This window comes from Synechococcus sp. CS-603, from assembly GCF_977929215.1.
The window spans coordinates 1,875,966-1,986,743 of the sequence record NZ_OZ376778.1; the positions used below are offsets into that span (position 1 = coordinate 1,875,966).

The window sequence follows — 110,778 nt, forward strand, 5'->3', positions numbered from 1 at the left end:
CGGCCGAGCAGATCGGCCACGCCCCGTTGCACGGCCGGATCCCTCAAGCCGCTCACCCACAGGGCCCTGGGGCAGAGGCCCTGGCCCCGCAAGGCCAACAGAGTGGAATCGACCAGGGCTGTGTCGCCGGCCTGCAACAGGGCCCGGTAGAGCACCAGACCCACCCTCGGGCCGGGGTCCTGGCGCCAGTCATGGGCCAGGGGGTCGGCCAGGTGGACCACCGCGGGAGGTTCCACCGTCACCCCGGCCATCAGGGCGCCAAGGGCGATCAACACCTGGCGCAGATTGTCGTGGCCACCTTCCCGCAGGCAGTGGCCGATGGAGAGGCTGAGCCCCGGCTCCACCGTGCCGAGGCTGGCCAGGGCCGCTTCCTCGTCGGCGGTGCCGGCCACAACCAGCAGCTGTCGTTTCGGGCCCGCAGCCGCCCAGTCCCCCAGTCGTTCGAGCCCGTAGCTCCAGTGCCCCCGCCCACCCAGCAGGCGCACCAGCACCACCTCGGTGCTGGCCAGGCTGGTGCTGAGGTAGTGATCGATCGCGGCGGGATGGAGCAGGGCCGAGAGGTTCAGGCCTCGCACCCCCCGCGGCATCAGGGCGGGTTCGCTGGCGAGCAGGTCGGCCAGGCTCTGCAGATCGCTGTCGGCGCTGCTGAGCACCAACAACGGTGCGGAGGGCTGCTCAACAAGCAGCGGGCCCTCCTCTTGATCGGAGAGGCCTGGAACGGAGGCAAGCCGGTGCATGGCCCCATCCTCGGCCCTGGCGGTGAGAAGATCGGGGCAGCGCGTCTCGTCGACGCCACTCGCTCCGCCGCCTCACGACCGAACCTGCATGCAAGAGTTTCTGCCCTACGCCTGGTTCGGAGGGCGCTGCGTTCCTTTCGCAGAAGCCACGATCTCCGTGGCCACCCACGCCCTCCACTACGGCACCGGGGCCTTCGGCGGCATGCGCGCCCTGCCAAACCCCGCCGACCCCAACGAAATCCTGCTGTTCCGGGCCGATCGCCATGCCCGCCGCCTCAGCCAGAGCGCCAGGCTGCTGTTCGCTGAACTGAAGGAAGAAACGATCCTTGAGGCGATCGTTCAGTTTCTGCGGGCGAATCGCCCCACGACACCGATCTACCTGCGGCCGTTCGTGTACACCAGCGATCTCGGCATCGCGCCGAGGCTGCACGACATCGAAACCGATTTCCTGATCTACGGCATCGAACTCGGCGACTACCTCTCCCCCGACGGTGTCAGCTGCCGCTTCAGCAGCTGGTGCCGCCAGGAAGACCGTTCCCTGCCCCTGCGCGGCAAGATCAGCGGCGCTTACATCACCAGCTCCCTGGCCAAAACCGAAGCCGTCACCAGTGGCTTCGATGAGGCCCTGCTGCTCAACAGCCGCGGCAAAGTCAGTGAAGCCAGCGGCATGAATCTGTTCATCGTCCGCGATGGCCAGCTGATCACGCCCGGGGTGGATCAAGACATTCTCGAGGGCATCACCCGCGCCAGCATCCTCGAGTTGGCCCGGGATATGGGCATCCCCACCCTGGAGCGGGCGGTCGACAAAACCGAGCTGTTCATCGCCGATGAGGTGTTTCTCAGCGGCACCGCCGCCCGGGTCACGCCGGTGCGGCGGATCGAAAGCACCGAGATGCCCGCCGATCGGCCGGTGATGGAGCAGCTCCGCCTGCGGCTCACGGCAATCACCCAGGGCCAGGACCCCGCCTACGACCACTGGGTGACGCGAATCCGCCTTGAAGAGTGAGCGTTTCGCCCCGGTTCCAAAGCCAAGGGCGATTTCTAGACTGATCGCCCAGAGACTGTTGGCATGACGACATTGGTGGCTCCGATTGCAACTCCAGCCGCCCGGACGATGGGGTTCATCGAGAGGCTGCATGCCCCGGAGCGTCCGGTGCTGGTCTTCGACGGTGCCACCGGCACTTCCCTGCAGCAGATGGATCTCAGCGCCGCTGATTTCGGCGGCGCTGCCCTGGAAGGCTGCAACGAACATCTGGTTTTCACTCGGCCTGATGCGGTGCAGGCGGTGCATCGCCAGTTTCTGGCGGCCGGTTGTGATGTGATCGAAACCGACACCTTCGGGGCGGCCTCGATTGTGTTGGTGGAGTACGGCCTGGAGGATCAGGCCTTTGCGATCAACCAACGGGCTGCGGAACTGGCCAGGGAGGTGGCGCTCGAGTTCAGCACCGCCGACCAGCCCCGCTATGTGGCGGGCTCGATCGGACCCACCACGAAGCTGCCCACTCTGGGCCACATCGATTTCGATGCCATGAAGGCGTCGTTCCAGGAGCAGGCGGAGGGATTGATCGCCGGGGATGTGGATCTGCTGCTGGTGGAAACCTGCCAGGACGTGCTGCAGATCAAGGCGGCCCTGCAGGGCATCGAGGCCGCCTTCAGTGCCACCGGCCAGCGACGGCCATTGATGGTGTCGGTCACCATGGAAACCACCGGCACCATGCTGGTGGGTTCAGATATCGCTGCTGTGGTGGCGATTCTTGAGCCCTTCCCGATCGACATTCTCGGCCTCAATTGCGCCACCGGCCCTGAGCAGATGAAGGAGCATGTGCGCTACTTGAGTGCGCACAGTCCGTTTGTGGTGAGCTGCATTCCCAATGCCGGTTTGCCTGAGAATGTGGGCGGCGTCGCCCACTACCGGCTGACGCCCCTGGAGATGAAGATGCAGCTGATGCACTTCGTGGAGGATCTCGGTGTTCAGGTGATCGGCGGCTGCTGTGGCACCACACCGGCCCATATCGGGGCCCTGGCGGAGTTGTCCCAGGATCTTCATCCCAAACCACGGCGGGTGAGGTTGCCTGAACAGCAGCTCAGCCGCCCGGCCTTTCAGAGCGAACCTGCAGCAGCCTCGATCTATGGCATCACTCCGTATCACCAGGACAATTCCTTCCTGATCATCGGCGAGCGACTCAACGCCAGCGGTTCCAAGAAGGTGCGTGAACTGCTCAATCAGGAAGACTGGGATGGCCTGGTTGCCCTGGCTCGCGGCCAGGTGAAGGAGAATGCCCATGTTCTCGATGTCAATGTCGATTATGTCGGCAGGGATGGCGAGAAAGATATGCACGATCTGGTTAAACGGCTGGTCACCAATGTGAATCTGCCGTTGATGCTCGATTCCACCGAGTGGCAGAAGATGGAGGCTGGCCTCAAGGTGGCTGGTGGCAAGTGCATCCTCAATTCCACCAACTACGAAGATGGCAATGAGCGCTTCTTCAAGGTGCTGGAGCTGGCGAAGCGCTACGGGGCTGCTGTGGTGGTGGGAACGATTGATGAAGTGGGTATGGCGCGGACAGCTGAGGGCAAGTTCGCCATTGCCCAGCGTGCCTATCGCGATGCCCTTGAATTCGGTATTCCTGCCCACGAAATTTTCTATGACCCCCTCGCGCTGCCGATCTCGACTGGCATCGAGGAAGACCGTGGCAATGGGGCCGCCACGATCGAGGCCATCCGGCGCATCCGGGCCCAGCTTCCCGGCGTTCATGTGCTGCTGGGGGTGAGCAACATCAGTTTTGGTCTCTCGCCAGCCACCCGAATCGTGCTCAATTCGGTGTTTCTTCACGAGTGCTGCAGCGCCGGCCTCGATGCGGCGATCATCAGTCCCGCCAAGATTCTGCCGCTGGCCAAAATCAATGACGACACTAAGCAGGTTTGCCTGGATCTGATCAACGATGCCCGCCGTTTTGATGGGGACGTCTGCACCTACGACCCCCTGGCCGAACTCACCAAGTTGTTTGAGGGGGTGAGTGCCCGGGAGGCCCGCGAATCGGGCCCATCCCTGGCGGATCTGCCGGTGGAAAAACGCTTGAGCCAGCACATCATTGATGGCGAGCGCATCGGCCTGGAGGTCGCCCTCAACGAAGCACTCACGGGCTACCCGCCGTTGCAGATCATCAACACCTTCCTGCTCGATGGCATGAAGGTGGTGGGTGAGCTGTTCGGCTCCGGCCAGATGCAATTGCCGTTTGTGCTGCAGAGCGCTGAAACGATGAAAGCGGCGGTGGCTTTTCTTGAGCCTCACATGGAGAAGACGGAAGGGGAGCGGCGGGCCAAGGCCAAATTCCTGATCGCCACGGTGAAAGGCGATGTGCACGATATCGGCAAGAATCTGGTTGATATCATACTCACCAATAATGGTTATGAGGTGATCAATCTGGGGATCAAGCAGTCTGTTGAGGCGATCATCGAAGCCCAGCAACTGCACCAGGCTGATTGTATTGCCATGAGTGGGCTACTGGTCAAATCGACTGCCTTTATGAAGGACAATCTTCAGGCCTTCAACCAGGCAGGTATTGCCGTGCCGGTGATCCTCGGCGGAGCCGCTTTGACGCCTCGCTTCGTCAATAAAGACTGCCGCAGTGTGTACAAGGGTCAGGTGATCTATGGCCGTGATGCCTTCTCGGATCTGCGTTTCATGGATGCCCTGGCTGAAGCCAAGCAGGCCGGCCACTGGGACAACCTGCAGGGATTTCTCGCCGGCATCCCTGAGGGTCTGGGCCTGGGCCTGGGCAGCGAGCCTGAACCTTCCAGCGACGAACAGCCATCAGAGAACGCCACCTCTGGAGAAGGCTCCCTGGAGAGCGCAATCTCTGGCAGTGATAGCTCTGAGCCAGCGGCCACGCCGACCGCCAACGCTGGCGGTTCGGCCCCTTCTGTGGGCCCCAACCTGGAGCGCTCCGAGGCCGTTCCCGAGGAGCCGGCGATCAGGCCGCCCTTTCTGGGCAGTCGCGTGCTGGATGAATCGCAGATTCCTCTGGCTGAGGTCTTCGCCTACCTCGATCGCAACGCTCTCTTCGCCGGCCAGTGGCAGTTGCGCAAGACGAAACAGCAGAGCCGGGACGACTACGAGCAGATGCTGGCCGAGAAAGCCGAACCCATCCTGACGAGCTGGATCGAGCGCTGCCTCAAGGAATCGCTGCTGACCCCACGGGTGGCCTACGGCTACTTCCCCTGCGGTCGGGAGGGCAACAGCGTTGTGGTGTTTGATCCGGCCGATCCTGGCGTGGAGCTGGGCCGCTTTGTGCTGCCCAGGCAGCGCGCTGGCAACCGCTATTGCGTCGCCGACTTCTATCGCGATCTCGACGCAGGCCGCCCCACCGACGTGTTGCCGATGCAGGCCGTGACCATGGGTGAGGGGGCCAGTGCCTTTGCCCGGGAATTGTTTGCCGCCGACCGCTACACCGACTACCTCTACTTCCATGGTCTGGGCGTGCAGATGGCAGAGGCCCTTGCCGAATGGGTCCATGCCCGCATCCGCCTGGAGCTGGGGTTCGGCAACGAGGAACCTGCCGTTTTGCGCGACGTGCTGGCCCAGCGCTATCGCGGCAGCCGCTACTCCTTCGGCTACCCGGCCTGCCCGAACGTGGCAGATTCACGCCCCCAGCTCGACTGGCTGGGGGCGGAGCGCATCGGCCTGTCGATGGATGAGAGCGACCAGCTGGAGCCCGAACAGAGCACTACCGCCCTGGTGGCTCTCCATTCCCAGGCCCGCTACTTCAGTGCCTGAGAGGGGCTCAACAGGGGGAATGGCAGGCTGAGCGGGTGTCTGCCTGTTGTGTGATGGCGATGGCCGGTCCTGATGGCGTTGATGTGGCGATTGCCGCTGGAGTTGATCTCGATGGAAGCCCCATCCCCGCCGAGATGCTCAGCCTCTACAACGAGGTGATGGCGCTGGAGGCCCAGCGGGCCCGCAGCGGGGTGCGCAAATCGATGCGCAACCGGGTGGTGAAAACCGGCGCCAAGCATTTTGATCAAGCCAGCCTGGATGCCCGCCTTCTTTCAGCCGGATGGGACGGCCTCAAGGACAAAGAAATCGCCTTCTTCTACAGCTGAGGTCCAGGTCTCTGGGGGCCTCAAAGCCTCAAAGGTCCTGGAGGCTTTCGATGACCGTTTGCTGAAAAGCCTGCAGGTTGGTGGAATCGCTTAGATCCAAGCCTTCGCCGGCGGCGTTCTGGCTCAGCTCCTGGAAGTGGAAGGCGCCTTCCCCATGGGCAAGGAACTCCATGGCGGATGTTTCACCGCTCTCCTTGAAGGCGTCGTGCAGGGCCATGAAGGCCGCATCCTCGGTGAAATCCCAGCTCATGAAGGTGTCAAGGAAAGACGGTGGGGCAACGGGAAGAGAGTCTTCTTTAGCAGCTCCACTGCATGACCTTTACTGCCTTCCCCCCCGACTCCGTCAACCTCTCGGCGGCGATTCGTGGGCTCCCCCGGTCAGAATTCCGCTCAGCAGCACCTTTTCGATTGGACCCATCTCCCCTTCCCACCCCCCCGGATCCCGCTGGCGAACAGGCTCTCAGCGTGCTGGGTGAGCCCCTGGAGATTTGCAGCTGCCAGCCCCTCACCGGTTGGCGTCGTGACGGACGCTGCCGCACCGACAGCAGCGATCTGGGTCAGCACACGGTTTGCTGCGTGGTCACCGAAAATTTTCTGAGCTACAGCCGCTCCCAGGGCAACGACCTCAGCACACCGATGCCTGCCTACAACTTTCCTGGCCTCAAGCCAGGAGATCACTGGTGCGTCTGCGCCGCTCGCTGGCTTGAGGCCCATCAAGATGGCGTCGCTCCACCGGTGTGCCTTGAAGCCACCGAAGAGTCGGCCCTGCAGATCATTCCGCTCGAATTGCTGCACCAAATGGCCGTGAAGGCTTAAGACCTAAGGCCTGGGCGGCTTGCCTGGCCCGCTCACCACGGAATCTCGGCCCCGTTCCAGGCCAGGAATCGCCCACTCTGCTCTGGTCCCTGGACCTCCAGCACATCCAGCAGCTGGCTGGCGGCCCGCTCCGGGCTGAACAGCCGTTCAGCTGGAACCGAAGCCCGGAACGGCGCCGTGAGCGGCGTTTCCGTGGTGCCTGGATGGAGCAGCGACACACAGGCCAGAGGAAGCCGCCGCTTCCACTCCAGCGCGAGGCAACGCAGGAACTGGTTCTGGGCTGCCTTGGCCGCGCGGTAGCCATACCAGCCGCCGAGCTGGTTGTCGCCGATGCTGCCCACCCGGGCCGAAAGGCTGGCGAACAGCACCGGCTCGCTCCGGCTCAGCAGCGGCTCGACCGCCTGGGCCAGCAGCAGGGGGCCGTAGGCATTGACGGCAAACAGCTGCTCAAGGGCCTGGCGGTTCACCTGTCGCAGGCGTTTCTCCGGCTGCAGGCCGCTTTGATGCAACAGGCCTGCGGTGTTGATCACCAGTCGCAACGATGAGCGCAGCGGCTCGAGCGCCAGAGCGAACCGCTCCAGGCTGGAGTCATCAGTCAGGTCGAGCGCCACGCTGCGTATGCCTGTGGCGGGGTCCTCCGGGCCTGGGCACCAACCCTGACGGCTGGCGGCCCAGAGCGTCAGGCCGGGGGCCCGGCGGCCCAGTTCAGCCATCAGGGCCCGACCGATCCCGCCGCAGCCAACCACAAGGGCGTCGCCCTGCCAATGCCGCAGGCCGTGGGCCCCGTCGGCACTGGGGTTCAGGGCTGAGGCCATGACCAATTCCCGCTCTTGGATGTCGCATGATGGCGGGATGGCGATGCAGATCGGCGTTCTGGGACAGGGTGCGTGGGGCCGAACCCTGTCCGGTTTGTTCGAGCAACAGGGCCATCGGGTACAGCGCTGGTCCCGCACGCATCGAACTGACCCGGCCAGCCTGTTGCGGGGCCAGAACCTGATCATCTGCACCGTGGCCATGGCCGGTGTTCCCTCGCTGGCCCGCCAGCTGGCGCCGGTCTGGCCGGTTGGCCTGCCCATATTGAGTGGCACCAAGGGCATCGACCTGGAGCAACAACTCACCGCCTCCCAGGTCTGGCAGCAGTGCCTGCCGAGCTTGCGCTGTGTGGTGCTGAGCGGACCGAATCTGGCCACCGAGCTGGAGCAAGGCCTACCGGCCGCCAGCGTTTTGGCTTCCTCCGATGCCGCCCTTGCCGCTGAACTCCAGCGGGAGCTCAGCAGTGATTCGTTTCGCCTTTACACCAACAGCGATCCGGTTGGCACCGAGCTGGCCGGAGCCCTCAAGAACGTGATGGCGGTGGCGGCCGGAATCTGCGATGGGCTCGACCTGGGCACCAACGCCAAGGCCTCCTTGCTCACCCGGGGGCTGGCCGAGATGGGCCGCCTGCTGGTGGCCATGGGTGGTGCCCCCGCCACCCTCTACGGATTGGCTGGGTTGGGCGATCTCCTGGCCACAGCCAACAGTTCCCTGAGCCGCAACTACCGCTTCGGGCGCCTGATGGCCCAAGGCTCGAGCGCAGCAGAGGCCAGGGAAACCCTCCAGGCCACCGTGGAGGGGCCGATGACTGCCAAAGCGGCCATGGTGCTGGCCCGCCAGCATGATTTGAGTCTGCCGATCTGTGAACAGGTGGTGGCCTTCGTCGAGGGGCTATCCACGGCCGATCAGGTGCTCAGAATCCTGATGGAGCGAGAGCTCGGCCAGGAGAAGCGATGAGAGGCCTTCCAGGCGGGGCCACTCCGCCGGCCGTGCTGATCAACGCGTTCGCCGAAACCCTGGAGCAGGGGAATGGGGCGGCGGTGGTTCTGCTCGACAAACCGGCCTCTGCGGCTTGGATGCAGTCGGTGGCCTCCTGTTTCAGGCAATCAGAAACGGCCTTCCTGCTTCCCATGGCCGCCCTGGAGATCGCTGGCCCGGTCCAGGACCCTGGGCCACACCCTGACCTGGCGGCGTGGGCCCTGCGCTGGTTCACGCCGAGCTGTGAGGTGCCGCTCTGCGGCCATGCCACCCTCGCCGCCACCTTGGCGTTGGCCCACTGGAAGCGATTGGCTCGGGGATCGGCCAGCTGTTTTCAGACCCGCAGTGGCGGCCTGGCGGTGCGTTGCCACTCCGATCACCCCGAGGGCAAGGGCCTGACCAGCCGATCCAATGCTGGTTCCGCCGATCTGGTCTTGCCTGCATCGCCCCTGGAGCCCTGCCCCTTGCCCCAGGATCTCTCTGCATTTCTCGGGGTTTCCCTGCAGGCCAGCTGGCGGTCCGACCTCGGCTATTGGGTCGCCCTGCTGGCTGAAACCGCCGACCTCGCGAGCTTGGATGGCCAGGCCTTTGCGCTGGCTCTGGCCGGTGAGCTGCGCGCAGGCCTTGTATTGATGCAAGGCTCCCCGGACGGCGGAGGACGGCCCCTGGTGATGGGGAAGCCGGCCGACTACCAGCTCCGCTTCTTTGCGCCTGGCCTGGGTATCGCCGAGGATCCGGTCACTGGCTCAGCCCATGCCCTGGTGGCCCCGTGGTGGTGCGCCCAACGGCAATGCCACCAGGTGGTGGGCTGGCAGGCGTCCAGCCAGGGGGGCGGAATGCTCTGCGAACGGCTGTCTTCAGGCATGATCCAGTTGACAGGCTCGGGGCGATTGGTTTGGGATGGCGTCCTGACAACTGGCTGCGCCGCTGGCGAGATCGCCGAATGGCGGCGGTGCCTTCCAGGCAGCTGAAGCGATTTTTACTGGGCGCTCCCCTCGGCGTGTGTGCCATTGGTGTGGGCGTCCTGGCCCAATCGTTCCGCCCTGCCCCACCAACGCCCGACGACCGCGTCCTTGATGCGCTGCTGCCGGCCGTAACCGAACCTGCCAAAGATCAGGCCGTCGAAGAGCGCCGCCTCGAAGCCATCGAGGCCCGCCGCGCCGAGCCGGCTCCTTCCGCTCCCGGGCTGCAGGATGGTGTAGCAACCCTGGTGGAGCCTGCCCCCGGTCAGTCCGTTGCCTTGGAGATCCGCGTGGCGCTGCTGCGGCAGGCCGGCCAGCCCAGTCTCACGGCCACCGGTCCTTGGACGCTGCGCAGTAGTGAAGGAGACGTTCTGCTCCAGGGAGCCGCCCAGACGCCGGTGGCACTCGCGGCCCTGCCGGCGGTGGCCAACGGCCTCTGGCTCTCCACCTCCGCTGGCTCTGCCCTGCTGGTCAACGGCCAGGCCTACGAGGGCCGGATTCGCTTGCTGCGAACCGGCAGTGGCCTGACTCCGGTGAACCATCTGCCTTTGGAGCGCTATTTGATGTCGGTGGTAGGAGCGGAAATGCCCAGCTCCTGGTCGATCCAGGCCCTCAAGGCCCAGGCGGTGGCCGCCCGCTCCTATGCCCTGGCGCATATGGCCAGACCCGCCGACCCCCACTGGCACCTGGGGGACACCACCCGCTGGCAGGCCTACCGGGGCTTGGCTTCGGTCACGGACCGCACCGCCGAAGCAGTCAGGCGCACCGATGGACTCATCCTCAGCTACCAAGGCGGAATTGTTGAAAGCCTCTACGCGGCCAACAGCCAGATCACCGTGGAGGCCCATGGTCATCTGGGCGCCAGCATGAGCCAGGAAGGCGCGCAAGAACTGGCCCTCAGTGGCCTGACCTACAACCAGATTCTCGGCCGTTACTACCAGGGAGCCTCCCTGGCCAGGCTGCAGATCGGTGCCAAGAACTGAGCGCCTCTGGCAGGCGGCCCTGGAGCGCAGCGACCAGGCCTGCCGCCAGGGCAGCTTGGTTCCCCTGATCACCCGCCTGGTCAGCCCAGAGGGCTGGGCTCCGTTTCAGTTGCGTCGCCTCTGCTCCGCCACGCCGAAACACCTCAGGGCGGCAGGTCCCCGGGCCAATCCCTTCCTGCCCTGGGACCCCCCGCTGGAAGTGGAGCGCCTGGGCGAAAGCCATGTGCTCCTCCTGAACAAGTATCCGGTCCAGGCGGGACACGTGCTGCTGATCACCCAGAGGTGGGCTGCGCAGAACGGCTGGCTGGAGGCGGCCGACTGGCGGTCTGTGCTGGCCGTGGATCAAGACACCACCGGGCTGTGGTTCTTCAACAGTTCTGCCCAGGCTGGAGCCAGCCAACCCCACCGCCACCTTCAGCTGTTGCCCCGCCACAGGGGGGAGCCTTCCTGCCCGCTGGAACCTGCCCTTCGCGCCCAGCTTCGCGGTGATGCGGCGCCCTGGCCCTGGCTGTATCAGCTCAGGGCCAGGGCAGCGGGGGAGACCGCCTCTGACCTGGCGACCCACTACCGCGAAGGGGCGATCGCCCTGGGCCTGGGGGATCCCGCCGCCGCCGGAACCCCTCCGCCCCCCTACAACCTGCTGTTCTGCCGTGAGTGGTTCCTGATGATTCGGCGGCGCCAGGAGCATGTGGCCGGCTTCAGCATCAATGCGCTCGGCTTTGCCGGTTATCTGTTGTTGACCGAGCACTCCAATCTGGACTGGTTGAAGGCCCATGGACCCTGGGCCCTGCTTGAAGCGGTGGCCACCAAGGTTCCGTGATTTCACGGTTGCCAGATCGAAGCGACGGGGATCTTTGTGGAAAAGGAAGCGGCGTCCAGCGCCCTCCCCAGTTCCCATCCCATTGATCGATTGCTCCGCTCCCTTATGTCCCACCCCATCGCTGTGGATTTCGGCAAGACCGACTCGGTCGCTGCCGAGAAGCTCAACCAACGCAATCGCCGCGTGGCCAGCTATCGCGAGTTGGTCCGGCCCATTGCCCTTCACTACAGCGCTCTGAGCCCCGAGTGCGCCGACGACCTTATCCAGGTTGGCCTGCTTGGTTTGATCCGGGCCGCTGAGCTTTTTCTACCCAGCCTGGGGACGCCGTTTTCAGCCTTTGCCCGGCAGCACATCCGCGGTGCCATCCTTCATTACTTGCGAGATCAGGCGGCGCCGATCCGGTTACCCAGGCGCCAGCAGGAACTCGAAGACCGCTTGCGCCAACTGAAGCGGACCTGGCCCATGCAGGCCGGCCGCGAACCCAACGCCACGGAGATCTGCGCCGCCTTGGGCTTGGGCCTGACCCAGTGGCAACGGTTTGAGCAGCTTCGCGGCCTGGCCAGACCGGTGTCTCTTGATCTCCACGGGATTGAGTTGGCCGCTCCAGACCAGCCCGCAAGCGCTGGCTCAGGGGCTGAGGAAGGAAGGGCCATGGCGGTTCTCGAGGGGCTCGATCCCGGCCTGCAAGCGGTGGTCAGGCGGGTGGTCCTGGAGGGCTGCAGTCTCCGGCAGGCCGCCAAAGCGATGAATGTCAGTCCGATGACCGTTCACCGCCGCCTGCGCACGGCTCTCGTCGAGCTCAGGAGCCGACTGAAGGAATCAAGCCAGGATCTTAGTTCTGAGTTGAGGGTCCATCCCGGTGCATCTGTTGCTCCAGCGTGTTGATGGCCGCGCTGACAGCCGCCAACTGCCGTTCCACACCGTCGCGCCAGAAGGTGAGCATGCGCAGCTTGCGCTCCTGGTAGGCACGGCGACTGGCCTCGGGGTCACTGTTGCTGCCGGAGCAACAGCCGAAGGAGGGGAACATGGAAAAATGGTTCAGGACCAGACGGTTCTAGCGACCGTTCAGCGGTTGCGGTGAAGGCTTGAATCGACCTGTGCCATTATCAACCGCTAGTGAGATCCCCTGTCTGCGCGCAGCCAGATCAGTACAGCCGGATCGATCAGCACAGAACCAGTCTTTCGGTTGTTGGATCGCTTGAATTTCAGAAACGACTTTGCCGTCTCCAGGGGATGCGTTCTTTCCCTCACCGTGGCCCTCTCCGGCGCCGCCGTTCTTCAGGTCGCTCCGGCCCAGGCCTATGTCTCGCTGATGGCGGGCCAGTCTGCCCGCCCCCTCAATGGCACCTTCAACAAGGTGCCCGTGCTCCACTCCAATCAGCCGGAGGAGGTGTTCGGACCCGGCATCTTGATCAACACCGCACCGGGTTCCGCCTGGGCCCGGGAGACCGGCCAACGGCTCGACAATGCCACCTTCACCTTCAACGGTGAATTTGGCCTGCATGCCCATCACAAGTATTTCCCTGAAGATGCCAGCCGCCTGGGCGGACGCTATGTGCGCGGCAAGCTGACGATTGCCACCATCGTGATCAATCCGGGGGCGAAGCCTGTCGCCCTGGAGTTCGACCGTGGTGCTGTTCGCAACAGTTTCGAGGCTCCCTATTTAGGCAACCACCTGATGGGAGTGAAGCCGTTGGGGCCGCGGCCCTGGAACACCGGACCGGGTGATGCCACAGCCGTGATCATGCTGCGCAATCAACTGGATTCGAAGATGCCTGCAAGCTTCGTGATCCCTCCCAAGAGCCGGGCCGTTCTCTTCCACACCCGGCTGCCGGCCCGTGGCATTGCCAACGGCCTGTTGCGGGGGCGCAGCGACGGACCGTTCCAGATGGCGGTCATCGCTGCGGAGGATCCCAAGACCGATGCCGACCTGATTGCCGTCCTTGATCAGGGTGTGCTTGCTCCAGGCCGCACCTATCTAGATATGTTGCCCAAAATCAATGATGGCAGGGTGTTCTCCCGGGTCGGTGGTGTGGCCCTCGGTGATGCCTATGAGGCCCGTCTCAGCCACGATCTCAGCAGCGGTCCACTGCATGTGCCGCTCACCAGCACCCCTCGCCACAATTTCGGAACCCGTGACGTCCAGGTGAATCAGCTGGCCAGCCGCATGCTGGATTCGGCTCTCGACAACATCGGCACCTACGGCGTGCGTTTTGATGTCAATCTCGATCTCAAAGGCAGCGGGCCCTACGAGTTGGTTCTCAGCCATCCGACAGCTCCTGGCAAGCAATTCACCGCCTTTCGCGGTTCGATCGGCATCGAAACCAGCGAGGGCTACCGCGAAGTTCACGTGGGCATGCAATCCGGGGAAAGCCTTTCCCTGGGTTCACTCAACATCTCCCCCGGGGTGAACAATCCGCTGAGGGTGAGCCTGGTTTATCCGGCTGATGCCACGCCTGGCCACTTACTCAGTGTTGTTCCGGCCTCTCAGCTCGCCCAGCTGCGTCAGCGCGAGCGCCAGGTGGAGGTTGCCCGCGCCGAAGCGGCAGCAGCAGCAGCGAGAAAAAGGACAGCTCCTCCAGCTCCCCCGGCCGTGGCCGGCACCGCCAGACCGCCTGTCGTGGCCCCTGCCCCCGCACCCGCGCCGGCGGCCAACAGGCCAGTCAGGCCAGCCACACCCAGGGTCAATCCCTCCCCGGCAACTCCCAGGCCTCCCCTCCTGCCTCTGGGCCGTCCGGCCGTGATCCCCGCCTGGATGCAGCCCTTACCACCCTTACCCTTGCCCCGGCTGAACCGTGGCCTGCCTCAAACAACTCCAGGCCTCCCAGGCAACCGGGACACTCCCCAGGTCACCCAGTCGTTGCTGGATCGCTATCAGCAGGCCGCCACTGCCCAGCAGGATTTTCTCAACCAGATGATGGAGCGCTAGATCTGCGCCGCCGGTGAGCAGAGGTAGGAGCAGTCGTGGCTGAAGCTGAACGACCGATACGAAAGCGCTTCAGCCTCGATCTGCCATTGGATCGTCTTGCGCAGTTTGATCAGCTCTGCAGCGAGTGGGGGTATCGCAAACGGGGCGATGCACTGGAGCGACTTCTCAACCATCTGTTCAGCAGTGAGGAAGATCTCGAGACTGAAGACGACAACCAAGAAGCGCTCGTCTTGCATGAGAATGGTTCTCTCGTGCTCCTGGCCAACAGTCACCAAGCCGAACTGGTGTTCGACTTCGAAGCGGCTAGCACTCCGCTAGGTGCTGAGGGCTTGCTAGCTCCGGAGACCACGCGAGCCGCTGATCCGCAGCCTCCTGCAGGATCACGGGGCAGAGGCTCAGGAATCGATCTGCCCGGATTTGTCAAGCAGAAATCCGACCGCTTGCGGCAGAGCCTGCATCCCCGAGCGACAGGGTCGGTGCGGAGCCAGGAACCGCTGCCGCCGTTGGCCCCGATCGATCTGGATCAAGCCTTGCTGGCTACAAGGGAGCATTGGCTCAGTCTTTATGGCACCGAGGCCAATGCGGCGGTGCTGGAGGCCTCCATGATCTGGCTGGCCCAGGAGATCTGGCCCCAGTCCGACCAATCCGATGGCCGCCCGTTCACCTGGTCGTTGGCTGAGCAGTGGATTCTCGGTGTCATTCCCGCCTGGCCTGCAGGGCCGGCCAGTTTCGATCGGGTGATGGTGGCTGCCGGATTGCTGGAGGATCCCTTCAGCACCGAAACCCTGACGCTGCGGATCCCCACCTTGATCCGTCGTTTTGTGCACCGCTTCCGCCGCCGGCATCGCGGCACCTCCTTCCAGACCCTGGAGCACACCATGACGCTGCAGGGGGCCCTGCGTCAGCTGAACCTGCCCACCCAGACCGGGCATCGCCTCAGTCTCAATCAGATCAGAGAGGCTTACCGCGAGCAGGCCTTGAATCACCATCCCGACGCCGGCGGCAGCGCCGATGCGATGCGCCGCCTTAACGAGGCCTACCAGTTGCTGAAGGAGCTCTATCGCGCTAAGGCCTGAGTGCCTCATGGTTCGCATCTTGGTCTTATGTCTAGTCTTGACCTGAGTCTTGGTTGAGTTCGGTGATCTAGCGATTGGGCCCTTGCGTTCTTATTCGCTCTCGCCCTGGCCTGCAGCCTTCAACTAGCTGGTTTCAGGTTGCAGGCCTTCGCCAAGTTTCGGGTTTTGGTCATTGGGTGAGGTGGATGGCTTTTGGTTGCTGGTCCCTGGTTTCTGCCCAGCGGATTTGCTGTCCAATCCGGTCGTTGGCCACTGTCCAGTACTAACGAGCCCTTCCCTAAACCTTTGCCAGGACTGGATTGCCTGTTCTTGCGTACCTGCTTAAAAAGCAGGTACGCAAGCTGATGAGCGCCTTCGCCGTGCTCTCTTTATGGTCCAGCACGCGATCAGGACGAGGGGAAACAGGGAAGTTGGTGAAACTCAATGTTGCGATCGAGGGCTTTGGCCAGCACCTGGCGATCGCGCCGGGCGGCCCAAAGTTCCAGATCAAGGTTGCCAGTGCCTAAGACTCCGATCTTCATCGTGTTTTCTGATAGCTGACAAGACAAGGACTGAACGCGCCCGGTCTTGGTTTTGTCCAGACTGATTGCGACTCGAAGTAGACCTGAGAGAACTCGAATCATCTGGCGATGTGCTTTTGACAACTTCTTGAAGCGTTTATGCCGTTTGGTTGGAGCCGCTTTGCAGTGGTAACGCATCAAAATGGCGATCAATGACGTTTCTTCATCGGTAAAGCCCCGTGGAATTGTCCGCTTAATAATATCTCGCGAGTTTTTGTGGTGTTTCCGGAAAGATATGTACATGCCGATATCATGAAGTAGGGCGGAAAATCGCAGCAGATTGCGCTCGAATAGGGTGTAGGAATGAAGCTTTTGGGTTTGGTCGAAAAGCTGTAATGCCAAGCTGGAAACGTGTTCATTTCTCTGCCAATCGGAATCATATTTCAGGGCCAGTTGAGCCACCTTCCGATCGCGTAGATTCGTATAAGCCGGAAAGGATGTGACCCTGTGCGTGTGTTGCTCAAGATAGTTTAAAATCATTCCCTCACGCAGAGACGCATCGCAAAGGGTGATTTCTTGGGCGCCAACCATGTTCAACAACTGCATGAGTAAGACGCCGCCCAGTTGGATAGCATCGGCTCGTTTCTCGCTAATTCCATCGAACTTGGCGCGATCTGCTGCTTTGATTTTCAGCAATTCATGCGTCAGGCGTTCGATGTCTTTGAGTTGAACTGTTTCGGCATTCACCGATTGCCAAGAATCGCCGCCGGCCAGAAGATTGGCTGCCTCTCCTAGCGTACGAATGGAGCCCGAGGTACCAATCACCCGGTCGAAACCGATGACTCGAATCTGGTCGATTGTCTGCTGGGCCAAAGCCTGGATGTGTGCTTCAAGAAGGTGGCAAGCCTCACTACCTACGGGACCTTGATCTTCAAACATATCGAGTAGGCGAAGCACTCCCAACTGCAGGCTCTTGCTGAAAAGCAGGTTTTGCCGATCACCAATCACAGCTTCCGTGCTGCCGCCACCGATATCAAAGATGAGGGCTTTATCCACGCCAAGTGCGATTGAATTACGAACGGCCAAGAGAATCAGACGGGCTTCCTCTTTGCCGGAAATCATCCGGGGAGTCAGCCCACTGCGGCTCTCCACATCGCTTAAAAAGGCTTCACCATTCTGCGCTTCGCGTATGGCGCTGGTTGCGGCGGTTATCACCTGATCAACGCCAACCTGTTCAGCGAACCGCACATAGCGCTTGATCACGTCTAAGCCAGTTTCAAAGGCGCGATCGCCGATTTGCCTGGTTGCGAAAACCCCACTCCCCAGCTTGACCATCTCTTTTTCGCGCTCAATCACTTTGAAATTCCGCTCGGCGATCGCCTCCACGATGATCATGTGAATGGAGTTCGTCCCAATATCGATCGCGGCGAGTTTCATCGATCAGCCAGACGTCAGTTTCGATCATCATGACGTCATTTTCGTTTGATGGAGCTGACGTGGACCCTAAAAACTGAACCAGTCCTTATGAGAGCTTCCCTATTGGCCAGACTTGGCCAGGAGAAGCCCAATGAAACGCAAGCGCCACAACCCAGAGCAGATCATCCGCAAGCTTCGGCAGGCCGAGCAGCTGCTCAACCAAGGTCAGACTGTCGCCGATGTCTGTCGGGCCTTGGAGGTCTCGGCTCCCACGTACCACCGCTGGCAGCAGCTCTACGGAGGAATGAAATCCAGCGAGGCCAAGAGACTCAAGGAGCTGGAGCACGAGAATACTCAGCTCAAACGATTGTTGGCCAACGCAGAGCTCGACAAGGCCATGTTCAAGGAGCTTGCCGAGGGAAACTTCTAAGCCCGGAACGACGCCGCAGAGCCGTTGTGGTTCTGCAGGATCGATTCCGGGTTTCGCAGCGGCGCGCCTGCCGTCTGACAGGACAGAACCGCACCACCCAACGCCGACCAGCACGCGTTGTTGATCTTGAGGAGCACAAGCTTCGGCAGAGCATCCTGGCGTTGGCACGTCGCCATGTGCGCTGGGGACGGCGCTTGGTCTATCGGCGCCTGCTCCTGGATGGCTGGAGCGTGAACCACAAGCGGGTGCAACGGATCTGGCGGGAGGAAGGGTTACAGCGGCCTCTGCCCCGCAAGAGGAAGCGCTCGAGAGCGGCAAACGGATCGAGAGAGCTTCTGAGGGCCGAGTACCCACATCACGTATGGGCGATTGATTTCCAGTTTGATCAGACTATGAATGGCAGAAATCTCAAGTTCTTGAATGTCGTGGAAGAATTCAGTCGCGTCTGTCTGGCCATTCGGGTGGGCCGGCGCTGCAAGGCTGTGGATGTGATCGACACGATTGAGGAGCTACTCAAACAGCATCCAGCACCCACCCACTTGAGGATGGACAATGGACCAGAGTTTATTGCCCATGCCCTGCAGGAATGGTGCACAGGAAGTGGCACTGGCGTCGCCTATATCCCACCAGGATCACCCTGGGAGAATCCATTCGTTGAATCCTTCAATGGCAGGCTCAGGGATGAATTCCTAAATATTGAACTCTTCTCATCGGTCAATGAAGCCAAGATCTTGGCGGAAAGGCACAGAATGGAGTACAACACATACAGACCGCATTCGGCTCTCCAAGGGCGTACGCCCTTGGAAGTCCTCCAGCAATGGAGAGCGGCATGACAACCCCACCAGCTCTCACTGGAACTGGACCACTGATGGGGGTCACGTCAGAGCCGCTCGGTGATGACCGCAGTCATCGCCAACCGTCGCTTGCAGCTGGATTGAGCTTGGACTTGATGCACCCCTCATTGTGTCGATGCCAAGTTGGGCTCTCTCGCGGCCCGCTCTTGTTCTGGCGGCATCGCGGCGGATTCACTTTGGCAGCGAAAATTCGGGTCGTACTGCTGGTGGCTTGATTGGAACTGTCTGCTTCAGGCTCCTGTGAGTCTCATCCAAGTCCTGTTCTCGGTCTTGAAATGAGTCTTAAGCTACTCTAAGGTGTCTCATACAATTCTCTTGAAGAGTCTTCTTGCTTGACTCATCTACGTCAGTTGAGTCATCGCGCTTGCATGGTTTTGCTGGTTCACGTGATCCTCAGCGCGTGTGTTATTGGCTGCGTTCTTCCGTCGCAAGCCCGCTGAAGTGAATGTATCAGACATCCCAATCAGGACTTATGGCTAGTCCCATTCAAAGACCATTTCTAGAGTGAAGGCTTTGACGCGACTGTTCTGCGCTATCGCTTGTCTCGCAGAAGAGTTGCGCTTGTCTCGAATGAGAAGTGAAATGGGTCCAATACTGAATCCAGAGCTGGATTCGCGAGTAAGTTCGTCCAGTCCGCAGCGGCCTGGGGCCCTGTTCCGCTCCCCTATTGGGCAAAGACCCTCTTGAGGGCAGACCCTTTTGGGCGCCACAAAACGCCTGCCTGCGCGAAGAACCTCGGCAGGTAGCCGTCACCCCTGAGCAAAGGGTGCTGACGGGGCGGAGTTCCAGCTGGAGTTTTAGACCGAGGTCTGCATTCCCTGGATCAGGAAGTCGAAATAGGGCGCGGCAACGGCGGCGTCTTCAGTGCCGAGCAGCACCAGGGAAGCGGCTTTCAGGCTGCGCATCCCCTGCACCATGCCCGCCATCGGAACGCCCAGGCTGTTGTACATCTCCCTGGCACCGACCAGACCGATCTCCTGGATTTTTTCAGTGCTGCCGGCCATCACGCCATAGGTGACCAGGCGCAGGTACCAACTGAAATCACGCAGGCACTGGGCCCGCTGCCGCTGACCGTAGGCATTGCCACCTTGGGCGACGTAGTCGGGCTTGAGTTCGAACAGCTGTCTGGCCGATTCACTGACAATTTTTTTCTCGTTTTCGCTCAGCACCCGGGCAATCCTGATGCGCTGGTTACCGCCCGAGAGGAACTGCGCCATCGAACGCAACTCACCGCCGCTTGGATAGCGGAGCTGATCATCGGCTTGCAGGATCAGATCCCGGACAACGCTCATTCACTCGACCACGCGCCCAGGCATCCTATCGACCCTTTGGCCCAGGGGAGCCCCAAGGGAGCCATGTGTAATGCCCCTTTGCATCTAGGGTCAAAGTTCGTTTCTGCTGGGCCGAACCCGGTGCTGGGGTCTTGCTGATGGGGTGCTGTTAATGGTCTCTAGCTTGCCGGCAACAGGCATCGAACTGGAGCTGTGCATCCACGGCCTCAACCACGAGGGACAGGGTGTGGCCCGTACGGCTGATTCCGCAGAAGGTGAGTCTGGTCTGGTGGTTTTCGTGCCCAATGCCCTCCCTGGCGAGAACGTGCGCGTGCGTGTTCAGCACCGGGCCCAGCGCCATCTGGTGGCCGAGCTGATCACACGCCACAACGATTCTGCCGATCGCCGCAAACCGCCCTGCATCCTCGCTAACGACTGTGGTGGCTGCAGTGTTCAGCACCTTGAAGACCAGGCCCAGGCGCTCTGGAAGCAGACGTTGGTCCAGGAAACCCTGCGCCGCATTGGCGGGCTGAGCATCGAAAGCGAGCCGATCATTCCGGCCCAGGCTCCCACCGATTACAGGAACCGGGCGGTGATTCCCCTCGAGCGCACCCCTGAGGGGCGCTTGCGAGCTGGCTTTTACCGCAGTGGCAGCCACCGGATCGTGAACATGAACCGCTGTCCGGTGCTCGATCCCCGCCTGGATCGCCTGATCGCTCCGCTCAAACACGATCTGGAGGTCAGTGACTGGCCGGTGGACGTGAACCTCAGTGAAGGCGGTGGGCTGCGCCATCTGGCCCTGCGGCTGGGCCATCACACCGGCGACGTGCTCCTCACCCTGATCAGCAGCCATGACGACCTCCCCGATCTGGCGATCCAGGCCGCGATCTGGATGGAGCGCTGGCCTGAGCTGGTCGGGGTGTGCCTCAACCTCCAGCCCCGGCCCAACAACACCCTGATGGGCCCGACCACCCGCTGCATCGCCGGTCGTCCCTGGTTGATCGAGCGTTTCGCCGGCCTTCAATATCAGATCGGTCCCGATACTTTTTTCCAGGTCAACACCGCCCAGGCAGAGCAACTGCTGCCCTTGCTGTTGCAGGCCCTGCAGCCCTCGCCTGATCGCAGAATTGTCGATGCTTACTGCGGCATCGGCACCTTCACCCTGCCGCTGGCGGCTGCCGGCGCCCAGGTCCTGGGCCTTGAACAACAGGCCGGCAGTGTGGAGCAGGCCCGCATCAATGCCGCCCTCAACGGCTTGAACAACGTCGAACTGGAGGTCGCCGATGTGGCGATTGGCCTGCCCGAAGCCCTGCGCCACGCCGATGCCCTGCTGCTCGACCCGCCCCGCAAGGGCCTGCCGCACAAGGTCTGCGAGGCCATCGTGGCTGACCCTCCCGCTCGGGTGGCTTACCTCAGCTGTAACCCGGCCAGCCTGGCGCGGGATCTGGCCAGGCTGAGTGCCGATGGCCGCCTGGTCGTGCGCAGCATCCAACCGCTCGACTTCTTCCCCCAGACCAGCCATGTCGAGGCGTTGGCCGTGCTTGAGCGGGTGATCAGCTCCTGAGCTGGGCGCCGAACTGCTTGGCCAGGGCGTCACGAATCGCGCTGTGGCTCGGCTCCACATCGGCTTCAGTCAGGCTGCGTCGGGGATCGCGGTAGCGCAGGCGGAAAGCCTGGCTGACGGCTCCGGCGCCGACCTGATCACCGGCATAGCGGTCGATCAACTCAGCGGACTCGAGCATCGGTTGACCAGCTTTGCGAATCGCAGCCAGCAGTTCGCCTGCTGTGACCGTGGCTGGCACTACGAGCGCCAGATCTCTCTCCGAGGCCGGCACGGTCGCGTAGGGGGCATAGCTGGGCTGCCAGCGGTTGCGCCGTGTGGCCGCCGTGAGCAAGGGGGCGAGAGCCAGCTGAAACAGATAGGTGGCTTCTGGCAGGTCGAGGCTTTCGGCCCGAGCGGGATGGAGTTGGCCGAACCAGCCGGCCACCTGGCCCTCGACCACTAACTCGGCGGCCCGGCCGGGATGCAGCAGTAACGGGTCACCGAGATGGCGATCGACGCAAGGAATGGCCAGGCTGGTCAGCGCCTGTTGCAAGATCCCGCGCGCCTGGAAATAATCGGGGTGGCTGGGCTTACCGCCATTGCTCCAGAGCTCACTGCGCCGCTCAGCGCAGATAATTCCGGCGAGTTCGAGATGCTCCCTGGGAACCTCGTTCCCATCGGCGGGAGGGCGGAACACGGTGCCGATTTCGAAGCCCCAGAAACCGGCTCGCGACGCCTGCAGATTGCGGCGAGCCGCCTGCAGCATCTCTTCGATCAGGTTGTCGCGCAGGTGGCTGTAATTGGCGAGCAAGGGGTTGGCCAGGGGCACCCGCAGCGCCGTGCCGAGGCTGGATTCCGCCGGCACCAGGGAAAGGGCGCAGAGTTCCTGCAAGCCAGCTGAACAGAGGGCCTGACGCAGCCGTCGCTCCGCCCGTTGGACTGGCTCCAGGCCCCCTGGGCAGATCGGATCAGGCAAGTGGCTGGCGAACTGGTCGTAGCCGACCAGGCGGGCCACCTCTTCGATCAGATCGACTTCCCGTTGCAGGTCCATCGCCCGCGATGGGGGCACCGTCACGGTCCAGCCCCCGTCACCCGCTTCGAGCCGGCAGCCGAGGGCTTCGAGGGTGCCGGTGATCCGTTGATCGTCCAGATCCACTTCGGCGCCGTCCACCAGCACCGGACCGAGCAGCTGATGCAGGGCGTTGCGGCGCAGTTCCAGGGGCGGCGGCGGCGGGCCAGGTCGTTGATGCAGCCAGCGTTCGCCCACCTGGGCGCCAGCGATCTCCTGCAGGAGCGCGACGGCTCGATCCGCTGCCGCCAGGGTCACCTGCCGCGGCAGGCCCTTTTCAAAGCGCAGGCTGGCGTCTGTGCGTAATCCGACGCTGCGGGCGCTGCGTCGCACCGCCTGGGGCGCGAAGACGGCGGCCTCCAGCCAGAGGTTGGTGGTGGCCGGCTGTACGCAGCTGTTCGCCCCGCCGATCAGCCCGGCCAGGGCCACAGGTGTGCCGGCATAGGTCACCACCAGGGCCTCGCTGCTGAGGCGATGCTCCAAGCCATCGAGGCTGGTGAAGGCTTCATCGCTGCGCGCCTGGCGCAGGCCAATCCGCTGCGCCGTTGCCTCGCCGCCGCCAAGCCCGGCCAGGCGGTCGGAATCAAAGGCGTGGAGGGGTTGGCCGGTTTCGAGCATCACCAGGTTGGTGACATCGACAACGTTGTTGATCGGCCGCAGGCCGGCATGCTCCAGGCGTTGCTGCAGCCACTTGGGGGAGGCCGCCACAGTCACCCTGTTGAGGGCGGTGAGGCTGAACAGGCCACCGGCTTCGATCGCCTGCTGATCGGCGGCGGCCACCGCCAGAGGTTGCGCCTCGATCGCCCGTGCGGGGACGCTGGACTGCAGGGGGGCTCCGGTCAGGGCGGCGACCTCCCGGGCAATGCCCAGCATCGACAGACCATCGGGGCGGTTGGCGGTGATGGACAGCTCCAGCACCTGGTCGTCGAGGCCCAGGCTGGGCCCGACGGGGCTGCCGAGCGCTGGCACCGTTTCCAGCAGCGCATCGAGCACGGCAATGCCGCTGGAGTCGTCAGCCAGGCCCAGCTCCTTGAGGGAACAGATCATGCCGCTGCTGGCCACGCCCCTGAGCTCAGCAGGCTTGATCGTCAGGGCGACGGCCTGCAGGTGGGCACCCACGAGGGCGACCGGCACCTTCTGGCCAGCCTGCACATTGGCAGCGCCGCAAACAATCTGAAGCGGGCTTTCTGCGCCGACGTCAACGCGGCAGACATTGAGCTTGTCGGCGTTGGGGTGGGGAGTCTTCTCCAGCACCTGACCCACCACCACGCCTGCGGCGCTGGCGGCGAGATCCTCGATCTGCTCGACTTCGAAACCGGCGATCGAGAGCCGATCGGCAAGCTCCGTCACCGGTCCATCCCAGGCCACGAGTTCCCGCAGCCATTGGAGCGAGACCCGCATCCGCCTTGAACCATCAAAGACTTGCCAATCTTAAGGAGAGGGGGTGGGGGGCTCTGCAGGTAAGATCAGATGTTGTCAGTTCGCATCGCACAAGCGGCGCACGTCCTTACATGGCTAAAAACAAGGGCGTCCGGCTCGTGATCACTCTTGAGTGCACGGAATGCCGGTCCAATCCCGCCAAGCGGTCTCCCGGGGTGTCTCGTTACACCTCCCAGAAGAACCGCCGTAACACCACCGAACGGCTTGAGTTGAAGAAGTTCTGCACTCACTGCAACAAAAGCACGATCCACAAAGAGATCAAGTGAGCTCGGCGCTGAAGTGATTGATCGATCGTTCGTTCAATCTCCAGTGCTCTGCCAGTCAACCTTTCTTCCACCCTGCCTGTTTCGATTTCATGGCCAGTTCTTTTTTCAAAAAGCGTCTTTCACCGATCAAGCCCGGTGATCCGATCGACTACAAAGACGTCGATCTTCTCAAGAAATTCATCACTGAGCGTGGCAAAATCCTGCCCCGCCGCCTCACAGGTCTTACGGCCAAGCAGCAGCGTGATCTCACCAACTCGGTGAAGCGCGCTCGCATCCTGGCCCTGCTCCCCTTTGTGAATCCTGAAGGCTGAGTAGCGCCTTGGCCCTGCAAACGGGGGATTTGGTTGGCCTGATCGGTCCGAAGGGACCGGAACTGGCTGTGTTGGTGGCGCTCAACGGCTCCAAGGCCAGCCTCTGCGTTGGCTGGTCGGGGCGCTCTCAGCAGCTCCCGCTGCGTCAGCTTGATCCAATCGCTTCTTCCCCTGACAGCCAGGCGAAGGCTGGCCGGATCGACCGAGCTCCTTGGCAGCTTTCGGAACCTGCCCTTCTCGCCCTCGATCCCGGCCCCAAGGATCTGGCGGCCGCTTGGATGTTACTTGGCGATCAGGCCTGCACGCTCGAGGATTTTGTGGAGCTGGTGGCCAGCGCCGATACCCCGGCGGCTCGCGCGGCCTGTTGGTTGGCCTTGCAACAGGGCAACCAGCTCTTTTTCCGTTGGCGCAACGCTGAGATCCAGCCCCGCTCGCTCAAGGATCTGAGGCAGTTGCGGCGCGAGCGGCGCCTTGCTCGCCTCGCCGACCAACGCCGCGACGCCTGGTTCGAGCTGCTGCGTCAGCGCCTTCCAATTGAGCCGGCAGCTCTGGCGGCCCCGCAGCGCGATGAGCTTGAGCTCCTGCTTTCGCTCGCTGCGGGCTCCAGCGATGTCAGCTTGTCCCCGGAGCTGCGCCGTGGCTTGCAGCAGGCCGGTTGCGCGGCGGAACCCGGTCCGATCCGCCATCTGTTGGTGGATCTGGGCCAATGGGAGCCCCATGGCCTCCCCTCGATGCGCCGCAGTGTCTGGGAGCGGGGCTTCAGTGCCGAACTGCTCGAGGAGGCCGGCCGGCTCATGGCCAGCGCCGACCAGGAGACCGCCAGCGACCAAGGCCGCTGTGATCTCACCGGCCTGCGCACCTACAGCCTCGATGACGCCGAAACCGAGGAGATTGACGACGCCCTTTCCCTCGAAACCCTCCCAGATGGCCGCTGCCGGATCTGGGTCCATATCGCTGATCCGGGCCGGCTGGTGCCGGCCGGTTCACCCCTGGATCTTGAGGCGCGGCAACGGGCCTCCAGCCTCTACCTAGCGGCGCAGGTTGTGCCGATGTTCCCCTTCGCGCTGGCCTCAGGGCCGTTCAGCCTGCGCCAGGGTCAGCGCTGCCCTGCCTGGAGCACGTCGATCGAACTGGCCGCCGATGGCGCTGTCGCGAACTATGCGATCAAGCGCAGCTGGGTGCGCCCCACCTACCGGCTCACCTACAGCGATGGTGATGACCTGATCGAGCTGGCCCCACCCCAGGACGCCGACCTGGCCCAGTTGCATCTGCTGTTGCAGCAGCGCCGGCAGTGGCGACTGCAGCAGGGAGCCCTGCAGATGGAGCAGCCGGAGGGGCGGATCCGCACCGACGGCCAGCGGGCGGAGCTGGAGATCACCGAACCGACAGCGGCGCGGGCCCTGGTGGCCGAAGCCATGATCCTCAACGGAGCTGTGCTGGCCGAACACGGCGCCAGGCAGGGCCTGGCTTTGCCCTATCGCGGCCAGCCCGCTGCTGAGTTGCCAGCGGAGGCCGAGCTGCTGGCGCTACCTCCGGGGCCCGTGCGTCATGCAGCCCTGCGCCGCTGCCTGGCGCGCGGCAGCAGTGGCGTTCGCCCCTCAGCGCACTTCAGCCTTGGCCTGCCGGCCTATGTCCAGGCCACCTCTCCGATCCGCCGCTACGGTGATCTGGTGGTCCAGCGCCAGCTGGCGGCCCTTGCTTCAGGAGAGGAGCCGCTGGGCGAAGACGCCCTGGCTGAGGTGCTCAACGAGCTTGATCCGGTGTTGCGTGAGGGCATCCAGATCAGCCGCGAAGATCAGCGCCACTGGCAGCAGGTTTGGTTCGAGCAGCATCGCAGCGAGCATTGGCAAGGGTTGTTTCTGCGCTGGCTCCGCCCCCAGGACCGGCTCGGTTTGGTCCATCTCGAGGCGCTGGCCATGGATCAGGCGATGCGCTGCCCGGACTCTGCTGCCCCCGGTGATGGCTTCACTGTCACGGTGCAGCAGGTGGATTCTCTCTCTGACCTGCTCCGACTGGAAGCGCGCTGAGTCAATCCGCCAATCGGGAGGCCCGCAACCACGGTCCCCAGGGATTCGCCACGGCAATCAAGGCAACCTGGCAGGGACCCTGCTGGGCTTCCAGCCAGCTGGCCAAGACAGGCTCAAGCGTGATGACGGGCCAGCTGGCTGAGTTTGTGTCCAGCCTGTAGCCGCCTGCGCCATCAGGGTGCAGGTGGCCGCTGAACCTTTGGGCCTGGGCCTCTTGCGGTGGCGCCATCGCGGCGCTCCCCGCTGGCCCACACCAGCGACCTGCCGCTGAGATCAGGCTTGGATCGGCCAACGCTGCGTGCTGGCGCCGAGCGCGATCGGGATGGTGCCAGGGGGTATCCCAGAGCGGCACGGGGCTGGCCGGTGCCTTGGGATCATTGATCAGGGCCTGTTGCAGTGGCCGCAGCGGCAGAGCGACCGGGGGCACACCCAGGCGCACTGCCAGGGCGGCCGCCGCTCCTGCTGCCTGGCCGATGTTGAGGATCAGCGGCTGCAGCCGGGTGGCGCCGTTGGCCATGTGGCTGCTGCTGAAGCACTTGTCGGCCGTCAACAGGTTGTCAACCGCCGCACTCACCAGGGCGCCGTAGGGAATGCAGAAGGGGGTGCCGCTCCAGCGGCCGCCCCAGCGGCAGCTCTTGGCGGCCAGGGTCCAGTCTTCGCCGGGATAGTGGTGATCGTTGGCGTAGTTGCCGACGGCAATCGATTGCACGGCCTGGGGTCCAATCGACGCGCCATCAAAAGGAAGCGGCGCGATCGAGGCTCCCGGGCCGCTCGGCAGCAGATCCTGCTCTTTCACCGTGATCTGCCCCAACAGCCTCCTGCCCTCTCGCCAGTAGGGCATCAGGGCGAGGGCAGAGCGGCCGGTTGTGGCCGGATCGCCTGCCTCAGGGAACACCGAGCCCAGCTGCATCCAACCGTCGGTGGCCTCCACGCAGGCGGCGGCAAAAGCGAGGCTATGGGCACGCATCTGGCCGTAGAGGTGGCTTTCAGCGACGGGATCGCCGCTGAAAGCTCCGCCGAGATCTCCGTGCCAGTCGTTGCCATGCAGCGGCCAGTTCAACATCACCTGACCGCCAGGCAGGCGCCCGTAGGTGATGGTCCGCTCCAAGCCGAAGTGGCTGCTGGCCTGCTCAAAGGGCGCCGCCAGCCGCCGCCCGTCCGGGCAGCCGCCCTCTCCCAGCTGGCCCATCACCACCCAGGTGGGGGATTGCAGCCGTTGGCGCTGGAAAAATGGCTCCGCCTCCAGTCGCGCGCGCAGCGGGGCACTGGGTTCATTCCATTCCTCGCGGGCTTCCCAGCCCAGCCGGAACGGCACGCCTGCTAGTGGCAGCAGATCGCCCCGGTCGCTGCCATCGACCAGCACCTCGAAGGGGAGCCGCAGCAGCTGGCCGCCCCGCTCCACGGTCAGGGCTAGCAGGCGCGAGCCCAGGCACTCCACGTCCCGGAGGCGGCAGTTACTCCACCAGCGGGCGCGGGGTTCTGCTGCCAGCCAGCGCCGCAAGATGGTTTCTGCCGTGGCTGGCCGCCAGCCGAAGCAACTCACCCAGTTCTGATCGAGCCCTTCGGGTTCCTCTTGCTGCAACTGGCGCAGCAAGGCTCCCCACAGTCCCGTCTGCCAGGGCGAGAGCTCGTTGCCATCGGGAGCGCAGACCCCGGCAGCGCTCACCATTCCCCCCAACCAGGAGCCCGGGGTGAGCAAGAGTGTGGACGCTCCGCTGCGGGCCGCCTGCAGCGCCGCCGCCACACCACCGCTGCCGCCTCCCCACACCACCACCTCAGCGCCGTCTTCGATCCTGTTGATAGCGACTCCCGGCGAACGGCCGGATTCTGAAGGAGCGGCAGCGATGGGTAAGATCCGGCTCCATGACCTACACCCTCACCACCCCGCTTTATTACGTCAACGACAAGCCGCACCTTGGCAGTGCGTACACCACCCTGGCCTGTGATGCCCAGGCCCGTTTCCAGCGTTTGAAGGGCGAGCCGGTGTTGTTCATCACCGGATGTGATGAACATGGCCTCAAAATTCAACGCACGGCAGAAGCCAGCGGTGTCAGCCCCCAGGCCCACTGCGATCAGGTCAGCGAAACGTACGAGAAGCTCTGGCAACGCTGGACGATCAGCAACGATCGCTTCATCCGCACCACCGATCCTCGCCACAGGCAGATTGTCGAGCAGTTCTACCGACGGGTTGAGGCTTCAGGCGATGTGGTGGAAGGCCGCCAGCAGGGCTGGTACTGCGTGGCTTGCGAAGAGTTCAAGGATGATGCCCTCGGGGCTGAGGATCCGGAGTGCTCGATTCACCGCCGGCCGCTGGAGTGGCGCGATGAGCTCAACCTGTTTTTCCGCCTGTCGCGTTATCAGGCTCAGATCGAAGCTTTGGTGAGCCAGCCGGGCTTCATCGCACCAGCCAGCCGGCGCCGCGAGGTGGAGAACTTCGTGGCCCAGGGGCTACGCGATTTCTCGATCTCCCGCCTGCACCTGCCCTGGGGGATCCCCGTTCCCGGCCATGCCGATCACACTTTCTATGTGTGGTTCGATGCCTTGCTGGGGTACATCACGGCCCTGCTTGAGCCAGGCGATCCCGCCGATCTGGATCTCGCCATCACCCGCGGTTGGCCAGCCCATGTCCACGTGATCGGCAAGGACATCCTGCGCTTCCATGCCGTCTACTGGCCCGCCATGCTGCTCTCGGCGGGCCTGGAGCCGCCCCAGCAGGTGTTTGGCCATGGCTTCCTGAGCCGGGAGGGCCAGAAGATGGGTAAATCATTGGGCAATGTGCTCGATCCAGCCGAGCTTCTGGAGCATTACGGCCGCGACGCGGTGCGCTGGTATCTGCTGCGCGACATCACCTTTGGTGATGACGGGGACTTCCAGCAGCAACGCTTCCTCGATCTGGTCAACAACGACCTGGCCAATACGATCGGCAACCTGCTCAACCGCACCACCTCAATGGCCCGGCGCTGGTTTGATAACGCCGTGCCTCCCGTCTCGGCTGGATTCATGGCCGACCATCCCTTGGCGGCGGCGGCGGCTACGGCCCGGGAGCTGGTGCTTGCTGGCATGGAGCGCCTGGACTTCCGTCAGGCCGCTGAAGCCGCGTTGCAACTGGCGATCGCCGCTAACGGCTACCTCAACGAACAGGCGCCCTGGAGCCGGATCAAACAGGGGGACGGTCGCCTGCAGGTGGCCGATGATCTCTATGTCGTTCTGGAGGCCAGCCGGCATGTGGCCCTGCTCCTGGCGCCCCTGCTGCCCGATCTCTGCGAAAGGATGTTGAAGCAACTCGGTCAGCCTCCACTGTCCAGTGGCGCTGCCGGCACTTGGTTGGAGCAACTGCGCTGGGGCGTTCTCGAAGAGGGTCTCCCCTTGCCCCAGCCTGAGCCGGTCATGGCCCGGCTTGAGCCGGGGGAATGAGGATGGGCCGTCTGGCATCCCTGCTGCTGATCGCCCTGATGGGCGGCTACGCCCTCTCCGGATGCACCCGGACGCCAGAAAAGAAGACAGAAACGCAGCAGTTCGTCTTTCAGTCGCTCAACCTGCGCCAATCCGATGACAAAGGCCGCCCTGCCTGGTCGCTGATCAGCCCTGAAGCCAGCTATGACCTCGAGCGGAAAATTGCCCAGGTCAAACAGCCCCGGGGCGTGATCTATGCCAAAGGCAAGCCGCAATACAACATTTCCGCCACCAGCGGCACGGTGATCAACGACGGCGAAGTGATCCAGCTGGAGGGGAAGGTAAAGATTCAGGCGGTCGGACCCAAGCCCTCGGTGATTTCAGGGGATCGGCTGCGCTGGATCCCCAGCCGGCAGAGGATCTCCATCGATCGCCGTCCGATGTTGGTTGATCGTTCCTCCCGCCTCACGGCTGATACGGCCCTGTTCTTGCTGGACCAGGACAAACTGGAGCTGCGGGGCCGCACCCGGCTGGTCAACTCCACCATCGACCTGCAGGTGGCCCAGGTCGACTGGTTCGCGGCCAGTGGCGTCCTCAAGGCCCCCGGCCCGGTCAAAGGGATCCGGCGACTCAAGAACAAGCAGGAGCAGACCCTCACAGCGTCCGCCCTGGAAGGCAACACCCGCACCGAAGTGATCGATGCCTTAGCTCCAGTGCGCTTTGTGGATCCTTCCCAGGACGCCGTGTTCAATGGCCAGCGCACCCGCTGGGACAGCGCACGCCAGCGGCTCAGCACGGCCTTGCCCTTCGTTGCCCAGATTGGAAACCAGGAGGTGCGGGGCCAGTCTCTGGAACTGCAACTCGATGAGAAGTGGGCCTTGATTCCGGCCGGCTGCGACCTGCGCCAACCGGGCGAAGGCCTGACGGCTAACGATTGTCTCTACAACTGGGCTGACCAGTCGGTGCGGGCCCGGGGAAACGTGGTGTTTCGTCGCGAAGCCAACCAACAGGTCACCCGCAGTGAGGTGCTCAACGGCAAGGTGGATGGGAAGGGTCTCGCCGTGTTCACGACACCGGGGGGTCGGGTGAAATCCCAGCTTCAGGTTCCGCCGGCAAAAGAGTCTCCGACAGGGGAATCGGCGGGCAGCCGCTCTCCCCGCTCCAGGCCTCCAGTGACGTTCTGATCTTCTCCGTCCAGCCCTCAAGCCAGGTTTCATCGGCCTTGCTGAAGCAGCGTGGTGACCAGCCACCGAGCACCAGCCAGCCGCCGCCGCCGATCGGCTGGATCAGAACGGCAGGGGTGCCGGCCGGTAGGCCAGTGAACTCCTGCCGGCCCGGGTAGAGCGCCAGGTTCACCAGGGAGATCGCCTTTCCGGTTTGGCGGGACCTCTCGCTGATGGCACCGGGCCGCCAGCGCTCCGTTGCAAGCACCCCCCGCCGCAGGATCGCCACTCCTTGCCAATGGATCAGCACACTGGCCGCTGGAGTGGCCGTGAGCAGCAGCCGGCTCCCCCAGCTCAGCTCGGCAGCCAGCGCTTCTGGCAGGCCATTGATCAACTCCAGGCCCTCCCGTCCCTCCAGGGACACCCGTTCCGGTGCTTTCGGGTTGGCCCGGGTCCAGAGCAGGGCCACCAGCATCAACCCCACGGCCATCAGGCTGGCGAGCACGGCAGAACGCTGCAGGGCAGGGCTGAGTTCAGGCGCGCTGGCCTGGTTGATCAGGCAAAGCAGCAGGCCCAGCAGACCGGCTGCCAGGCAGGCGCGGGCGGGGGCCGGAAGGCCGTTCACGGACGTGGCTGCATGGTGTGACGGGCGAGCTGAGGGCGACGCGGTTCGTGCAAACGCTGACACATGAGCACCCAGGGGGGCCTGAGCCATGACAGGTTTTACAGCGATGCCCTTTTGCACCCAATCTCGCCATGAATGCCAGCAAGGGATTCGCCGCGATCGCCTTGGCGGCGGTGGCCTGTGACGGAGCCATGGGCCTGGAGGAGGCCAAATCGCTGCGCAGCCAGCTCGATCACCGAACCCCCTTCGCCAGCCTGCCGGAGCAGACCATCGCGACGATGTTCGATGATTTGCTGCAGATTCTGCGCAATGACGGCATAGAGGCTCTCGTCTCTGCCGCCATTCCTGCCCTCAACCAGGAGCAGCGCGAAACGGCCCTGGCTGTGGCGGCCCAACTGGTTCATAGCGATCGGGTGGTCGAACCCGATGAACAGGTCTTTCTCGACCGGCTCTCGCTGCAGCTGGAGCTGCCGGAGTCGAGAGCGCAGCAAATCCTTGAGGTGATTCAGATCCTCCACCGCGACAGCCTGGCCGAGTGAAGGCAGACTGAAGTCAAGCCCGCCCTGCCAATCGTCATCCGTGCGCTTGCCGCCGCTCCTGCCCCGACTCCTGGCGGCCTTGGCCGTTCTGGTGTTCCTGTTCCTTCCCCTGCAGCCCTTGCTGGCAGCCGGAGTGGACGACTACCCCGCCGAGGCTCCCCAGCAGAGGTTGATCGATCCGGCCAGTCTGTTCAGTCGCTCCACCGCCAAGGAGTTGGAACATCGCCTCGAAGATTTCGAAGCGGGCCATGTCCAGGCCCATCTGATCACAGTCGATCGCCTCGATTACGGACTTGAACTCGAGAGCCTGGGCGCCCAGATGGAGGAGCGCTGGAGCCAGGCCAACCCCGGCCGGGATTCCAACCTGTTGCTGCTGATCGACGCCCAGACCAACACAGCCTCTGTGGTGGCTTCGCCCGATCTGTTGATGCAGTTGCCCCAAGACCTGTTGATCAGCACGGCGGACACGACCATGGGCATTCCTATGCGGATGGGATCGCGCTACCGCCAGGCCTCACTCGATGCGCTCAACCGCCTGGAAGTGGTGCTCAACGGCGCCGATGATCCCGGTCCTCCCGAGCAGCAGGTGCAGGTCGAGATCGTCACCAACATCCCAACCCAAGCTGAAACCGCTGCGGGAAGTGGCTTTACCTGGGTGGTCGTGCTGTTGGTGGTCGGCACGATTGTGCCGATGCTCACTTGGTGGGTCTTCTCACGCTGATCTGCCATGACCCTGCGTGATTGGATCGGGACCTTCGGCAGGGCTCGCTCGGTTGATCTCAGCAATGAGCTTGAACGGGCCTATGAAGCGGCGCTGCTGATCCAGAGCCTGGAACTTGAGTACTACAACGATCGTCCGGTACGCCCCGAACTTGCCCTGAGCCTGCCTCGCACGGTGCAGGCTCAGATGCTGCGCCGCTTTCGCACGGCCCTGCAGATCTGCAGCGATTTTCTCGATGGGCCGGCACCCCGCCGCCAAGAGCTCGACAGCCAGGAGCTGCGCCAGCTGCAGCTGATCGAATCGGTGGAGGGGCGCTACAGCAACCGCACCCCGGTGGCGGTCATGAGCCGCTCACCGGAACTCCTGCCCCGCAGCCTGATCGGCGTGGTGGAGCGGGTCCGCCGCCAGCTGGATCCCGAGGCCGAGGCCAATGTGGTCGCCGGCTTTCGTCGTCGCCGCGATTCCACCTTGGTTTCGCTGCGCATCCTCCTGCTGTTGGTGCTCGTGCCCCTGTTGTTCCAGCAGGTCAGCCGAACGTTCGTGATTTCGCCGGTGGTCGATCGTCTGGCCCCTGACGTTCCATTCCTGAGCTACACCAAGCCCCAACTGGAGGAGGCGGCGGTTGAGAAGTTACGCATCTACAAAGCGGAGATCGAGTTCGATGCCCTGCTCAAGGGCGACGATCTGCCCAGCCCGGAACTGCTGCACAAGGCCCTCTCCTCGCGAGCCGCAGAGCTGAAGCAGGAGGCCGATGGTCAGAGCACCCGGGCGATCAAGAACGTGCTCTCCGATGGGGTGGGACTGCTGGGCTTCGTGCTGGTCTGCTTCCTTGGCAGGGAGGAACTGCGGGTGCTGCGGGGCTTCCTTGATGAGCAGATCTATGGCCTCAGCGACAGCGCCAAAGCCTTTGCCATCATTCTGTTCACCGATATTTTTGTGGGTTTTCACAGCCCGGAGGGTTGGACGGTGCTGCTCGATGGGGTTTCGAACCACCTCGGTTTGCCCCAGCGGGAGAATTTTGTGCTCCTGTTCATCGCCACCTTCCCGGTGATCCTGGCCACGATCTTCAAGTATTGGATCTTCCGTTATCTCAACCGGGTGTCGCCCTCTTCGGTGGCCACCCTGCGCAACATGAACGGCGGTGGTTGAGGGGGCTATCCAGCCGTCCCAGCCGTCCCGCCTGACGCTGGTGACAGGGCCAAGCCGCAGTGGCAAGAGCCGCTGGGCCGAGCATCTCGCCACCACCAGCGGTCTGCCCGTTCTGTACTTGGCCACAGGACCCCTCTATCCCGGGGATCTGGCCTGGCAGCAGCGCCTGGCCCTTCACCGCCAGCAGCGTCCAGCCAGCTGGCCCACCTGGGAGGTGGAGGGGGCCCTGGCTGAGGCGCTTGATCGGGTTCCTCCCGGCTGTTGTGTCTTGATCGATTCCCTGGGCACCTGGCTGAGTCATCACTTGGAGCTGGAGTCCGCGGACTGGCAGCGCCAGCAGAACGGCTTGTTGGCGGCCCTGGAGCGTTGCTGCAGCCCGCAGCTGGTCGTGTGTGAGGAGACCGGCTGGGGCGTGGTGCCCGCCACGGCGATCGGTGGCCGCTTCCGGGACCGCCTCGGGCGGCTTGGACAGCTTCTCCAGGCCCGTAGCGGCGCCAGTTGGCTTGTGGTCCACGGCAGGGCCCTCGACTTGCTGGCGCTCAGCCAGCCTGTTCCCCCTGAAGCCACGCCCACAGCTGGTGGGGCCACGCCCTGACTCCCATGCCCCGTCTGGTTCTTTTTCAGCCCCAGATCCCTCCCAACACCGGCAACGTGGCGCGTACCTGCGCCGCTACCAACACCGAGCTGCACCTGATCTGTCCCCTGGGCTTCGCTATCGACGACCGTCAGCTCAAACGCGCCGGGCTCGACTACTGGCCTTGGGTGTCGCTGCATGTCCACGCCGACCTTGCCGCCTTCGAGCTGGAGCGCTCCAGACGGGGTGGGCGACTGGTGGCCCTGACCAGCCAGGTGGAACGCTCCTACAGCGCCTTTCGCTTCGAGGCCAGCGATTGGCTGCTGCTGGGCAGAGAAACCGATGGACTGCCTCCGGACCTGTTGAAGCTGGCCGACGTGCGGCTCACTATCCCGATGACCGGATCGGTGCGCTCGGGCGGAGGGGTTCGCAGCCTGAATCTCTCGGTCGCAGCGGCCGTTGCCCTGTTCGAGGCCCTGCGCCAGCTGGAGACCAATCCGTCCGCTGCCGAGCCCTGCGTGAAGTCATGACAAAACCAGTCTGCGAACCAAGCAACGAAGAGCAGTGAGCGCAAGGGATTGGGGCCTGCATCGGCCCTGCTCAGTTCTGATTCGGGTTCAAGGGTGGGGTCGTCTGGCCGCGCTTGAAGTCTTGATGGCTTGTTTCGAGAGTGCCCAGCCGCTACTCTCAGCGCGGCGCGGGGATAGTGGCTTCTCCACCGTGCCTTGTCCCTTGTGGAAACTGCATGAAGCCTGTTCACTTCTTTCTGGCAATGGCGGGGCCGATTCCGGTCCTCTCGCTCGTGGCAGCTGGAGCTGTGCCCGGTGTAGCCGATTCCCGCTCGCTCAGCTGGGACGACTTGCCCGAGGCCTTGGCTGAGGCTCACCTGGCGCTAGCGCCAGGTGAGCCTTCTGCCAATCGCTTCTGGATCAAAATCAGCAGCCAAGTCAGCATCAGGGAGCTGGCGGATGCCTTGAGCCTTGTGCCCACAGACCTAGCCCAACTCAACAAGCGTCAGGTTGGCCATCGCCTTCAACCAGGTGAATGGGTGCAATTGCCTGGCGAGTCCCAGGAGCGTGCTCGGCGGCTGGACTCACTCGACGCCGGACAGATCCGCCGTACGCCACCCGCTTCGGTTTCTGGGCCTGTTGCCTCCACTGGAGTGGTTCGCTTCGGTGATGATCTTGGCAAGCTGGCGCAGCGTTATGGCATGCGTCTTCAGGATCTGTTACAGCTGAATCCAGGACTCCAGGCTGCCAGCCTGGTAACCGGCACTCAGATTCGTGTCGCTAATTCTTCTCCGGCCCGCAGCCGCATGGTGCTGGGACTCAATCCTGTCGGTAGCGGTGGTCTGAGCTGGCCTGAACTGCCCAGCTTCGGCGGTGAAGCTGAGGTTCGCCCCGCCCCGACCACCACCACCTGGATCTGGCCAGCGAAGGGGGTGTTCACTTCGGGATTCGGTTGGCGCTGGGGTCGCATGCACAAGGGCGTCGACATTGCCAGCAACGTCGGCACGCCGATCGTGGCAGCCCGCTCAGGCCGCGTCAGTTATGCGGGATGGCACAACGGCGGCTACGGCTATCTCGTTGAGATCATCCATGATGATGGCAGCAAAACTCTCTACGGCCACAACAGCCGGGTGACGGTCCAAGTCGGCCAGACGGTTGCTCAGGGCACCAAGATCGCGGCGATGGGCAGTACGGGCCGCAGCACGGGCCCCCACCTTCATTTCGAGATTCACCCTGCCGGTCGCGGTGCGGCCAATCCACTTCAGTTTCTTCCTGGCAGAGCCTGAACAGAAGCTGGTGGAATCGGCGATCGTCTAAACTCCAGAGGATAAGGCTCGGTAGCTCAGCTGGTTAGAGCGTGGGATTCATAACCCCAAGGTCGAGTGTTCAAGTCACTCTCGAGCCATTTGATTCTTCACTCCATTGGATGGAATTGTGATGGTTATTTCATCTATTCGATGTCAACTGTTTTGATTGGTTGACGAGTTTTTTTATTTGGCCTCAGTTAATAGGCCCAAATTGACAGGCCTAACTTAATCGATGTAAGTTAAGGACAACTCAAAAATCACCTTTCTTGCCAGTCCTGTCGAGTCAGACCTGTTGTCAGGACTTGAATCCGATTGGCAGCCTCGGCGGGCATGTCGGATTTTTCAAGGTGCCCTTAATTGTTTCTGGCTTGTTAAATTTAGCATAATAACAAAAATCTATCGATTAATCCTATCCTTAAAAAGATTCTGATTGATCAAACTATTGTTGCCTGAGTAGAAAACGACCTGGCAACCGTTGTTTTTTATGGAAATCTACCTTCGGCTTCGTTAAGCCTTACGCTTTTTGTAGTTGCACTTCTTTGAATACCATCTTCTTGTCAGCCAAGACTTCATGCTTGGATTGTTGTCATGTTGTCAGGCTCCAATAGAGCTGCTGGCATCGCTGCAATCGTCGCTGCAACTTGTTCTGCTCGCGATGCCTGGGATCGTGCTTCAACAGTTCAACGCATGTCGATCGCATTGAGCCGATCGCGAAAGCTCCTGGATGAACCGTTGGCGTCCAGCTCAGCGGCGTCGCTGAAGGATTCCGACTTGCTGGATGGGGAGCCGTAGCCACTGGAGCGGCGCGAACGGCTGTAACCCATGGGTTGGGGTCGCATCTCAATCGCGCCAGTGCCAGCTCCTCGGGTACCACCAGCTGCCGCGTCTCCTTCCGCCTGCTGGCGCGGGAGGGGATGGGCCTTGAGCTCACCGCGGAGTTGGTTGAGGAGCCGAAAATGACCAGTGGTGTTGAACTTGCGCAGAATCGCCGGATCCCAGGACATGGAGCTGCTTGCTTTTTAGATTCTCCCTTAACCTTACCCCCCGCCCAAGCATCAAGTTTCGTGATAAATTGAAACACAGGCAGGTGGTCGTTCGTCAGGCTCAATCCTTCAGGCTGAAGACTTGCCTTCCCTGCCATTCCCTTTCTCCTCCAGCACCCCTATGACCGTCAACGCTTCGCTGCGCGTTGGTCAACAGGCCCCAGGGTTCACCGCAACAGCGGTTGTTGACCAGGAATTCAAAGATGTGTCATTGGCTGATTACCGCGGCCAGTACGTGGTGCTGTTTTTCTACCCGCTTGATTTTACGTTTGTTTGTCCAACGGAAATCACGGCGTTCAGTGATCGATACAGCGAGTTCAGCAACTTGAACGCCGAGGTTCTCGGTGTTTCAGTTGACAGTCAGTTCAGCCACCTGGCCTGGATCCAGACCGACCGCAGCCAAGGCGGGCTGGGTGATATTGCCTACCCACTGGTCGCCGATCTCAAGAAAACAATCGCCAGTTCCTACAACGTTCTCGACGAGGACGCCGGTGTGGCTTTGCGCGGTCTGTTCATCATCGATCCCGATGGCATCGTCCAGCACGCCACCATCAACAATCTTTCTGTTGGTCGCAACGTCGATGAAACTCTGCGGGTGCTGCAGGCCTTCCAATACGTGCGGGCTCACTCCGGTGAGGTCTGCCCCGCCAACTGGACCCCGGGCGAACTGACCATGAAGCCCGATCCCGTCGGCAGCAAGGTGTTCTTCGCCGCCATCAGTTGAGCGGCCCCCACCCCGTGTTGCCCTATCCGAGCAGGCTCGCTAGCAGCCGCTGCCCGTCGATCCCGCCCAGCAGGGGATCACAGGCTCGCTCCGGATGGGGCATCAAACCCAGAACGTTGCCCGCCGGGTTGCAGAGGCCGGCGACATTGCCGATCGAGCCATTGGGATTGCGCTGGTAGCGCAGCACCACCTGTCCCTTCTCTTCCAGCTCTGCCAGGCTTCCTGCCTCCAGCTGGTAGCGCCCTTCGCCATGGGCGATCGGTAAATGGATCGTCTCCCCGGCGGCATAGCCCTGCAGCCAGCGGCAGGGTCCGGGTTGGACATTGAGCGTCGCGGGCTCACAGAGAAAGTGCAGGCGCCTGTTGCGAGTCAGGGCCCCGGGTAGCAGGCCAAGCTCGGTCAGCACCTGGAAGCCGTTGCAGATCCCCAGCACCGGCCCACCCCTGGCGGCAAAGGCCACCACTTCCTGGAGCAGGGGCGCGAAGCGGGCAATGGCGCCACAGCGCAGATAATCGCCGTAGCTGAATCCACCCGGCAAGACCACAGCCTCCAATCCGCTGAGATCCCGCTGTTCATGCCACAGAAAGCGGGTTGGAATTCCCAGGCATCCTTCGGCGGCCCACTGCACGTCTCGGTCGCAGTTGGAGCCAGGAAAAACGGCAATACCAATGGTCACGCCGCCGCCCCCGCCTCGGCGGACTGCAGTTCCAGGGACCAGTCCTCGATCACAGGGTTGGCCAGCAACCGTTCGCTCAGCAGTTCCAGTTGGGAGCGGGCCGAGCTGGCGTCGATCGCCTCGATCTCGATCTCCACTGCCTTGCCGATCCGCAGGCCGACAACCCCCTCAACGCCCAGCCTGGCCGCGGCGGCGCGGGTGGCCTCGCCGGCTGGATCGAGAACCGAGGGCCTCAGGCTGACCAGAACGCGGGCTTGAAAGCGTGGCACTGGCAGCTCAGGAGATTGATTAAATCTTGCCATCGCACGCTCCTGCAGCTCCTGGCGCTGATCCAGGTTGAAACTGTGGGAAGCGGGGATGGCTGTGATGCTGGAGACAACGGGATGGCCTTCAACGGTCGCCTCCGCTCTGGAGCGAGTTCGCAGGCCTCTGGGCTTGGCCATCGGCATCGGCGGCGCTCTGGCCATGCTTCTGCTCTCGGCAGCCCTCGCGGATCAACAACGGCTTCAGTTGCGCTGTCGCACCGATCAGGGTCCTTGGCAGGCCTGTGTGATGCGGATCGAGGCGGTCGGCGAGCGCTGGAGCCTCGAACTACCTGATGACAGCTTCGATTTCCGCCATGACGGCAGCGGCATTGTCGAGATGTCGCGGGCCGGTGCTGGTCAGTGGAGGCCAGTCACCAGCCAATGGAGCCCGGAGCATGCGCTCTGCTGGAACGGACTTTGTGCCCTGGGTCAGTTTCCGCTCGATTGAGACGCTCAGAGAACCTCAGCTGTTCTGAGCGCTAGCAAGCAAGGCAGTTTCCAGGACAGCTCGATCGAGCTGCAGCCCAAGGGCAACCAGCTCAAGCACCGGCAGCTCAATCGTCGCAGGCTGTGCCGGCCGGACCCCGGCCTGAGGATGCGCCTCATACCAACACTCCAGCCGAGGCCCCACCGCCTGGATCTGCAGGGGACGGACCTTGCCAGGCTGTTGCAACGAGCCTTTGAGGCGAAGAATGGCCTGGCGCTCGATCTGATCGCGCAGGATCGCCTCCAGCCTCTGGCGATTGAAACGGCCTTCCAGCCGGATCGCCACCGATTGCATCGGCACGTGGCTGTGGTCGTGATGGTCGTGGTCGTGATGATCGGAGTCATGGTCTGAATGGTGGACATCGCCCGCCTGAACGCCCGAGCCGGCTCCCAGATCGACACGGGAGAGACCCAGCAACAACTCTGGTGCGATCCGACCCTGCTCCACCGGCAGCACCTGGGTGCCGGGACGGGTCGCCTGGCCGATGCGTTCGCGCACGCGCGCCAGTTGGCTGGGCTCGAGGCGGTCGGCCCGACTGACCAGCACCAGATCGGCCGCTTCGAGTTGCTCGTCGAAGAGATCCTCTAGGTCGCTGAAGTGATCAAGGCTGGGGTCAGCGGTCCGTTGTCGCTCGATGGCGGCGGGATCGCCAACCACGCTGCCCAGGGCCAGGGCTTCGCCATCCACCATCGCCACCACACCATTCACCAGGGTGCGGGTGCGGATCTCCGGCCAGGAGAAGGCCTGGACCAGGGGCTCAGGCAGGGCAAGACCACTGGTTTCAACCACGATCCCGTCAAGGCGGTCGGCCGAAGCGAGCAGGGTCTGCATCGTCGGCAGGAAGTCGTCTTGAACGGTGCAACAGAGGCAACCGTTGGCGAGCTCCACCAGCCGGTCTTCGGCCTCATCTTCTGGGCAGAAGCCGCAGCTGCGCAGCAGGGCTCCATCAATGCCCACTTCACCGAATTCGTTGACGATCACTGCCAGGCGCAGCCCGCTGTTCAGCAGCAGATGGCGCATCAACGTGGTCTTGCCTGCTCCAAGAAAGCCTGTCACCACGGTGACCGGCAGGCGCCGCTGGGTTGTGCTGGTGGTCATCTCAGGCCCCTTGGCTTGTAAATGGCTCATTCAGCTGGCGTGTTGATGCCGGCAGGGTCGCGAAGGACCGAAAAGCAATGGTCATGGGATTGCGTCCGGTCCGCGCCGGGATTGAGGGAGACAAACCGGTGGCTGATCCCCAGCGGAACCAGGGCAGAAATCTATCGGCAACCCAGGCTTTCAGCCGTGGCGGCGCCGGTGCTCGCATTCACTCCCGCCGCTCTGGCGCAGAGGGCACGCTGCTGGGAGAGATCCAGCACCGCATCACTGAAATCTGCGCCCTCAATCTCGGCATTGGTGAAGCGGCTCTGCATCAACATCGCGTGACGCAGCACGGTGCCGCGCAGATCGGCGCCATCGAAGCGTGTGGCAAAAGCCACCACATCCTCGAGATTGGCGCCGCTCAGGTCGCTGTCCCTCAAGTCGCTGGAATTGAACACAGCTCCGCGCAGATCGGCTTCGCCCAGATCAAAGCCCCGCATTTCGGCCTTGAGGAATTCCTGCTGCTTGAGATCACGGCCGTGCATGTTGGGCTCGAGATCCTGCAGGGAGCGTTGACCGCGCAGCTCCGGCGCCGTGATCGCCCAGGCCGGCGCCACCGGTAAGGCGAGGCCGGCTGCGCCCAGCATCAGCAGCAGTAAGACCAGGCTGATCCCGCGTTGATAGATCCCGTGTTGAAGAAGTGGGAACAAAGGCGCAGACCTAGCTTGTGCCTTCAAGCTATGCCAGGCCAAGGCCAAGACGCGTTTCTGCATGAGCATGTCCCTGCGGGTGGTGGTGCCACCCCATCCCCTGATCACCCACTGGCTTACCGTGCTGCGCGATGAAGCCACCCCACCGGCCCTGTTCGCCAGTGCCATGGCCGAACTGGGCCGCTGGCTCACCTACGAGGCGCTCAGGGATTGGTTGCCCCACCGTCCTGTCACAGTGCAGACTCCCCTGGCCCCTGCCGAGGGAACCGTGGTGGATGGAACCATCCCTCTGCTGGCGGTACCGATCCTGCGGGCAGGTCTGGGCCTCTGGCAAGGAGCCCAGACAGTGCTTCCCACCGCCCGGGTGGCCCATGTGGGTCTGGTGCGCGATGAGGTCAGCGGCATCGCCCGCTGCTACCTCGACACACTGCCTTCCAGCATTGGCCCCCAGGTGGGCGTGCTGGTGTTCGACCCGATGTTGGCCACGGCCGGCAGCTTGATCCAGGTGCTGGAAAAGCTAGAAGCACTCGGTGTGGGCGGCGATCGTCTGCGGGTGATCACGGCGATTGTGGCCAGCCCCGGCCTCAAGACTCTGGGGGAGCGTTTTCCCCAGCTCACCATCTACAGCGCCTGCATCGACGCCGAGCTCGACGACGCCTTTCGGATCGTGCCGGGCCTGGGCGATGCCGGCGACCGCCTCTTCGGTTCCCAGCAGCCCCAGATTTAAGATCCAGGCCCTTGCCTGTGGCTCTATGGCCGTTGCCGCCGCCGGAAGCCTTCATGCGGGAGCCCGGGTGCTCGGTGATCGGGGGGCGGCCAGCCTGCGCGGGATCGTGAGGGTACCGGGTGACAAATCGATCTCGCACCGTGCCCTGCTGTTCGGGGCGATCGCCATCGGCGAGACCGCGATCGAGGGCCTGCTGCCCGCCGAAGATCCGCTCAGCACGGCGGCTTGCCTGCGGGCGATGGGGGTGGGCGTGAGCCCGATCGTGGCGGGCCAAACCGTGCGGGTGGAGGGTGTTGGCCTCGATGGCCTGCAGGAGCCGGAGTCTGTGCTCGATTGCGGTAACTCCGGCACGACGATGCGACTGATGCTGGGCCTGCTGGCGGGCCGCGTTGGCCGCCACTTCGTGCTCGACGGCGATCGCTCGCTGCGGCGCCGGCCGATGCGACGGGTGGGCCAGCCGCTGGCGCTGATGGGGGCTTCGATTCGTGGCCGCTGCGCCGGCAACCTGGCCCCCCTGGCCATTGAGGGGCAAGACCTGCATGGGGCTGTGATCGGCACGCCGATCGCCTCGGCCCAGGTGAAGTCGGCGATCCTGCTGGCGGCCCTGACCGCCAGGGGGAACACCACCGTGATCGAGCCGGCCCGCTCCCGCGACCACAGCGAGCGGATGTTGCAGGCCTTCGGTGCCGATCTCGCCATCGGCGGCGACTCCGGTCGTCATGTCACGGTCCATCCCGGCGCCCAGCTCCATGGCCGCCCGGTGGTGGTGCCCGGCGACATCAGCTCGGCGGCCTTCTGGTTGGTGGCCGCCGCGATCACCCCCGGCGCCGAGATCACGCTGGAGAACGTTGGGCTTAACCCGACGCGGACCGGCATCCTTGACGTGCTTGAGCAGATGGGTGCCTCGATCGAGCGCTTCAACCTGCGCGAGGTGGCCGGTGAGCCGGTCGGCGATTTGAGGGCGCGCCATGGGCCCCTGCGCCCCTTCACGATCGCTGGCGATCTGATTCCCCGTCTGGTCGATGAGATTCCGGTGCTGGCGGTGGCGGCCTGTTGCGCCGAGGGCATCAGCCGTGTCGGTGATGCGGCCGAATTGCGGATCAAGGAAACCGATCGGCTGGCGGTGATGGCCCGCCAGCTCCTGGCCATGGGTGCTCGCCTTGAGGAAACCCCTGACGGCCTGACGATCGAGGGCGGTCAAGGTCTGCGTGGCGCCGAGGTTGACAGTGAGAGCGACCACCGGGTGGCGATGAGCCTGGCGGTGGCGGCTCAGATTGCCGTGGGGTCCACCCTGCTGCAGGGAAGCGAAGCGGCGGCGGTGTCCTACCCGGGCTTCTGGGACGATCTGGCTCGGCTGCAGGCCTGATCCGGACTGGCGCCAGGCCGGGGGCGGGGGCGAGGGCCGGTAGATTCCGCCCAGATTTCCCAGGCTTTCCATGCTCGCCGTTGCTGTTCTGGCTGCCGGAAAGGGCACCCGAATGAAGAGTGATCGGCCGAAGGTGCTGCAGGAGCTGGCCGGGGTCAGCCTGCTGGAGCGGGTTCTCGGCTGCTGCGAGAGCCTTGCGCCCGATCGCCGCCTGCTGATCCTGGGCCATCAGGCCGAGCGGGTGGAGGCGTCCCTGGCTGGATACCCCGGCCTCGAATTTGTGCGCCAACAGCCCCAGAACGGCACGGGCCACGCCGTCCAGCAACTGCTCGGACCACTCAGCGGTTTCAGTGGCGAACTGCTTGTGCTCAATGGCGATGTGCCCCTGCTCAGGCCTTCCACCCTCGAAGCCCTGCTTGAGCAGCACCGCAGCAACGGGGCCGCCGTCACCCTGCTCACGGCTCGCCTCGACGACCCCACGGGCTACGGCCGGGTGTTCAGCGACGGCGATGGGCTGCTCAGCGCGATCGTCGAACATCGCGACTGCAACGAGTCGCAACGCACCAATGACCTGATCAACGGCGGCATCTACTGCTTCAACTGGAGCCGATTGGCGGCGGTACTTCCCGATCTTGAGGCCAACAACGACCAAGGCGAGGTCTATCTTACCGATACCGTTGCCCTGCTCGATCCAGCCGAGCACCTGGAGGTGGCCGATCCGGGCGAGATCGCCGGCATCAACGACCGGATTCAGCTGGCCCAGTGTGAGGCGGTGCTGCAGGACCGGCTGCGGCGCCACTGGATGGCCGAAGGCGTGAGCTTTGCCGATCCGGCCAGCTGCAGCCTCAGCGATGGCTGTCGCTTTGGGCGTGACGTGTTGGTTGAACCGCAGACCCACCTGCGTGGCGATTGCCAAATCGGAGCCGGTTCCCGACTGGGGCCAGGCAGCCTGCTGGAGAACGTCCGACTCGGGGACGGCGTTGAGGTGCTCTATTCGGTGCTGCGCGACGCTGTGGTGGCCGATGGCTGTGTGATCGGCCCCTATGCCCAGCTGCGCCCTGGCGCGGAACTGGGAGCCGACTGCCGGGTGGGCAACTTCGTGGAGATCAAACAGAGCCACCTGGCGGCGGGCTGCAAGGTGAACCACCTCAGCTACATCGGTGATACCGAGCTCGGAGCGGGGGTCAATGTGGGGGCCGGCACGATCACCGCCAACTACGACGGCGTGCGCAAGCACCGCACCGTGATCGGCGCGGGCAGCAAGACAGGGGCCAATTCTGTGCTGGTCGCCCCGATCAAGCTGGGATCGAATGTGACGGTGGGAGCAGGCTCCACCCTCACCCGCGACGTACCGGATGGGGCCCTGGCGCTCAGCCGCACCCCCCAGCGGATCAAAGCCGACTGGCCTGGTCCTGCGGCCTAGGCCGTCACGTTGGGAAGTTGGCTTCAAGCAGGGGGATCAGGCGCTCCAGGGCCACGCCCCGGCTGGCCTTGAGCAACAGTTGATCACCTGGGCTGAGCCATTGCAGCAGCGGGTCGAGGGCCTGCTCGGGCGTGGCCACCCGAACCTGCCTGGGAAGGTTGGCTGCACCGCGCTCCATGGCCTCGCCGTCGTCCCCATCATCGACGATCACCAGGCCATCGAGGCCCAGTTCGGCGGCCAGCGCTCCGATCTCCTGGTGCAGGGCGAGGCTGTGGGCGCCGAGTTCGCGCATCGTTCCCAGCACGGCGAAGCGGCGTCCTCTCTGGCCGGCCAGCAGGTGCAGGGCGGCCACCACCGCTTCAGGTGAGGCGTTGTAGGTCTCATCGAGCAGGGTGATCCCGGCGATATGCAGGCGCCCGCTGCGCCCGCCTGGCAAGGACGGGCTCAGGTGTCGCAGAGCTACCGGAGGAACGCCCAGGTGGTCTGCCACCGCCAGGGCCAGCAGCAGATTGCGGGCGTTGTGCGCCCCCTCCAGCGGCAGGTCGTAGGTCTCGCCGTTGCAGACCAGGCCTGCCGGGGTGAGGGCACCTGTCCAGTCGGCAGGGGGCAGGGCGGCGGTGCCAGTGGCCTGGGCTGGCGGGTCACCAGCAAGGGCCACACGCCGCACAGCACCGCTCCACGACTGGGCGAGAGCCTGCTCAAGCAGGGGATCGCCGGCCGGGATCACCACCAGCCCACCGGGCCGCATCGCCGCGGTGATTTCGCACTTCGCCCGCGAGATCGCCTCACGGCTGCCCAGCCTGCCGATGTGGGCGCTGCCGATGTTGGTGATCACCACCACATCGGGTTCAGCGCAGCGGGAGAGCCGCTCGATTTCACCGAGCCCGCGCATGCCCATCTCCAGCACCACGGCGCGATGCTCCGCCCCAGCTCGCAGCAGGGTGGCCGGCACTCCCACATCATTGTTCTCGTTGCCGCGGCTGGCCAGCACCGGCCCAAGTGGTTCCAGGGCAGCCCGCAACAGTTCGCGGGTGGTGGTTTTGCCGGCCGAACCGGTCACCGCCAGCACGGGGATGGCCAGACTCCGCCGCCAGAGGCAGGCCAGCTGCTGGTAGGCCACCAGGGTGTCGTCAACGACCCAGGCCAGCAGTCCGGCCGGCAGCTTCTGGAGCTGGCGCCGCTCCACCAGGGCGGCCTGGGCCCCAAGCCGCTGCGCCTCGACCAGGAAGGTGTGGCCATCGAAGCGATCCCCCACCAGGGGAACAAAGCAATGGCCGACTGCCAGGCTGCGGCTGTCGGTGCAGACCGGCCCCAGCTCGGCTTCGAGGTTGGGCCGCTCCACGCCGATCGGAGCACCCCAGAGGCTTTCGAGCTCACCTAGCCGCATCGCTTTCGGTCGTTTCAGGTGTTTCGAGCATGATCATGCCTTGTCCCACAAGGGCGGTTCGTCCCAGGCTTCGCCCCTCTGGGTCGCCCAGTTCCAGCCTGTCGTAGCCCAGGTCCATGGATCGTTCGAGCCAGAGTTCCGCCCGTTGCCGGCGCTGCTCGCCAGAGAGGCTGGTGAACCCTTCGTTGAGCGCAAGCTCCAGCCTCCCCGCAGCGGGCCACGGCTTCGCTGTGACGATCAGTCCCTGGGGGTCGAGATCGGCCAGCAGGGCCAGCAGCGGATCGATCTTCAAGGCAGCTGGGGGCGAGATCAGCGGCTGCGCCGATTGCTCAGCGGTCTGGCCGGTGGTCTGTTCAGTGGTCTGCTCGGCGTCTGGATTGGTCGGACCCGACGGGTTGATGAGGTCAGATGGGTTGTTCAGGCCGGATCGACGGCTGTCAGAGGGCCCAGCATCAGCTTCTGACTCGGCTGCTGCTGCCGTCTGTGGAGCCGGTAGCGGCTGGACCAGAGGCTCGATGGAGCCCCCCGGTCGTGCGATCCGCAGCACCAGCACCGTGGCGCACATCAGCAGGAGCAGCACCAACGGCCAGAACCAGGCGGCGAGGCGCCGGGGCCAGAGGCCCGGCATGGCCAGATCACCTTCAGCGTTGCGCCGCCAGATCTCCTGGGCTTTGAGGCGAAGGCTGGCCCCGACAGCCCGCAAATCCCTGGCCAGCAAGGACCAGGGGTTGCGATAGGGCGCCGGCAGGTCACGGCCACTGCGATCCGGACCTCGGTCCATCGTTTGCTCAGCCAGGCCCACGGCGCAGCAACTGGGCCAGGGGGTTCCTGGCTGGCGGGTTGGTTGCCGGAGGGCTGCCCAGCAGACTCGGATCGTCGGATTGGCCCCGGGAGAGCTCCTCGATCTCGGCCGCTGACGGGGTTGCTTCTTTCACGCCGCGCACGTCCTTGTACAGGGCGTCGTAGGCCAGGGCGGAACGCTGCCAGCTGCTGTCGAAGGCCATGGCCCGCTGCTGCAGCTCCTGCCAGCTTTGGGGATGCCGCCAGGCTTCCCAGGCCCGCACAATCGCGGTGTAGAAATCGATCGGCTCGTAACGATCGAAGCAGAAGCCGGTGCCGCTGTGCCCGGCCGGGGAGTGTGGAGTCACGGTGTCCACCAGCCCCCCGACGTTGCGGACCACCGGGATGCAGCCGTAGCGCATCGCCAACAGCTGGCTGATTCCGCAGGGTTCAAAGCGGCTGGGCATCAGGAACACGTCGGCGCCGGCGTAGATCAGCCGCGCCAGCAGGTCGTCGTAGGTGAGGAAGACGGAAAAACGGCCTGGGTGGCGGGAGGCCATCTGCCACAGGCCCGCTTCGTAGCCGCGATCACCGGTGCCCAGCACGACGATCTGGCTGTCGGTGTAGGCCAGGACGCGCTCCGCCACCTGTAGCAGCAGATCCACGCCCTTCTGGTCGACCAGGCGGGTGACCATCCCCATCAAGAAGCTGCCGGGATTGGCGCTCAGGCCCATCCGCTCCTGCAGGATCGCCTTGTTGCCCGCCCGGGGGGCGAGGTTACTGGCCGAAAAACGGGCCGGCAGGGTGCTGTCGCTGGCGGGATCCCAGTCCTTGGTGTCGATGCCGTTGAGGATGCCCCGCAACTTGCCGCTCAGGAAGTTCAGCAAGCCATCGAGTCCTTCGCCGTAGTCCGGTGTGCGGATCTCCTGGGCATAGGTGGGCGAGACGGCATTGATCCGGTCGGCATAGATCAGAGCCACCGCCATGGTGCTGTCCCCCTGCATGTACCAGGGGCACCAGGTCATGCGCTCCAGCTTCCAACGCCAGGGCCCCTGGTATTGCAGGTTGTGGATCGTGAAGACGGTGCTGATCTCCGGGTCCTGGTGCATCCAGGCAGGCAACATGCCTGTGTGCCAGTCATGGCAGTGCAGCACCTCTGGCTTCCAGTGGTTCCAGCAGAATTCGGCGCTGGCGTTGGCGAAGAAGGTGAAGCGCCAATCTTCGTCGTCGCCGCCGTAGATGCGCTCTGGATTGAAGACCGGATGGCCGACCAGATAAAGCGGCAAGCCGTGGCTGGGGTGGCGCGTTTCGTAGATCGCAAAGTCGTTGTCCATGGCCCGACCGCGCCAGATGGGCTCTGGCGGGATCGGCAACTGGCTCCAGAGTTTGCCGTAGCCCGGCAGGATCAACCGGACGTCATGGCCGAGGGCGGCGAGGGCTGGCGGCAGGGCGCCCACCACATCGCCCATGCCCCCGACCTTGACCATCGGAGCGCACTCGGCGGCGGCGAACAGCACGCGCATGGGAGGTTGCTCAGGTGGGCCGAACTCTACGGGGAGCCTTACGCGCAGCCAGCGGTCTTGTCAGGGCAGGACCGTCACCATCGTTCCCACCTCAACCAACTGGAAGAGGTCTTGCACATTCTCATCGAGCAGGCGCACGCAACCGTGGGACACGGCCTGGCCGACGCTGACCCGCTGGGGGGTTCCATGGAAACCGACGGTGACGCAGCCCTTCACCTCCAGGTGTTGCTGGCCGTTGAAACCACTGCGTCCCTGGCAATCCCGCAAAAACCCGATCCAGCGGCTGCCCAGGGGGTTGTTCGGTCCCGCCGGTACCACCTGGCCGGTGGCCGGGTGCTCCCACTCAGGGTTGGCACGCATTTCGATCACCTCAAAGCGACCGAGGGGCGTTTCCCAGCCGGGCATTCCCACGGCCACCGGAAAGCGGCGCAGTTCCCGACCGTTTTCAAGGACCAACAGCTGGCGCTGGGCGCGGAAGAGCACCAGGGAGCTGGTGGGCGCTGGGCTGGGTAGGGCTGGGCTAGGAGTGAGCGGGCTCGACGGGGCGGGGCTGGACAAGGTCCATTTCAGTCGGCTGGCAGCTTCTGCAGAAGCCGGTGCAACGACAAGCAAACCGCAGGTGAGCAGGGAGGCGAACCGGGCGGCCAGCACAGAAACAATCAAATCCGGTAGGTCTTGAGATTAATCAATCCCTGGTCTCCTGGGAATGTCCACCAGCTGACGTTGCCTCAGGGCAGCCAGGCTTGATCGGAGAAATCCGGATCCCTTTTTTGCAGAAAGGCATCGCGACCCTCCTGGGCTTCGGCTGTTCGGTAGAAGAGATGGGTGGCCTGACCGGCCAGTTCCTGCAAGCCCGCCATGCCGTCGGTTTCGGCATTGAAAGCGGCCTTGAGGCAGCGGATCGCCGTTGGGCTCTGGCGCAGCACGTCGCGGGCCCAGCGCACCCCTTCGGCCTCCAGCTCGGCCAGCGGCACCACCGCGTTAACCAGACCCATGGCCAGCGCCTCCTCGGCGTTGTACTGGCGGCCAAGGAACCAGATCTCCCGGGCCTTGCGCTGCCCCACCACGCGGGCCAGATAACTCGCCCCGAAGCCGCCGTCGAAGCTGCCCACCCGCGGGCCGCTCTGGCCGAAGACGGCGTTCTCGGCCGCCAGGCTGAGGTCACAGAGCAGGTGCAGCACCTGGCCGCCACCGATCGCGTAGCCAGCCACCAGGGCAATCACCACCTTCGGCAGTGATCGGATCAATCGCTGCAGATCCAGCACGTTGAGGCGGGGCAGGCCGGAGCTATCGAGATAGCCGCCATCGCCGCGCACGCTCTGGTCACCGCCGGAGCAGAAGGCGTAGCCGCCATCGGCGGCCGGCCCAGCACCGGTGAACAGCACCACACCGATGGCTGGGTTGTCGCGCACGCGCGAGAAAGCGTCGCAGAGCTCCTGAACGGTGCGGGGGCGGAAGGCGTTGCGCTTGGCCGGGCGGTTGATCGTGATCCGGGCGATGCCGGCCTGCCGGCTCAGCTCAAACAGGATGTCCTCGTAGTCGCCTGCCGGCAGCCACTCCTCGCACTGGCGACCCGTGCTGGATGGGGCCGGGTTGGGATCGGCGCTCATCGGGCCTGAAGCAAGGTCGCCCTCATTCTGTGGCGTGACCGCCACTGGCTCGCAACAGTTCTCGCAGCTGGGCATCGGCCCGGCGATCGGTGCGCAGCTCCAGCAGGGCGAGCTGTTCTCCCTCACTCCAGTGCAGGGCTGCCGCCAGGTCGTCGAGCCGCTCCACCCGCCGGGATGGCACGCCATGGGCCGCCGCCAGGGCCCGGTGATCAAGGCGCTGGGGCATGGCGAACAGGCGCTCAAAATCGACGGTGCCTGTTTCGGGCTTGGTGCGAATCGGCAATTGCTCGAAGATGCCGCCGCCGCCGTTATCGATCAACACCACGGTGAGTTGCCCCGTCAACTGCTGACCCCACAACCAGCCGTTGCTGTCATGCAGCAAGGCCAGGTCGCCACAGACCAAGACCAGTTGTCCCAGGCTCTCGGCCAGTCCAGCCGCCAGCGACAGGGTGCCGTCGATGCCGGAGGCGCCGCGGAAGCCATAGAAGGGCCGGGCTGGGCCCCTTGGATCGGCAAAGCTCTCCCAGTCGCGCACGGGGCTGCTGCTGGCCAGCATCACCGGCCGATCGGCCGGCAGCAGCAGGCTCAGGGCCCGGGCCAGGGCTGGTTCGCTCGGCGCTCCGCTGGCCGGCAGGTTGTGATCAAGCAGCGCCTGGCAGGTGGCCTCCCGCTGCCGCCAGCGCTGCTGCAGGGCCGTGCTGGCTGGGGCGGGCTGCCCTCGCCAGATGGCGTCGCTCTGGCTCTGGCACCAGTGGGCCAAGCCCAGTCCATCGCTTGATGTCGCCGTTCCCAGCGGATCCTGGTTGCGGGGATCGGCTTCGCAGATCAGCAGCTGATGGCCCCCCAAGCCAGCCAACCACTGCTGAAGGCGCCTGCTGGAGGGCGTGGGACCGAGGCGCAGCACCTGGGCGGCCGCCAGTTCTAACGGCGCCGCCTCCAGCAACAGGTCGTAGCCCGCGAAGCAGACCAGATCCGATTGGCCCCGCAGCCCGGAGAGCCCGTCAGCCAGCAGGGGCCAGCCACTGCGCTGCTGCCAGTGGCGCAGGGCGGCAAGGAACGCCGGCCAATCAGCCGGCGTTCCGCGCCACGGTCCGGCCACGATTAGTCCAGGTTGATCGGGATCCAGGCCGGACAGCGCCGAATCCAGGCCCGTTAGCGCGCCATCCGGCCTGGCCACGACTTCTGCCGAGGAAGCAGCTGGCAGCCAGAGGGCGGCCAGGCGCTGCAGGGTGCCGGCGTCGGCGTGCAGGGGTTCTTCGAACGGAAGGTTGAGATGGACCGGTCCGGCTGGATAGCCCAGGGCGGATCGCCAGGCACGCTCGGCCATCGCTTCGAGGGCTGCCGCTCCCATGGCCGCCAGGCCGGTGGCCTCGGCTTCGCCGACCCAGCGACAGCTGGGCCGCAGGAAGTCTTCCTGGTTGACGGTCTGGTTGGCGCCGCATCCCTTGCGGTGAGCGGGTCGGTCGGCGCTCAGAAGCAACAGAGGGATCGCGCCGTGGTCAGCTTCCACCACCGCTGGCAGCAGGTTGGCGACGGCGGTGCCCGACGTGGTGATCACGGCCGCTGGGACTCCATCGGCCCGGCTCAGCCCGAGTGCGAAGAAGGCGGCGGAGCGTTCATCGATGCCGGTCTGCAGGCTCAGGCGCGGACCCGCCAGCATCCCGGCCGCCACAGCCAGGGCTGCAGACCGGCTGCCGGGACAGAGCACCAGGCGCCGCAGTCCAAGCCGCTGCAGGCCTTGCAGCAGGATCAGAGAAGCCTCAAGGTTCCCGGCTGCGCTCACCCTGGCCCGCACCTGTTCAGGATGGGGTGATCATGCCCACTTGCGGGGCTTTCCTCCGGTTCGGACCCTGAAATGAGCGCCCCAGCACCGGACCTCGCCCCAGCGCCTGCTCCTGCCACTGGCCCAGGGGGCCAACCGAACACCCGGCCCTGGCTTGGCCTTTTGCTCTGGGTTCTGCTGGCGGTGACGCTGCGCTGGGCGGTGATCGAACCCCGCTGGATTCCCTCGGGCTCGATGCTGCCGACCCTGCAGCTGAACGATCGGATCCTGGTGGAGAAGGTTCGGCCCCATCTGCCAGCCCCCCTGCCGGTAGGAACCATCGTGGTATTCAGGCCGCCAGACCCCTTGCTCGAAGCCGGCTACGACCCCAAAGCCGCCCTCATCAAGCGGGTGGTCGGCGGGGCAGGTGATCGGATCGAAGTGCGTGGCGGCGCGTTGATCCGCAATGGGACCCCCGTAGTTGAGACCTGGCGCCAGGTGCCGATCGCTTACGACCTACCGCCGCTGGTGGTGCCCCCGGGACATCTGATGGTCTTGGGGGACAACCGCAATGCCAGCCTCGATTCCCACCTCTGGGGTCCGCTTCCTGCTGATCACGTGATCGGCACGGCCGTGTTGCGCTACTGGCCCCTCAACCAGCTCGGACCGATACGGTTCTCACCCCTGCCGGCAGGAGGGGAGGCCGACGGCCTGCGGTAGGGTGAAAGCCGTGATGCAGAGCACACCGGAGATGTTCAACCCGGAGTTCCTGACCACTGACAGTGAAGCGATCAACAGTAATTTGTTGATTCAGTATTTGCAGGAACAATCCCCGGACGTGCTGCAGCGGGTAGCCCGTTCGGCCAGTGGCGATATCCAAGACATCATCCGCCACAACGTGCAAGGCCTGCTTGGGATGATCCCCAGCGAGCAGTTCGAGGTGAAGATTCAAGCCAGCCGGGATAATCTGGCTGGATTGCTCGCTTCGGCGATGATGACCGGTTACTTCCTGCGCCAAATGGAGCAGCGGATGGAGCTCGAAACCACCCTGTTCGGCGAAGGGGGCAGTGATGCCGATCCCGGCGAACTGAAGCTCTGAGGGGCTGGTCCTAGTTCTGAACAGACCTGGGGATGATTCTCCAGCGCAGCAAGTTGTTGTCCAGGCCAGCTAAGAACCGCCAGGACCCTTCCGAGCAGGCCCAATCACGTGTTTCGAGTTCGCCAGCAAAGTTACAGAGATCTTGGCTGGTGCAGTGGACCGGGGCCGTGTAGTGGGCGGGAATGATCCAGGCCAGGGAGTCGATCCCCGCCAGCTCACGGATCCAGCCCAACAGAAGCTCCTTGGATCGGGGAAAGACCAGCCTCTCCAGCACTGGGGCGATCTGCAGATGGGGTTGGCCCCCGCGAAGCAACGCCTCGAAGTCGGCCTCCCAGCCAGGCAGCCAGCGAAACGGATAGATCCCGAAATAAGCCTCGGCCTGCCGTACGCCGACTCGGCAGGACAGAGCCAACGCCTCTGCCAAAGGCAAAACCTGTAGGAACTCCGGCCGGAAATAGGACGCGAACAGGACCATGCGCCACCAGCCCCGTCGCCGCCGTTCGGCTGTGTCCTGGAGTTGTTCATCACCCCTCTCCCGTGCGTGAAACAGCAGGGGCCTTGGATCAGCGTCAAACAGCTGCGGTGGATCAGGGGCAATAGCCACGAGCGCATCGGTTACGAGCAGGGCGCCACTGCTGCGGTGGAACACGGCAACCTCCAAGAAGGTGCCGATGCCCAAATTCACAGGACCCAGGGGGTGCCAGGACAGTGCATCGCCATGGGGCACGCCGTCCTCAAATAACACCCGTGTGCGATCCGCCGGGAAACCCAGCCAGTCCAGGGGCAAAGAGAGTGGGAAGCTCCACTGCTTGGGACTGACCCAGACCTGGGCACGGGGGAAAGCCCTGGCCATGGCCGGTACCGGCAGCTTGTGCTCCAGCCCGGAGCTGGTCGGCAGCACGATCGTGACCACCGGACCGTGGCGAGCCTCAAGGCTCCGAAGTTCCTGGATCACTTCAGCGGTGGCAGCAACCGGGGCGTAGAGGAGCAGGCCTTCGCGCAGCCGCACCACCGTCATCCGGATCGGCACGGCCACATAGAACAGCCCCTGCAGCTGCTCGAAACCCCACACCAGGCCTGGAACCAGCTCCCGCACCAAGGTGCGCCGTCGGCCGTAGGGATAAAGCGGCAGCAGAGGCCACCAGGGCCAGCGCTGGTCGGCGACCGCATCACTCACTTGCCATCACTCACGCTGTTCTCACTCGCCCTGACTGAAACCACTGACGAAATGCTTGAGGCCCGCGAGGAGTAAGGCCGCTGGGCCATTCAGTCATGGGGGAGATCGTCAGCCCAACGCAACGTTGCTGTGAGATGAAGAGATTGTGCGACCCTATCAAAAAGCCCCCTCCAGGGAGGGGGCTAAATGGTGGCAGTGAACACCTGAGAAAGCCGGCAAAAGGCCTGAACGAATAACGGATCAGCCGATCAGAGCCACGGGCCTGGATTCGCTCAGGGCCAGATCAAGCGGGAAGTTGTGGGCGTTGCGTTCGTGCATCACCTCGAAACCGAGGTTGGCGCGGTTGAGCACGTCGGCCCAGGTGTTCAACACCCGGCCCTGGGAATCGAGCACCGACTGGTTGAAGTTGAAGCCGTTGAGGTTGAAGGCCATCGTGCTGACGCCCAGGGACGTGAACCAGATCCCCACCACCGGCCAGGCGGCGAGCAGGAAGTGCAGGCTGCGGCTGTTGTTGAAGGAGGCGTACTGGAAGATCAGGCGGCCGAAATAACCGTGGGCCGCCACGATGTTGTAGGTCTCCTCTTCCTGGCCGAACTTGTAGCCGTAATTCAGGCTCTCGCTTTCGGTGGTTTCCCGTACCAGCGAACTGGTGACAAGCGAACCGTGCATGGCCGAGAACAGCGAACCGCCAAACACACCGATCACACCGAGCATGTGAAAGGGGTGCATCAGGATGTTGTGCTCCGCCTGGAAGACCAGCATGAAGTTGAAGGTGCCTGAGATGCCAAGGGGCATGGCGTCAGAAAACGAACCCTGGCCGAAGGGATAGATCAGGAAGACGGCGAAGGCGGCCGAAAGCGGCGCGCTGTAGGCGACAAAGATCCAGGGACGCATGCCCAGCCGGTAGCTGAGCTCCCACTGACGGCCCATGTAGGCCGAAATACCGATCAGGAAGTGGAAAATGATCAGCTGGTAAGGACCGCCGTTGTAAAGCCACTCATCGAGGCTGGCGGCTTCCCAGATCGGGTAGAAGTGCAGGCCGATGGCGTTACTGGAGGGAACGACAGCACCGGAGATGATGTTGTTGCCGTACATCAAAGAGCCCGCCACAGGCTCACGGATGCCGTCGATGTCGACAGGCGGCGCGGCAATGAAAGCAATGATGAAGCAGCTCGTGGCTGCCAGGAGGCAGGGAATCATCAGCACACCGAACCAGCCCACGTAGAGGCGGTTGTCGGTGGAGGTGACCCACTGACAGAACCTTTCCCAAGAGGCGGAACGTCCGCTGCGAACAGCCGTTGTCATTGGAGGAATGAGGACGAAGATGAATGACAGGCTAGTCATCAAGACTTTGGCCTCTGGGATCACTCCATGATTCGTGTCGCCTGGAAAATAATGTTCATGAACATGTTCATCAAGTGTTCATGAAGATGGATGAATCAAGCCGGTAGCTGGCGCTGATCCAGGCCTGGACTGTTTCCCCTGGAGCCAGGACCGGAGAGCACCCAGTCCTTGGCCTGGCGCAGGAACGCCGGCCAATCGAGTTGTTCTGCTGCTGCAGCTTTGGCCACGAGCAGGGGGGCCTGCAGGCGCAGCTGCTGAAGATCGGCCTGGGGCACGCCGCTGCTGAGGGCCAGCACATCGGCCATCGCGTGGGCCACCACCCGGGTGAGGTAGGCGGCACTGAGCGCCTGGAGCGCGCCGCTCACCAACCAGGTGGAAGCCTCCAGTCGCATCAAGGCCATCAAACCCTGGCTGCTCCACTCGGCGACGCCCAGGGCCAGGGCGGCCTTGGCCAGCTCCATGGCGGCGTCGCGCAGTTGATCGGCATCCCAGGGGCAGTTCCAGAGGCGGGCCATCTCCCGCAGCATCAGGCCGTTGGCAGCGGCCAGCACCAACAGATCCAGGCTGGGCAGCGGGGCGATGAGCACGGCGCCTGCCACGGTCCACTGGGTGCGCTGCAGCAGCGGCCGCAAGGCTTGCCGCCGCAGAGCCTCAAGTTCGGTTTGCCAGGCGTCATGCAGCGAGGCAAGGCAGCGCCGGTCGGTGTCGATCAGGCGCTGCCGCCCACCGCCATGCAGCACGGGTTGGAGTGGCGCGGTTGCTTGGCCCAGTCCCTCGGCCTCGCCCTGCCAGAACAGCAGCCGCTCGCCCAAAGGCTCGGGCAGTTGGGAGCGGAGTTCTAGCTCCAGGTCTTGGAGGGATTGCGCCGCCGACGGCTGGGCGTCCACCAGCAACCAGACCGCTTGCTGCTGCGGCAGGCTGCCCAGCCAGCGCAGGTCGGCGCCCCGCAGGGGTGGCGTCAGGCCGTAGAGCAGCAGGTCGCACTGCTCAAGGGCTTGGGGCCACTGCCAGTCGGGGCTGGTGGAGGGAAGGGGATGGCCCCAGTGCAGGGTCAGGGGCAGGGCGCCGCGCAGGGCTGCCAGCAGGGCCGGTTGCATCGAAGCGGGCGGCGGGGTTAACCCCACCACGCCCAGCTCGAGATTGGTCCGTTGCTGCCGCTGCCGCAGCAGCTCCAGCTGCTGGATGCGCTTCTCCTGGGCCAGGGCTCTGGCCTCGCCGGTCAGCCCGCCTGCAACGGCCAGCTTGTCGAACTGAAGCAGCAGGGCGTCACAGCGGCTGTACCAGCCCTCCAGGGATGTCGGCAATTTGGGGCTGACAGGACGCCGTGGGCGGCTCAACCACCACCAGCCCCCTGTCATCGCCGCTGCGGCGAGGGCGGTGGGCAGGGGCAAATGCAGGGCGTCGCCGAGAACCCAGCCTCCCGCCAACAGCGCCCCGGCTGGAAGAGCCAGGCGGCGCAGCCCAGTGGCCGCGATCGGCAGCCAGGGGATACCCCTGGGATCAGGGACCATGGGATTGGGCAAAGGGATTGGGCAAAACAGTCGGGCAGCGGCGCCGGTGGCGGCTCCGGCTGAGGTGAGCATCTCTAGCTCAGCTCAACCAATCATCCCAGAGCCTCCATAAATTAGATGGGAAGCCTCCGCTGGAAACGTCATCCCGTCCCAAGCCGCTCGGGCCGCCCTCGGCAGTGACAACCGGGGGCCCGTTCAGAGGGTTCTGCTGATCGCCCTGGCGGTGAACATCGCCATGAGTCTGCTGAAACTGGCGGTCGGCCTGCTGAGCGGCTCCCTGGCCCTGCTGGCCGATGCGATGCACAGCGCCACCGATGGCCTCTCCAGCCTGTTGGGTCTGATCGCCAACGGTCTGTCCGATCCCAGGCCAGACCGTGACCATCCTTACGGACACCATAAATATGAAGGCGTCGGTGCCTTGGCGATCGCGGCATTCATCCTGTTTGCCGCCTTCGAAATCCTCCAAACCGCAGCCCAACGCCTGATCAATGGCATTGGTCCGCTGCGCATCACCCCCGTTGAGCTGGGCCTGGTTCTGCTGGCGCTCTGCGGCAATCTGGCGCTGGCGTTCTACGAACGACGGGAGGGTCAGCGGCTACAGAGCCGTCTGCTGCTGGCCGATGCCATGCACACCACCAGCGACATCTGGACCACCGCGATGGTGTTGGTCGGCCTCAGTGGCGCGCTCTGGCTGGGTCTGAACTGGCTGGATCTGGCGGTGGCGGTCCCATTGGCCCTGCTGCTTGTGCGGGCCTGCTGGCAGGTGTTGCGCAGCAACTTGCCCTGGCTGGTGGATCAGATCGCCATCGCGCCAGAAGCGATCCACTCGGTGGCTATGGCGGTGCCAGGAGTGCTCAACTGCCATGACATCGCCAGCCGAGGCGTGATTGGTCAGCAGGTGTTCATCGACATGCACATGGTGGTGGCGGCCAACGATCTACCCACCGCCCATCGGGTCACGGAACTGGTCGAAGAGCACCTGGAGGCTCGCTTCGGCCCGGTGCGCTGCACCATTCACCTCGAGCCCAGGGAATATGCCAGTGCCGAGATCACCTTCCGTGGCACCCATGGTTGAGCTGACGCGGGAGCTGGGCCTGTCTCTGACGCTCCGGCAGGCTGACCTGCTGGAATCTCAGTGGCAGCAGCAACAGCAGCAACAGCATTGGCATGGCCAGCTGCCGGTATTGGTGCTGAATCGCTGTTGGTTGCGGCTCGCTGTTGTGCCACTCGAAACCCTGACCACGGTTCTGCCCCCAGACAGCACGGCGGCAGCTCCGGAGTTGGTGCGCTTCCGGACCCTGCGGCAGCAAGGGGTGGAGTCTGTACTGGCGGAATCACTGTGTTGGCAGGAATTTGGCCAACAGGCCTGCCAACAAGCCCTGCAGCGTTATTGGCAGGCCCAGGACGACGGCCGTCACGGTTGGACGCTGGCTGACTACCTGGCCTTCCTGGCCACCTATCGAGGGCTGTTTGAGCGTCCGGGCGATCGGCCCTTGCCCCTGCTGGTGCTCGCGCGCGGGCGGCCGAGGGAGTCACACCAGCTGCACTGGATGGCCGGGAGAGGGAACGCCTGATGGGGCAAACTTGCCCTGGATTGAAGGGCTCCGGCAATGGCCGATCAAAACAGCACGGATCAGGGCAACACGGATCAGAGCAACAGCAGTCAGAACGACACAGCCATTTCTCAGGCTTCGCAGGAGCAGTCCGGGACGCCCGAGACCGAGGTCATTGCTGAGCCTCTGGGAACGCCAGAACCTCAGGCGGCAGCTGAGGCTCTGGCTTCCGGGGAGCCGGCTCGTAAGGAGCCTCGCGAAGGGCGCCGTGAGCGGGTCCGCGGTCAGGGTGGCGGCAGGGACGGCAATCGAGAGGGTGGCCGCGATGGCAACAGGGAGACCGGTGGCTACCGGATCCGCCTGAGTGACAACGAACAACGGGCTGCCCAGCTGATCCAAGAGACATTCCAGCTGCGCACCCCTGTGGCGGCCCTTGGTTTCTCGATCCGCACCGTGGCCCAATTGCTGGAGCTGGGCAAGCTCGATGAGCTGCTCGCCCAGCACCGGGCCCAAGCTGGCGACCGTCCGGAACCGTCCCGGGAAGCCAGCAGTGTGCGGCGCCTGGAGGGCCGCAGCGAGGGCCGCGGTGACGGCCGTCGTGAAGGGCGCGGTGAAGGACGTGGAGAAGGGCGCGGGATCGTTCGCTCTGGCGAGCGGAACCCCAGCCGCTCCGATCCGTTTGCCCGACCCAGCCGGCCCCAACCGGCCCCGCCAGCCCCGGTCGACGACACGCCGTTGGTGGAGGTGGCGCCCCTGCTCGATCCCTCCCTGCACCAAGTAGGTGGCAACGAGCCCGATCCAGCAACGGAAGGCCCCTTGCCGGTGACGATTGAACCGTCGCTCGAACCTGCCGCTGATCCCGACAGCGGCGACACCCAACCGTGAGTGATCGCCCCAGGGTTCTCTCCGGGGTTCAACCCAGCGGCGCCTTGCATCTGGGCAACTGGCTGGGGGCCATCCGCAACTGGGTGGCCCTGCAGGAGAGCCACGAGCCGTTTTTTTGTGTGGTTGATCTCCACGCCATCACGGTCCCCCACGATCCAGCCGAGCTGGCGGAGTCGACGTTGCGCACCGCAGCTCTCTACCTGGCCTGTGGAATCGATCCGCAGCGCTCCACCGTCTTCGTTCAAAGCCAGGTGGCTGCCCACGCCGAGCTCACCTGGTTGCTCAACTGCCTGACGCCGTTGAACTGGCTGGAGCGGATGATCCAGTTCAAGGAGAAGGCCATCAAGCAGGGCGACAGCGTCTCGGTGGGGCTGCTCGATTACCCGGTGCTGATGGCCGCCGACATCCTTCTCTATGACGCTGACCTAGTGCCGGTGGGGGAAGACCAGAAACAGCACCTGGAGCTGGCCCGCAACATCGCCCAGCAGCGCGTGAACGCCCGCTTTGCGCCAGCCGATCAGCCCTTGCTGAAGGTGCCAGAGCCGATGATCCTCGCCGAGGGTGCCCGGGTGATGAGCCTCGGCGATGGACGCAGCAAAATGAGCAAGAGCGACCCCAATGAGGGCTCCCGCCTCAACCTGCTCGATCCACCGGAACTGATCACCAAGAAGATCAAGCGGGCCAAGACCGACCCGGCCATGGGGCTGGAGTTCGGCAATCCTGAGCGCCCTGAGGCTGACAATCTGCTTGGGCTCTATGCCTTGCTCAGCAACCGCAGCCGCGAGCAGGCGGCGCTGGAGTGCGAGGCCATGGGCTGGGGCCAGTTCAAACCCCTGCTGGCCGAAGCGGCGGTCGAAGCCCTGCGGCCTTTACAAGAACGCTATGGCGCGATCCGCGCCGATCCCAGCGCTCTTGAGGCGGTCTTACGCGATGGGCGGGAGCGCGCCTCGGCGGTGGCTGGGGCGACGCTGGAGCGGGTGCGCAAGGCGCTGGGTTTTCTGGCAGCGCGCTGAAGCGGCTGGCTCTGGAGCGATGAATTCCGTCCAACAGCCTGGCAGGTGTCCCGCTCAGAGACTGATCCACCCCAGCTTTTTGATCAGTTGATCTGATCGTTTCCTGTGGCAGCCCGGCAGCGGAAGCCTCTGTAGCTAGCCAATTTACCGGATCAGCATTTCTACGCACCCTTGTCAAGGGCGGTCGGCCAGCTCTTGCCAGGGATCCGTAGCGAAAAGCACAATCTCATGGCAGTTCTTAATCAATACAGCCGATGCGTTTCAGGCTTGAGCGGCCAGCACCCCTCCTTCCCCTGACCCAGGTGGGTCTGCTGATGGGGTTTCCTTTGCTCTGCCTGGCCGCGACATCCGCGAGGACGACTGCCATGGCTCCGCCGCCGGATCCAATCCCAGCAAGAGCTCCCGCCGTGACCTCCCCGGTGGATGCAGTTGTCAAAGGACCGGGGCTTTACCGGATCACACCGGAGCGCCGGGCTGCGCTGGACACGATTCGCTATGCGGAGGGCACCTGGAACGGTGGCAGCGTTTCGGGCTACCTCACCCTCTACGGCGGTGGCCGCTTCCAGAGCATGGCCCGCCACCCCGATGTCGTTGTGGTCAGGCGCTACGCCAGCGCCGCTGCTGGCGCCTATCAATTTCTGCCTGCCACCTGGCGTGCGGCACAGAGCCGCCTTGGCCTGTCGGGGTTTGGACCTGCCAGCCAGGATCAGGCCGCCCTCGATTTGGTGGAGCGGCGCGGCGCCTTGGCAGCGATTGATCGTGGCGTGCTTTGCGATCGCACCCTCGACAAACTTTCGCGCGAATGGGCCTCCTTCCCGATGGTCAACGGAGCCAGCGCCTACGGGCAGCCGGCCAAAACCGCCTCAGCTCTGCGCCTTTTCCACCAGCGGATGCTGGAAACCAGGCGCCGTGATGCCGGCCTGGCGGCTTAGGGCTCGCGATACACCACCCGGCCCTGGGCGTCGTTGCCGACATCAAGTAGATGGGCATGCAGCAGCCGTTCGATTTCGCTGCGGACCGCTTCGCTGCTCTGATTGTTGCCGGTCTGGAGGTTCAAGATGGCGTCATTGATCGTGAACCCCTCCAGACGCCGTGAGCGGGCCAAAAGCAACAGTTGTTTCTCGAGGGATGGGTGCTCGCTTTCCTGCTTGCTCTGCAGAGCCTCAGCCAGGCGCAGCGGCATGTTGGCCTGCTCCACCATCGAGGGCAGAAGAAAAAGATCAACCAGCTGACCGATCCCGCACCAGCCCAGCGTGAACAACCACAGCGCTCCGCTGACGGGTTTGCGCAGATAAAAACGCTGTAACCCGCAGATTCCCAGCAGGGAGGCGGCCCAGAACAGATAGCCCAGGCCGATGGATCGGGATTCAGGCAGCCGTGATAAGGGCAAACTCGATTGAGGCAGTCGGGAGCCGGGGAAGCGGTGCCGGATCGGTTGCGACAATAGGATTCAAACCCCTTCAAGGCTTTGCTCGTGCCCGCACCGTCGCTGCCAGGCGCGCAGACCCAGCCGGCCTCTGCTCCGATCGACCTCCCCAAAACCAGCCAGAGCCCCCAGCTGCTGCGCATTCGCCACTCGATGAGCCACGTGCTGGCCCTGGCGGTGCAGACGCTCTTCCCTGAGGCGAAGGTCACGATCGGCCCTTGGACTGAAACCGGCTTCTACTACGACTTCGACCACCCCGAGCCCTTCACGGAGGCTGATCTCAAGGCGATCAAAAAGGAGATGGGCAAAATCATTGCCCGTCGACTGCCGCTGGAGCGGATCGAGCTGAGCCGGGGTGACGCTGAAGCGCGCATCAGGGCCCAGAACGAGCCGTACAAGCTCGAGATCCTCGCCGGCTTGGTTGAGCCGATCACCCTGTACACACTCGGCGAAGGCTGGTGGGATCTCTGCGCTGGTCCGCATGTGGCCAACACCGGCGAGTTGAACGGCAAAGCCTTCGACCTCGAGAGTGTGGCTGGCGCCTATTGGCGGGGCGATGAAAACAACGCCCAGTTGCAGCGGATCTACGGCACGGCCTGGGAAACACCTGAGCAATTGGCCGAATACCGGCGCCGTAAGCAGGAGGCCCTGCGCCGGGATCACCGTCGTCTCGGCATCGATCTGGATCTCTTTTCGATCGAAGATGAGGCCGGGGCTGGTTTGGTGTTCTGGCATCCCCGTGGCGCCCGCATCCGCCTGCTGATCGAGGAGTTCTGGCGCGAAGCCCACTTTGCGGCCGATTACGAGCTCCTCTACACCCCCCATGTGGCCGATCTCAGCCTCTGGCAAACCTCCGGCCATCTCGACTTCTACAGCGAGAGCATGTTCGGGCCGATGCAGGTGGATGAGCGCCAGTTCCAGCTCAAGCCGATGAACTGTCCGTTCCACGTGCTCACCTATGCCAGCCGGCTGCGCTCCTACCGCGAGTTGCCGATCCGCTGGGCTGAACTGGGCACTGTGTATCGTTACGAACGCCCCGGCGTGATGCACGGGCTGATGCGGGTGCGGGGCTTCACCCAGGACGACGCCCACATCTTCTGTCTGCCCGATCAGATTGGCGACGAGATCCTCGGCGTTCTCAACCTCACCGAGCAGATCCTCTCCACCTTCGATTTCAACACCTACGAGATCAACCTCTCCACCCGCCCAGAAAAATCAATTGGCGAGGACGGCGTCTGGGAGCTGGCCACCCGGGGCCTGATCGACGCGCTCGAGCGCAAGGGCTGGGCTTACACAGTGGATGAAGGTGGCGGCGCCTTCTACGGCCCCAAGATCGACATCAAGATCGAAGATGCCATCGGCCGTCTCTGGCAGTGTTCCACGATCCAGCTCGACTTCAACCTGCCCGAGCGTTTCGATCTGGAGTACGTGGCCGCCGACGGCAGTCGCCAACGTCCGATCATGATTCACCGCGCCATCTTTGGCTCGCTGGAGCGTTTCTTCGCGATCATGGTGGAGAACTACGCCGGTGACTTCCCGTTCTGGCTGGCACCTGAGCAGATCCGCTTGCTGCCTGTCAGCGATGGGGCGCTTGAGTTTGCAGCCGATCTGCAGAGCAAGCTGCGGGCCGCTGGCGTGCGCTCCAGCCTCGATCGCAGCGGCGAACGGCTCGGCAAGCTGATCCGCCAGGGCGAACAGCAGAAAATCCCCCTGCTCGCGGTGATCGGGGCCAAGGAAGCTGAAGGGGGGAGCGTGAGCCTGCGCAGCCGCCGCGACGGTGACCTCGGCACTGTGGCCGTTGCCGAATTGCTCAGCGCCGCCGCCGCCGCCAATCAGCAGCGCGCCGCCGGCCTCAACCTTCCCAGCCCATGACCCTGCTTCTCGCCGGCGACATCGGCGGCACCAAAACCCTTCTGGCCACCTACCGGCTCTCGGACGGGCAGCTGCTGCCGCTGCGCCAGGAGCGCTATCCCTCCCAGGCCTGGCCCGATTTCGCCGCCATGGTGGCCCACTTCCTTGCCGCTGATCCCCTGCAGACAGAAACGCCCAGCCATGGCTGTTTTGCCGTCGCCGGTCCGGTGATCGGCGGCCAGGTGAAGGTGACCAATCTTCCCTGGCAGCTGGATCAGCAGCAGTTGGCGGCTGCCTGCGGCCTGGACTGCTTGGAGCTTGTCAACGATTTCGCCGTGCTCGTGTATGGCCTGCCCCATCTAGCCGCCGATCAGCAGCAGGCCCTGCGGCCTTTGCCGGCTAAGGAGCCGCTGCTCAGTGCACCCGTGGCGGTGCTCGGTGCCGGCACTGGGCTGGGCACCGCGATCGGCGTGCCTGGGCCGTCCGGCCTGATCGCCATGGCCAGCGAGGCGGCGCACGCCGAATTCGCCCCTCGCCTGAGCGCCGAATGGCGGCTCAAGCAATGGCTTCAAGACGACCTTCGCCTCGATCGCCTCTCGGTGGAGCGGGTGGTGAGCGGCACCGGCCTCGGCCATCTGTTCCGCTGGATGCTGACGGAAGCCCCCAGCGCCGATTCCCATTCCCTGGCTGAGCCAGCCCTGGCCTGGGCGGCCGCTGAACGGGATGGCCGCCCCGATCGACCGGACCTGCCGGCTTTGGTGTCAGCGGCCGCCGCCGACGGCGATCCCATGGCCGCAGAAGCGCTCAGCCTCTGGCTGGGGGCCTATGGCAGCGTGGCCGGTGATCTGGCCCTGCACTGCCTTTGCCGGGGTGGCCTCTGGGTGGGTGGTGGCACCGCCGCCAAACTGTTGCATCGCCTGCGCTCGCCGGCCTTCCTGCAGCCGTTCAGCGCCAAAGGGCGCCTCTCGCCGGTGCTTGAAGCCATTCCACTGAGGGCCATCGTTGACCCGGGCGCCGGGCTGTTCAGCGCCGCCTGTCGGGCGCGAATGTTGGCGGGGGGGCACGACACGGCAAGCCCTTTATTCAACCCATGATCGGGCAAGTGGGACACTGTGGCCAGCAGTGCAGACAACATGGTGCGGCCGCGACTCGGCCAGGCAGTCGAGGTGAATGTTCCCGCCACCACGGCGAATCTCGGGCCGGGGTTTGATTGCCTTGGCGCTGCCTTGGCCCTGAACAATCGCTTCGTGTTGCGCTGCATCGAAGGAGATGGCGAGCGCTTCGATCTGCTGATCGATGGCAGTGAGGGCTCCCACCTGCGCGGGGGACCTGACAACCTCGTCTACCGTTCTGCCCAGCGGGTCTGGAAGGAGGCCGGCGAGGAGCCGGTGGCGCTGGAAGCGCGGGTGCGGCTGGCCGTGCCGCCGGCTCGGGGCCTGGGCAGCAGCGCCACGGCGATCGTGGCCGGCCTGATCGGCGCCAATGCCCTGGTGGGAGAGCCGTTGAGCAAGGAAAAGCTGCTGGAGCTGGCCATCGACATCGAGGGCCATCCCGACAACGTCGTGCCGTCGTTGCTGGGAGGGCTCTGCCTGACCGCCAAGGCAGCCTCCAATCGCTGGCGGGTGGTGCGCTGCGAATGGAATGAAGCCGTCAAGGTGGTGATCACCATCCCGGCGCTGCGTCTGCCCACCAGTGAGGCCCGGCGGGTGATGCCGCGCCACGTGGCGATCACGGACGCCGTCGTCAATCTCGGCTCGCTCACCTTGCTGCTGCAGGGGTTGCGCACCGGCAACGGCGATCTTATCGCCGATGGCATGCACGACCGGCTTCACGAGCCCTACCGCTGGGGTCTGATCCAAGGGGGACGGGCCGTGCATGCGGCGGCCCTGGCGAGTGGCGCCTGGGGGTGTGTGATCAGTGGAGCCGGCCCAAGTCTGATGGCCCTGAGCACCGCGGACAAGGCCGCTCAAGTTGGGCGCGCCATGGTGGAGGCCTGGGAGAAGGAAGGCGTCGCCTCACGGGCCGAAGTGCTCGAGCTTCAGCACCACGGCAGCCGCTGGCAGGCCATGGAAGATCGCCCTGAGTAGTTCTACCCAACTGATAAATTCGCCACCGCCGGGTCACCGGTGACACCGGATCCCTTGTTGGCTGCCATGGACGCCCCCCTGCTCCTTTCGGCCACAAGCCGGCTCACCACGGAGTTCCCCTGGCTCAGCCTGATCGCCCTGCTGCCGGCCGCCGGCGCCCTGCTGCTCCCCCTTTTGCCGGGTGATGGCACGGACCCTCGCGGCCCACGCACGGTGGCCTTGGTGGTGCTGCTGGCCGATCTGCTGCTGATGCTCTGGGTTTTCAGCCAGCGCTTCGATGGCGGCAGCAGCGCCCTGCAGCTGGTGGAGCGGGTGCCCTGGGTGCCGTTCCTGGGCCTGGAGTGGTCGTTGGCCGCCGATGGCCTCTCGGCGCCGCTGGTGGTGCTCAGTGGCCTGGTCACCCTGCTGGCGGTGGCGGCCAGCTGGAATGTGAACAGCAAGACCAACCTCTACTTCGGCCTGCTGCTGCTGCAGGCCTCGGCCCAGTCGCTGGTGTTCCTCTCCCAGGACTTTCTGCTCTTCTTCCTGGCCTGGGAACTGGAGCTGGTGCCGGTGTACTTGCTGATCGCGATCTGGGGCGGGGCCCAGCGCCAGTACGCCGCCACCAAGTTCATCCTCTACACCGCCACCGCCTCGCTGTTGATTCTGATCAGCGGCCTGGCCCTGGCCCTCGGCGGTGACAGCTTCACCTTGAATCTCGCTGAGCTGAGCAGCCGCTCCTACGGCGGCAGCTTTGGTCTGCTCTGTTACCTCGGTTTTCTGGTGGGTTTCGGCGTCAAGTTGCCGATCTTTCCGCTGCACACCTGGCTGCCCGATGCCCACGGTGAGGCCAGTGCGCCTGTGTCGATGTTGCTGGCCGGCGTGCTGCTGAAGATGGGCGGCTATGCCCTGCTGCGCTTCAACGTACAGATGCTGCCGGAGGTGCATCTGCGGCTCGCCCCGGCCCTGATCGTGCTCGGCATCGTCAACATCATTTATGGCGCCCTCAACGCCTTTGCCCAGGACAACGTCAAGCGACGGATCGCTTGCAGTTCGGTGAGTCACATGGGCTTCGTGTTGCTCGGCATCGGCGCGATCAACAGCCTCGGCATGAGCGGCGCGATGTTGCAGATGATCAGCCACGGGCTGATCGCCGCTTCGATGTTCTTCGTCACCGGCGTGTTCTACGAGCGCACCAAGACCCTCTCGATCCCGAACATGGGCGGCTTGGCCAAGGTGCTGCCGATCACCTTTGCCTTCTTCCTGGCCAGCTCGCTTGCCTCCCTGGCCCTGCCGGGCATGAGCGGTTTTGTCAGTGAGATCACGGTGTTCCTCGGTGTCACCAGTAACGAAGGCTTCACCACCAGCTTCCGCATCGTCACGGTGCTGCTGGCGGCGATCGGCCTGGTGCTCACACCGGTGTATTTGCTCTCGATGTGCCGGCGCGTGTTCTTTGGCCCGAGGATCCCGGCGTTGGCGGTGCTGGGCGACATGCGACCGCGCGAACTGGTGATCGGCCTGGTGTTGCTCGTGCCCACCCTGGCCATCGGCTTCTGGCCCCGCCTGGCGATCGACTTCTATGGCGCCAGCACCACGGCCCTGGCCCAGACCGTGGCCAACCAAAGCGTGATCGCCCTCAGCCGGCTTCCCGCCCTGGGTTGAGCCCACGCCGGCGTGGCGGATCGGCTGAAATGGGCTCAGAGCCATTGATCCGCTGATGAGCGCCAACGTGATTGCGTCCCCGCTGCAGTCCTCGCCCTTGATGGCAGGCTCCGGTCTGCCGGCCTTCGAAGCGATCACCGCCGAGCAGGTGAGCAGCCAGATTCCCCTGCTTCTTGATCAGCTCGGCTCAGCGCTCACAGCCCTGGAAGCCAACCTCAACACAGATCTGGAGCGGGCTGGGGCCAGCGGCGAGATCCTGGGCTGGGAGGCGGTGATGCAGCCCCTGCACCATCTCGGCGAGCAGCTGCGCTGGAGCTGGGGAGTGGTGAGCCATCTGGTGGGCGTGTGCAACAGCCCGGAGCTGCGTGAGGCCCACCAGAGCCAGCAGGCGGCCGTGGTGGCCTTCAGCAACCGGGCCGGCCAGAGCCAGGCGATTTACCGGGCCCTTGAAAAACTGCAGAGCCAGCACAAGCAAGCGGGGCCCGGTGAAGCCGGTGAGCTCGATGCCACCCAGCAACGGATTCTCAGCGCCGAGCTGCGCACGATGCGGCTGCGCGGTGTGGGCCTCAGCGACGGTGAGCAGACAGCCTTCAACAAGGCCAGTGAGGAACTCGCTCACCTCTCCAGTGATTTCGGCAACCACGTGCTTGATGCCACCAACCAGTGGACGTTGCGCCTGACCACAGCGGATGAGGTGGAGGGCCTGCCGTCCAGCGTGCTGGATCAGCTGGCCCAGGCGGCCGGATCCAGTGACCCGACGGTGGGGCCCTGGCTGTTGGGCCTCGACATGCCCCGCTACGGGCCGTTTCTGAAATACAGCCGTCGCCGTGACCTGCGGGCTCTGGCCTACAAGGCCCATGTGGGTCGGGCCTCCAGCGGCGAACGCGACAACCAGCCCCTGATCAGCCGCATCCTCACGCTCCGCGCTGAGCAGTCCCGCCGCCTTGGTTTCCCCCATTGGGCCGATCTCAGCCTCTCGAAGAAGATGGCCGGCTCGGTGGAGGCGGTGGAGGTCCTGCTTGAAGACCTGCGTGCGGCGGCCTTGCCGATCGCCGAGACCGAGCTGGCCGACCTTCAAGCCTGCGCGGACCGTCACGGCGCCCCGGAGGCTACCGATTCCCAGCCCTGGGATCTGCCGTTCTGGGCCGAGGTGTTACGCAAGGAGCGCTTCGATCTCGACAGCGAAGCCCTGCGGCCCTGGTTCCCGCTGCCCCGGGTGCTCGACGGCCTCTTCGCCCTCTGCGGCCGTCTGTTCGGTATCCAGATCGTGCCCGCCGACGGCGAAGCGCCGATCTGGCATCCGGATGTGCGCTTTTTTCGCGTGATCGATGCCGCCAGCGCAGCGCCGATCGCGGCCTTCTACCTCGACCCCTACAGCCGCCCGGGCAGCAAGCGGGGCGGTGCCTGGATGGACGACTGCCTGGGCCGTTCGCTCGATTCAGCTGGCACGCCGGTCTTGCCGGTGGCCTACCTGATCTGCAACCAGAGCCCACCGGTGGGCAGCACGCCCAGCCTGATGACCTTCGAGGAGGTGGAAACTCTCTTCCATGAATTCGGCCACGGGCTGCAGCACATGCTCACCACCGTGGAGCGGCCCGAGGCCGCCGGCATCAACCACGTGGAGTGGGATGCGGTGGAACTGCCCAGCCAGTTCATGGAGAACTGGTGCTACGACCGGGCCACCCTGCTGGGCATGGCCCGCCACTGGCAGACCGGCGATCCCTTGCCAGCCGACAGCTTCGCCAAGCTGCTGGCGGCCCGCACCTTCATGGCCGGAGCAGCCACCTTGCGTCAGGTGCACCTGGCCTTGGTGGACCTGCGGCTGCACAGCCTCTGGCAGCCGGAGGCTGGCGTCACACCGGCCCAGCTGCGTCGCCAGATCGCCACCACCACCACGGTGCTGCCGCTGATCGAGGAAGATGCCCTGCTCTGCTCCTTCGGGCACATCTTCGCGGGCGGTTATGCCGCCGGGTACTACTCCTACAAATGGGCCGAAGTGCTCAGCGCCGATGCATTCAGTGCCTTTGAGGAGGTGGGGCTGGAGAACGAGGCCGAAATCATCGCCACCGGTCGCCGCTTCCGCGACACGGTGCTGAGCCTTGGCGGCAGCCGCAGTCCCCAGGAGGTGTTCGAGCGTTTCCGCGGCCGCCCGCCCAGCCCCGAAGCCCTGATCCGCCACTCCGGCCTGGCGACTAGCGCGGTCTGAACCAATCAGCCCGAATGAATCAGTCTGAAAGCAGGGCCTGGCGTAACGCGGCCAGGCCGCGCTGATCGCTGAGGATGCCCTGGTGGGTCATCGGCGGCAGAGCCGTGCGGGGCCCCACAGGCAGCACCCCCCGCCAGCCCGGCACCACGATCTGGTCGGTAGGGGTATAGAAGCTGCGGCAGTCGACCGCTTCGAGGGCACGGAGATCGGCATTGAGCCTGTGCAGCAGCGGGCTGCCCAGTTTGAGTTCGGCGATTCCACCCAGCAGCCAGGATGGACAGATCTGGGCCAGGGGCGTGCCCTGCTGGGGGCTGGCCACACAGAAAAAGCGGCGGGTGCGCCTGTGCCCCCCCAGCTCCTGAATCCAGGTGCGGCCAATCACACCGCCCATGGAGAAACCCAGCAGGTCGATCGGCTCGGTAGGCCCGAAGGCCGCCTCGATCGCCTCGCCCAGGCGTTCAGCCAGAGGCCCCATCCGGGTGGCTCCGAGCCGGTGGTGCAGATAGGGAATCAGTAGCGGGTCGCGCTCACCGGCCAGGGCGTCACGCAGCCGGTTGAACAGGCGTGGCGTGTCCCAGAGGCCATGAACCAGCACCAGGGGCGGGTAGGCGGCCAGTGGAGTGGCAGGCATCGGATTGGCAGCCATCAGTGTGGATCAGGCCAATGGCGCCAGCGCTCCACGCTCACAAGCCCCCCAAAGCCCTGCACCGGCGCCTGGCATTTGCAGATCTCCACCCGCAGGGGCACCGGCCCGTAGAGCTGCTCCAGTCGGTCCATCACCAGCTCGGCGTAGTGCTCCAGCGTGAGGCAGCGCAGCTCACGGGCCTGCGCCTGCAGCGCCTGGATCCCCAGGGCGTAATCCAGGCTGAGGCTGAGATCGTCGCTGCGGCCGGCTGGTTGCAGGTCGTGCCAGAGGCTGAAAGCCAGCTCGAACCACTGACCCAGTTGCCGCTCTTCTTCCAGTACGCCCACATGGGCCCAGAGCCGCAGCCCGCGCATATGGATCGCATCCGTCCCCCAGGGGCTCCCAGCGTTCAAAGCGGCAGGGGGCGATGGCGGAACTGACGCAGCTTGCCAGCATCGGCGCCACTCTCGGCGCTGTAATCGGCGGCGATCTGGCCGTGGCCACGCAGCCGGTAGCGGTAGGTGATCAGGCCCTCCAGACCCACAGGGCCCCGCGGCGGCATGGTCTGGGTGCTGATGCCGAGCTCAGCGCCGAAGCCGTAGCGGAAGCCATCGGCGAAGCGGCTGGAGCAGTTGTGAAACACCCCGGCACTGTCCACTGTGCGCAGGAAGCACTCGGCGGTGTCGGTGTTGGTGGTACAGATCAGCTCGGTGTGCCGGGAGCCGTAGCGGGCGATGTGCGCCATCGCCTCCTCCAGGCTGGCCACCACCTTCACCGCCAGCACCAGCCCCGAATATTCCGTCGACCAATCGGCTGCGCTGGCGGCCTTGGCCACACCGAGGGCACAGGCGGCTGGATCGCCGCGCAGCTCCACGCCGGCGGCAGTGAAGGCCGGGATCGCCCGCTCCAGGAAGGCGGCAGCCACCTCCTGGTGAACCAGCAGGGTTTCGGTCGCATTGCAGGCTGCCGGGTACTGGGTCTTACTGTCGATCGCAATGCGCAGCGCCTGATCGAGGTTCACCTCACGATCCACGTATTGATGGCAGATCCCATCGGCATGGCCGAGCACGGGGATGCGGGTGTGGTCCTGGATGAACTGCACCAGGGCATTCGAGCCGCGCGGAATGATCAGATCCACCAGGCCGTCGAGCTTGAGCAATCCCAGGCTTTCCTGGCGCGAGGTGAGCAGGGCCAGGCTGCCTGGCGCCACAGCCGTGCCAGCCAGGCCCCTGCGGAGCGCCGCCGCAATCGCCTGGCAACTGCGGCTGGCCTCACGCCCTCCTTTAAGGATGGCGCCGTTGCCGGAGCGGATCGCCAGGGCGGCGATCTGGATCACCGCATCGGGCCGCGCCTCAAAGATCACCCCGACCACCCCCAGCGGCACGCTCACCCGCTCAAGGATCAGGCCTTCATCGAGTTCGGTGTGCAGCTGCCGGCAGCCGAGCGGATCGGCCAGGGCCGCCACCTGGCGCAGCCCGGCGATGGCGGCCGCGAGCTTGGTGGCATCGAGCTTGAGCCGCCCCAGCAACGCGGTGGCCAGCTGGTCGTGCGCGGCGGCCGCCAGATCAGCCCGGTTAGCCGCCACGATCGCCTCGCCATCTTCCTCCAGGGCGCCAGCCATGGCCTCAAGGGCCTGCTGCCGTTGGCTATCGCTTGTCTGGGCCAGGGCCATCGCCGCTGCGCGCACGGCACCGGCCCGTTGCAACAGATCGGCGCTCGGTTCGGGGACGGATCCTGGGACGGAATCGGGAATGGATTCAGGAACAGAGGGGCACCATCATCCCAGTCGGTCGAGGGCGAGTTTCGCCGCTCCCAGCCGGCCGGCCCCATTGCCCAGGGCGCAGCGCCGGATCTGGAGGCCCTCACGACTTTCAGGCAGCACCCGCTCCTCCACTTCGCGCCAGAGGGCCGGCAGAAAGTGGTGGCTGGCGCCGCTGAGGCCACCGCCGAGCAAGACCAGTTCCGGGGTGAGCACGTAGATCAGCGAGCTGATCCCCACTCCCAGCAGGCGCCCATATTCCGCCCAGATGGCCAGGGCTTCGACCCCACCCGCATCGGCGCGGCGGCAGAGTTCGGCGGGATCAAGCGGGCTGAGCCGGCCGAGGCCGCTGATGCTGCAGTACTGTTCCATGGAGCCCCGATTGCCGCTGTTGCAGGGAGGCCCAGCCGGGTCCAGCCCGATCAGGCCGGGTTCGCAGGCGGCGCCACCATGGCCGGTGAACAAGCTCCCGCCCAGCAGCAGCCCACCTCCCACTCCCGTACCCAGGGTGAGCAGCAGCACGTTGGCGTAACCCCGGGCGGCGCCGGCCCAGGCTTCCCCCACGGTGGCGGCATTGCCGTCGTTGACCAGCGTGACCCGCCGTTTCAGCAGGGGCTCCAGCCAGGCGGCCAACGGCACCTCACGCCAGCCCGGCAGGTTGATGCAGAGCCGGGCCACCCGGCTGGCGCGATCCATTGGGCCGGGCAGCCCCACGCCCACAAGCGCCGCCTGGCGTTGCGGGTCGAGGACGCTGATCGCCTCCACCAGGGCCGTGGTCAAGGCCCCAGGCAGGGCCGGCTGAGGTGTGGGCCAATGCAGCTCCGCCAGGCAGGTGCCGCTGGAGCTAAAGCGGGCCAGCTTGATCGCCGTGCCGCCGATGTCGACACCGATCAGTTGGGGTGGGGAGTCCATCAGAAGCGGAAGAACAGTTGCAGCCGGGTCTGCCAGCGGCCTTCGGTGTCGAACGTGCCCTGGAGGCCGATGTTGTCGGTGGCCTGGTAGCGGAGGGTGAGCTCGGGGGGGATGTCGCTGCGGTTCGGGGCGGCCAGCACCGAGAAGTTGAAGCGGTCGCTGAGGTCCAGACCCAGTTCAGTGCCCAGCACCAACTGGCTCGGAACAGACTGGTCTGTTTCCTCAGAATCTTCGTTGACCGACGGGGTGACGAAGGTGGGATAGATCGCGAAGCTGATCCGCTGACCGAGGGCATCGGTGAGGCTGCTCAACAACGGCGAGAGCAGCGTCTGGCCAACCACCGTGGCCAGGGCCGCACCGGCATTGCCGCCGCTGAGCCCCGCCACGGTATTGCCACCGATCAGGGCCACCAGTCGCTGCTCGGAGATGGGCGGGTTGCTGCGCAGCTCGAACGACTCACCGATCCGATCGGCCGGGCCGCTCACCTTGAGCACGACGCGAACCAAGTTGAGCTGGTCAAGGGTGGTGAAATCACCGCGCAGCGAGAGATCCGTGAGCGCGCTGCGATCACTGCCAGTGTTCAAGGTGTTGGAGATGCGGGTGCGCAGAGCGATGTCCAGGAAGGGCACCAGCCCCTGGGACGGGGTGAACACCGCCACGTTCGGCGCGTCGGGATCGAGGGTGAAATTGGTGGTGAAGAAACTCAGTCTTCCGCTCAGCAGCCGCACCACGCCCCTGGCCGAGAGGGTTCTGTCGATTGGGCCGTTGAGGGTGAGCAATCCGCCCGTCTTGAAGGTGGCCACGGGTGGAGCAACCACCAGCAGATCGGGGCCGAAGCTGAGCCGCAGGTCGTTCAGGCGCACATAGGAGAAATTGGGAATCGCCTGCCGCAACGCCAGGCCGGTCGTTGTTTCCACCTCGGGACCGAACAACACCAAGGGCTGTTGGAAGTCCCACTTCTCCTCCACCAGCTGCTGGACCGCCACCGGCTCGACCATGCCATTGGCATCGCTGCGGCCCAGGCCACCAGGCTGAGCATTGATGCTTCCCTTGCTGACCTGCAGCTCGCCGCCCAGCAAGGGCTTGAGCAGGCTGCCGCCGATTCCCAGCTCGCCATCGATGTCGGCTTCGAGTCGGGGGACACGGATGCGGGCCTGGCTGATCTCCACAACCAGGGGATTGCGCTGAGCTGTGACCTCGGTGAGGCCCAAACCGCCGCCAGCCTTGATCGTGCCCTTTTCACCCACGCGAGCGCTGAACTCCTGGACTAGCAGCTCTTCGAAATCGAACAGGATCGTTGCTTCGAGCTCTCGCACCTCCTGGCCGCCCAGAGCGAGTTCGCCCTCGCGGAAGCGCAGGAAGCCGTTGGCCACTGGCTGGCTGAGGCTGCCGCGCACGAGCACTTCCAGGTCAGCGCTGCCTTTCTGCCAGATCGTCTCGCCCGCGATCAGTCCATTGAGAAAGCGCAGGCCATCGCCCCGACTCGATAGCCGCAAGCGCAAGCCCTCGGCCTCCGGATCCAGGGGCACCTCAGCGATCAGATCGACGCTGTTTTCAGCGCCGCCACCGCGCAGGGCACCCTGGACATTCAGGTTGTTGCCCGCCAGCGACAATTCCCCCTGTTCCAGGTTCAGCGGGGTGTCATTCAAGAAGCCCTCGCGCAGCGCGATGGTGGTCGAGAAGCTGGGCTCCTCATCACCGAGCTGGTACTGACCCTTCAATGAGAGAACGCCGCGCAAGCTGGCCGGCACGGGGGTGAAGAGAGCCAGCAGGCTGAGCGACAGGCCATCGAAGCCAAAGGAACCCTGACCACCGCTGAGGGGCCCCTGGATCGTCACCACCAGAGGCTCAAGTCCCAGCGCCTTATCTTTGTCGGCGCCCCTCTGCCAGAGATGCCCCTTGGCGGCCAGATCGAGGCGAAGCTGCCCGATCGTTGGACCAGCAAGCGTGAGATCGGCATCGACCAGGCCGCGCAGATCCTGCAGACGCATCGGGGCCGATTCCTCTGGAGTCACCTGGAAGGCGGCAAGGCGGTCTTTGGCCAGTTGCAGGGCCCTGAGCTGGGTGTCGATCGATTCCCCGAACGTTTCAATCAGCACGGTGCCCAGATCCTCGGCCCGGCCCCTGGGCAGCGGACTCGCCCCCTGGGTCAACGGCCAGCTCCCCACCAGTTGGCTGAACATCTCCAGTGGCAGCCGGCGACCCTCCAGCTGGGCGCGAAGAGCTCCATTGGTCTGTCCACTGGTGGTGTAGGTCACCAAACCGCCCTCCAGCGGCTCAAAGCGACCCTTGAGCTGGAACAACCGCTCGCGGATTCCGCCGCTGGCCGTGAGTTCCTTGCCCAGCAGCTCCAGCACCATGGGACGCTCAATCGTGAGCGAGCCGCTGGCCGCCAGCGGTTGGAAATCGAGGCTGCCCTGGCCACTCAGCCGTCCGCCGATCGGTGTGGGGCGCGCCCTGGGCCCGACCTCCACCGCGAGTCCGTCGAAGGGAAACTGCTCCGCCACCCATTGGTAGCGCTGGGGGCTGCCGACCAGTCGCAACTGCCCTTCGCGTCGCTCCAACACCACCTGTTGCGGCAACCAGTTCGCTGAGAGGCGGGCACGCAGCTCGCCTGGCGGTGCCGGGCCCTGGGCTCGCATGCGCAGGCTGCTTCCCGCGCCGACGTTGGCCGTGAGCGACCCCCGCCAGGTTTCCTTGAGCGAGAGCGGCCCGCCACCGGGATTGCGCAGCGTGAGCTGGACATCAGGACGCAGGTCTGCGAGCGGACCACGCAAGCTGCCGCTGGCGGCGAGATCGCCTTCGAGCTCAACCCCGAGCAGGGGGCTGAGTCGCTGCAGCGCAAACGGCGGCGCCGCGAAGGCCAGGTCCAGGTTGCCTGCCACCAGCCCTCGCCGCTTCTGCCAGCGCAAGGGCAGGGACCCGCTGGCGCTCAGCTCAGGGCTCTGAAGCTCCGTGAGACGCAACAGGTTGCCTCTCCAGGCCAGGCTGGCCCGGGCCGGGCCGAGCACGGTCGTCTGGTTCACGCTCAGCCCATTTGGAGCCCGCAAGCTGGCGCTGATCGTGCCCAGCGGCCCTGAGCCCGGCGGGACCGTGCGGCGGGCCTCGATCTCCAGCAGGGGCCGCCCGGCCTGGGCCAGAGAACTGCGCAGCACGGGCTCGCTCCAGGGGCCGCTGAGACTGAGACGGCCGCTCAGCCATTGCTCCTCGCCGAGCAGGGATTCCAGCCATGGCGCCGACTCCCACAGCGAAGGATGCACGCCCAAGGCCCGGCTATCGAGGTTGAGGCGGGGCCACAACGGTCCAGCGAGGAGCAGTTCCGAGCGTCCCGAGTTGAGCTGAAGCTCAGCCAGCCGCAGCGTCAGCGACTGGCGCCAGTCGGCCAGAACCTGGCCGCGGAAACGCAAGGGCTCCGGGCTGGTCGGGGTTCCGCGCCCGAGCGGAATTTGCCCGGCGATCTCCAGCCGGGGCTGGCGCCAGGGGCCGCGCAGGTCGAAAGCGAGTTGGTCCCCGCGTTTGGGGTCCTCGGCGGTGAGGCGAAAGTCAAACCAACGCTCCAGCTCCAGCCTGCCGTTGAGGACCCCCTGCCAGTTCGCCATTTGCCAGGGGGTCCTGCTCAGATTGAGGCGCTCTCCGGAGCAGCGCAGCGCGAGGCGTTCGATCTTCAATGGGCCTGGCAGGAGTTCGTCTTCCAGCCCAAGGCCGTTGAGGTTCAGGGCGCCATTGCAGCTGTTGCGACCGTCGCTGCGGCTCAGGTGCAGGCGGCCATCCAGCCAACCGCTGGCGCTGGTGCCCCTGGTGTTCGGCAGCAAGGAGACCAGACCCGCCAATGGCTGGCGCTTGACACCGAGGTTGAGGCGGACATTGCCTGTGTCCCAGTTGGCGTCACCTTGCAGCGCAAAGCGGCCTTCGGGCGGCAACAGGGCTGCTCCCGACCAGGTGATCGCGCTGCGGTGGAGGGCGACGCTGAGGCCACCGTCCACCCGCAGCTTCAGGTTGAGCGGCTTGACCGCGACGCTGGCAGGATCGACGAGCCGCACCCGCAGGGCCAGCCGGGGGGGGGCTTGTCCCTTGACGCCGCTGAACACCCAGAACTGGCCCTGGCGGTTGGGTTCCAGCTCAAGGCTGCCGCCCTGCACGGCCAGCTGGACCACGGGCAACCCCTGAACAAGGCTGGCCCAGGGGGCGATCGCTACCCCAAGGCCCTGGGCTGCGGCCGTGGAGTTATCGGCGGGACCGGCCTCAACCCGGCTCGGCCCGATGGCCAGTCCCCAGGGTCGCAAACCCTGATAGGGGCCCAGTTGCAGCGGATGGCCCAGCCCCTTGCCGATCTGGCGTTCCAGGTCCGGGCGCAGGTGGCGATAGAGCCTGCCAACGAGATAGTCGGCGCCGAACCAGATGCCGACCGCGGTTCCCGCACCGAGCAACACCTCGCCAACAACGAGGGAGTGGCGCCAATTCAGGTTCGGCAACCCCATCGGAACGTTGTGGTTACCGCTTGAGGTTTCCGCAATCTATAAGGTGATTTCATTGCCGCCCAGCCCCCCCATGCCCGTTGATCCCCTGTTGCTGACCGTCGGCAAATGGCTGGGTGCCGCCAGCGGTGTGCTGGCGCTGTTGATGGTCGCGGGATTTGTCTCTGGCTGGGGAATCCGCTTTCGCCTGGTGGGCATCACCAGCTTCACCGCCCTGTTGTCGCTGTCTTGTCTGGCCTTCGCGATCAGCTACAACCCCCGGGTGCTGGTGGAGGGGGCGGTCACGGCACCGATCGTGTTCGACAACGGCACCAACCTGGTGGTAGCCACCGCTGCGGCCGATCTGCCCGCCGAGGCTTTTGCCCCCACGGCCAAACAACTGGCCCTGAACCTGCGCGGCAATGGCCGCTCCAGCCCCGATGGTCTGGTGCATGTGCGCCTGCGCCGGGTTGAATCCGTGGGCCCGGGTCTCAGCCGGCCGGTGGTGTTGGCCGAAGCCACCCGCAACAACCGGGGCGAGGTGGCCCTGCTGCAGCCTTGACGCCAACCGCCATCGGCACACTGCCGCTTCACTTCCAGGCTGAGCAACGCCAGCTTGAGCTCTCAGGGCACCTTGATTGGCAGTCCCTGGCCCAGCTGAGCGACGCTGAGCTGCGTCGGTTGGCCCGCAATGGCGCCTCAGAGCAGCGGCTGATCAAGCTGCGCGGCCAGGCCCAGCTGATCGTGGCGATCGGCCTGGCGCCGCCGGATGCGGCCCTGTTGCTCTATGCCGGCATCGCCACTGCCGATGGCCTGGCCCAGGCCTCCCCCCAACAATTGGTGGTCCAACTCGGCCGGCTGCAACGCTCCTTGACCGGCACCACCCTGCCGATGGTCAGCGCAACGACAGTGCGCCAATGGATCAGTGCGGCCCGGCGCAGCACCGGTCGCTCGCCAAACTGACCCGAACCGGGGCCGTAAAGCCTGGGGTACGCCTGAAATGGATGGGTATCCCCTTTGCGGTGGATCGTCTGTGTTCCTCGATTCTTTCCCTCTGCGATCGCTCCGCCTCGGCCTGGCCGTTGTTCTTGGCCTCGCCACGGCGTTCAGCGGCAGCTCGGCGATCGCGGCCTCTGCCTTGCTGGAGTCCGTCAAGCAGAATCCACAGGTAGCCAAAAGTCTCTGCGCCGAATTTCGCAAGCTCAACAGCCAGGGGGTGCGTTCCTCCTCCCCCCAGGCGATCGCCATGGTGGCCCGCCGTCAGGGCATCAGCCCCTCCGACGCTGAAATTGTCATCACCTACGTGGTTGGCCTGCACTGCCCCGACGTTCGCTGAGTGCCTCCCCCCCTTTCGGTGGAGTCGTTCGATGCCTGGATGCCCTGCCCCGATGGGGTGAAGCTGGCCACCCGCATCTGGAAGCCGGCCGTGGGCGGCCTTTGGCCGGTGCTGCTGGTGCGGCAGCCCTACCACCGGGCGATCGCCTCAACGGTGACCAGCGCCCACCCCACCTGGTATGCCAGTCAGGGCTATCTGGTTGCCGTGCAGGACGTGCGCGGGCGTGGCGACTCGGACGGCAGCTTTGCCGGTTTCGCCCAGGAGGCAGGCGATGGGGCCACCGCCCTGGCCTGGGCCCGCAGCCTGCCTGGATCCAATGGCCGACTTGGCTGCTATGGCTTCTCCTACCAAGGCCTCACCCAGCTCCTGTGTGACGACCCAACGATCCGGCCCGATTGCCTGGTCCCGGCGATGGCTGGCCTCGATGAACGGCTGCACTGGGCCAGCGACGGCGGCGCCCATCGTTGGGCGCTTGGCCTGGCCTGGGCCCTGCAGCTGACGGCCGAAACCGTGCGCCGCCGCGGTGAGGAGATGGCATGGCAGGCGATCCGCCACAGCCTGCGCAGCGGCGCCTTCCTTGAGGACGGCCTGGCCCTGCTGGAGCGGCATGACCCAGGCGGCATGGGCTTGGGCTGGTTCCGCCTCGATCCCGGCCATGCTGACGGTTGGACCGTGCATGACCCCTCCGAGACGCTGTTGCGTCAACCGATGCTGTTGCTCGGGGGCTGGTGGGATGCCCAGCTCGAAGGGATTTTCGATCTGCAGGACCGCAGCCTCCGCGCCGGCGGTGACCCCCTGCTGCGGATCGGGGCCTGGACCCATCTTGATTGGAACGGCGGCCTCGATCGCTTGCAGCTGGCCTTCTTCGACCACCACCTGCGCGATCGGCCGCCGCCACACCCGTTGGCCCGTGAGCGGTTTGCCGATCTGACAACCGCCAACTGGGCCCAGCAGGCCGAAGCGCTGCATCCAGAGATCGCGGCAGAGGGCATGGCGCCCTGGCGCCTGGGCAGTCAGGGTCTGGCCTGCATCGATGGCGATGAAGGGCGCCTGTTGCGGCCGGGGGAAGGGGGAGCGGGCGGCAACATCTGGCTGGTCCATGACCCTTGGCGCCCCGTGCCAGGCCGTGGCGGACACCTGGGCCTCGATGCCGGACCTGCCGAGCGCGCCGATCTGGACCGCCGCGGCGATGTGGCCTGCTTCAGCAGCGGGACTTTTGAAACCGGGCTGACTCTGCAGGGGCGCCCCCGGCTGGAGTTGGAAGTGGCAGCCGACCAGCCCGGTTTCGATCTCTGTGCGGCCCTGTCGATCGTGCGCGCGGGCGGTCGCCAGGTGTGGCAGATCAGCACGGCGGTGGCCCGTTTCCCCGGCCCTGAGGCCCAGCGCCGACAACGCCGCGTGCTGGTCTTCCAGCCGTTGCGGGCCAGCCTTGCCAGCGGCGAGCGCCTGCGGCTGTCCCTGGCTGGTGCCGCCTGGCCCCAGATCGCCGTTATCAGCGGTAATCCGGATCAGCTGCCCGGGCCGGTGGGCCCCGCGCACCGGGTGATCACCCTTCAGTTGATGCTCTCCGAGGCGAAGCTGTGGCTGCAGCCGATCGGATCGGCCAAACTGGGCTGATCGTTCGTCGACCAACTGTGACTCTGCGTGCCCCCCTGCTGGCCATGGCGTTGGCTTTTGGTGCTGTGTTCCCGGCTATCCCGGCCAGTGCGGGCCAGACGGCAGCCCAGGCCCGCAGCTCAGCGGAGACGATCATCCAGGGATTGCGCCGCGAAGACAGCCAGGCGATCTACGACCTGCTCTCACCGGATCTGCAACGGTCGACCACGCTGGAGCGCGTGAAGAAACGCCTCAAGCAGCGCGATCCCATTCTCAGTATTCGCATCAAAGAGGTGCTCACCGGCGCCGACGACAGCACGGTTGAAGCTGTGCTGGTCACCGCCAAAGGGTCCCAACCGCTGATCCTGGTGCTCGATGAGCAGGGCCGGCTGCTGGGTTGGGAAACGTCTCTGGAGGACACGCCGATCGAGAAGGTGGCCTCCAATTTCGTGACCGCACTCAGTGAAGGAAAACTGATCGAGGCCCGCGCCCTGCTCTCCAGCTTCATGCAGACCGAGATCAGCCCCCAGGATCTGCTCAACCGCTGGAAGGATCTGGAGAAACTCACCGGCAGCTTTCAGCGGATTCGCGGCACGGTGGTGTCCAGTGAAGGCGGCGAACAGCAACTGGTGCTCGTCACCACCCAGTTCAGCCAACTCACCGACAACCTGTTCGTGATCCTTGATCCCAGTGGTCACATCATCGGCGTTGATTTTCCTGAAGAAATCAGGACACCTGGTGTGGCTGCCGGCTCCTGATCACACCAGAACTTCGACTCCAAACCAAAGCGGCTGGAGGGATCTGCTTGCCGTCTAGGGTTGATTTTCGGATGCCTGCCCTCCATGTTCCCCGCCAGCCTCGACGGGATCGCTGAAGCAGGACAACGGCTGGGGGAGTGCCGGGACGACCATCCGTTCGCGGTGCTCGGCCCCCAACCCCTGGGCGATGGCTGGGTGGTGAGGGCCTGGATGCCGGAAGCCCAGTCCGTGGCCCTGTTGCTCGACGGCCACAGCCACGCCACGGCCACGCCCCACCACCCCTGGTTGTTTGAAGCAGAGTTCGACAGCGATCCTGGCTGCACCTACCAGCTGGAGGTAAGTCGGGCAGGCATCACCCACATCCAGCACGATCCCTGGGCCTTCCGCCAGGAGTGGTTGGGTGAACTGGATCGCCACCTGTTCGCCGAAGGCAACCACCACCACATCTGGCGGCGTCTTGGTGCCCACCCCTGCGAGCGCAGTGGTGTGCCCGGGGTTCAGTTCGCCCTCTGGGCACCCAACGCGCGCAGCGTGGCGCTGCTCGGTGATTTCAACAACTGGGATGGCCGGCACCATCCGATGCAACAACGGCTGGGCGGCATCTGGGAGCTGTTCATTCCCGGCTTGGCGGTGGGCACCGTCTACAAATACGAAGTGCGCAGCCCCGAGGGGCACTGCTACCAGAAAGCCGACCCCTATGGTTTTCAGCATGAAATACGGCCCCAGACGGGCTCGGTGGTGTCCCAGCTGGACAATTTCCGCTGGAGCGATCAGGCCTGGGTTGAACAGCGGGACAGCCGTGATCCACTCGATCAACCGATCAGCGTCTATGAACTGCACTTAGGCAGCTGGATGCATGGCTCCATCGACGAGCCTTTCCTGGAGGCCGATGGCACGCCGAGGCAACCGGTGGCCGCCGCCGATCTCAAGCCCGGTGCTCGCCTGCTCACCTACGCCGAGCTGGCCGATCGGCTGATTCCCTACGTGGTGGCACGCGGCTTCACCCACATTGAGCTGCTGCCGATCGCCGAGCATCCCTTCGATGGCTCCTGGGGCTATCAGGTGGCCGGCTTTTATGCCCCCACCAGCCGCTTCGGCAGCCCCGACGAATTCCGGGCCTTCGTGAACCGCTGCCATGCGGTGGGCCTTGGCCTGTTGCTCGACTGGGTTCCAGGCCATTTCCCCAAGGACAGCCATGGCCTGGCCTTCTTCGATGGCTGCCATCTCTATGAGCATGCCGATCCCCGCATCGGTGAGCACAAGGAATGGGGCACCTTGATTTTCAATTACAGCCGCAATGAGGTCCGCAACTTCCTTGTGGCCAATTTGATCTACTGGTTTGAGGAGTTTCATATCGATGGCATCCGAGTGGATGCGGTGGCCTCGATGCTCTATCGGGATTACCTCAGGCCCGATGGCGAGTGGCTGGCCAATGACGAGGGCGGCCGCGAGAATCTCGAAGCCGTGACCTTCCTGCAGCAGGCCAACACCGTGCTGTTTCAGCACTTCCCCGGAGCGTTGTCGATCGCCGAAGAATCCACCACCTGGCCGATGGTGACCCAGCCCACCCACCTGGGCGGCCTGGGATTCAACCTGAAGTGGAACATGGGCTGGATGCACGACATGCTCGATTATTTCGAGCTTGATCCGTGGATGCGTCAGTTCCACCAGAACAACATCAGTTTCTCGATCTGGTATCACTACACCGAGAACTTCATGCTGGCCCTCAGCCACGATGAAGTGGTGCATGGCAAGAGCAATTTGCTCAACAAGATGCCCGGCGATGACTGGCAGAAGTTCGCCAATGTGCGCGCCCTGCTGGCCTTCATGTGGACCCATCCCGGCAAGAAAACCATCTTCATGGGTATGGAGTTCGGTCAGCGGGCCGAATGGAATGTCTGGGGGGATCTTGAATGGAATCTGCTCCAGTTCGATCCCCATCAGGGCCTGTTGAACCTGGTCGATGACCTCAACAGCTTCTACCGGGCCGAGCCGGCCCTCTGGCGCGACGACTTTGTTCAGTTCGGCTTCCAGTGGATTGACTGCAGCGACAGCCGCCATTCGGTGATCAGCTTCATGCGCCGGGTGAGCGGCGACGACAGCTGGTTGGTGGTGGTGGCCAACTTCCTGCCCCAGGCGCACGACCATTACCGCATCGGTGTTCCGCTGGAGGGCTTCTATGCCGAAGTGTTCAACACCGACGGCAGCCGATACGGCGGCAGCAACCTCGGCAATCTCGGTGGCAAGTTCAGCGACGCCGCCGCCATGCACGGCTACAGCCATTCGCTCGATCTCTGTCTGCCGCCGCTGAGTGTGCTGGTGTTCCGCAGGGATGCGGAGCGCAGCGAGGTCCTGTGTGACGAAGCCGCTGATGGCGGTCTACTGGTCGGGTAGGTTCGCCCCTGGCTTCGCTTCTGACCCCGCCTCCGATATCCCCCATGGCCGAACCCCTTCCCCTGTTGCTGCGCGCCGCCCGAGGTGAGCAGGTGGAGAGGCCGCCAGTGTGGATGATGCGCCAGGCCGGCCGTTATATGAAGGTGTATCGCGAGCTGCGTGATCGCCACCCCGGCTTCCGCGAGCGCTCTGAAAACGCCGATCTCTCCTACGAGATCTCGATGCAACCGTTCCGGGCTTTTGCGCCCGATGGGGTGATCCTTTTCTCCGACATCCTCACGCCCCTGCCGGGCCTCGGCATTGACTTCGACATCGTTGAAAGCAAGGGGCCGATCATCGATCCGCCGATCCGCAGCCGGGCCCAGGTGGAGGCCCTGCGGGCGCTGAACCCGGCCGAGGCACTGCCGTTCGTGGGTGAGGTGTTCGGGAGGCTGCGCCAGAGCGTGGGCCACCAGGCGGCCGTGCTCGGCTTCGTCGGAGCCCCCTGGACCCTGGCCGCCTATGCGGTGGAAGGCAAAAGCAGCAAGAATTATGCGGTGATCAAGGCGATGGCTTTCCAGGAGCCTGCCCTGCTGCACCAGTTGCTGGGCCATCTGGCCGATGCGATCGCCACCTATGTGCGCTACCAGATCGACAGCGGCGCCCAGGTGGTGCAACTGTTCGACTCCTGGGCAGGCCAGCTCAGCCCCCTCGATTACGACGTCTTCGCCGCCCCCTACCAGAAACGGGTGGTGGATCAGGTGAAGGCCACCCACCCCGACACCCCCCTGATTCTCTATATCTCTGGCAGTGCCGGGGTGCTGGAGCGCATGGCTAACACCGGGGTCGATTTCATCTCGTTGGATTGGACCGTGGACATGGCCGATGGCCTTGCCCGCCTGCCGGAACACCTCGGTGTGCAGGGCAATGTGGATCCGGGGCTGTTGTTTGGCACCCCCGAGGCGATCCGGGCCCGGGTGGTCGACACGGTGCTCAAGGCCAGGGGCCGGCGCCACATCCTCAACCTCGGCCACGGCATCCTGCCGGGCACCCCGGAAGAGAATGCCCGGGTGTTCTTTGAAGCCGGCAAAACGGTGAATGAATTGATCGGAGCCGCTGGTTGAGCGCTCCGGCCAAGGTTCTGATCACCGGCGCCAGTGGCTGCGTCGGTCAGGCGATCGCCCAGCAGTTGTACCGCGAATCCGATGTGGAGCTGCTGCTGTGGCTGCGCGACCCTGCCAAGCTCACCGCCGTTCCTCGCCACGATCCCCGCATCACCCTGCTGGTGGGTGATCTGCGCGACCAGGAGCCCCACGCCGCCGCGATTGCCTCGGCCCAGCGGCTGATCCACACGGCCACGGCCTGGGGTGATCCCGAGCGTGCCCATCAGGTGAACGTGCTGGCCGTCAAGGAGTTGCTGGGGCGCACCGACCCGGCCAGGTTGGAGCAGGTGATCTACTTCTCCACCGCCAGCATCCTCGACCGCGATCTCAACCTGCTGCCGGAAGCGGCGGCCTACGGCACCGAATACATCCAGACCAAGGCCCTCTGCCTGCAGCAGCTCGAGACCCATCCCCTCGCTGAGCGGATCGTGGCGGTGTTTCCAACACTCGTGTTCGGTGGATCGGTGCAACCGGGCAGCAGCCTGCCCACCAGCTACCTCACCGCCGGGCTCAACGAGGTGGTGCGCTGGTTGTGGCTGGCCCGCTGGCTGCGGGCTGAGGCCAGCTTCCACTTCATCCACGCCGAGGACATCGCCCGGATCTGCGTGAATCTGACCCTGCAGCCCCACCAACCCAACCCGGAGCCGGGGCAGGGGCCGTTGCGGCGCCTGGTGCTCGGCCAGCCGGCGGTCACCGTGGACGACACCGTCAGTCGGCTCTGCCGCTGGCGCGGGATGTCCCGCCCCCCGTTTGGCCTGCAGCTCAGCGGCTGGTTGATCGAAGCCCTGATCAAGGTGCTGCCGATCGAGGTGAACGCCTGGGATCGCTTCAGCATCCGCCAGCGCCACTTCGTGCATGAGCCGATCAGCCCACCGGAGCGCTTCGGGCTTGTCAGCCTGGCTCCCAGCTTGGAGCTGGCCTTTGAGACCGCAGGGCTGGCCCGTCAGTAAGCCACCTTCACCTTGAAACCATGGCCCTGAAGGGGTGTTCATTTCCTAGTATTGGCAAACCTCTTGGATTTGCCATGCGCTCCAGCCTGTTTGCGTCCCTGTTCGCCTTCTGTTTTGCCCTGATCAGCGGTCTTTTGCTGGCCCTGCCCGCCGATGCCGCCACCGTGGAAGTGAAGTTGGGCACAGACTCGGGCATGCTCGCTTTTGAGCCCAGCAGCCTGACCATCGCCAAAGGCGACACCGTCCGCTTTGTCAACAACAAGCTGGCCCCCCATAACGCCGTGTTCGACGGCCACGAAGAGCTGAGCCACTCGGCCTTGGCCTTCAACCCGGGCGAATCCTGGGAAGAAACCTTCAGTGAAGTGGGCACCTTCAACTACTGGTGCGAACCCCACCGGGGTGCCGGCATGGTGGGCAAGGTGATTGTGGAGTGAAGCGGGTCTCTGCCTTCTTGATCAGCCTCGAAGCTGAGCAGCGAAGCCGGTGATCACAGGATTGTTTCGATCGTGGCCGGCAGGCTGGCTTAGGGCCCAACTGCCGGCCTATTTTTGTATCGTTGCCCGGATTTTTCCATGCGTCGCCTGATCAGCTTTTTCGCTCTCTGTCTTGCCCTCCTCTTCGGTGCAGCCCCAAGCTTTGCTGCGGATAGCGCCCATGGTGGCCAGCTCTTCTCCGCCAATTGCGCGGCCTGCCACATGGGAGGCGGCAATGTGGTGAATGCCGAGCGCACCTTGAAGCAGGGAGCTCTGGAGGCTTACCTGGCTGATTACAGCACTGATCATGAGGCAGCCATCGCCGCCCAGGTCACCAAGGGCAAGAACGCCATGCCCGCCTTCCTCGGTCGGCTTACCGAAGCCGACATTGCCGATGTCTCGGCCTATGTCGAAGAAATGGCGGCCAAGGGCTGGACCTGATCTGTTTCGATCTGAACTGATTGGATCCTCGAAATCACGCCCGCCTTTGGCGGGCTTTTTTGTGCCGCTGAGCCAGCCAGCTCACGCTTGCTGGCGGTGGAGGGCGAGCACCTCAAGGTAGAGATCTTCGGGGATCTCGCGGATGTCGTACTCACTGGGGAGCACGCCATGGGCATGGCGGTGAACCACCAGCCAGCAGTTCCTTTCGGCATCCCTGCTGCTGGACTCGAAGCTGCGTGACTCCGCCACCAGCCGGGCCAACAGGTCCCCGTGACTCTCGCTCTCCATCCTTGAATGTCCGTAGATCGACGCGCCCATCATGATCATTCGCGCCCTGTTGCTGCTTCTGCCCTTGGTCGCCGCCACCACCCCCTCCCCCCAGGCTCAGACCTTCTCTGCTGATGGCTGTCCCCTGCTGGTACCCCGGCAGGATGCGGTTTTCCAACCAAAGCGGCTGCTCCCTGCCCAGGTTGCCCGCAAGAATGCCGGCGGGTGTCTGTCGCCTTCGGATGCCATCTACGGCGCCGATGGCTGCCCGCGTCAATTGTGTCCCCCACAGACCCGTGGCATTGAGCTCTGATGGAAGGGTGGCAAGGGTTCAGCTGGGGCGCAGCAGCCGAAAGGTGAGGTTGAGGCGCGGCTGGCTCACCCGGCGGCGGCGGGGCAGTTCATGCAGCCAATGTTGCTGGGTGGGTGGATCCATCAGCAGCAGATCGCCATGGCCAAGCTCCAGGCAGTGACGCTCACGGCTGTCCGGGCCTCGCCCTTTGGGTTTGAAGCGAAAACTGCGGGTTGCCCCCAGGCTCAATGAAGCGATCGGCGCGCTGGGGTCGAGTTCAGGTTCATCGTCGGCATGCCAGCCCATCCGGTCGTCCCCGTCCCGGTAGAGATTGATCAGCACCGAGTTGAAAGCACAACCAGCGAACGCGTTAGCAGCGCACCGCAAATCCAGAACGCGGGGGATCCAGGGCTGGGCGATCTGCTGTTCACCGCTGTAGGTGTAAGCAAAACCAGGATCGGCCATCCAGCAGGTGAGCCGGGGCAGAAGCCGCCGCTGCCCGAAGATCTGAATCGAGTCCTGCTGCCAGGGCACCTCCGCTTGCAAGCCTTTCAGGGTGGCGTCGGCATCAAGCAGCCAGCCTGGCTGGTGACGCAGCTTCAGGGTCTGGGTCAACGGCAGCCGTAGACGGAGATGGTGTAGCTGAAGCCGGTGGCGTTGGCGTTGTAGCCACTGCCCACTTTCATGTTCACCTGGCTGACGAGCTTGTTGGCGGGGGGCAGCACCGGGCCGAATTGCTTGAACTCCCCGGGCTGGGCGTCGAAGGTTTCATTCACCACCTGAAGGTTGGTGCCATCGCTGAATTTCAGATAGGCCTGGATCGGAAAGGGGCCCGCCTTGGTGGAGGTGGATTTGAAATTGAGCCGGTAGCTGTTGTAAGGCCTGGTCACCGCGAAGTCGGTGTTGAAGTTGGTGCGTCCGAAGGGGAACACCAGGGGACCGTCGAGCTGGATCGACTTGCTGACGCTGGTGCCGCCACCCACGGCGTTCAGCTTGCTGCAGGTGGCAGCCTGCGCCCCTGACGTCAGCAGCACCCCGCCTAGGAGCAGAGCGAGCCAGGGCAGGGCCGTGGCTGAAGCGGGGCGCAAAAGCGTGAAGAGGGAGCGAGGCATCACGGATTCTATTCAGTGGTCAGTAGAAAAACATAAAAGAGTGCTCTGCCGCTCGGTTCGGATGATTCGCTATTTGTTTCGGGCCACCCACCCTGTGGAGCCAGGGGATCCGGCATACGGTTTTCCTACACAGAAACAACGTCAGGAGGTCAAATGCAACCCACCGCCGAGCAGTTCACCGAGAAGGCCTGGGGCGCGATCGTCGCCGCCCAACAGCTGGCCCAGCAGCGCCGCCACCAACAACTCGAAACCGAACATCTCTTCGCGGCCCTCTTGGCAGAGCCTGGCCTGGCCACGCGCATTCTCGAGAAGTCGGGGGTGGATCCCGCCGTGCTGGCCCAGAAGGTGGAAACGTTCATCAGCACGCAGCCCAGCCTGGGTGCGGCGCCTGAGTCTGTTTTTCTGGGCAAGGCGCTCAACGCCCTGCTCGATCAGGCTGAGGTGTTCAAGAAGGAGTTCACAGACAGCTTCCTTTCGATTGAGCACCTGCTGTTGGCCCTGGCAGGCGATGGGCGTTGCGGGCGCCAGCTGCTCTCGCAGTGCGGCATCGATGCGGCGAAACTACGGGAGGCGATCGATGCGGTGCGAGGCAGCCAGACGGTGACCGATCAGAACCCCGAGGGCACCTACGAATCCCTGGAGAAATACGGCCGTGATCTCACCAAGGCGGCGCGCGAGGGCAAGCTCGATCCGGTGATCGGCCGCGATGAGGAAATCCGGCGCACCATCCAGATCCTCAGCCGCCGCACCAAGAACAACCCGGTGCTGATCGGTGAACCGGGTGTGGGCAAAACCGCGATCGTGGAGGGGTTGGCCCAACGCATCGTCAACGGTGATGTGCCCTCGGCCCTGCAGAACCGCCAGTTGATCTCGCTCGACATGGGCGCCCTGATTGCCGGCGCGAAATACCGCGGTGAATTCGAGGAGCGGCTCAAGGCCGTGCTCAAGGAGGTGACCTCCAGCGAAGGCCAGATCGTGCTGTTCATCGATGAGATCCACACCGTGGTGGGTGCTGGTGCCGCCGGGGGCTCGATGGACGCCAGCAACCTGCTCAAGCCGATGCTGGCCCGCGGTGAGCTGCGTTGCATCGGTGCTACCACCCTCGATGAGCACCGCCAGCACATCGAGAAGGATCCGGCCCTGGAACGCCGCTTCCAGCAGGTGTTCGTGGATCAGCCCACGGTGGAAGACACGATCTCGATCCTGCGTGGCCTCAAGGAGCGCTATGAGGTCCACCACGGCGTACGCATCGCCGATAACGCGCTGGTGGCAGCGGCCGTGCTCTCCAGCCGCTACATCGCCGATCGCTTCTTGCCGGATAAGGCGATCGACCTGATGGATGAATCAGCGGCCCGATTGAAGATGGAGATCACCTCCAAGCCCGAGGAGATCGATGAGATCGATCGCAAGATCCTGCAGCTGGAGATGGAGAAGCTCTCTTTGGGCCGCGAATCGGACCCGGGCAGCAAGGAGCGGCTGGAGCGGATCGAGCGGGAACTGGCGGAGCTGGGCGAACAGCAGAGCGGCCTCAATGCCCAGTGGCAGAAGGAGAAGGGCGCCATCGATGCCCTCTCCGGCCTCAAGGAAGAGATCGAGCAGGTGCAGTTGCAGGTGGAACAGGCCAAGCGCAGCTACGACCTCAACCGGGCCGCCCAGCTGGAGTACGGCACCCTGGCCGACCTCAACAAGAAGCTCGCGGCCAAGGAGGCGGCCCTCAACGCCGAAACCGGCGAAAAGAACCTGTTGCGTGAGGAGGTCACCCAGGACGACATCGCCGAGGTGATCGCCAAGTGGACCGGCATCCCGGTGGCCCGCTTGGTGCAGAGCGAAATGGAGAAGCTGCTGCATCTCGAAGCGGAGCTGCACAACCGGGTGATCGGCCAGCAGCAGGCGGTCACGGCGGTGGCAGATGCGATTCAGCGCTCCCGCGCCGGGTTATCAGATCCGAATCGGCCGATCGCTTCGTTCCTGTTTCTTGGACCCACGGGCGTGGGCAAGACGGAACTCTGCAAAGCCCTGGCCGCCCAGATGTTCGACAGCGACGACGCCATGGTGCGCATCGACATGAGCGAATACATGGAGAAGCACGCTGTGAGCCGCCTGATCGGCGCCCCTCCCGGCTATGTGGGTTACGAAGAGGGTGGCCAGCTCACCGAAGCCGTGCGCCGCCGGCCCTATGCGGTGATCCTGTTCGATGAGGTGGAAAAGGCCCATCCCGATGTGTTCAACGTGCTGCTCCAGGTACTCGATGACGGTCGCGTCACCGACGGCCAGGGCCGCACGGTGGATTTCACCAACACGGTGCTGATCCTCACCAGCAACATCGGCAGTGCCTCGATTCTGGATCTGGCCGGTGATCCGGCCCGCCATGGCGAGATGGAGAAGCGAGTGAACGAGGCCCTGCGCGCTCACTTCCGGCCGGAGTTCCTCAACCGCCTGGATGAATCGATCATCTTCCACAGCCTGCGCGCCGATGAACTGCGCCAGATCGTTGTGCTGCAGGTGGAACGTCTGCGTCAGCGCCTCGAAGGGCGCAAGCTGGGCCTTGAGCTGAGCACCGAAGCACTCGACTGGATCGCTGCCGCCGGATATGACCCGGTGTATGGGGCCCGTCCCTTGAAGCGTGCGATTCAACGGGAGCTGGAAACACCCATCGCCAAAGCGATCCTGGCCGGTCGCTTCCTTGAAGGCAGCACGATCGGCGTAGCTGTGGAAGCTGCGGGAGATAGCAGGCGGTTGTGCCTCTCCCAGGCCCTCAGCCATGAACTGGCGATGGTGTGATGACCAACCTGGCGTGAGGAGCCAATCGTCCGACTGACAGCAAGGAGAGCACGCTGCCGTACAACCAGTCACCTTGAGAAAATGGCTGGAGATCATCAATTGAGTGCGAATTCGACGGCTACTCGGATTCTCTGTGCTTTCAACTGTCAATCTTTTGTTTCTTTTAACAATCGCTACCCTGTAGATTCGTAAAAGAACGCTCAGGCGCCTTTTTTCATGCTGCATGTTGACATTCCTACGCGTGCCGAAATCGAAGCGCTGATGCTCAATCACGGCCCAGCACGGGTCAGCTTGGTCCTGCCGACCACACCGCTGACCCAGGCGGCCCAGGGCGACCGAATCGTCTTGAAAAACCTGACTGAGCAGGCCGTTGAGCAGCTCGCCAGCCACGACAAGCGTGAAGTACTCGCCATTGAGGAGCTGCTCCACGATCTGATCGATGACGATGATTTCTGGGAGGTTCAGGCCAACAGCCTTGCCGTCTTCGTGTCGCCAGAAGGCCTGCGCAGCTTCCGCTTGCCCAACCACCTCAAGCCCGCCGTGGAGGTCAGCGACCGTTTTCACGTTCAGCCTCTGCTGCGCACGGTCACAGTGAATCAGTCGGCCTACGTGCTTGCTCTGGCACAGAACAGCGTGCGCCTGGTCGGGGTCTCCTCCGACCTGCCGGCCGTTGAGCTGAACTTGGACGGCATGCCGAAGGATGTGGCCAGCTCAGCCCGAAAGACGTCGATCAAAGACCGTTCACCCAGCGGCCGCCTTCAGGGCTCAGAAGGCATGAAAGTGCACCAAGTTCAATATGCACGCAAGATCGATCAGGCACTGAGGGTGCTGCTGGTAGGCAAGGAAACCCCATTGATTCTGGCAGCGGCAGAGCCGATGCAATCGATCTACCGCGAACTGCAGTCGTATCCGCACCTGGCTCGCACGGCAATCCAGCACAATCCTGAAACGCAGAGCGATGCCGAATTGGCCTCAAACGCACGCTCCATCCTTGATGAACTGTTCAGAGATGAGCTTGCTGAGATCCATTCCCTTTACGCGCTGCGCACCAGCCAGAGTCGGACCACATCCGATCTAGTCCAGGTGGCCCGCGCGGCCACCTACGGCGCCATTCAATTGCTATTGATTGACATTGACGATGTCACCCCCGGCACCGTCGACGACGATGGAGCTGTGACTTTTGCCGATGGCCCCAGTGCCAAGAGCTACGGACTTGTCGATGAGATTGCCAGCCGCGCCCTAGTCACAGGCGCCAAAGTCATGGGTGTGCGCAAAAGCGACATCCCCGGTGAGGCGAAGCTTGCGGCGATCTTGCGCTACCCGTTCTGAATGCGTATTTTTTGAGAGCATCCCAATAGCTTCGGCAAGCAGGTTCTTCGTGCCACCTCATACCTGGTGCGGGAACCTGCTCAGGTCATTGACGTTTGTATCACGTCCCCATAAGCCCCCTAGCTGCTGGCACCCATCTCCATGCCATCCGCTGGAATGTCTGGATTAGTACCAGAGCCAGTAGCAGCAAGCGGAGTTGGAACCAGAAACAATGCCTTGATGGTGGCCGCAATCGGTACGGCCGTGATCACACCGTAGAAATCAGCCAATGTCGCCCCCACCATCACCGAGAACAAAATCACGATCGGATTGAGTCCGTTGAGCTTGCCAAGAAGCCGCGGCGGCAGGATATTTTCGATCACATGGTCAACGAGAATCAGCACGCTGAACACGCGCAGCCCAAGCCAGAAACTCTTGAACATGAACAGGATGCTCACGACCAGAATGCCAAGGATGGCGCCAAAGGGAATGAAGCCCATCAGGCCGATGGCAAAACCTGAGAGGATTGGGTACGGTGCCCCCAACAGCATCAAAGCGGGCGTCAATGCCGTGATCAGCACCACCGCCAGCACCAGCTGGTTGAAGATGTAGCTGTTGAAGTTACGCCGGAGCACGCCGAGAACATGGAGGCCACGGTCGCCGGTAACCAGGACACCAAACAATTGTGGACCAGCTCACCGCCATAGATCAGGAAGAAGACGGTGAGCACAAACAGGAAGAAGATGCTGAAGAACCCGCCTAGAGAACCGGAGACGAAACTTGGAATCCCGAGCAACACACTTTCAAGCTGCTCTTTGATGTTGTTGGCCACCCCATCGATGATCGTGGCGGAGTCAAAAGGGAGGCCAACCGCGTTGGCCCTGCCGCTCAGATCCACTAATTCGCCACCGCTGGAATCAATCCACTCCGGCAACCTCTGGACCAATCGAAAGAAAGCAATCACCAGCATGGGCACCAGCGTGGCGCTGGCGAGAATCACCCCTACGCTGAAGAGCAGGAACATCGCTGCGATCGCCCAGCTGCGCTTGAAGCCCAGGCGTTTCTGTAGCAATCGAACCGGAATGTTCAGAATCAAGGCGATCACCCCCGCCAGGATGAAGGTAGAAACAACACCTTCGAAGGCGCGGTAAAGCCCACTGAAGACCCATAGGTTCAGCACGATCACCGGAAAGACGAAGCCGAGCACCAGGGAGCGGGGTAGACGTGAAGGCAGGGTCATGGCCCACGGCTCAGAGGCCCGCGATCAAGACCCCTCGATCGGCTCTCTTTGGCTGGGTATGGACTCGATCCAGCGATCGGCGATCTCACCGGTGAGGCCTTGGCGCTGCATCCTGACCAGGGCCACGTCCAGTGGGCGCTCCAGGGCGCTGCCGCTTTGGATCACGATCCCATAGGGTTCGGTCGCCAGGCTGAAGGGGGCCAGTTTCTGCCGAGCTCCGGGATTCTGGAGCAGGTGATATTTCAACGCCGGGCGATCGAAAATCACGCCCTGCACCCCTTCTGCCTCCAGCAGGGCAATGGCGTCCTCCAGGGAGTCGGTCTGGGTGAGCCTTGCTTCGTAATGGTTGCCCCATTTCACGCTCGTGGTGCCACGCACCGCAGCGATCGGCACACCACGCAGGTCGGCAGGTTCGGAGAGGGGCTCGCCACCCAGCTGCGCCAGGGAGATCGTGAAGGCCGAGGCCAAGCCAGCCGTGATCGAAGAAACGGCGATCAACGACACCACCATCCACACACCCGAAATCCAACGACCAATGCCGGTTACCGGAGCGCGGTCGCCGTATCCGACGGTGGTCAGTGTGACGAGGGCAAACCACATGCCGTTGCCGATCCCACGGATGTAATGGCGCGGAAAATGCTCTGGATTTTTGCGATGTTCAGTCAGCCAGATCAGATTCCCCACCACGAACAAGCAGATCAGCAGCACACCCGCCGAAGACAGAGCCGCCCAGCCGAAAAACGGGCGCAGCCTCCGCCAGAGGCCCGGCGATCGTTCCGAAACCAGCAAGCCGACATGGCTGATGTAATAAGGCTGGGTGAATTCGATACCATCGATCATCAACCGATCCGAGGTGATGCTGATCGGACCGATCGCCACATCCAGCTCACCATTGGCCACGTTCTTGATGCTTGCTGCTGTCGATGTCTGTGGAATCAGTTTGTAGGGCAAGCCTTCTGAAGAAGCGAAATCCCTCCAGACGTCAATGCTGATTCCCTGGGTGACGTCTCCTTCGCGGATCACGAAGGGGGCTGAGCCGGACACACCCACCCGCAGCGGCTGCGCTTGCACCTTGATGCAAAAGCCGGTCGAGGCCACCACCAACCCGGCCAACCCCAGGGCCAGGCGGACGAACGGACGAGCTGTGGGAACAACCAGGGGCATGGCAGCAACGCAAATCGATCAGACTAGGCCCGACTTGCGAGCTGTTCCGAGATGGATGGCTTGTCAACGCTGACTCTTGCGGCTGCACGGACCAGCTCCAATCGTGCCAACAGAATAAGGTCGACAGGCTCCAGCAGGTTGAAGAAACAACAGCAGCGACCAGATGCCTGTCAGGCTCCGTGCTGGCTATGAGCAAGCCCTGAGACAGCAGGTGCCTTGATGTTGCCGGAGCCGATCAAGGAGGAGTCATTTGTAATTCGTACAGCATTGAGTTCTTTCACCAATGACGATCTCGACGCGGGACTCATTCTTGCGGGATTGCTGTTGGCAGGACCCCATCAACCCACAAAAAGCCCCCCTTCGCAGTGAGGGGGGCTTGAGGTGAAAGGCATGGCTGGAGCCAACAGGGTTGGCTCCGCTGCGATCAGCCGATGGACGGCGTGATCAAAGCCACAGGAGTGGCTTCTGCAGACGCCAGGTCAAGCGGGAAGTTGTGAGCGTTGCGCTCGTGCATCACTTCCATGCCCAGACCGGCACGGTTCAGCACGTCAGCCCAGGTGTTGATCACGCGGCCTTGGCCATCGAGGATCGACTGATTGAAGTTGAAACCGTTGAGGTTGAAGGCCATCGTGCTCACGCCAAGGGCGGTGAACCAGATGCCCACAACCGGCCAGGTGGCGAGCAGGAAGTGCAGGCTGCGGCTGTTGTTGAAAGAGGCGTACTGGAAGATCAGACGACCGAAGTAGCCGTGGGCCGCCACGATGTTGTAGGTCTCTTCCTCTTGGCCGAACTTGTAACCGTAGTTCTGGCTCTCGCTTTCGGTCGTCTCACGCACCAAGGAGCTGGTGACGAGTGAACCGTGCATGGCCGAGAACAGGGAGCCGCCGAAGACACCAGCCACACCCAGCATGTGGAAGGGGTGCATCAGGATGTTGTGCTCGGCTTGGAACACCAACATGAAGTTGAAGGTGCCGGAGATGCCGAGGGGCATGCCATCAGAGAACGAACCCTGACCGAAGGGGTAGATCAGGAAGACAGCCGAGGCAGCCGCCACAGGGGCGCTGTAGGCGACACAGATCCAGGGGCGCATGCCGAGGCGGTAGGAGAGTTCCCACTCGCGGCCCATGTAGCAGAAGATGCCGATCAGGAAGTGGAAGATCACCAGCTGATAGGGACCGCCGTTGTACAGCCACTCATCGAGGCTGGCGGCTTCCCAGATCGGGTAGAAGTGCAGGCCGATGGCGTTGCTGGAAGGAACAACAGCACCGGAGATGATGTTGTTGCCGTACATCAAGGAGCCGGCGACAGGCTCGCGGATGCCGTCGATGTCGACAGGGGGCGCGGCCACGAAGGCCACGATGAAGCAGATGGTGGCAGCCAGCAGGGTGGGGATCATCAGCACACCGAACCAACCGACATACAGGCGGTTGTTGGTGGAGGTGACCCACTCACAGAACTGACTCCAGGCAGAAGCGCCGGGGCGCTGCTGAACGGTGGTGGTCATAAGGACGGGGGGTGATGCTCCGAAGAGCGGGAAATAGGTCCGGAGAACCAGCTTTATTAATGTACAGCAAACTTTCGAAACATTTCAAGCTGGAAGGCAGGGGATCGATCAGCTCATTGGATCACAATCATTAGCCAGGCTTATGAGTCATGTCCTGACCAGGGGGGGCTGAGCGTTTCTGTGAGAGGGAGTTCCTGGTAAGAGTCTCAAGCTTGACGTTCTTGGCTGGGCGTTTTCTTTCACATCGTTCCCTTGAAAGCTTCCGGATAACCATGCCGCTGATCAGCTGTGGCGGTTCAGAAGACCAGGCTCAGAAAGTGTGACGGGGTTCCCCGGGTCCTCGAGATCACAGTTGATGCGAATCAAGTTGGGGCCCTGATAGCCCTGCAAATCGCCCTGCCTAAAACCGTTCCTGATTTGCCCTCTTTTGGTCGTTTTTGTTCCTAGAGCGGGTCTAGGCCGTTTGGGACCACCCAGAAAGACTATTTGGACAAACGCTTGTGCTGCAACCGATCTGAGCGATGGGGGCAGGGGGACTTGAACCCCCACAGCCTTGCGGCCTGCGGATTTTAAGTCCGCTGCGTCTACCAATTTCGCCATGCCCCCGGCTCAGGCAGCTTAGATTTCAGCGGTTGGGCTTTCTTTTTCCATGCCACTGCTTGGACTTCTCAGCTCGCTCAGTACCGACTCCCTGCTGGTGATCGGCGCCTATCTGGCCGTGGCCGGTGCCTATCTGGTGGTGGTGCCTTTGGCCCTTTACTGGTGGATGAACACCCGCTGGACGGTGATGGGCAAGCTTGAGCGCCTCGGCATCTATGGGCTGGTTTTCCTGTTTTTTCCCGGCTTGATCCTGTTCTCCCCCTTCCTCAACCTGCGCATGGCTGGCCAGGGCGAGGCCTGAGCCGATGACCCGCGGTCAATCGCTGCTGCTTGGCCTGGGCGTGTTTGCCCTCGGTGGAGTGGGCTACTGGGGTTTTCAGGCCGCTGGGATGGAAGAGGTCTCAGCCGGTATTGCCGCTGAAGCTGTCCTGATCCTGGTGGTGGTCGGCTGGACGGGCAGTTACCTGTTCCGTGTTGTCACCGGCAAGATGTCCTTCATGGAGCAGCGGCGTCAGTACCGCGCTGGCTACGACGCCTTGACGGAGGAGCAACTCCAGAAGGAATTCGACGCCTTAAGCCCCGGCGAGCAGGAGAAATTGCTGCGCGAGATCGGTCAGCTCAACGACGAACCTGAGCTGTGAGACGCTCCCTGTCGTGCCTGACGAGCCTCCGATGAGCACCGCCCCCTCCGCCGCCAGCCTCAGCACGTCTGGAGGAACCCCGATCCAGCAACGCTTTGCAGCACTGGCAGGGCAAGGTCGCTGCGCCCTGATGCCGTTTCTGGTGGCGGGTGACCCCGATCTGGCCACTACCGGCCTCACCCTGCTGGCCCTCCAGGAGCGGGGCGCCGATGTGATCGAGCTGGGGATTCCCTACAGCGATCCGCTTGCGGATGGTCCGGTGATCCAGGCCGCTGCCGGCCGTGCCCTCGCCGCTGGCACCACTCCCGCTGCCGTGCTGGAGCTGCTGGCCAGTCTGCGCGGCCGGCTGACGATCCCTGTGGTGCTGTTCACCTACACCAACCCCCTGCTCAACCTGGGCATGGAAAGCTTCTGTCACCAGGCCGCCGCCGCCGGTGCCGCCGGCCTGGTGGTGCCCGATCTCCCGCTGGAGGAGGCTGAGCGGCTTTCACCGATCGCCACCGCCGAAGGGCTCGATCTGGTGCTGCTGGTGGCCCCCACAACGCCAGCTGCCCGCATGGCCAGGATCGCCGCCGCCAGCCGCGGCTTCACCTATCTGGTCAGTGTCACCGGGGTGACGGGCGTGCGCCAGCAACTCGAAGAGCGCGTGGGCGGGTTGGTGAGCCAGCTCAAGGCCCTGGGGCCCACACCGGTGGCCGTTGGTTTCGGCATCTCCGGCCCCGATCAGGCCCGCCAGGTGCGCCAATGGGGGGCTGATGGGGCGATCGTCGGCAGTGCCCTGGTCAAGCGCATGGCAGCAGCGAGCGCTGCTGGCGACGATCCAGCCGTCGCAGCTGCTGGGTTCTGCGCCGAGCTCCGCTCCGCCTTGGACGGCTGAACCCGATTTCCAACTCCACGATGACCGCCTCCCGCTCCGTGTTCGGCTTCAACCAGGATCTGCCCTTCTCAGAAGCCTGCGAACGCAACAAGCAGCCGATCCTCGATGTGCTGAGCCAATGGCTGCCAGCCGCCGCCAAGGTGCTCGAGGTGGGCTCCGGCAGTGGTCAACATGCCGTCCATATCTGCCGCCAGCTCAGCGTTCAGTGGCAACCGAGCGAACAGCGCCAGAACCTGGCGGGCCTGCAGCGTCGCGTTGATTTCGAAGGGGGTGCGGCTTTGCCGGGCCGGCTGCTGCGGCCGATTCCTTTGGACGTGACCGACCCGAAGCAATGGCCTTCAGGTCCGTTCCAAGCCGTGTTCAGCGCCAACACTGCCCACATCATGCCCTCGCCAGCGGTGAGTGAACTGCTGGCCGGTAGTGCCAGGGTGCTGGATCCAGGCGGACTGCTGCTGCTCTATGGACCGTTCCTCAGCGGCGGCGTCCACACCAGCGCCAGCAACGCCGCCTTTGATGCCCACCTGCGCAGCCGCGATCCAGCCATGGGTGTGCGTGATGCGGCTGAACTCAGCGTTCAGGCCGCTGCCCTTGGGCTCACGGCCGTGGAAGATCTGGCCCTTCCAGCCAACAACAGGGTGCTGATCTTTCGGCTGGATCAGGCGGTGAGCACGAAGCGGTAACGCACATCACCGCGGCGCAGCCTGGAGATGGCGGTGTTGATCTCGGCCATCGGCAGGGTTTCCACCATCGGGGCGATCTGGTGGCGGGCGCAGAATTCCATCATCTTGCGCAGGCTGGCCGGCGAGGAGGTGGGGCTGCCGGTGATCTGGCGGCGACCGGAAATCAGGGCGAAGGCCTGGATGGGGATCGGCTCGGTCACCACACCCAGCTGATGCAGGCGGCCCAGGGGCGCCAGGGCGTTGATCACCGCGTCCCAATCGAGCGAATGGTTGCTGGTGTTGATGATCACGTCATAGCGATTCGGGGTGGAAGCCAGATCAGCCAGCAGCTGTACGTCATGGGCACCGAAGCTGCGGGCCTCTTCTGCCTTCGAGAGCGTGGTCGTGATCGCCGTGACCTGGCAGCCCCAGGCGGCCGCGAACTGCAGGGCGAGATGGCCGAGTCCGCCGATGCCGATCACGGCCACATGGGCGGTCGGAGAAATCGCCTCGTCGATCAGAGGCGCAAACACGGTGATGCCTCCGCAGAACAGCGGCCCGGCCAGGGCGGGGTCGACGCCGGCGGGGATCGGAATCAGCCAGTCCTGGCGGGCTTTCACGTGGCTGGCAAAGCCGCCGCTGCGGCCCACCACGCTGGATTCGAGATCGGCGCAGAGGTTTTGATCTCCGCCCAGGCAGAGGGTGCAGTGGTTGCAACTGCCGGCGATCCAGCCCAGGCCCCGCAGCTCACCGATCCACTCCTGGGGAACGCCCTCGCCAACGGCGACGACCCGCCCCACCACCTCGTGGCCGGCCACCAGCGGAAAGGTGCTCACCCCCCAGGCGTTGTCGAGCATCGAGACATCGCTGTGGCAGAGGCCGCAGTGCAACACCTCCAACAGGGCTTCCCCCGGACCGGGAGGCAACAGCTCGGTGTTGGTGAGTTGCAGAGGTGCGCCGGCTTCAGCGGCCTGCCAGGCTGTGATCTGCATCAGGGCGGGGTGGCAAACGGGCCTCCAGCATGGCGTCTCCACCCGAACGACCCGCCTTAACGTCTGAGCTATGGACCCTCTGGCCATCACGGGCGAGGTGCGCATGGCCCTGCTGGGCATGCCCAACACCGGCAAGTCGACCCTGTTCAACAAGCTCACCGGCGGCGAGGCCCATGTCGCCAATTGGCCAGGCCTCACCGTCGAGCTGCTGCGCGGCTCCCTGCCTGCCGATAGCCAGGGTCGCCATTACAGCTTGATCGACCTGCCCGGAATCCATGACCTGCTCGGCGGCAGCGAAGACGAGCAGGTTGTGCAGCGCTTCCTGCTGGAGACCCCACCGGATCTGGCCATCGTGGTGGTCAATGCCAGCCGGGTGAATACGCAATTGCGGCTCGCCCTGGAACTGCAGGCCAGCGGCCTGCCTCTGCTGATCGCCTTGACCATGAGCGATGAGGCCCCCCGCTTTGGGGTGCAGGTCGACGAAGAGCGCCTGAGCGAGGAGCTCAAGCTGCCGGTGCTCTCGATCAGCGCCAGACACAACCAGGGGATGGACACCCTGCTGGAGCAGATCCACCGCTTCGAGCAGATTGAACCAGCGCCGCTTGCTCCGGCTGGACCCGCTGCGCCGGAGCAACGGCTGGCCCAGCTCGCCGAGCGCTGCGTGCAGTTGCCTGAGGGCCTGATCGACCGGCTCAGCGATCGCCTGGACGGGATCCTGCTGCATCCCGTGGCGGGACTGCTGGCCTTCCTGGCGGTGATGCTGGCGATGTTCCAGCTGATCTATGCGATCGGTGTGCCGATTCAGGAGGTCTTAGCGCTGGGCTTCGACTGGATCCAGCAGGTCGCCCTCTTTCCGGCCCTGGCTGCCGTTGGCCTGCCGGACTTTGTGGTGGCCTTCTTGGCGGAAGGCCTCTGGCTTGGGCTGAGCACGGTGATCAGCTTCATGCCGATCATTTTCATCTTTTATTTGATGGTCGCCCTGATCGAAGACTCGGGCTATCTGGCGCGCGCGGCCTTCTTGATGGATGGATTCATGCACGGCCTGGGCCTTGATGGTCGTGCCTTCGTGCTGCAGATTCTCGGCTTTGGTTGCAACGTGCCGGCGATCATGGGCACCCGGGTGATCCGCGATCGTTCGGCGCGGCTGCTCACCATGCTGGTGATTCCCTTCTCCCTTTGCCAGGCCCGCCTGGCGGTGTTTGTGTTCATCGCGGGGGCCTTCTTTGCCCGGCCGTGGTGGGCCGCTGGTCTGGTGATTTTCGGGTTTTACGTGATGAGTTTCGTGGCTGCCACCCTCACGGCCCTGCTGTTCAAAGGCGTGTATCCAAGCCGGGACGCCTTCGTGCTTGAGCTGCCCCCTTACCGCCGTCCGCAGCTTGAGGCGATGCTGAAGCGGGCCTGGTTGGAGATGACGCGCTTTTTTTTCACCACCCGCCGCTTCATCCTCCTCGGAGTCATCGGCATCTGGCTGCTCAACAACCTGCCGCTCGGTGTCGATCCGTTTTCCCGACAGTCGCTGGCCGGCCAGCTCGGAACCCTGTTTCAGCCGCTGCTCGGGCCGATCGGCATGAACCCCCAACTCACAATTTCGCTGATTTTCGGCTTCATCGCCAAGGAAATCCTGCTCGGGGCCATGGCGGTGATCTATGCCACGTCTCAGGCCAATCTGGGCGAGGCCATCGCCGCTTCAATCACTCCCTTGCAGGCGCTGAGTTTCATGATGTTCACTCTGCTCTACACCCCTTGCCTCTCCACCGTGGCGGTGCAGCTCAAGGAATCGGGCAGCAAAGGTTTCACTCTGTTGTCACTGGGCTGGTCGTTGGGCCTGGCCTGGCTGATGGCTGCTCTGCTGTATCAATCAGGCCGGCTGCTGGGGCTGGGCTGATTGCGGGATCTGGGAGCGAGGCCGTGTCCATTTGGGCGGCCTCACGGCGACGCAACATGAACTCCATCAGTCCGGCCCGCAGGTGCAGTAACCCACCTGGATAACCCCGCCGTAACACCTGCAAGGCAACACCTGGACGCACGCCCATCGCCCTGAGGCGAGCCTGGAGCGCCGGCTGCTCCGGCAGGCTCCTGAGCCAGACGGTTTCTCCGGTTGGAACGACCGCTAAAGGGCGCAGGACCTCGGTCATCGCATCGTGTCCGTTGAGCTCTTTGTATCGGCCGCTTGTAAGGAGCTGCCTCCATTGACCTGTCTGCGCTGACAGTGCAGCGCCATCAAGCTAAGCCGGTGCCTGTTGCGGGTGCCTGTTGCAATTGGCTGCGGCCGGGCCTCAAGCGGCGCCATTGCGTTGCTGTTGCCCTGAAACTTCGGTGTCTACCATCCGCTAACACCTGCATCCATGGCCCGATTCGTGCTCTGGGGAACGTATTGCCCCAACGCCGTTGAAAAGCGAACACCCTTTCGCGACGACCATCTCTCAGGCCTTCAGCGTCAGAAGGACAGGGGCCTGCTGGTCACCCTGGGACCCACCGAAGGCAGCAGCCATGTGTTTGGGATCTACGAGGCCGACAGTCAGTCGCAGGTGGAAGCCGCTCTCCACGCCGATGTGTATTGGCGGGAGGGGATCTGGACGGAGCTGAAGGTCTACCCCTGGATCCAGGCGTTTTAAGCCTTTGGGCTCTCGGCGGCCCAGTTGTTCAGGGCCTGCTGCCACACCCAATCGCCGACAAGCTCCGCTCCACCCTCGCCGAGGACGGCTCCATAGCCGCCCATCTGGCCGATTCCTCCGGCAGCAATCGCGGCAATGGCCTCGGGCCCGCCAACGCCGTTGCGCTCCAGCGCCGCCAACTTCAGCGTTTTGCCGCGGCGCAGGATGTTACCGCCATTGACATGACAGCCGGCGCAGTGGGCCTCAAATAACGAACCAGCCAAGGACTTTGTGGTGGCGCCATAGGCCGCTCGAGGCCAACTGATCAGCAGCGACAGTCCCAGCACGGCCGCCCAGACCAGTAGTCGCCGCCACCAGAACCCAACTCTTGCGGCAGTAGCGGCGAGGCTGTTGGTTTGGAAAGCTGGACTGTTGCTGTTCATCCTGGGTACATTTCTCCGCTTCAGCGATTTCCTTGATTTGTTGGGCTTGATCCTATGTTTTTTGGTCCTTGGTCCTTTGGCCCTTTGATGTTGTCAGTGCTGTTCAGATCGGCTTGACAAGCAATCATACTGGGATTCAATCAATCAGAGATACGAATCGTTTTTTAGGCTTTAATCCTGCTGATTCAAAAGAATTCTTGAATAGAGTGACCTTATGCAAGCTTCAAACCCTGAACTAAAAGGTCACTACTGTCAGGCCAGTGATCTCAACTCATTCATTTCTACTCACTGATCTGAGCTCACTGAGTTGAAACGATCTGACCAGTGTTTCGTGCCAATACCGGCAAAGCCAGGCATGCAAACCCAGCAGGTCATGGGGCGATAATCCCGATTGGCTCCTAGGTCACTGGTCAATCGGCAGGCCGGCCTGGTGGGCCCGCTGGTAACGCTGATAGAGATCGAGGGGTGAGCGGTAGCGCTGGGGCAGACAGTCATGCAGACGCTGCAGATTGTGCCAACAGTGGGTGCGCTGGATGCGTTCCTGGCTGCGTTCGTCGGCCACCAGCCGGCGCAGGGCCTGGCAGTAGGCCGAAAAGCCCGCTTCAAGCTCACCAATCGTGAGCGGTTTTGAATCGGCCATGGTCATTCGCAGTTCAACTCCATGGGCCTTTCGATGACCGTATAAAAGAACGCGTCACCATTGCGAGTGTATCCGGCCGAGCGGTCAGATCTCGTTTCATTTCTTCGCAGCCGCTCCTCACCATGACCTCGCTGCGCCCCCTCACCAGCCAGGACCACCCTGAAATCGTTGAGGTCTACCGCGACGCGGTACTCAGCCAGGCCCCACGTCTGTACAGCCCCGAACAGGTGCGGGCCTGGGCCCAGTTGGCCGCCGGCCGGGCCTCTCTGCCCAGGGAGCTGGAGCGGGGCACCGGTCTGGTCAGTACCGGTTCTGGGGGCGAGGGCATCGAGGCGTTCGCCCTGCTCGAACCCGCCGATCGCCTTTCCCTCCTCTACTGCCGTGGACGCTCCAGCCGCCAAGGGCGCGGCAGGGCCCTGTTGCGGGCCCTTGAAGCGCTCGCCCGCGACGCCGGCACCCCGAAGCTGCGCACCGAGGCCAGCTTTCTCTCCAGGCCGTTGTTCGAGCGGGAGGGCTGGCAGGTCGACAGGTTCGAGACCCTGCCCCTCGCTGGCGTCATCTTTCATCGCTTTCGGATGTCGAAATGGCTGCAGGGCTGAACCTGCCAATGCCGCTGCGGGCCTAAACAAGTGGTTGGCGTCCTGGACCCATGGCTGAGAAAGACCTCCAGCAGTTTCTCGCCAAAGTGGAGCAGCTCAATGCCTTTGTGGCCCTGAGTCAACGGGATGCCGGCCTCGGCGAGGCCCTGCGCAACTGCGTTGATCACCAGGCCGTGGTGGCTCTGGCGCTGCAGCACGGCTTTGCGATCAGTCGGCGCTGGGGAGAGGGACCTGGAGCCGCTGAGCCCGACCAGCCACAACCCGCGAACCTGCTGGCTGGCCAGTGCCCTGATCCCGGCCAGGAACAGACGCAGCGCCTGGTGGAGGCTCCAGGGTTGTGGCTGGAGCGCATCCACTCCTGCAGTTACAGCGGCAGCTGGCAGCAGCAGCCGTTCTCGGAATGGGTGACGTTGTTACGCGGCAGCGCCGAACTGGCCTTCTTGAATCCAGATGAGCGGGTTCTGCTTCGGCAGGGAGATCAACTGTTGATCGAACCTCACCGCCGCCATCGGGTTGTGGCTACAGATCCAGCCCCCGGAACCCTCTGGCTTGCTCTGTTCTGGGGTTCCGGTCCCTGAAGTCGGCCTTGCGCACCAGCCAGTAACCGGCCGAAAGGCTGACCACCGTGACGCCAAGCCCCAGCAGCAGCAAGGGCTTGTTCTCAGCTCCTGGTGGCAGCACGATCACTTTCCGGGCCACTGCCGTGAGCGCGGTGATCAACACCAGTTCGATCTGCACGACGTGGCGGCGCAAATAAGCCGTGACGTTCTGCAGCACCTCCAGGGCAATGAGCAGGGTCAACACATCGCCGAGGATCTTGATCAGGTCGTCGCCAAGCCAGCCAGTGGCGGGATTGTTGAATTCACTCAGCACCGTAATCACCAGCTGCACCGTGGCAGCCACCAGAACGATGCAGATCAGCACCGCCAGCAATTTCGCCAGTTGCCGCTCAAACCGCTCGACGAGGCCCATGAAGGCCTCGTCGCTAAAGGCGTCTTTAAGGCGGCGCATCAATTATTGAACGGGCTGAATTCGGGCCTGGCACGCGTGTCGCCGGGGGGGTTCTCCAGGGTGGTGTTACAGGTGACGGAACCATCGGGGCCCGTGACGCAATCCACCGGTTTGACGCGGGTGGCGGGTCCGACATTGCTGCCGCGCTCGAGCAGGAACGACTCACTCTGGGCCAGGTTCTGGGCGACGGCAGGCAAACCGCCCCATACAGCCCCTGCCAGCAGCAGGGCCATGGCGAGGGTGTTCTGGCCGTGCCCGCAAGGTTGCTTGGGTTTCGGGAGTGATCGCATGCTCATCGCGGCGTCATCAGGGCCTCTCACTCTGCCTCTAAAGGCCTAACTTTTCTGTCCTTCACGGATCTCGTTGAGCAACGCGTCGAGATCGAGATCCAGCTGGGCGAGGGGATCAACGGCCTCCTCGCTCTGCCACTGGGTCTCGATGGCGCAGAGCCGTTCAGCCACGCCGCCCAAGCCCGCCTCAACGTGCAGACGCTGCAGCTCCTCAAGCAGCGCCGGCATCTTGATCGACTCAGCCCGCAGGGCCCTGCGCAGATCGGATTGGGTACGGCCGGAATGGCGCAACCAATCTTTCAAAAACACCTGCAGGGAATCGAGCTGTTCAGGACTCAGCGTCGCCATTACCGGGAAGGAGGGAACCAGCGATCCAGCTTGCGCCTTGCCCGTTGGCGGATGTCCGGGGTGAGGTGGCTGCCGGTCATGCCGAGCAGGGCCGTGATCGCCACCAGGTCGTCACTGAAGCCGGCCACGGGGATGAAATCGGGGATCAGATCGAGCGGCAGCAGCAGGTAGGTCAACGCTGCCATCACCGTGATCCGCACCTGGGGAGGGGTGTTGCCATCCAGCAGCAGCTCCAGGCATTCGAGAGCAGGCAGGGCGATGGCGCGGCCGGCGCGGCGCAGCAATCGCTGCAGAACACCCTCATCAACGACGCTGCTCTCGAGCACCTCGGTGTCAACGGTGGTTTCGGTTGAGGCCATGGGTCTATCCACAGCAATGAACTTCGCCATCATCCTTGCCCCGGACAAGACGGGCAAGTTCGGTTTTTATCCAGCGACGGTCGGTGATCATCCCCTGGCTGCTTCCACCAGGCCACTTTGCAGGCCGATCCGGCGCATCTTGCGCAGGGCCCGTTGCACCACCTGGCGGCCATACTCGCGGCTGCAGCCGAGTTGTTCCGCCACTTCCGCCAGGGTTCGCCACTGGTGCCCCTGATCGAGTCCGAAGCGCAACAGCACCACGGCGCGCTCACGCTCGCTGAGATCGGAGCGATCCAACAACTCCCAGGCCACCGCGTGGCGTTCACTGACTTCGGCTTGCTCCAGAGGTGACGGCTGGGTGCTGGGCAACACATCCAATAACTCTGAAGGGTCTGCCTTGGCGCTTACCGCCCCCTGCAGGCTGACGGTGACCGTACGCAGTTCGCAGGCCAGTAGATCTTCGAGCTGGTCAAGCGGAAGCGTGAGCTTGGCCGCCAACTGGTCGTGACTGGGGGAGCTGCCGTTCGCTTGCATCAACTCGGCCCTGGCCGCCCGCAGCCGGGTGAGCTTCTCGTTCACATTGACGGGAATCCGGATGGTTCGGCTCTGGGTGGAGAGAGCCCGGTTCAGCCCCTGACGAATCCACCAATAGGCATAGGTGCTGAAGCGATGACCACGGGTGGGATCATATTTTTCAACGGCCCGGCACAGGCCGATCGTGCCTTCTTGAATCAGATCGAGCAGATCAAGGCCCTTGCCCTGATAGCGCTTGGCCAGATTGACGACGAGACGCAAGTTTCCGACCACCATCTGGTCCTTGGCCCGGGTGCCGTTGCGGATGTGGCGTCGCTCCAGGTCGGAGTACAGGCAAGCTGTTCCTGTGCCACCGGAAAGCCTGCAGCGTTCGGTTAAGGCCACCATGCTCTGCACTTTCCGGCCCAGGGTGAGTTCCTGAACCGGGGTGAGCAACGGATGGCGACCGATCTCAGCGAGATAGGAACTGAGTGAACTGGACATGGAACTCTCAGCAGCTTGGCTGATTCAAACTACGGTGCTTTTGAGCAGGTCCATCTAGCCGCTACGAATCAACAGGTTGGCTACTGATTTTGTTCCAAAATCATTAGTTTTTATACCGAGTTGAAGCACCATCCCGGCCTGCGCCCGTGTCAGCCCAGGGGGCCGCTACCGTCGGCGAAATGGCACCCGCGATGAGCGCTCTCGACGCCTTTCCTGCCCAGATCCTCTCTGGCTTTCTGCAGCAAGGACTTTCTCTGCCCGCACTTTCACTCCCTGGTCTCTCCCTGCCAGGCCTCTCCCTGCCTGGGTTCGTGTTTCCCAGCGGCGTGCTGCCCAATGCGGCGGTGGCCTACGTCCACTACCTCAGTTTCATGGTCTGCTTCGGCGCGCTCGTGCTGGAGCGCCGCCTGATCAAGGCCGACCCGGCCAGGGGGGAAGCGATCCTGATGGTGGTCACCGACGTGGTGTACGGCATCGCTGCCTTGGCGGTGCTGGTCAGCGGCATCCTGCGGGTGCTGCATTACGGCCAGGGCAGCAGCTTCTATACGGAAAATCCCCTGTTCTGGTGGAAGGTGGGCGTCTACCTGGCTGTCGGCGCACTCTCCCTGTATCCCACGATCACCTACATCCTCTGGGCGATTCCGCTGCGCAAGGGTGATCTGCCCCAAGTGAGCGAAGCCCTGGCCACGCGCCTGCGCTGGGTGCTGAATATCGAATTGGCTGGCTTCGCCACCATCCCCTTGCTCGCCACCTTGATGGCCAGGGGCGTCGGTCTGCCCGGCTGAAGGTGGTGGATCGAAGCGCCGTTTGTTTGAGGGCCATCACGCTGCTGGGAATTGGTCTGGGCCTGCCTTTGCCAGCTCTGGCGAGCGATCGCTGCCCGCCTGCGCAAGCCAGCCGGCCGTGGCAAGAGCCTGCCACCAGCCCAGCAGCCAGCCCAATGGCCCACCCAGCGGCCAGCTCAGAGGGGCAGGCGGCAGGCGAGGTGGCGCCTGATTCCGGCGACTACCGCCAAGCCCTCGATCCTTCTGTCGCCGGCTGGCCCGTGCTGGCCCATTGGTGCGTCTGGGTGGAGCCGACCAGCCTGGAAGGTCCGGGCGCTCGCTTTGAGCAGCGCTGGCTGACGGCCGTGGAATCGGCCCTGGGGCAATGGCAGGGTCACCTGCCGCTGCAGCGGGTCAACGATCCAGCCCGGGCGCAGGTGTTCGTTCGCCGCCGCCGCCCCCCGCTGATCTCCCTGGAACCAGGCCAGAGACGCGCCAGCCATGGCCGGGCCAGCCTGACCCTGCAAGAGACTGAACGCCAGGGGGTCTGGCGCCTTGAGCCGCGCGTAGAGGTGTTGATCAGCCCGGATCAGCGCCGCGAAGCCACTGAAGCCACGGCCCTGCATGAGCTCGGCCATGCCTTCGGGCTCTGGGGCCATAGCCCCGAGGCCAGCGACGCGATGGCTGCGGTGCCAGGCGCCGTGCCGGTGCTGCAGCTCACGGCCCGTGATCTGGCCACCCTGCGCTGGCTCTATGCCCAACCCAGTCGCTTCGGTGTGCTACAGCCCCTGAATGAGCTTGAGATTGGGCCCGGCAAAAAGAGATCTCCTGAAACGTCTGCCGCTGGTCAGGACGGCTCCTGAGTGCGCCTTGGCGCTCCTCGCCGGGCCGCCAGCACCTCCTGCACCCGCCGCCAGGGGACGCCGTGGTGGGCCAGGGCCACCTGCAGGTGAAAGATCAGATCGGCCGCTTCGCCGGCAATGGCAGCGGCATCGTCGTCCTTGCAGGCCATCACGAACTCAGCGCTCTCCTCGCCGATCTTCTTGAGGATGCTGTTGTCACCGCCTTCCAGCAGCTTGTTGGTATAGCTGCCGGGTTCGGGATGGTCGCGGCGCCCATTGATCACCCGCGCCAGTTCGCTGCAGGCATCGGCCGGCGGCTGGGCACCAGCGTTCAGGCGTTCTGCGCTGATGCCTGTTGCTGTCAATCCATCTGCGAAGAAGCAGCTGCGGGCGCCGGTGTGGCAGGCCACGTCTCCGCGTTGCTCGATGCTCAGCAGCAACACATCGGCGTCACAGTCGTAGCGGAGGCCGCGCAGGGTCTGGATATGGCCGCTTGTGGCACCCTTGTGCCAGAGCTCCTGACGCGAGCGGCTCCAGTAGTGCACCTCGCCAGTGGCCAGGGTCTGCTCGATCGCTTCGGCGTTCATCCAGGCCAGCATCAGCACGGCCCCGTCGAGCCAGTCCTGGGCGATGGCGGGAATCAGACCCGCCGCGTTAAAACGCAGTACCCCAATCAGCTCAGGCCATGGCAGGGAGCCAGCGGCGGTGCGGCGGGGCTGAAATGATGCCTCCAAGGCCTGCAGTGTCGAGTGGCTGCGATCCTCCCCCATCCCATGACGGCAGCACCAGCGGCGGCCTACAGCTGCTCCAAACAGTTCAGCGGCTACCCCTGCTGCCACCGCCAGTGGCGCCACAGCGGCCACTGCCGTTTCGTGCACGGCTACAGCCGCAGCTTCACCTTCTGGTTCCGGGCCCACCAACGCGATGCCAACGGCTTCGTGGTTGATTTCTCCGGCTTGCAGGCCCTCGAAGCCCAGCTCGCCAAGCAGTTCGATCACACCTTTCTTGTCAATGCCGACGACCCATTGCTGGAGCAGTGGCGCGAGCTCGAGGCCCAGGGCGGCCTGGATCTGCGCGTGATGGCCAACGTGGGCATGGAGGCCAGCGCCGAGCTGGTCTGGGGCTGGGCCAATGCCCTGTTGCAGAACCAGGAATCCGGCCGGGCCTGCTGCTGGAAGGCCGAAGCCCGCGAGAACGAGAAGAACGCGGCCTGCTTCGAGGCGATTCCCGCCTGGTTCCAGCTGCGGGCCGACAGCTGATGGGTCTGCAGCGTCTGGCCACCACCTGGGCCCTGTTCCAGGCCTTGCTCGTTGAAGCGATGCCGTTTCTGCTGATCGGTGTGGCGATCGCCACCTTGGCGCGCTGGCTGAGCCCTGGCGGTCGCTGGGTGCGGAAGCTGCCAAGCCAACCGCTGCTCGGGCCGCTCAGCGGCGCTGCCCTCGGTTTCGCCCTGCCGGCCTGCGAATGCGGCAATGTGCCGGTGGCCCGGCGGCTGCTGGCCTCCGGTGCGCCCCTGGGCGCGGCGCTGGGGTTCCTGTTCGCCGCTCCGGTGCTCAACCCGATTGTGCTGGCCAGCACCTGGGCCGCCTTCCCGGATAAGCCCTGGTTGTTGCTGGCCCGGCCCCTGGGCGCCGTGGTGGTGGCCGTGGCGCTGGCCACCCTGCTGGGCCAACGCTCCGAAGCCCTGCTGCTCACCCCGGAGCTGCTGGAAGAACGGCGTCTGAGCCAACCGCTCAGCCAGGTTTCGCTGCTGGATCGCCGCAGCGGATTGATCGGCAGCCAGCCGCCGACGCCGCTGCCGGCCGACGTGCCGGTGCGACGACAGCCGCTGGCGGAGGTGCTGGGCCACGGCAGCTCGGAATTTCTTGGCCTGG

Annotated in this window: 111 protein-coding genes, 2 tRNA genes and 1 pseudogene (2 of these 114 running past the window's edge); 67 read left to right on the plus strand and 47 right to left on the minus strand. The window is 64.1% G+C overall.

The genetic code is table 11. The features are described 5' to 3' along the window. A protein-coding gene (gene cobN / locus ACXMDM_RS09855) for a cobaltochelatase subunit CobN (RefSeq protein ID WP_259723098.1) crosses the window boundary here: on the minus strand, positions 1–737 show its 5' end (the start). The gene continues 3,037 nt to the left of window position 1, outside the view; only the first 737 of its 3,774 coding nucleotides appear in the window; the start codon lies at positions 735–737; its stop codon lies off the left edge, out of view. A gap of 88 nt (positions 738–825) precedes the next feature. Here cobN and ACXMDM_RS09860 point away from each other — a divergent pair, with 88 nt between their 5' ends. From ACXMDM_RS09860 to ACXMDM_RS09870, 3 genes are all read left to right on the plus strand, one after another. After that, a complete protein-coding gene (locus ACXMDM_RS09860; protein ID WP_259723097.1) occupies positions 826–1,743 on the plus strand; it encodes a branched-chain amino acid transaminase in 918 nt (305 codons plus the stop codon). Between the two features lie 63 nt (positions 1,744–1,806). Then, positions 1,807–5,514, plus strand: a complete 3,708-nt coding sequence (metH, locus tag ACXMDM_RS09865) for a methionine synthase (protein WP_259723096.1) — start codon at positions 1,807–1,809, stop codon at positions 5,512–5,514. Between the two features lie 53 nt (positions 5,515–5,567). Beyond that, complete coding sequence (locus ACXMDM_RS09870) at positions 5,568–5,840, plus strand: small RNA NsiR4-regulated ssr1528 family protein (protein WP_259723168.1); 273 nt, start codon at positions 5,568–5,570, stop codon at positions 5,838–5,840. 28 nt (positions 5,841–5,868) lie between these two features. Here ACXMDM_RS09870 and ACXMDM_RS09875 read toward each other — a convergent pair whose 3' ends face one another. Beyond that, positions 5,869–6,090 carry a DUF8667 family protein gene (locus ACXMDM_RS09875; protein WP_259723095.1) on the minus strand — a complete coding sequence of 74 codons (222 nt, stop codon included), beginning with the start codon at positions 6,088–6,090 and terminating at the stop codon, positions 5,869–5,871. 158 nt (positions 6,091–6,248) lie between these two features. On the opposite strand from ACXMDM_RS09875, the gene ACXMDM_RS09880 reads away from it, so the two are divergent. Further along, a complete protein-coding gene (locus tag ACXMDM_RS09880) occupies positions 6,249–6,656 on the plus strand; it encodes a DUF2237 family protein (protein ID WP_259723094.1) in 408 nt (135 codons plus the stop codon). A 32-nt stretch (positions 6,657–6,688) separates the two neighbouring features. Here ACXMDM_RS09880 and ACXMDM_RS09885 read toward each other — a convergent pair whose 3' ends face one another. Then, positions 6,689–7,471 carry an SDR family NAD(P)-dependent oxidoreductase gene (locus ACXMDM_RS09885; protein ID WP_259723093.1) on the minus strand — a complete coding sequence of 261 codons (783 nt, stop codon included), beginning with the start codon at positions 7,469–7,471 and terminating at the stop codon, positions 6,689–6,691. Between the two features lie 37 nt (positions 7,472–7,508). On the opposite strand from ACXMDM_RS09885, the gene ACXMDM_RS09890 reads away from it, so the two are divergent. From ACXMDM_RS09890 to ACXMDM_RS09910, 5 genes are all read left to right on the plus strand, one after another. Beyond that, entirely contained in the window at positions 7,509–8,426 is a 918-nt protein-coding gene (locus tag ACXMDM_RS09890) for an NAD(P)H-dependent glycerol-3-phosphate dehydrogenase (protein ID WP_259723092.1), read from the plus strand. After that, the gene (locus ACXMDM_RS09895; RefSeq protein ID WP_259723091.1) at positions 8,423–9,418 is read left to right on the plus strand and encodes a PhzF family phenazine biosynthesis protein; all 996 of its coding nucleotides are present in this window, start codon (positions 8,423–8,425) and stop codon (positions 9,416–9,418) included. Before ACXMDM_RS09890 ends, ACXMDM_RS09895 begins: the two co-directional genes overlap by 4 nt. Further along, positions 9,400–10,392 (plus strand): SpoIID/LytB domain-containing protein, encoded by a 993-nt coding sequence (locus ACXMDM_RS09900; protein ID WP_499569523.1) that lies wholly within the window; start codon positions 9,400–9,402, stop codon positions 10,390–10,392. Before ACXMDM_RS09895 ends, ACXMDM_RS09900 begins: the two co-directional genes overlap by 19 nt. Next, positions 10,379–11,212, plus strand: coding sequence for an ATP adenylyltransferase family protein (locus tag ACXMDM_RS09905; RefSeq protein WP_259723089.1), 834 nt, complete (start codon positions 10,379–10,381; stop codon positions 11,210–11,212). Before ACXMDM_RS09900 ends, ACXMDM_RS09905 begins: the two co-directional genes overlap by 14 nt. Positions 11,213–11,302: 90 nt before the next feature. After that, on the plus strand, positions 11,303–12,097 hold the full coding sequence (locus tag ACXMDM_RS09910; RefSeq protein ID WP_259734943.1) for a sigma-70 family RNA polymerase sigma factor: 795 nt from the start codon (positions 11,303–11,305) through the stop codon (positions 12,095–12,097). Here ACXMDM_RS09910 and ACXMDM_RS09915 read toward each other — a convergent pair. Then, positions 12,045–12,239: a sigma factor SigF gene (locus tag ACXMDM_RS09915; RefSeq protein WP_071801599.1), complete on the minus strand. Its 195-nt coding sequence runs from the start codon at positions 12,237–12,239 to the stop codon at positions 12,045–12,047. The genes ACXMDM_RS09910 and ACXMDM_RS09915 overlap by 53 nt on opposite strands. Before the next feature lie 285 nt (positions 12,240–12,524). Between ACXMDM_RS09915 and ACXMDM_RS09920 the strand changes: the two genes are divergently transcribed. Next, the gene (locus tag ACXMDM_RS09920; RefSeq protein WP_083544681.1) at positions 12,525–14,141 is read left to right on the plus strand and encodes a DUF3370 family protein; all 1,617 of its coding nucleotides are present in this window, start codon (positions 12,525–12,527) and stop codon (positions 14,139–14,141) included. Here ACXMDM_RS09920 and ACXMDM_RS09925 read toward each other — a convergent pair. Further along, positions 14,138–14,416: a hypothetical protein gene (locus ACXMDM_RS09925; protein ID WP_259734944.1), complete on the minus strand. Its 279-nt coding sequence runs from the start codon at positions 14,414–14,416 to the stop codon at positions 14,138–14,140. The genes ACXMDM_RS09920 and ACXMDM_RS09925 overlap by 4 nt on opposite strands. 228 nt (positions 14,417–14,644) lie before the next feature. On the opposite strand from ACXMDM_RS09925, the gene ACXMDM_RS09930 reads away from it, so the two are divergent. Beyond that, positions 14,645–15,217: a J domain-containing protein gene (locus tag ACXMDM_RS09930; protein WP_233830788.1), complete on the plus strand. Its 573-nt coding sequence runs from the start codon at positions 14,645–14,647 to the stop codon at positions 15,215–15,217. Between the two features lie 386 nt (positions 15,218–15,603). On the opposite strand, the gene ACXMDM_RS09935 is transcribed toward ACXMDM_RS09930, so the two are convergent. Further along, complete coding sequence (locus ACXMDM_RS09935; RefSeq protein WP_071801601.1) at positions 15,604–17,154, minus strand: Ppx/GppA phosphatase family protein; 1,551 nt, start codon at positions 17,152–17,154, stop codon at positions 15,604–15,606. A 130-nt stretch (positions 17,155–17,284) separates the two neighbouring features. Here ACXMDM_RS09935 and ACXMDM_RS09940 point away from each other — a divergent pair. Next, positions 17,285–18,396, plus strand: a protein-coding gene (locus ACXMDM_RS09940; RefSeq protein ID WP_120352794.1) for an IS3 family transposase whose coding sequence is annotated in 2 segments (ribosomal slippage) — positions 17,285–17,543 and positions 17,543–18,396 — 1,113 coding nt in all. Because the reading frame shifts where the segments join, the coding sequence is not laid out codon by codon here. An 818-nt stretch (positions 18,397–19,214) separates the two neighbouring features. Here the strand turns inward: ACXMDM_RS09940 and ACXMDM_RS09945 are convergent. Further along, positions 19,215–19,709, minus strand: a complete 495-nt coding sequence (locus ACXMDM_RS09945) for an allophycocyanin subunit alpha-B (RefSeq protein ID WP_071801603.1) — start codon at positions 19,707–19,709, stop codon at positions 19,215–19,217. A 163-nt stretch (positions 19,710–19,872) separates the two neighbouring features. On the opposite strand from ACXMDM_RS09945, the gene rlmD reads away from it, so the two are divergent. Beyond that, positions 19,873–21,252, plus strand: a complete 1,380-nt coding sequence (rlmD, locus tag ACXMDM_RS09950; RefSeq protein ID WP_233830791.1) for a 23S rRNA (uracil(1939)-C(5))-methyltransferase RlmD — start codon at positions 19,873–19,875, stop codon at positions 21,250–21,252. Here rlmD and pheT read toward each other — a convergent pair. Then, entirely contained in the window at positions 21,242–23,701 is a 2,460-nt protein-coding gene (gene pheT / locus ACXMDM_RS09955; protein ID WP_071801605.1) for a phenylalanine--tRNA ligase subunit beta, read from the minus strand. The genes rlmD and pheT overlap by 11 nt on opposite strands. Before the next feature lie 110 nt (positions 23,702–23,811). Here pheT and rpmG point away from each other — a divergent pair, with 110 nt between their 5' ends. From rpmG to ACXMDM_RS09970, 3 genes are all read left to right on the plus strand, one after another. Next, positions 23,812–24,006 (plus strand): 50S ribosomal protein L33, encoded by a 195-nt coding sequence (rpmG, locus tag ACXMDM_RS09960; RefSeq protein ID WP_071801606.1) that lies wholly within the window; start codon positions 23,812–23,814, stop codon positions 24,004–24,006. 89 nt (positions 24,007–24,095) lie between these two features. Next, positions 24,096–24,317 carry a 30S ribosomal protein S18 gene (rpsR, locus tag ACXMDM_RS09965; RefSeq protein ID WP_071802293.1) on the plus strand — a complete coding sequence of 74 codons (222 nt, stop codon included), beginning with the start codon at positions 24,096–24,098 and terminating at the stop codon, positions 24,315–24,317. 8 nt (positions 24,318–24,325) lie between these two features. Then, the gene (locus tag ACXMDM_RS09970; RefSeq protein ID WP_311134029.1) at positions 24,326–26,344 is read left to right on the plus strand and encodes a ribonuclease catalytic domain-containing protein; all 2,019 of its coding nucleotides are present in this window, start codon (positions 24,326–24,328) and stop codon (positions 26,342–26,344) included. Between the two features lies 1 nt (position 26,345). Here the strand turns inward: ACXMDM_RS09970 and ACXMDM_RS09975 are convergent, their stop codons facing one another. Continuing rightward, positions 26,346–28,118: an FAD-dependent oxidoreductase gene (locus tag ACXMDM_RS09975; protein ID WP_071801607.1), complete on the minus strand. Its 1,773-nt coding sequence runs from the start codon at positions 28,116–28,118 to the stop codon at positions 26,346–26,348. 89 nt (positions 28,119–28,207) lie between these two features. Here ACXMDM_RS09975 and metG point away from each other — a divergent pair, with 89 nt between their 5' ends. Then, complete coding sequence (gene metG / locus ACXMDM_RS09980) at positions 28,208–29,758, plus strand: methionine--tRNA ligase (RefSeq protein WP_259722713.1); 1,551 nt, start codon at positions 28,208–28,210, stop codon at positions 29,756–29,758. Between the two features lie 2 nt (positions 29,759–29,760). Continuing rightward, positions 29,761–30,921 carry an LPS export ABC transporter periplasmic protein LptC gene (gene lptC, locus ACXMDM_RS09985; protein ID WP_259722714.1) on the plus strand — a complete coding sequence of 387 codons (1,161 nt, stop codon included), beginning with the start codon at positions 29,761–29,763 and terminating at the stop codon, positions 30,919–30,921. On the opposite strand, the gene ACXMDM_RS09990 is transcribed toward lptC, so the two are convergent. Continuing rightward, on the minus strand, positions 30,803–31,525 hold the full coding sequence (locus tag ACXMDM_RS09990) for a cofactor assembly of complex C subunit B (protein WP_071801610.1): 723 nt from the start codon (positions 31,523–31,525) through the stop codon (positions 30,803–30,805). The genes lptC and ACXMDM_RS09990 overlap by 119 nt on opposite strands. 131 nt (positions 31,526–31,656) lie before the next feature. On the opposite strand from ACXMDM_RS09990, the gene ACXMDM_RS09995 reads away from it, so the two are divergent. The 7 genes from ACXMDM_RS09995 to ACXMDM_RS10025 all read left to right on the plus strand — a co-directional run bounded on the left by ACXMDM_RS09995 (position 31,657) and on the right by ACXMDM_RS10025 (position 36,422). Then, positions 31,657–32,064, plus strand: coding sequence for a tellurite resistance TerB family protein (locus ACXMDM_RS09995; RefSeq protein WP_071801611.1), 408 nt, complete (start codon positions 31,657–31,659; stop codon positions 32,062–32,064). Between the two features lie 40 nt (positions 32,065–32,104). Beyond that, positions 32,105–32,785 (plus strand): photosystem II repair protein Psb32, encoded by a 681-nt coding sequence (gene psb32 / locus ACXMDM_RS10000; protein ID WP_120352795.1) that lies wholly within the window; start codon positions 32,105–32,107, stop codon positions 32,783–32,785. Between the two features lie 6 nt (positions 32,786–32,791). Next, a complete protein-coding gene (gene pxcA / locus ACXMDM_RS10005; RefSeq protein ID WP_071801613.1) occupies positions 32,792–33,934 on the plus strand; it encodes a proton extrusion protein PcxA in 1,143 nt (380 codons plus the stop codon). 40 nt (positions 33,935–33,974) lie between these two features. Next, complete coding sequence (locus ACXMDM_RS10010; RefSeq protein ID WP_259722715.1) at positions 33,975–34,529, plus strand: bifunctional adenosylcobinamide kinase/adenosylcobinamide-phosphate guanylyltransferase; 555 nt, start codon at positions 33,975–33,977, stop codon at positions 34,527–34,529. A gap of 5 nt (positions 34,530–34,534) precedes the next feature. Beyond that, positions 34,535–35,038, plus strand: coding sequence for a tRNA (cytidine(34)-2'-O)-methyltransferase (locus ACXMDM_RS10015; protein ID WP_071801614.1), 504 nt, complete (start codon positions 34,535–34,537; stop codon positions 35,036–35,038). Between the two features lie 215 nt (positions 35,039–35,253). Continuing rightward, entirely contained in the window at positions 35,254–36,303 is a 1,050-nt protein-coding gene (locus tag ACXMDM_RS10020; RefSeq protein WP_071801615.1) for a M23 family metallopeptidase, read from the plus strand. A 45-nt stretch (positions 36,304–36,348) separates the two neighbouring features. Continuing rightward, positions 36,349–36,422 (plus strand) — tRNA-Met (locus ACXMDM_RS10025). A 582-nt stretch (positions 36,423–37,004) separates the two neighbouring features. On the opposite strand, the gene ACXMDM_RS10030 is transcribed toward ACXMDM_RS10025, so the two are convergent. Then, on the minus strand, positions 37,005–37,328 hold the full coding sequence (locus tag ACXMDM_RS10030; protein ID WP_071801616.1) for a hypothetical protein: 324 nt from the start codon (positions 37,326–37,328) through the stop codon (positions 37,005–37,007). Between the two features lie 160 nt (positions 37,329–37,488). On the opposite strand from ACXMDM_RS10030, the gene ACXMDM_RS10035 reads away from it, so the two are divergent. After that, entirely contained in the window at positions 37,489–38,091 is a 603-nt protein-coding gene (locus ACXMDM_RS10035) for a peroxiredoxin (RefSeq protein ID WP_071801617.1), read from the plus strand. Between the two features lie 22 nt (positions 38,092–38,113). Here the strand turns inward: ACXMDM_RS10035 and purQ are convergent, their stop codons facing one another. Then, positions 38,114–38,767, minus strand: coding sequence for a phosphoribosylformylglycinamidine synthase subunit PurQ (gene purQ, locus ACXMDM_RS10040; RefSeq protein WP_071801618.1), 654 nt, complete (start codon positions 38,765–38,767; stop codon positions 38,114–38,116). Next, entirely contained in the window at positions 38,764–39,036 is a 273-nt protein-coding gene (gene purS / locus ACXMDM_RS10045; protein WP_071801619.1) for a phosphoribosylformylglycinamidine synthase subunit PurS, read from the minus strand. Before purS ends, purQ begins: the two co-directional genes overlap by 4 nt. A 166-nt stretch (positions 39,037–39,202) precedes the next feature. Here purS and ACXMDM_RS10050 point away from each other — a divergent pair, with 166 nt between their 5' ends. Next, a complete protein-coding gene (locus tag ACXMDM_RS10050; protein ID WP_145537084.1) occupies positions 39,203–39,520 on the plus strand; it encodes a hypothetical protein in 318 nt (105 codons plus the stop codon). A 15-nt stretch (positions 39,521–39,535) separates the two neighbouring features. Here ACXMDM_RS10050 and cobW read toward each other — a convergent pair whose 3' ends face one another. Together cobW and ACXMDM_RS10060 are read right to left on the minus strand one after the other, a co-directional pair. Further along, a complete protein-coding gene (gene cobW, locus ACXMDM_RS10055; RefSeq protein ID WP_071802297.1) occupies positions 39,536–40,657 on the minus strand; it encodes a cobalamin biosynthesis protein CobW in 1,122 nt (373 codons plus the stop codon). A gap of 161 nt (positions 40,658–40,818) precedes the next feature. Continuing rightward, on the minus strand, positions 40,819–41,286 hold the full coding sequence (locus ACXMDM_RS10060) for a pentapeptide repeat-containing protein (RefSeq protein WP_233831370.1): 468 nt from the start codon (positions 41,284–41,286) through the stop codon (positions 40,819–40,821). A gap of 124 nt (positions 41,287–41,410) precedes the next feature. Here ACXMDM_RS10060 and upp point away from each other — a divergent pair, with 124 nt between their 5' ends. The 3 genes from upp (at position 41,411) to glmU (ending at position 44,865) form a co-directional block, all read left to right on the plus strand. Further along, positions 41,411–42,076, plus strand: a complete 666-nt coding sequence (gene upp, locus ACXMDM_RS10065) for a uracil phosphoribosyltransferase (RefSeq protein ID WP_071801621.1) — start codon at positions 41,411–41,413, stop codon at positions 42,074–42,076. Between the two features lie 25 nt (positions 42,077–42,101). Next, on the plus strand, positions 42,102–43,442 hold the full coding sequence (gene aroA, locus ACXMDM_RS10070) for a 3-phosphoshikimate 1-carboxyvinyltransferase (RefSeq protein ID WP_083544566.1): 1,341 nt from the start codon (positions 42,102–42,104) through the stop codon (positions 43,440–43,442). Between the two features lie 70 nt (positions 43,443–43,512). Beyond that, a complete protein-coding gene (gene glmU, locus ACXMDM_RS10075) occupies positions 43,513–44,865 on the plus strand; it encodes a bifunctional UDP-N-acetylglucosamine diphosphorylase/glucosamine-1-phosphate N-acetyltransferase GlmU (RefSeq protein ID WP_071801622.1) in 1,353 nt (450 codons plus the stop codon). Positions 44,866–44,869: 4 nt separating this feature from the next. Here the strand turns inward: glmU and ACXMDM_RS10080 are convergent, their stop codons facing one another. The 6 genes from ACXMDM_RS10080 to menD form a co-directional block, all read right to left on the minus strand. Then, positions 44,870–46,252 carry a UDP-N-acetylmuramoyl-tripeptide--D-alanyl-D-alanine ligase gene (locus tag ACXMDM_RS10080; protein ID WP_071801623.1) on the minus strand — a complete coding sequence of 461 codons (1,383 nt, stop codon included), beginning with the start codon at positions 46,250–46,252 and terminating at the stop codon, positions 44,870–44,872. Further along, a complete protein-coding gene (locus ACXMDM_RS10085) occupies positions 46,239–47,033 on the minus strand; it encodes a hypothetical protein (RefSeq protein ID WP_145537081.1) in 795 nt (264 codons plus the stop codon). Before ACXMDM_RS10085 ends, ACXMDM_RS10080 begins: the two co-directional genes overlap by 14 nt. Positions 47,034–47,040: 7 nt before the next feature. Next, positions 47,041–48,555, minus strand: a complete 1,515-nt coding sequence (glgA, locus tag ACXMDM_RS10090; protein ID WP_071801625.1) for a glycogen synthase GlgA — start codon at positions 48,553–48,555, stop codon at positions 47,041–47,043. 60 nt (positions 48,556–48,615) lie between these two features. After that, complete coding sequence (locus tag ACXMDM_RS10095) at positions 48,616–49,206, minus strand: L,D-transpeptidase (protein ID WP_499569536.1); 591 nt, start codon at positions 49,204–49,206, stop codon at positions 48,616–48,618. A gap of 77 nt (positions 49,207–49,283) precedes the next feature. Beyond that, on the minus strand, positions 49,284–50,165 hold the full coding sequence (menB, locus tag ACXMDM_RS10100; protein WP_071801626.1) for a 1,4-dihydroxy-2-naphthoyl-CoA synthase: 882 nt from the start codon (positions 50,163–50,165) through the stop codon (positions 49,284–49,286). A 22-nt stretch (positions 50,166–50,187) separates the two neighbouring features. Further along, positions 50,188–51,948 carry a 2-succinyl-5-enolpyruvyl-6-hydroxy-3-cyclohexene-1-carboxylic-acid synthase gene (gene menD, locus ACXMDM_RS10105; RefSeq protein WP_259722716.1) on the minus strand — a complete coding sequence of 587 codons (1,761 nt, stop codon included), beginning with the start codon at positions 51,946–51,948 and terminating at the stop codon, positions 50,188–50,190. Between the two features lie 72 nt (positions 51,949–52,020). Here menD and lepB point away from each other — a divergent pair, with 72 nt between their 5' ends. Together lepB and ACXMDM_RS10115 are read left to right on the plus strand one after the other, a co-directional pair. Continuing rightward, entirely contained in the window at positions 52,021–52,647 is a 627-nt protein-coding gene (gene lepB, locus ACXMDM_RS10110; protein ID WP_071801627.1) for a signal peptidase I, read from the plus strand. A gap of 31 nt (positions 52,648–52,678) precedes the next feature. Then, the gene (locus tag ACXMDM_RS10115; protein ID WP_071802301.1) at positions 52,679–53,026 is read left to right on the plus strand and encodes a DUF760 domain-containing protein; all 348 of its coding nucleotides are present in this window, start codon (positions 52,679–52,681) and stop codon (positions 53,024–53,026) included. Positions 53,027–53,036: 10 nt separating this feature from the next. Here ACXMDM_RS10115 and ACXMDM_RS10120 read toward each other — a convergent pair whose 3' ends face one another. The 3 genes from ACXMDM_RS10120 to ACXMDM_RS10130 all read right to left on the minus strand — a co-directional run bounded on the left by ACXMDM_RS10120 (position 53,037) and on the right by ACXMDM_RS10130 (position 57,130). Next, positions 53,037–54,203: a DUF4336 domain-containing protein gene (locus ACXMDM_RS10120; protein ID WP_071801628.1), complete on the minus strand. Its 1,167-nt coding sequence runs from the start codon at positions 54,201–54,203 to the stop codon at positions 53,037–53,039. A 240-nt stretch (positions 54,204–54,443) separates the two neighbouring features. After that, positions 54,444–55,508: a photosystem II q(b) protein gene (gene psbA, locus ACXMDM_RS10125; RefSeq protein WP_071801629.1), complete on the minus strand. Its 1,065-nt coding sequence runs from the start codon at positions 55,506–55,508 to the stop codon at positions 54,444–54,446. A gap of 134 nt (positions 55,509–55,642) precedes the next feature. Next, a complete protein-coding gene (locus ACXMDM_RS10130; protein WP_071801630.1) occupies positions 55,643–57,130 on the minus strand; it encodes a YcjF family protein in 1,488 nt (495 codons plus the stop codon). Positions 57,131–57,293: 163 nt separating this feature from the next. Between ACXMDM_RS10130 and ACXMDM_RS10135 the strand changes: the two genes are divergently transcribed. From ACXMDM_RS10135 to ACXMDM_RS10155, 5 genes are all read left to right on the plus strand, one after another. Next, complete coding sequence (locus ACXMDM_RS10135) at positions 57,294–58,133, plus strand: cation diffusion facilitator family transporter (RefSeq protein WP_083544568.1); 840 nt, start codon at positions 57,294–57,296, stop codon at positions 58,131–58,133. After that, entirely contained in the window at positions 58,126–58,632 is a 507-nt protein-coding gene (locus tag ACXMDM_RS10140; RefSeq protein ID WP_071801632.1) for a hypothetical protein, read from the plus strand. Before ACXMDM_RS10135 ends, ACXMDM_RS10140 begins: the two co-directional genes overlap by 8 nt. A 36-nt stretch (positions 58,633–58,668) precedes the next feature. Next, entirely contained in the window at positions 58,669–59,496 is an 828-nt protein-coding gene (locus ACXMDM_RS10145; protein ID WP_186437654.1) for a DUF8668 family protein, read from the plus strand. Next, entirely contained in the window at positions 59,493–60,509 is a 1,017-nt protein-coding gene (gene trpS, locus ACXMDM_RS10150; protein WP_071801633.1) for a tryptophan--tRNA ligase, read from the plus strand. Before ACXMDM_RS10145 ends, trpS begins: the two co-directional genes overlap by 4 nt. A 407-nt stretch (positions 60,510–60,916) precedes the next feature. After that, entirely contained in the window at positions 60,917–61,441 is a 525-nt protein-coding gene (locus tag ACXMDM_RS10155) for a glycoside hydrolase family 24 protein (RefSeq protein WP_311134030.1), read from the plus strand. On the opposite strand, the gene ACXMDM_RS10160 is transcribed toward ACXMDM_RS10155, so the two are convergent. Further along, on the minus strand, positions 61,438–61,899 hold the full coding sequence (locus ACXMDM_RS10160) for a TM2 domain-containing protein (protein ID WP_205526825.1): 462 nt from the start codon (positions 61,897–61,899) through the stop codon (positions 61,438–61,440). The two genes, ACXMDM_RS10155 and ACXMDM_RS10160, sit on opposite strands and share 4 nt — an antisense overlap. A 189-nt stretch (positions 61,900–62,088) precedes the next feature. Here ACXMDM_RS10160 and thrS point away from each other — a divergent pair, with 189 nt between their 5' ends. From thrS to ACXMDM_RS10185, 5 genes are all read left to right on the plus strand, one after another. Then, positions 62,089–63,807 (plus strand): threonine--tRNA ligase, encoded by a 1,719-nt coding sequence (gene thrS / locus ACXMDM_RS10165; protein WP_233831372.1) that lies wholly within the window; start codon positions 62,089–62,091, stop codon positions 63,805–63,807. Then, positions 63,804–64,880 (plus strand): glucokinase, encoded by a 1,077-nt coding sequence (gene glk, locus ACXMDM_RS10170; protein ID WP_071801636.1) that lies wholly within the window; start codon positions 63,804–63,806, stop codon positions 64,878–64,880. Before thrS ends, glk begins: the two co-directional genes overlap by 4 nt. Positions 64,881–64,919: 39 nt before the next feature. Then, a complete protein-coding gene (gene thrB / locus ACXMDM_RS10175; protein WP_071801637.1) occupies positions 64,920–65,873 on the plus strand; it encodes a homoserine kinase in 954 nt (317 codons plus the stop codon). A gap of 66 nt (positions 65,874–65,939) precedes the next feature. Next, positions 65,940–67,514: an NAD(P)H-quinone oxidoreductase subunit 4 gene (locus tag ACXMDM_RS10180; RefSeq protein ID WP_071801638.1), complete on the plus strand. Its 1,575-nt coding sequence runs from the start codon at positions 65,940–65,942 to the stop codon at positions 67,512–67,514. Positions 67,515–67,569: 55 nt separating this feature from the next. Then, complete coding sequence (locus ACXMDM_RS10185) at positions 67,570–69,720, plus strand: M3 family metallopeptidase (RefSeq protein ID WP_259722717.1); 2,151 nt, start codon at positions 67,570–67,572, stop codon at positions 69,718–69,720. A gap of 19 nt (positions 69,721–69,739) precedes the next feature. Here the strand turns inward: ACXMDM_RS10185 and ACXMDM_RS10190 are convergent, their stop codons facing one another. The 5 genes from ACXMDM_RS10190 to ACXMDM_RS10210 all read right to left on the minus strand — a co-directional run bounded on the left by ACXMDM_RS10190 (position 69,740) and on the right by ACXMDM_RS10210 (position 77,488). After that, a complete protein-coding gene (locus ACXMDM_RS10190) occupies positions 69,740–70,351 on the minus strand; it encodes an esterase/lipase family protein (RefSeq protein ID WP_259722718.1) in 612 nt (203 codons plus the stop codon). Positions 70,352–70,365: 14 nt separating this feature from the next. Further along, complete coding sequence (locus tag ACXMDM_RS10195; protein ID WP_259722719.1) at positions 70,366–70,719, minus strand: dihydroneopterin aldolase; 354 nt, start codon at positions 70,717–70,719, stop codon at positions 70,366–70,368. 35 nt (positions 70,720–70,754) lie between these two features. Beyond that, positions 70,755–72,050, minus strand: a complete 1,296-nt coding sequence (locus ACXMDM_RS10200; RefSeq protein ID WP_499569542.1) for a glutamate-5-semialdehyde dehydrogenase — start codon at positions 72,048–72,050, stop codon at positions 70,755–70,757. Positions 72,051–72,122: 72 nt separating this feature from the next. Next, positions 72,123–73,016 carry an ROK family protein gene (locus tag ACXMDM_RS10205; protein ID WP_259722720.1) on the minus strand — a complete coding sequence of 298 codons (894 nt, stop codon included), beginning with the start codon at positions 73,014–73,016 and terminating at the stop codon, positions 72,123–72,125. Beyond that, positions 73,016–77,488, minus strand: a complete 4,473-nt coding sequence (locus ACXMDM_RS10210; RefSeq protein ID WP_499569544.1) for a translocation/assembly module TamB — start codon at positions 77,486–77,488, stop codon at positions 73,016–73,018. The genes ACXMDM_RS10205 and ACXMDM_RS10210 overlap by 1 nt, the downstream gene beginning before the upstream one ends. A gap of 76 nt (positions 77,489–77,564) precedes the next feature. Here ACXMDM_RS10210 and ACXMDM_RS10215 point away from each other — a divergent pair, with 76 nt between their 5' ends. The 10 genes from ACXMDM_RS10215 to ACXMDM_RS10260 all read left to right on the plus strand — a co-directional run bounded on the left by ACXMDM_RS10215 (position 77,565) and on the right by ACXMDM_RS10260 (position 86,560). Next, entirely contained in the window at positions 77,565–78,032 is a 468-nt protein-coding gene (locus tag ACXMDM_RS10215; RefSeq protein ID WP_259722722.1) for a Ycf51 family protein, read from the plus strand. Beyond that, positions 78,029–78,433 carry a DUF4332 domain-containing protein gene (locus ACXMDM_RS10220; RefSeq protein WP_259722723.1) on the plus strand — a complete coding sequence of 135 codons (405 nt, stop codon included), beginning with the start codon at positions 78,029–78,031 and terminating at the stop codon, positions 78,431–78,433. The genes ACXMDM_RS10215 and ACXMDM_RS10220 overlap by 4 nt, the downstream gene beginning before the upstream one ends. Before the next feature lie 70 nt (positions 78,434–78,503). Next, on the plus strand, positions 78,504–78,806 hold the full coding sequence (locus ACXMDM_RS10225; RefSeq protein WP_259722724.1) for a DUF8664 family protein: 303 nt from the start codon (positions 78,504–78,506) through the stop codon (positions 78,804–78,806). Then, positions 78,807–80,423: a CocE/NonD family hydrolase gene (locus tag ACXMDM_RS10230; RefSeq protein ID WP_311134200.1), complete on the plus strand. Its 1,617-nt coding sequence runs from the start codon at positions 78,807–78,809 to the stop codon at positions 80,421–80,423. It begins immediately after the preceding gene. A gap of 17 nt (positions 80,424–80,440) precedes the next feature. Beyond that, positions 80,441–81,160, plus strand: a complete 720-nt coding sequence (locus ACXMDM_RS10235; RefSeq protein ID WP_499569547.1) for a DUF3887 domain-containing protein — start codon at positions 80,441–80,443, stop codon at positions 81,158–81,160. An 84-nt stretch (positions 81,161–81,244) separates the two neighbouring features. After that, a complete protein-coding gene (gene glgB, locus ACXMDM_RS10240; RefSeq protein WP_259722726.1) occupies positions 81,245–83,554 on the plus strand; it encodes a 1,4-alpha-glucan branching protein GlgB in 2,310 nt (769 codons plus the stop codon). Between the two features lie 44 nt (positions 83,555–83,598). After that, positions 83,599–84,657: a uroporphyrinogen decarboxylase gene (hemE, locus tag ACXMDM_RS10245; protein WP_071801648.1), complete on the plus strand. Its 1,059-nt coding sequence runs from the start codon at positions 83,599–83,601 to the stop codon at positions 84,655–84,657. After that, positions 84,654–85,646, plus strand: a complete 993-nt coding sequence (locus ACXMDM_RS10250; protein WP_259722727.1) for an NAD-dependent epimerase/dehydratase family protein — start codon at positions 84,654–84,656, stop codon at positions 85,644–85,646. The genes hemE and ACXMDM_RS10250 overlap by 4 nt, the downstream gene beginning before the upstream one ends. A 74-nt stretch (positions 85,647–85,720) precedes the next feature. Then, positions 85,721–86,080, plus strand: coding sequence for a plastocyanin (gene petE / locus ACXMDM_RS10255; RefSeq protein ID WP_259722728.1), 360 nt, complete (start codon positions 85,721–85,723; stop codon positions 86,078–86,080). A gap of 138 nt (positions 86,081–86,218) precedes the next feature. Beyond that, complete coding sequence (locus tag ACXMDM_RS10260; RefSeq protein WP_071802307.1) at positions 86,219–86,560, plus strand: c-type cytochrome; 342 nt, start codon at positions 86,219–86,221, stop codon at positions 86,558–86,560. Between the two features lie 81 nt (positions 86,561–86,641). Here the strand turns inward: ACXMDM_RS10260 and ACXMDM_RS10265 are convergent, their stop codons facing one another. Beyond that, positions 86,642–86,848: a DUF8662 family protein gene (locus ACXMDM_RS10265; RefSeq protein WP_071801651.1), complete on the minus strand. Its 207-nt coding sequence runs from the start codon at positions 86,846–86,848 to the stop codon at positions 86,642–86,644. A 31-nt stretch (positions 86,849–86,879) separates the two neighbouring features. Here ACXMDM_RS10265 and ACXMDM_RS10270 point away from each other — a divergent pair, with 31 nt between their 5' ends. Beyond that, positions 86,880–87,140, plus strand: coding sequence for a hypothetical protein (locus ACXMDM_RS10270; RefSeq protein ID WP_071801652.1), 261 nt, complete (start codon positions 86,880–86,882; stop codon positions 87,138–87,140). Between the two features lie 18 nt (positions 87,141–87,158). On the opposite strand, the gene ACXMDM_RS10275 is transcribed toward ACXMDM_RS10270, so the two are convergent. Beyond that, positions 87,159–87,734: an alpha-ketoglutarate-dependent dioxygenase AlkB family protein gene (locus tag ACXMDM_RS10275; protein WP_071801653.1), complete on the minus strand. Its 576-nt coding sequence runs from the start codon at positions 87,732–87,734 to the stop codon at positions 87,159–87,161. Next, the gene (locus ACXMDM_RS10280; protein WP_071801654.1) at positions 87,731–88,231 is read right to left on the minus strand and encodes a hypothetical protein; all 501 of its coding nucleotides are present in this window, start codon (positions 88,229–88,231) and stop codon (positions 87,731–87,733) included. Before ACXMDM_RS10280 ends, ACXMDM_RS10275 begins: the two co-directional genes overlap by 4 nt. A 153-nt stretch (positions 88,232–88,384) precedes the next feature. Between ACXMDM_RS10280 and clpB the strand changes: the two genes are divergently transcribed. Beyond that, positions 88,385–91,012, plus strand: coding sequence for an ATP-dependent chaperone ClpB (gene clpB / locus ACXMDM_RS10285; protein WP_071801655.1), 2,628 nt, complete (start codon positions 88,385–88,387; stop codon positions 91,010–91,012). Between the two features lie 216 nt (positions 91,013–91,228). Continuing rightward, positions 91,229–92,341, plus strand: a complete 1,113-nt coding sequence (locus ACXMDM_RS10290; RefSeq protein WP_259722729.1) for a baeRF8 domain-containing protein — start codon at positions 91,229–91,231, stop codon at positions 92,339–92,341. 119 nt (positions 92,342–92,460) lie between these two features. Here the strand turns inward: ACXMDM_RS10290 and ACXMDM_RS10295 are convergent. The 4 genes and pseudogenes from ACXMDM_RS10295 to ACXMDM_RS10310 form a co-directional block, all read right to left on the minus strand. After that, positions 92,461–93,560: pseudogene (locus ACXMDM_RS10295) on the minus strand (AI-2E family transporter). Positions 93,561–93,584: 24 nt separating this feature from the next. Next, positions 93,585–94,724 (minus strand): transporter substrate-binding domain-containing protein, encoded by a 1,140-nt coding sequence (locus tag ACXMDM_RS10300; protein WP_259722732.1) that lies wholly within the window; start codon positions 94,722–94,724, stop codon positions 93,585–93,587. 424 nt (positions 94,725–95,148) lie between these two features. Then, complete coding sequence (psbA, locus tag ACXMDM_RS10305; protein WP_499569553.1) at positions 95,149–96,228, minus strand: photosystem II q(b) protein; 1,080 nt, start codon at positions 96,226–96,228, stop codon at positions 95,149–95,151. Between the two features lie 522 nt (positions 96,229–96,750). Continuing rightward, positions 96,751–96,834, minus strand: a tRNA-Leu gene (locus ACXMDM_RS10310). 43 nt (positions 96,835–96,877) lie between these two features. Here ACXMDM_RS10310 and ACXMDM_RS10315 point away from each other — a divergent pair. The 4 genes from ACXMDM_RS10315 to ACXMDM_RS10330 are packed head-to-tail and all read left to right on the plus strand — an operon-like array spanning position 96,878 to position 99,026. After that, the gene (locus ACXMDM_RS10315; protein ID WP_071801660.1) at positions 96,878–97,129 is read left to right on the plus strand and encodes an NAD(P)H-quinone oxidoreductase subunit L; all 252 of its coding nucleotides are present in this window, start codon (positions 96,878–96,880) and stop codon (positions 97,127–97,129) included. Positions 97,130–97,133: 4 nt separating this feature from the next. Next, complete coding sequence (locus tag ACXMDM_RS10320; protein ID WP_071801661.1) at positions 97,134–97,469, plus strand: DUF3007 family protein; 336 nt, start codon at positions 97,134–97,136, stop codon at positions 97,467–97,469. A gap of 31 nt (positions 97,470–97,500) precedes the next feature. Further along, positions 97,501–98,346: a tryptophan synthase subunit alpha gene (gene trpA, locus ACXMDM_RS10325; RefSeq protein WP_071801662.1), complete on the plus strand. Its 846-nt coding sequence runs from the start codon at positions 97,501–97,503 to the stop codon at positions 98,344–98,346. Positions 98,347–98,366: 20 nt separating this feature from the next. Further along, positions 98,367–99,026 (plus strand): DUF938 domain-containing protein, encoded by a 660-nt coding sequence (locus ACXMDM_RS10330; protein WP_259722865.1) that lies wholly within the window; start codon positions 98,367–98,369, stop codon positions 99,024–99,026. Here the strand turns inward: ACXMDM_RS10330 and ACXMDM_RS10335 are convergent. Beyond that, complete coding sequence (locus tag ACXMDM_RS10335; protein ID WP_259722864.1) at positions 99,002–99,997, minus strand: NAD(P)-dependent alcohol dehydrogenase; 996 nt, start codon at positions 99,995–99,997, stop codon at positions 99,002–99,004. The genes ACXMDM_RS10330 and ACXMDM_RS10335 overlap by 25 nt on opposite strands. 70 nt (positions 99,998–100,067) lie before the next feature. Here ACXMDM_RS10335 and feoB point away from each other — a divergent pair, with 70 nt between their 5' ends. Continuing rightward, complete coding sequence (gene feoB, locus ACXMDM_RS10340; protein ID WP_259722863.1) at positions 100,068–101,882, plus strand: ferrous iron transport protein B; 1,815 nt, start codon at positions 100,068–100,070, stop codon at positions 101,880–101,882. On the opposite strand, the gene ACXMDM_RS10345 is transcribed toward feoB, so the two are convergent. Further along, entirely contained in the window at positions 101,791–102,132 is a 342-nt protein-coding gene (locus ACXMDM_RS10345; RefSeq protein ID WP_259722862.1) for a FeoA family protein, read from the minus strand. The two genes, feoB and ACXMDM_RS10345, sit on opposite strands and share 92 nt — an antisense overlap. 210 nt (positions 102,133–102,342) lie before the next feature. On the opposite strand from ACXMDM_RS10345, the gene ACXMDM_RS10350 reads away from it, so the two are divergent. Beyond that, the gene (locus ACXMDM_RS10350; RefSeq protein WP_259722861.1) at positions 102,343–102,612 is read left to right on the plus strand and encodes a YciI family protein; all 270 of its coding nucleotides are present in this window, start codon (positions 102,343–102,345) and stop codon (positions 102,610–102,612) included. On the opposite strand, the gene ACXMDM_RS10355 is transcribed toward ACXMDM_RS10350, so the two are convergent. Further along, the gene (locus ACXMDM_RS10355) at positions 102,609–103,034 is read right to left on the minus strand and encodes a cytochrome c family protein (protein ID WP_233830807.1); all 426 of its coding nucleotides are present in this window, start codon (positions 103,032–103,034) and stop codon (positions 102,609–102,611) included. The genes ACXMDM_RS10350 and ACXMDM_RS10355 overlap by 4 nt on opposite strands. Positions 103,035–103,437: 403 nt before the next feature. Then, the gene (locus ACXMDM_RS10360; protein WP_120352866.1) at positions 103,438–103,674 is read right to left on the minus strand and encodes a DUF3136 domain-containing protein; all 237 of its coding nucleotides are present in this window, start codon (positions 103,672–103,674) and stop codon (positions 103,438–103,440) included. A 122-nt stretch (positions 103,675–103,796) separates the two neighbouring features. On the opposite strand from ACXMDM_RS10360, the gene ACXMDM_RS10365 reads away from it, so the two are divergent. Together ACXMDM_RS10365 and ACXMDM_RS10370 are read left to right on the plus strand one after the other, a co-directional pair. Next, positions 103,797–104,273: a GNAT family N-acetyltransferase gene (locus ACXMDM_RS10365; RefSeq protein ID WP_071801669.1), complete on the plus strand. Its 477-nt coding sequence runs from the start codon at positions 103,797–103,799 to the stop codon at positions 104,271–104,273. Positions 104,274–104,323: 50 nt separating this feature from the next. Beyond that, the gene (locus ACXMDM_RS10370; protein ID WP_259722860.1) at positions 104,324–104,851 is read left to right on the plus strand and encodes a Nif11 domain/cupin domain-containing protein; all 528 of its coding nucleotides are present in this window, start codon (positions 104,324–104,326) and stop codon (positions 104,849–104,851) included. Here ACXMDM_RS10370 and ACXMDM_RS10375 read toward each other — a convergent pair. The 5 genes from ACXMDM_RS10375 to ACXMDM_RS10395 form a co-directional block, all read right to left on the minus strand. Continuing rightward, the gene (locus ACXMDM_RS10375; protein WP_259722859.1) at positions 104,793–105,284 is read right to left on the minus strand and encodes a phosphate-starvation-inducible PsiE family protein; all 492 of its coding nucleotides are present in this window, start codon (positions 105,282–105,284) and stop codon (positions 104,793–104,795) included. The genes ACXMDM_RS10370 and ACXMDM_RS10375 overlap by 59 nt on opposite strands. Continuing rightward, positions 105,284–105,580 carry a hypothetical protein gene (locus ACXMDM_RS10380; protein WP_311134209.1) on the minus strand — a complete coding sequence of 99 codons (297 nt, stop codon included), beginning with the start codon at positions 105,578–105,580 and terminating at the stop codon, positions 105,284–105,286. Before ACXMDM_RS10380 ends, ACXMDM_RS10375 begins: the two co-directional genes overlap by 1 nt. Before the next feature lie 39 nt (positions 105,581–105,619). Next, positions 105,620–105,922 (minus strand): hypothetical protein, encoded by a 303-nt coding sequence (locus ACXMDM_RS10385; protein WP_259722858.1) that lies wholly within the window; start codon positions 105,920–105,922, stop codon positions 105,620–105,622. Beyond that, on the minus strand, positions 105,922–106,281 hold the full coding sequence (locus ACXMDM_RS10390) for a YkvA family protein (protein ID WP_071801674.1): 360 nt from the start codon (positions 106,279–106,281) through the stop codon (positions 105,922–105,924). Before ACXMDM_RS10390 ends, ACXMDM_RS10385 begins: the two co-directional genes overlap by 1 nt. An 87-nt stretch (positions 106,282–106,368) precedes the next feature. After that, complete coding sequence (locus ACXMDM_RS10395; protein ID WP_259722857.1) at positions 106,369–107,298, minus strand: sigma-70 family RNA polymerase sigma factor; 930 nt, start codon at positions 107,296–107,298, stop codon at positions 106,369–106,371. 191 nt (positions 107,299–107,489) lie between these two features. Here ACXMDM_RS10395 and ACXMDM_RS10400 point away from each other — a divergent pair, with 191 nt between their 5' ends. Together ACXMDM_RS10400 and ACXMDM_RS10405 are read left to right on the plus strand one after the other, a co-directional pair. Next, on the plus strand, positions 107,490–108,083 hold the full coding sequence (locus tag ACXMDM_RS10400) for a DUF2214 family protein (protein WP_259722856.1): 594 nt from the start codon (positions 107,490–107,492) through the stop codon (positions 108,081–108,083). A 26-nt stretch (positions 108,084–108,109) separates the two neighbouring features. Further along, a complete protein-coding gene (locus ACXMDM_RS10405) occupies positions 108,110–108,925 on the plus strand; it encodes a peptidase (protein ID WP_499569559.1) in 816 nt (271 codons plus the stop codon). Here the strand turns inward: ACXMDM_RS10405 and hisIE are convergent. Beyond that, a complete protein-coding gene (gene hisIE / locus ACXMDM_RS10410) occupies positions 108,910–109,638 on the minus strand; it encodes a bifunctional phosphoribosyl-AMP cyclohydrolase/phosphoribosyl-ATP diphosphatase HisIE (RefSeq protein WP_370454144.1) in 729 nt (242 codons plus the stop codon). The two genes, ACXMDM_RS10405 and hisIE, sit on opposite strands and share 16 nt — an antisense overlap. Positions 109,639–109,677: 39 nt before the next feature. Here hisIE and ACXMDM_RS10415 point away from each other — a divergent pair, with 39 nt between their 5' ends. Further along, positions 109,678–110,163: a 6-carboxytetrahydropterin synthase gene (locus ACXMDM_RS10415; RefSeq protein ID WP_071801677.1), complete on the plus strand. Its 486-nt coding sequence runs from the start codon at positions 109,678–109,680 to the stop codon at positions 110,161–110,163. Continuing rightward, on the plus strand, positions 110,163–110,778 hold the 5' portion of the coding sequence (locus ACXMDM_RS10420; RefSeq protein ID WP_259722855.1) for a permease. The gene runs 353 nt beyond the window's last position; only the first 616 of its 969 coding nucleotides appear in the window; the start codon lies at positions 110,163–110,165; the stop codon falls past the right edge of the window. The genes ACXMDM_RS10415 and ACXMDM_RS10420 overlap by 1 nt, the downstream gene beginning before the upstream one ends.

Excerpts from the sequence above, each read along its gene's own strand:
- ACXMDM_RS09860 (WP_259723097.1), top strand. The coding sequence starts at position 826 with ATGCAAGAGTTTCTGCCCTACGCCTGGTTCGGAGGGCGCTGCGTTCCT.
- metH (WP_259723096.1), top strand. The coding sequence starts at position 1,807 with ATGACGACATTGGTGGCTCCGATTGCAACTCCAGCCGCCCGGACGATG.
- ACXMDM_RS09870 (WP_259723168.1), top strand. The coding sequence starts at position 5,568 with ATGGCGATGGCCGGTCCTGATGGCGTTGATGTGGCGATTGCCGCTGGA.
- ACXMDM_RS09875 (WP_259723095.1), bottom strand. The coding sequence starts at position 6,090 with ATGAGCTGGGATTTCACCGAGGATGCGGCCTTCATGGCCCTGCACGAC.
- ACXMDM_RS09885 (WP_259723093.1), bottom strand. The coding sequence starts at position 7,471 with ATGGCCTCAGCCCTGAACCCCAGTGCCGACGGGGCCCACGGCCTGCGG.
- ACXMDM_RS09890 (WP_259723092.1), top strand. The coding sequence starts at position 7,509 with ATGGCGATGCAGATCGGCGTTCTGGGACAGGGTGCGTGGGGCCGAACC.
- ACXMDM_RS09895 (WP_259723091.1), top strand. The coding sequence starts at position 8,423 with ATGAGAGGCCTTCCAGGCGGGGCCACTCCGCCGGCCGTGCTGATCAAC.
- ACXMDM_RS09915 (WP_071801599.1), bottom strand. The coding sequence starts at position 12,239 with ATGTTCCCCTCCTTCGGCTGTTGCTCCGGCAGCAACAGTGACCCCGAG.
- ACXMDM_RS09920 (WP_083544681.1), top strand. The coding sequence starts at position 12,525 with ATGGCGGGCCAGTCTGCCCGCCCCCTCAATGGCACCTTCAACAAGGTG.
- ACXMDM_RS09935 (WP_071801601.1), bottom strand. The coding sequence starts at position 17,154 with ATGAAACTCGCCGCGATCGATATTGGGACGAACTCCATTCACATGATC.
- ACXMDM_RS09945 (WP_071801603.1), bottom strand. The coding sequence starts at position 19,709 with ATGAGCGTTGTCCGGGATCTGATCCTGCAAGCCGATGATCAGCTCCGC.
- pheT (WP_071801605.1), bottom strand. The coding sequence starts at position 23,701 with ATGCGGGTCTCGCTCCAATGGCTGCGGGAACTCGTGGCCTGGGATGGA.
- rpmG (WP_071801606.1), top strand. The coding sequence starts at position 23,812 with ATGGCTAAAAACAAGGGCGTCCGGCTCGTGATCACTCTTGAGTGCACG.
- rpsR (WP_071802293.1), top strand. The coding sequence starts at position 24,096 with ATGGCCAGTTCTTTTTTCAAAAAGCGTCTTTCACCGATCAAGCCCGGT.
- metG (WP_259722713.1), top strand. The coding sequence starts at position 28,208 with ATGACCTACACCCTCACCACCCCGCTTTATTACGTCAACGACAAGCCG.
- lptC (WP_259722714.1), top strand. The coding sequence starts at position 29,761 with ATGGGCCGTCTGGCATCCCTGCTGCTGATCGCCCTGATGGGCGGCTAC.
- ACXMDM_RS09995 (WP_071801611.1), top strand. The coding sequence starts at position 31,657 with ATGAATGCCAGCAAGGGATTCGCCGCGATCGCCTTGGCGGCGGTGGCC.
- pxcA (WP_071801613.1), top strand. The coding sequence starts at position 32,792 with ATGACCCTGCGTGATTGGATCGGGACCTTCGGCAGGGCTCGCTCGGTT.
- ACXMDM_RS10015 (WP_071801614.1), top strand. The coding sequence starts at position 34,535 with ATGCCCCGTCTGGTTCTTTTTCAGCCCCAGATCCCTCCCAACACCGGC.
- ACXMDM_RS10020 (WP_071801615.1), top strand. The coding sequence starts at position 35,254 with ATGAAGCCTGTTCACTTCTTTCTGGCAATGGCGGGGCCGATTCCGGTC.
- ACXMDM_RS10030 (WP_071801616.1), bottom strand. The coding sequence starts at position 37,328 with ATGTCCTGGGATCCGGCGATTCTGCGCAAGTTCAACACCACTGGTCAT.
- ACXMDM_RS10035 (WP_071801617.1), top strand. The coding sequence starts at position 37,489 with ATGACCGTCAACGCTTCGCTGCGCGTTGGTCAACAGGCCCCAGGGTTC.
- cobW (WP_071802297.1), bottom strand. The coding sequence starts at position 40,657 with ATGACCACCAGCACAACCCAGCGGCGCCTGCCGGTCACCGTGGTGACA.
- ACXMDM_RS10060 (WP_233831370.1), bottom strand. The coding sequence starts at position 41,286 with ATGCTGGGCGCAGCCGGCCTCGCCTTACCGGTGGCGCCGGCCTGGGCG.
- upp (WP_071801621.1), top strand. The coding sequence starts at position 41,411 with ATGAGCATGTCCCTGCGGGTGGTGGTGCCACCCCATCCCCTGATCACC.
- aroA (WP_083544566.1), top strand. The coding sequence starts at position 42,102 with ATGGCCGTTGCCGCCGCCGGAAGCCTTCATGCGGGAGCCCGGGTGCTC.
- glmU (WP_071801622.1), top strand. The coding sequence starts at position 43,513 with ATGCTCGCCGTTGCTGTTCTGGCTGCCGGAAAGGGCACCCGAATGAAG.
- ACXMDM_RS10080 (WP_071801623.1), bottom strand. The coding sequence starts at position 46,252 with ATGCGGCTAGGTGAGCTCGAAAGCCTCTGGGGTGCTCCGATCGGCGTG.
- ACXMDM_RS10085 (WP_145537081.1), bottom strand. The coding sequence starts at position 47,033 with ATGGACCGAGGTCCGGATCGCAGTGGCCGTGACCTGCCGGCGCCCTAT.
- glgA (WP_071801625.1), bottom strand. The coding sequence starts at position 48,555 with ATGCGCGTGCTGTTCGCCGCCGCCGAGTGCGCTCCGATGGTCAAGGTC.
- menB (WP_071801626.1), bottom strand. The coding sequence starts at position 50,165 with ATGAGCGCCGATCCCAACCCGGCCCCATCCAGCACGGGTCGCCAGTGC.
- lepB (WP_071801627.1), top strand. The coding sequence starts at position 52,021 with ATGAGCGCCCCAGCACCGGACCTCGCCCCAGCGCCTGCTCCTGCCACT.
- ACXMDM_RS10115 (WP_071802301.1), top strand. The coding sequence starts at position 52,679 with ATGTTCAACCCGGAGTTCCTGACCACTGACAGTGAAGCGATCAACAGT.
- psbA (WP_071801629.1), bottom strand. The coding sequence starts at position 55,508 with ATGACAACGGCTGTTCGCAGCGGACGTTCCGCCTCTTGGGAAAGGTTC.
- ACXMDM_RS10130 (WP_071801630.1), bottom strand. The coding sequence starts at position 57,130 with ATGCTCACCTCAGCCGGAGCCGCCACCGGCGCCGCTGCCCGACTGTTT.
- ACXMDM_RS10135 (WP_083544568.1), top strand. The coding sequence starts at position 57,294 with ATGAGTCTGCTGAAACTGGCGGTCGGCCTGCTGAGCGGCTCCCTGGCC.
- ACXMDM_RS10140 (WP_071801632.1), top strand. The coding sequence starts at position 58,126 with ATGGTTGAGCTGACGCGGGAGCTGGGCCTGTCTCTGACGCTCCGGCAG.
- ACXMDM_RS10145 (WP_186437654.1), top strand. The coding sequence starts at position 58,669 with ATGGCCGATCAAAACAGCACGGATCAGGGCAACACGGATCAGAGCAAC.
- thrS (WP_233831372.1), top strand. The coding sequence starts at position 62,089 with ATGAGCCACGTGCTGGCCCTGGCGGTGCAGACGCTCTTCCCTGAGGCG.
- glk (WP_071801636.1), top strand. The coding sequence starts at position 63,804 with ATGACCCTGCTTCTCGCCGGCGACATCGGCGGCACCAAAACCCTTCTG.
- thrB (WP_071801637.1), top strand. The coding sequence starts at position 64,920 with ATGGTGCGGCCGCGACTCGGCCAGGCAGTCGAGGTGAATGTTCCCGCC.
- ACXMDM_RS10180 (WP_071801638.1), top strand. The coding sequence starts at position 65,940 with ATGGACGCCCCCCTGCTCCTTTCGGCCACAAGCCGGCTCACCACGGAG.
- ACXMDM_RS10185 (WP_259722717.1), top strand. The coding sequence starts at position 67,570 with ATGAGCGCCAACGTGATTGCGTCCCCGCTGCAGTCCTCGCCCTTGATG.
- ACXMDM_RS10190 (WP_259722718.1), bottom strand. The coding sequence starts at position 70,351 with ATGCCTGCCACTCCACTGGCCGCCTACCCGCCCCTGGTGCTGGTTCAT.
- ACXMDM_RS10195 (WP_259722719.1), bottom strand. The coding sequence starts at position 70,719 with ATGCGCGGGCTGCGGCTCTGGGCCCATGTGGGCGTACTGGAAGAAGAG.
- ACXMDM_RS10205 (WP_259722720.1), bottom strand. The coding sequence starts at position 73,016 with ATGGACTCCCCACCCCAACTGATCGGTGTCGACATCGGCGGCACGGCG.
- ACXMDM_RS10215 (WP_259722722.1), top strand. The coding sequence starts at position 77,565 with ATGCCCGTTGATCCCCTGTTGCTGACCGTCGGCAAATGGCTGGGTGCC.
- glgB (WP_259722726.1), top strand. The coding sequence starts at position 81,245 with ATGTTCCCCGCCAGCCTCGACGGGATCGCTGAAGCAGGACAACGGCTG.
- hemE (WP_071801648.1), top strand. The coding sequence starts at position 83,599 with ATGGCCGAACCCCTTCCCCTGTTGCTGCGCGCCGCCCGAGGTGAGCAG.
- petE (WP_259722728.1), top strand. The coding sequence starts at position 85,721 with ATGCGCTCCAGCCTGTTTGCGTCCCTGTTCGCCTTCTGTTTTGCCCTG.
- ACXMDM_RS10260 (WP_071802307.1), top strand. The coding sequence starts at position 86,219 with ATGCGTCGCCTGATCAGCTTTTTCGCTCTCTGTCTTGCCCTCCTCTTC.
- ACXMDM_RS10265 (WP_071801651.1), bottom strand. The coding sequence starts at position 86,848 with ATGGAGAGCGAGAGTCACGGGGACCTGTTGGCCCGGCTGGTGGCGGAG.
- ACXMDM_RS10270 (WP_071801652.1), top strand. The coding sequence starts at position 86,880 with ATGATCATTCGCGCCCTGTTGCTGCTTCTGCCCTTGGTCGCCGCCACC.
- ACXMDM_RS10280 (WP_071801654.1), bottom strand. The coding sequence starts at position 88,231 with ATGCCTCGCTCCCTCTTCACGCTTTTGCGCCCCGCTTCAGCCACGGCC.
- clpB (WP_071801655.1), top strand. The coding sequence starts at position 88,385 with ATGCAACCCACCGCCGAGCAGTTCACCGAGAAGGCCTGGGGCGCGATC.
- ACXMDM_RS10290 (WP_259722729.1), top strand. The coding sequence starts at position 91,229 with ATGCTGCATGTTGACATTCCTACGCGTGCCGAAATCGAAGCGCTGATG.
- ACXMDM_RS10300 (WP_259722732.1), bottom strand. The coding sequence starts at position 94,724 with ATGCCCCTGGTTGTTCCCACAGCTCGTCCGTTCGTCCGCCTGGCCCTG.
- psbA (WP_499569553.1), bottom strand. The coding sequence starts at position 96,228 with ATGACCACCACCGTTCAGCAGCGCCCCGGCGCTTCTGCCTGGAGTCAG.
- ACXMDM_RS10315 (WP_071801660.1), top strand. The coding sequence starts at position 96,878 with ATGCCACTGCTTGGACTTCTCAGCTCGCTCAGTACCGACTCCCTGCTG.
- ACXMDM_RS10320 (WP_071801661.1), top strand. The coding sequence starts at position 97,134 with ATGACCCGCGGTCAATCGCTGCTGCTTGGCCTGGGCGTGTTTGCCCTC.
- trpA (WP_071801662.1), top strand. The coding sequence starts at position 97,501 with ATGAGCACCGCCCCCTCCGCCGCCAGCCTCAGCACGTCTGGAGGAACC.
- ACXMDM_RS10330 (WP_259722865.1), top strand. The coding sequence starts at position 98,367 with ATGACCGCCTCCCGCTCCGTGTTCGGCTTCAACCAGGATCTGCCCTTC.
- ACXMDM_RS10335 (WP_259722864.1), bottom strand. The coding sequence starts at position 99,997 with ATGCAGATCACAGCCTGGCAGGCCGCTGAAGCCGGCGCACCTCTGCAA.
- feoB (WP_259722863.1), top strand. The coding sequence starts at position 100,068 with ATGGACCCTCTGGCCATCACGGGCGAGGTGCGCATGGCCCTGCTGGGC.
- ACXMDM_RS10345 (WP_259722862.1), bottom strand. The coding sequence starts at position 102,132 with ATGACCGAGGTCCTGCGCCCTTTAGCGGTCGTTCCAACCGGAGAAACC.
- ACXMDM_RS10350 (WP_259722861.1), top strand. The coding sequence starts at position 102,343 with ATGGCCCGATTCGTGCTCTGGGGAACGTATTGCCCCAACGCCGTTGAA.
- ACXMDM_RS10355 (WP_233830807.1), bottom strand. The coding sequence starts at position 103,034 with ATGAACAGCAACAGTCCAGCTTTCCAAACCAACAGCCTCGCCGCTACT.
- ACXMDM_RS10360 (WP_120352866.1), bottom strand. The coding sequence starts at position 103,674 with ATGGCCGATTCAAAACCGCTCACGATTGGTGAGCTTGAAGCGGGCTTT.
- ACXMDM_RS10365 (WP_071801669.1), top strand. The coding sequence starts at position 103,797 with ATGACCTCGCTGCGCCCCCTCACCAGCCAGGACCACCCTGAAATCGTT.
- ACXMDM_RS10370 (WP_259722860.1), top strand. The coding sequence starts at position 104,324 with ATGGCTGAGAAAGACCTCCAGCAGTTTCTCGCCAAAGTGGAGCAGCTC.
- ACXMDM_RS10375 (WP_259722859.1), bottom strand. The coding sequence starts at position 105,284 with ATGCGCCGCCTTAAAGACGCCTTTAGCGACGAGGCCTTCATGGGCCTC.
- ACXMDM_RS10380 (WP_311134209.1), bottom strand. The coding sequence starts at position 105,580 with ATGAGCATGCGATCACTCCCGAAACCCAAGCAACCTTGCGGGCACGGC.
- ACXMDM_RS10385 (WP_259722858.1), bottom strand. The coding sequence starts at position 105,922 with ATGGCGACGCTGAGTCCTGAACAGCTCGATTCCCTGCAGGTGTTTTTG.
- ACXMDM_RS10390 (WP_071801674.1), bottom strand. The coding sequence starts at position 106,281 with ATGGCCTCAACCGAAACCACCGTTGACACCGAGGTGCTCGAGAGCAGC.
- ACXMDM_RS10395 (WP_259722857.1), bottom strand. The coding sequence starts at position 107,298 with ATGTCCAGTTCACTCAGTTCCTATCTCGCTGAGATCGGTCGCCATCCG.
- ACXMDM_RS10400 (WP_259722856.1), top strand. The coding sequence starts at position 107,490 with ATGAGCGCTCTCGACGCCTTTCCTGCCCAGATCCTCTCTGGCTTTCTG.
- ACXMDM_RS10415 (WP_071801677.1), top strand. The coding sequence starts at position 109,678 with ATGACGGCAGCACCAGCGGCGGCCTACAGCTGCTCCAAACAGTTCAGC.